Origin of the sequence: Actinomadura scrupuli (assembly GCF_050971785.1) — a bacterium.
In the GTDB taxonomy this organism is placed as follows: Bacteria; Actinomycetota; Actinomycetes; order Streptosporangiales; family Streptosporangiaceae; genus Actinomadura_E; species Actinomadura_E scrupuli.
The window spans coordinates 55,790-168,107 of sequence record NZ_JBPCCU010000003.1 but is presented as its reverse complement, the minus strand read 5'-3'; the positions used below and the strand labels follow the sequence as shown (position 1 = coordinate 168,107).

The window sequence follows — 112,318 nt, the reverse complement described above, 5'->3', positions numbered from 1 at the left end:
CGCCGCGATCACGATCGGCGCTACTGGCGGATCCGGGAGAAGGCCAGCAGTGGCAGGGCAATCAGTACGACGCAACCGATGGTCACCAGGATGCTCTGGAGGGGTGCGCGGTAGCGGGCCGGCACCCAGGTGGTGGTCATCGCGACCACCAGGACCAGTGGCGCCAGGATCAGATCGTGCGCGATCGCCGTTCCGCCGAACCACAGGGCCCAGCCGGCCGGATTGGTCTCGGCGGCGTGGGTGAGGAGACCGGACAGCCCGAGGAGTATCAGGGCGCCCCCGGCTACGTGCGCAAGGTGACGGGGTTTCATAGGACCACCACCCTGGTGACCCATTTGGTCTGCAGGACCCCTGGCCGGTCCGGTGCGATCAGGCGGCAGGGATGGCCGTGATCGGGGGTCAGCGGTGCGCCGTCGAGTTCGAGCGCGAGCAGCGTCAGCGGGTCGTGCCAGTGCGGTGCCCGCACCTCCGAGGTCCGGTAGCGCCCGGCGGGTTCCAGGGACTCGACCCGGACGCGGGCGTCGTCGGCGGCTCCGGCCATCCGCAACAGGTCCCGGAGCCGTACCCCCGCCCACGCTCCCTCGGCGCTCCAGCCCTCCACGCAGGCGATCGGCAACCGTGCGGAGTGACGCGGCAGCGCGCGTAGCTCCTCGAGGGACAGGCTCAGGTCTCGCTGCACCGCACCGGTGACGTGCAGCCGCCAGTCCGGGCGGACCGTGACCCTGGCGGCCGCCGCCGTCCTGTTCACCGGTACGCCTCGCCGCGGTGGCAGCGGGGCCAGCCAGGCGATCCGCGCCAGCGGCCGGAACGCCTCTCCGACGGTGGTGGCGGCGATGACGCCGCAGGCGGCGGCGGTGGTCGCGAAGAACCCCCGTCTCGTCAACGATGCCGTCCCGCGCGCGGAGTCCGCCGCCACCGGGTCCAGCCGCACGGGCCGGAAGACCGTACGACGTACCTTCGCCCACTCGTTGGTGACGTGGATGACGAGTGCGCCGACGAGGATGTAGGAGGTCCAGTAGTGCGTGGCAGGGAAGCTGAAGGGAAAGACATACCACCGGGCGACGTTGAGCACTCCGGTCGCCAGCTGGAACAGCGCCCCGGCGACCAGCAGGAACACCATGCTCCGTTCCAGGGCGTGTGCCGCCGACCGGACGGGCGGCCACTGCCAGAGCCTGGGATAGACGGTCCACAGCTTGGCCAGGAGCAGCGGGATGGTGGCCAGCCCGCCGATGACATGGAGCCCCTGCGTGAACCGGTAGAGGTTCACCGGCCTTGCGGGCCACAGCAGCCACTCCGGCGGATGCTGCATGAAGTGGCTGATCAGACCTGTGACGAAGGTGAGAGTGAAGCTGACACCGAGCCAGACGCCCAGCCAGGCCGCGACGCCTTCGTCGTGCAGGCGGCTGCCGAACCGGCTCGCGATCACCCTGGGCACCTCACCCGCGCGGCTCTTCACCTGGTCAGCGTGACGAACCATCGTCCGGCCTCCGTCCACCGGTCGGCCACCGTCAGCCCGCATCGTGGGGCCAGTGTGGCCGCGTCGTCGATGGCGACCTGCGCCCACCGGAACCAGTCCTCCGGTCCCGCCGCGGAGCGCAGCCGTACACACTCGGTGCGTGTCACCGTCCCCGGCCCGGTGACCTCGATCAGTGCCTGCCCGCCGGGCCGCATGAGCTCGGCGACGCGCAGCAGCAGCGCCTCCGGATCACCACCGATGCCGATGTTCCCGTCGGCCAGCAGCACGGTCTCCCAGCGGCCGGCGCCGGGGACCCTGTCGAAGACGTCCCGGTGCAGCGCGAGCCCGCCCGCCGCCCGGCAGAGTTCGACGGTGTAGAGGGTCACGTCGATCCCGAGAGCGGGCACACCCCGCTCGCCGAGCGCCACGGTCAGTCTGCCGGGCCCAGAGCCGATGTCGAGAGTGAGCCCGGCACAGCGGTCCAGCAGGGCGGCATCGCCGGGCCGCTCGCTCAGCCAGTCCTGGACGGGCAGGGGTGTACGGCGCCCGTCTGCGTACTCGATGTCCACGGGCGTCAGCCCGGCCAGTGAGCTTTCGTAGAGCCCGCCGATCATGCTCTCCCCCGCAGCACTCGCATGGTGTGCGCGAACCGGCCGTGCGGCGCGCAGGCGGCCACCCGTTCGGCGTCGGCGGCGGTGTCGACGTCGACCAGTTCCGGCAGCCCGGCGACACGGAGACCGGCGCGCCGGAGCCGGGCGAGCTGGGCGGCGCCGGTGTCGGGCCGCGACATCGGCACCCCGGTGAGCAGCCGAGGGTCGGGGGTACGCAGGCCGAGCAGCCAGAAACCACCGTCGCCGGCCGGTCCGAGAACCGCGTGGTGGGTGCCGAGCGCTCTTCCGGCCGCGGCCAGCAGACCGGTCGTGACCTGCGGGGTGTCCATGCCGATCAGTACCAGCGGACGTCCCCGGTGGGCGTCGTCGAAGGCGGCGGCAAGGCGCTCGTCCAGCCCGTCACCTCGCTGCGTGACGATCTCGATACCGGGTGGCAGCCACGGGCCCGGCTCCCCGGCGAGCGCGAGCACCCGGCGCACGGCCGGGGTCGCGACGACGGTGTCCAGGGTGTCGGCCAGCGCGGCCTCGGCCAGCGCGGCGGCCTGCCCGGGGCTGTAGGGCGGGGTCAGCCGGGTCTTGACCCGCCCGGGCCGGGGTTCCTTCGCGATGACGATGAGGTCGATGGCGCTCACGTGGCCAGGACCTTGCGCATGTCACGCACCGCGCGCACGGTGCCCCGGACCGTCCCGGTGACCTTGGAACGGCCGCGCCGGGGAAGATAGGAGACATCGATCTCCGCGATGTCCCAGCCGGACCGCGCCGCCCGCAGCACCATCTCCAGCGGATAACCGAAACGACGGTCGGTGAGCCCGAGGCCGAGCAGGTCGACGCGGCGGGCCGCCCGCATCGGTCCCAGATCGTGCAGCCGCGGGCCGCCCGTACGCCGGTTGAGCGAGGAGGCCAGCACCGCGTTGCCGAGCCGGGCATGGACCGGCCAGGCTCCGCGCTCGGTCGGGCGGCGCCGTCCCAGCACCAGCCCGGCCTGCGACAGCGCGGCGACCAGAGCGGGCAGCTCGACGGGGTCGAGCGAGGCGTCCGCGTCCATGAAGCACACGAACTCGGTGGTGGCGGCCAGCAGTCCGGCGTGGCAGGCGGCCCCGAACCCACGCCGCGGCTCATGCACGACCTGCGCGCCATGGCCGCGCGCTATCTCGGCCGAGCCATCGGTCGAACCGTTGTCCACCACGATCGGGTGGTAGCCGGCCGGCATCCGGTCCAGGACCCACGGAAGCGCCTCGGACTCGTCCAGACAGGGCAGAACGACAGTGATCATGCTCATGAAGTTAAGCCTGGAGGGCCTTGATCGACCCTTACGTAGTGATGACGCCCGCCCGTGTTTGTCCAGGTCATGACTGTAGGCACACAGAGACGTCGTGCCGCCGCCGAAGACGGCCGTCCGGGCATCACACCTGAACAGCGAAGTCCCGCCTGCGATCACCTACGGGCCGGTCGCTCTGTCGAGGCACCGCGGATCGGAAGACCGCGCGGAACCCTGCGGACTCAGGCGGGCACCACGACAGGTTCCTCCTCCGGCGCAGGGGTCCTCCGGGCATCGAGAGTCCTCCGCACCACGGACACGAGGAGGACCACCAGCGCTCCGGTCCCGTACCCGATGCGGGTCGCCTCCGGGGCGGGCAGACCCAGATCGATCATCGCCCACATGAGATGCCCGCCCGCCCCGACCGCGAGCCACTCGGCCCTGCCGTCCAGCGCGACGAGCACGATGACCAGTTCGCCGTACCAGGGCAGGGCCGGTGAGGTGACGAGCAGGAAGACTCCGGCCATCACCAACGCTCCCCGCCAGGGCCGCTCCGGATCCGCGGTCCGCCAGACCGCGAGTGCCGCCACCGCCAGGACCATCACCGCCACCGGGCCTGCATACATGTGCGGAACGACCAGGCCGAGCAGTGCGAACCGGGACCCGGACTCGTACCCCTCCTCCTTGAGGTAGCCGGGCAGGTAGCCGAGCACGCCGCCACCGACGGCGAGCACGTGAGGGAGGTAGACCGCGCCGATCGCCCCGGCCGCCGCCAGCGCCACCTCGAAGGGACGACGACGCGCGATCGCAGGGGCGACCAGCACCGGGAGGAACTTCGCGGCGACGGCCAGCCCGAGCACCACGCCCCCGAGCAGTGCCCTCCGGCGGCTCCCCGCCCTGGCGAGGACGAGCAGGGCCCCCAGCATCAGGAAGACCTCGACGACATCAACGTGCGCGTTGTTGCCCGCCTCCAGCGCCACCAGCGGACACCACGCCCACAGCACCGCGAGACGCGGATCGCGGCCGAGCCCGCTCAGCCCGACCACCAGCAGCACCGTCGTCGCCACGGCCACGACCGCCGCCGCGATCTGGATGGGCCGGGTACGGGCGTTCCCCGGCGACAGCGCGTGCACGGCCACGAAGTAACCCTCGGCCACCGGTGGATAGATCGTGTGCACGGCCGGCCGATTGATCAGCGTGCACCCGGGGGCGAGCAGCTCACCGGCGCTGTCCGGATCGGGCACTCCCGGTCCGACGCACCGGGACTCCGTCGTCCGCTGCCACAGAAACGAGGGATCCCGGTACCGGCTCAGCTCCGGAGCGGCCGGAACATAACGGTACGGATCGATCCCGGCGGCCTGCACTCGCCCATCCCAGATATACCGGTAAGAGTCACTACTGGTACGCGGCGGAGCGGAGAACGCGGCGACCTGCAGGCCGATACCACCAACGATGATCAGCAGTACGGCCGCACGCACGGGCAGGCCACGAACGAGCCAGGCACCCCCGGCGAAGACCGCCCAGGCGACCGCCTGCACTAGGGTCCGCCCGGCAGCCCCTCCCCCAGGCACAGGGTGCACCTCCGACGACACCAGCGCGCACAACGCCACTACTGCGACGATCGCCCCACACGCCCTCGCTCCGTTCGCCCTGGTCACGCCTACACCGTCGCACCCAGCCCGGCTTTGCAGAAGGACATTCACCTTCGCTTACGCGATCCGTAAGAACTCGTGGTCGCCGACCAGCCCGTCCAGCCGCGCATGAATCCGTGCCGTCCCGTCCCGGTTACGGCCGGACTCCCCTACAGACCGGCACCTCACCGGGCGGTTTCGCCGACGTCACCGCCCGGCTCTGCGAGCACCTCGGCATCGGCCAGGTGGCGGCGGTCGTGGGCATCTCGGGAGGCGGGCCGACCGCGGTGACGATGGCGGCCAGTCGGAGTCCTGGAAGCCGCCGCCTCGGGACTGGATGCCGAACGGCCCACGGACTGGCCTCGGTGGCAACGGCTGATCCCGCACGTCCGGGCCCTGCTGACGTGGAGCGCCCCCGCTCTGGCCGACACCGACCTGATCCGCCTGCTAGGCCTGGGCCGCGAAACCCTCAGTTCTCTCTGGCTGGACGGCAACCGGGAGAGTGCCCTGGGCCCTGAGCATCCCGACACCCTGACCACCTACTGCCGCATCTCAGGCAGGCCACGCTGACCAATTGAGATCACGACGAGGTCGCAGTCCGCCCGCCCTTGACTGCGTTCAACCGGGACTCCTCGGTCTGAGGCTCGTCACGTCCCGTTTCTCCCCGACTCCGGCCTATCGAGCGCAGGTAGCGTTCGCCAAGGATCGCGAGATGGTCGATGAGACCGGGCGGCCCTGTGGCCTCGAAGTCGAGTCCGAGCATGCCGATGTACACCGCGATGGTCTCGAGGCTGTCGGCTCCGGTCACGAGCACGCACTGCTCGTCGCTGACCGACTCGACCACGCCGACGGTGGCATTGATACGCGACAGCACCTCTTGTGCGGAGGCGAACACGGTGATCCGGGCGTGCACCTTCCAGCCCGTCGAGGCGACGTCGCGCAGGACGAAGCTCGTGTAGTCGAGCCCGGGCAGCGGGGTCGGGGTGAACACGCGGCGGGTGGGCATGCGCGGGTCGATCCAGTCTGCCCGGAACGTCGCCCAGGTGCCGGCGTGCGGGTCGCGGCCGACCAGGTACCAGCGGCGCATCCAGCTGACGAGCCGGTAGGGCTCCACGAGCTTGTGCCCGGACGTCGCCGCCGTGCCGGAGGGGGGCTCGTCCGCCCGGTCATCGGACCCGGTGGTGTAGTCAAAGCGGAACCATTCGCGGTCGCGGACGGCCATCGCGATCTGGGTCAGGACCGCCGCGTCGATTTCGGGGTCCTCGACGTTGGAGCCGGTGTTGTGCGGCCCCTGCGAGGTGGACTCGTGGATCGCCGCCACCTGGCGGCGAAGCCGGTGCGGCAGCACCTGTTCCAGCTTGGCCAGGGCACGGGCGCTGCTGTCCTCGATGCCGCTGATGCCGGTTCCGGCGCGCAGCCCGATCGCGACGGCGACGGCCTCCTCATCATCCAGCAGCAGAGGCGGCAGCTTCGCGCCGACGCCGAGCTTGTAGGAGCCTGTCGTGCCGCGCGTGGCGTCCACGGGATAGCCGAGCTCGCGCAATCGCTCAATGTCGTTACGGATCGTACGGCCGCTCACGCCGAGACGTTCGGCCAGCTCAGAGCCGGGCCAGGACGGTCGCGACTGCAGCAGCGACAGCAGAGCGAGCCGCCTCGCCGAAGTTTTCAACATGATCTGCATCATGCCGCACCATTAGGAATCAAGTCTTCCTATATGGCTTCTACCGTGAAGCCATGACGACGACGAAGAACTCCGCTTCCACCGAGATCCGCTCCTTCCGCGTAGAGGTCGCGCAGGCCGAGCTCGACGATCTCACCCGGCGGCTGGCCAACACCCGGCTGCCCCGCCCTGCCGCGGTCGACAACTGGGACCTCGGCACGCCCAACCGCTACCTGCGCGAGACCGTCGACCACTGGCGCGACACGTTCGACTGGCGGGAGCAGGAGGCACGGATGAACGAGTTCCCGCACTACCTCACCGACGTCGACGGCCAGGAGGTCCACTTCATCCACGTGCCCTCCGCTGAGCCGGATGCCACCCCCCTGCTGCTCATCCACACCTACCCCGGCTCGTTCGTGGACTTCCTCGACATGATCGGACCGCTCACCGACCCCGTCGCGCACGGCGGACAGGCCGAGGACGCCTTCTCCGTGGTCGTCCCGTCGATCCCCGGCTTCGGCTTCAGCACCCCGCTGTCCGGCGGGGACTGGACGATGGCGCGGGTCGCCCGCACCTTCGACGCCCTCATGCGCCGGCTGGGCTACGAAACCTACGGCTCGCACGGCAGCGACGCCGGCGCCATGATCTCCCGGGAGCTCGGGCTGCTCGAGCCGCCCGGATACCTCGGCATGCACGTGCTGCAGCTGTTCTCCTTCCCTTCGGGCGACCCGGCCGAGCTCGCCGGCTTCGGGCCCAAGGAGTACGCAGCGCTGGAGCACCTGCAGTGGTTCCAGTCGGTCGGCGGCTACAACGCGATCAACGCTTCCCGGCCGCAGACCGTCGCGGTCGGCATAGCGGACTCGCCGGTCGGCCAACTGGCCTGGAGCGAGCTGTTCAACTCCTTCGGCAACGGCACGAGCCTGGTGACCCGCGACCAGATCCTCACCCAGGTCACGCTGTACTGGCTCACCAACACCCAGGCCACCGCAGGCCGCTACCACTACGCCGAGGCGCGCTCCGGCGCGGAACCGGCCATCAACACCGCACCGACCGGCGTCGTGGTCTTCGCCGACGACTTCCAGACCATCCGCTCCCTCGCCGAACGCGACAACACCAACATCGTGCACTGGAGCGAGTTCCCCACCGGCGGCCACTACGCGTCCCTCGAGAACCCGGACGCGGTGACCGCCGACCTGCGCACCTTCTTCGCCACGCTACGGAAGGACTGAACTCCCGCTAGGCGACAAAATGCCCTGACGTGGCACGACGTAACCGGCTCCCGACCCGGCGGTGAGGGACCAGCCCGCCGCCGGAGGGAGGCTGCACAAATGTCATGGGGCCGTCCGCGAACACGGACGGCCCATGACCTTGGCCAGGCGTCGACTTCAAGCGGCCGGCCCCGCCGGCGTGCCTGGGGTCGGCCTCGTCGTCCGCTGGGGTCGCTATCGGCCAGGAAGCGGATGAGCTCCAGATCCTCCTCAACGGAGCTGTCCCCTGAGCTGCGCCGGATATCTCTGGGCCAACCGAGCCAGGTGCATTGGGTCGCGATGCCCTAGCGTCACGAACCCCCATGCGCACGATGGTCGATCCCTAGCCCGCCAGTGATCCCGAATCGGTACGTGATCATCAGCGGACGGCGCGGTGTACTCGTCACGTGGCGAGTGACGCGACCATCCAAGCCAAGCCGAAATAGTCGCCCAGGTGCGCGGGACGATTGACGACCTTCGCGTACACCTGGTCGTCGATCGTGAACAACACGGCCATCAGATCGACCGCGTAAAGCATGACGAAGCCGCAGAACACCCCCACTGCCAGGGTCAACGCGGTGGAGGCGTTGTACAGCGCGGCTCGTTCGCGCTCCTGGGGAGAACGGTCGATCGGCCGCTCCCACAGGTCGCTGTGCACGATGAGCCAGACGACCATGACGATGATCGAGAACACGGCCAGCACTCCGAGCCGAGCTCCGCTGAGCGCCTGTGAGAGCAGCCAGATGTTTCCGTTGATCATGGCGATGGATCTCGACGCGCCACTCACGGTCATGGAGCCATCGGGTGAACAGCCGCGGCAGCTCCCGCGAGAGCCGCTCGGCGAGCTCTGCCGGGGCGCCGGGGTCGGTCAGCAAGGCGACCACGGTCTGCCCAGTGTGCGTCTGTGCGCTACCGGTCGCCATCGCGGCCAACATCCCCCGCCGTCCCGTTGTCGTCGCTCGGCCCTACCCTGCCGAGCGGCCTTCGGTATCACATCCCCTGGTCAGATGGTTGTCTTCGCGGTGGCACTCACACCTCTTGCTGGGCGCCGACTACACCGACTTCTACTTCACGCGCGAGCAGCTCTCAGCCCTGAACGCCGTCCTGGCGACCTGACTCGGTTCCCCGAGCTCTCACCTTTACTGCCGGGCCGGCACCACCAAGGTCCGATGCCCGCGAGACACGTCCGGCCGTTCCTGATGTTCGTTCGTCTCTCAGGACCCTCGTCCGGCTGCTCCGGGTCGGTGCGGCCGCAGGCCCTCCTCACCCGCCCCTGTTGTTTGATCCAAAAATGGTTATCTGGGGGTTCCGGGAAAGCGATCCGAGCCCTTTGACTGGATCCGTAGGGTCAGAGGGCGGGACTGATCGATCGTGCTCGGCCTGATCTGGGCGCGATCAGCGGGATGCAGCGCGGTACGCGTCGCTACTCGCGGTTCTGACCGGCAGCTACGAGATCTTGGTGGACCCCGGAGCTCGCCGATATGGCCCGGCATGTGCTCAACACCGCCGGATGGCCGCAGAGACCTTCAATAGTCCGACGCAGACGGTAACGGAGTCGCGTTCGCGTATATGGATCTCCTGGCTCGGAGCGTCCGACGGCACTTGCGGCCGAGTTCAGCGGAACGGGATGGCCGAAAAGACGCGCGAGCTCGTGAAGGGAGAGGGCGATGGCGACGGCGGTAGGCATCGATCTGGGCACGACGAACTCCGTGATCGCGACGACCCCGACGCTTGTCGTAATCGATCAGCTCCAGGTCGTCACCTGGCCATCGGGCGCGGCGCCGGCTCCCGTACGCAGATGGGTGGACCATGCGCTGGCCGCATGAGATCTGCGAGACGCCGGACCCGCTGGGGGCCTACCCGCGATTGAGCGACGCGCAACTGCAGGCGCTGGCCTCGCACGGCGAGCGGCGCCGGGTCCACCGGGATGAGGTCCTGTACATGGAGGGCCTTGTGTCCACCGAATTCTTCGCGGTCCTGACCGGCAAGGTGGCGACGGTCGAGGGATTCGGGGCGGACGACCAGGTGATCGGTGTCCATGGGGCAGGCCGGTTCCTGGGCGAGCTCAACGTGCTCACCGGACAGGTGTGCTTCGCCACCGGCGTGGTGGCCGAGGACGGCGAGGTCCTCGCCGTGCCGGCGGACGCGCTCCGCCGTCTGGTCGCCGAGGATCCGGCACTCGGTGACCTCATCCTGAGGGCCTACCTCATCCGCCGCACGATGCTCATCGGACTGGGGGCGGGTTTCCGCATCATCGGCTCCCGCTTCTCGGCCGACTCCCGGCGGCTGCGGGAGTTCGCGGCACGCAACCGGCTACCTCACCGGTGGATCGACCTGGAGCGGGACGAGGAGGCAGAGCGGTTCCTGCGGAGCATGGGCGTCACCCCGGAGGAGACCCCCGTCGTGATCTGGCGTAGCGAGACGGTGCTCCGCAATCCGAGCAACGCGGAGCTGGCCAAGGCGATCGGGCTCTCCGTACCACGGGTACAGGAGACCCGATGCGATCTGCTCGTCATCGGTGCCGGGCCGGCGGGGCTGGCGGCGGCGGTCTACGGGGCATCGGAGGGCCTCGCGACGATGGTCCTGGACAATGTCGCGACGGGCGGCCAGGCAGGCACCTCCTCGCGGATCGAGAACTACCTCGGCTTCCCGTCCGGCATCTCCGGCGGCGAACTGGCGGAGCGGGCGGCGATCCAGGCCGGCAAGTTCGGCGCGCGTTTCGGCGTCCCCGCACAGGCATGCGGACTGGTCCCGAACGTGGGCGATCACATCGTCACCGTCGGGGAGGGTGGCACGATCCACGCGCGCACCCTGATCATCGCAACCGGCGTCCGCTACCGCAGGCTCGACGTCCGGAACCTGGAAAAGTTCGAGCCCACGAGCGTCTACTACGCGGCGACCATGTTCGAAGCCCAGATGTGCGAGCGCGACCCGATCGTCGTCGTGGGCGGAGGCAACTCGGCCGGCCAGGCCGCCCTATTCCTGGCCCGGCACGCCGCCTGCGTCCGGCTGCTCGTACGGGAGGACGCGCTGTCCAGAAACATGTCCCGCTACCTGGCAGTCGAGATCGAACGGCACTCCAGGATCAAGATCATGCTGAACACCGAGGTCCGGGAGCTGATGGGGGAAGAGAGGCTCGCCGCGGTCATCTCCGAGAACAACGTCACCGGCGAGCGTTCCGCGATCGAGGCCCGCGCGATGTTCATCTTCATCGGCGCGGAGCCGTACACCGCTTGGCTGCCCGAAGAGATCGCGCTCGACCCGCGGGGCTACATACTGACCGGCGCGGACGCCACCCGATCTGGCAAGGAAGGCACGCCCGACTCCGTCGGCCGGCCGTTCCCGCTGGAGACGAGCAGGGCGGGCGTGTTCGCGGCCGGGGACGTGCGGAGCGGATCGGTCAAGCGGGTGGCCGCGGCGGTCGGCGAAGGCGCCATGGCCGTACGGCTGATCCACGACTACCTCCAGGCTGGAGAGTGACTCCGGGCCGGAAGGAAGGGGGACTCCATGGTTCTCATGGCGGTGTCGAGATTCGAACGCTTCTTCCGCAGCGCCGCGGGTGTCGACGTCGACAAGAACGACCTCCGGCGCTACAGCGACTTCGTGAACGACAAGGTCTACGACCTTCTGGTGATCGGCCAGGCCCACGCCAAGGCGAACCGTCGCGACATCATCGAACCCTCGGATCTACCCGTCACCAAGGGCCTCCAGGAGAGCATCCACCGGTTCCGCCTCCTCGATGAGGACATCGAGCTGAAACCCGTACTGGAACAGCTCGCCACGCTGCCTCCGCTCGACCTTTCGATGGGCGAGGAGACCGTCGGCCGCCTGCCCGAGATCGTCGGCGGCCTGTCAGTGGCCCTGGCTCAGACTTTCAAGATCGTGGATCCGGACGTGAAGAACCCCGCGACTGAGCAGTGGGAGCGCACGATACGTGTCTTCGACCTGCTGCTGTGAGGCGGTCGACTCAACTCGCCCAGGTGGAGGCGGGCGCCTCGGTCGTGATCTACGGGGCGGGGCCCGTCGGGCTGGACCAAGGTCTCATCCATCCGGGCGAGCTCAGCCGGTACGGGACGCCCGGACCACCGCCGCGAGTGCGCACGCCATCTCGGCGGTGGTCCGGGTGAAGGCCGGCCGCCGAGATGGCGCGTCCGTCGCCGGAAGAGTCTCTACCGAGAGGGTGATTACCATGGGCGACGCTCGCGCGGTCAAGGACAAGCTGCTCGAGGCCTTCAACGCTCACGATCTGAATCGTGTTGTTCAGTGCCACAGCCGGGACGGGGTCCTGGTGACCCCGGCGGGCGTCGCGGAAGGGCACGACCAGCTCGCCTCGTTCTTCGAGGAGATCTTCAAAGGGTTTCCGGACCTGCGCATGACGGTCTGGCACACGGTGTTCTGCGCCGATCCCGCGGTGACCGAATGGATGCTCACCGGCACGCATAACGGGCCTTTGATGCTGCCCGGCGGGGGTGTGCTGGACGGAGCCGGCCGTCCCGTCGCCGTGCGCGGCACCAGCACCTGCTCCGTCGGTAACGACAAGATCATCACTCATCGGATCTACTACGACCAATTGGAGCTGTACAGCCAGCTTGGTGGCGAACTCGTCTTCGGCGATCGCTCATCATCCGCAGGCGAGGAACGGCCTTCACCCGGCGACTGAGGATAGTGCCGTCTCAGCGAACACCGAGTCCTGCACCCAATTCAAGGCCAGGTAGGACTGTTCCATCACTGCGGGGTAGATGTCGCGTTCGCCGCCGACGTGTCCTCGGGCCGGGGCGGCAATGGGAACCGCAGGAAGGCGGCCACGCCCTCCTTGCGCAGGTCCGTGTCGGCCTCGTGTGCTCCACCGATCCGCCCTCGTCGATCACGGTCTCGGCGAGTTCGTCCAGGACGTCCGGTGTGGGCGTCGAAGGCGAGGATGTTGTCGATCATGTCGGTCTCCTGCCGGATTCCGCGCGCTCCTCGCTCCGCACATCCCCCGACCAAGGGGAATCGATGCTCCGAAAGCGCTACCGGGAAACGCCGGCGATCACTGAGTCAGTCCGCATTCCTACCGCTTCCCGGGGATTCTTGGGCGCGACGGGCCGCCGGGCACAATGGCGGAGGCTCCCCCGACTCGTACGAGGGGATTCGCCACCTCGGCCTCCGCTACGCGAGGTACCGGTGGTCGAATCGCTCCCTTGACATTCTGTGCCGTAATAGCGCATGAACCGGCAAATGAACCTTTGCCGCACGTCCGGTTTGCACGTTTAGCCCGATTGGCAGGGTTACGAGCGAGTTTGGGCTCTTGCGAGCCTGTGAGGCTGGTCCGCGCCACGGGAGAACCGCGCGAGTGACCGAGGGCCCATCGCAGCCTGACATAGGAGGATCTCATGAAGGCTCTCGTGTACGAAGGCCCGCGCGAAGTGCGCGTCGAGGATCGGCCCGACGCCAAGATCGAGCGGCACACCGACATCCTCGTCAAGGTCACCTCGACCAACATCTGCGGATCCGACCTGCACATGTACGAAGGTCGCACCGACATGGAGACCGGCCGGGTACTCGGCCACGAGAACCTGGGCGAGGTGGTCGAGGTCGGCTCCGCGGTCGACCGCGTGCGGGTCGGGGATCTGGTGAGCCTGCCGTTCAACATCAGCTGCGGGTTCTGCCGCAACTGCGAGCGGGGGCTCACCGCGTTCTGCCTGACCACACCGGACGATCCGCACATGGCCGGGGCCGCCTACGGCTTCGCCGACATGGGGCCCTACGAGGGCGGCCAGGCCGAGTTCCTGCGCGTGCCCTACGGCGACTTCAACGCCCTGGTCCTGCCGCAGGAGGCATGGGAGAAGCAGACCGACTACGTGATGCTCTCCGACATCTTCCCCACCGGCTGGCACTGCACCGAACTGGCGGGCCTGCAACCCGGTGAGACCGTCGTCATCTTCGGCGCGGGCCCGGTCGGCCTGATGGCCGCCCTGTCGGCGAGCCTCAAGGCCGCCTCCAAGATCATGATTGTCGATCGCCACCCGGACCGGCTCGCCCTCGCCGAGCAGATCGGCGCCATCCCGATCGACGACTCCAAGGTCTCACCCATCGACGCGGTGATGGAGGAGACGAACGGTCTCGGCGCCGACCGGGGCTGTGAATGCGTGGGCTACCAGGCCCACGACCCGCAGGGCAACGAGCACCCCAACATGACGTTGAACAACCTTGTCCAATCCGTCAGGTTCACCGGCTCCATCGGAGTCGTCGGCGTCTTCGTCCCCCGGGATCCACAGAGCCCGGACCCCTTGTACAAGGAGGGTGACGTCGCTTTCGACTACGGCGCCTACTGGTTCAAGGGCCAGAGCATGGGCACCGGCCAGTGCAACGTGAAGGCCTACAACCGGCAACTGTGCGCGCTCATCCAGCAGGGCAAGGCCAAGCCATCGTGGATCGTCTCCCACGAATTGCCGCTGCTCCAGGCCCCGGAGGGCTACCAGCACTTCGACAACCGCGACAACGGCTGGACGAAGGTCGTCCTGCACCCCGACGGATCCCGCTGACCCCACCCGCCGAGGACAGATGGGCAGGGTGCCGCCCGCCACGCTCTGTGCGTGCACTGGCCGCGCCCTCGCCCATCGCCGGAGTCCGCACGCGATGTCCGGCCTTGTTACCCCCGCACGCGCGCAGGCCCCCGCCGATCGGCTGCTCACCGGCCTGACGGCCGCCCTGCGGGAGTTCAACGCCTGCCGGTACGGGCGGCTCAGCGGGGCACTTCCGTACTCGATCTCCGTCGGGCATGCCGCCACGCCGCCGCCCCCCAGGGTGTCGGCGCGGTGCTCGCCGAGCTCTCCACCTTGGTGACCCGGACACCCTCGTCAAACTCGACGACTACGACCAGGAGCTCGGGCGGAGGCCGCTGGCCGGGCTCACCTGTTCGCCGCCGCGGCCGGCGACCTCGTGCTGGTGGCCGAGGCCGTCCTGAATCGGGCGGTACTGGCCTGTGCAGCGGACGGCACACCCAGGGCCTCCCACATCGCCTTGCCGACCGCCGACCACCCTGACCTTCACCCGACCTGCGGCGGGCGGCCGCACGCGGACTGCTTTTCAATCGGCTGACACGGCCACGTGGTGGGCCCGGGGGTGCGCCCGCCGGCAGGAGTGGCGCGCCCGGCCGGGGGTAGGGCACCCCCCGAGAGCTGGGGGGCTGCCATGAGCTGCGTGCACATCAACGAATCCGGCGATCCGCCGCCGCGCACACCCGAGGGCTGTGAGGAGTGTCTGGCGCTGGGCATGCCCTGGGTCCATCTGCGCAAGTGCCTGGCCTGCGGGCACATCGGGTGCTGCGACTCCTCGCCCGGCAGGCACGCCACCGCGCACTTCATCGCCACGACGACCCATCCGGTGGTGCGTTCCTTCGAACCCGGTGAGGACTGGCGGTGGTGCTACGCGGATCAGGTGGCCGGTTGAGCGCCGCCCGGGCCCGCCGTCCAGGGGCCCGCCGTGACGTGGCCGTACGGCCGCGGTGGCCCGTGCCACGTGGTCTAGGTCGCCCATTACGCGGCCGTCATGGCCGGCCGAGCCGGTCGTAGTGTCCGACGCCTCCATGAAGGTCTCTCTGAGGGCTTCGGCGATGGCGCGGCAGGCAGCGACAGTTCCGACGAAAGCGGCACCAACGGCTTAGCCCACGAGTTCGACAACACACGGGCCGCCCCGGATCGCTCTTGCGGAACCCCAGTTCAGGCAGCAGTGCTGTGTAGGCGTCGGCGACGACGTCGCCCAGCATGGTGAACGCCTCGATCGTGGCGACCTGGGCCTTGGCCGCGAGCAGGCGGGGCCGCTCGTAGCAAGCTCGCCACGGATGGCGCTCCCGGCGGCCCGTCGGTGAACCGCTCGGGCCGCGCGTCGAAGTCGATGACGCCGTACAGCGCCGGCAGGCGCGTCTTCTGCTAGGCGACCTTGTCCCGGAGTTCTCGCCAGCCTCCGGCCTGTACCGCTCGGAAACTGGGTTTCGTGCTGTGAGCTGGGGTTTTACTATCGGATCAGTGCCGTGGCTGCGATCATCTCAGCGTGGTGCTGTCGCTGTTGTATCGGTTGGTCCGGAGCGTGAGATTCGTCCGGCGTAGACGCGTCGTCACAGGCATGATCAGCGAGTACCGCTACGCCGCATAGTCCCAGCTCAGACCACATAACTCAATAATCGAGCGGGACACCATGTGTCCACGCTACGAGGGGAAGCTCAGGCCAGCGACTTCCGATTCCAGCACCCGAGGTGACGACAGCGCCGCCGCGCGGATCGGACGGGCTGGTCGGCTTGGCGCAGTGGTTCTGGATGACCAACTGGGACAACCACCACGACCGCGTCCAAGCCGGTGGAGTGTGGGCGGAGGTGACCGCTCAACCCACGAGGCTAACGATCAGCCCCTTGTCGCCCAGTTGGTCACCCTGCAGCACGAATCCCGCCGCATGTCAGCGCCCCTTGGAGCCATCGACGTTGATGCCCCTCTTGGGCGCCTTCGGGAGGCACACCCTGTCCTGTTTCTCGAAGCGGCGCTTGGGGCCGCCGGTCAGCCGAGGGGGAAGCTTGAAGATCCCGTCCGGAGCGGGATCTGGCCAGTCGGGGAGGCCCTGCTGGCGCATGCAGGCGGCGTAGTCCCTCAGCTTCACCAGGTCCTGGGGAGAGACGGGTGGCGGGGCCTCCTTCGGGTTCGCCAGTTTCCAGCGGTCGACGATGGCATCGCAGGCGGGCGTCTTCGGTTGCCGTTCGGCCGACAGCGGGAAGTCCCAGTTCCCCCTCGAGTCCACGATGGGGTCCGGGAAGTTGGGCGCGCCATGCGCCCGGGCGCACCGGGCGACCTGCAACATCATCGCGTGTACGTCGACGCTGGGAGTGGGAGTGGGAGTGGCCGCCTGCTTGCCACCACTACAGCCGGCCACCAGGGCCAATACCGCCATCGCGGTGAGAATCTGCTGAGGCTTCATGCCCCCAAACTCCTGGACGGCCCGTTTCGGGACATCCCCCAAAGGACTCCCAGGGGCCTTGTCCTTTGGGGGAAGCACCTGTCGTGCCACCGCACAGGCTCCGCTGGAAGGTCGGGAAGTCCCCGAACGCGTTGCCGGACACTGATCACGACCAAATCGACGCTGACCTGCGGAAACGCTACCGAACGGCCAGCCCTGTGATCGTACGGCCGATGACGAGGCGCTGGATCTCGCTGGTGCCCTCGAAGATCGTGAAAATCTTCGAGTCGCGGTGCATGCGCTCGACCGGGTAGTCGCGGGTGTAGCCGTTGCCGCCGAGGATCTGGATGGCCTCCTCGGTGACGCGCACCGCGGTCTCGCTGGCCGCCAGCTTGGCCATGGACCCTTCGGCGGCGGTGAAGTCCTTGCCCATCCGGGCCATCCAGGCGGCCCGCCACACCAGCAGCCGGGCGGCGTCGATCTGGGTCTTCATGTCGGCGAGCTTGAAGGCGATGGCCTGGAAGTCACCGATCTTCTTGCCGAACTGCTCCCGCTCGCGGGCGTACTCCAGCGCGTAGTCGTAGGCCGCGCGGGCCACGCCGAGGGCCATGGCGCCGACCGTCGGGCGGGTGGCCTCGAAGGTCTTCATCGCCGCCTGGCCGCCCGCGCGGCCGCCCTCGCGGACCTTGGCGATCCGGGCGTCGAACTTCTCCTTGCCGCCGATCAGCAGCCGCCCGGGAATCCGCACGTCGTCCAGGATGACCTCGGCGGTGTGCGACGCGCGGATGCCGTGCTTGCGGAACTTCTGCCCCTGGGAGAAGCCCGGTGTGTTCGGCGGGATGATGAAGCTGGCCTGGCCGCGGCTGCCCAGGTCGGAGTGGACCGAGGCGACGACCACGTGGACGTCGGCGATGCCGCCGTTGGTCACCCAGGTCTTGGTGCCGTTGAGCACCCACTCGTCGGTGGCCTCGTCGTAGACGGCGCGGGTCCGGATGGAGCCGACGTCGCTGCCCGCTCCGGGCTCGGAGGCGCAGAAGGCGCCCAGCCGTACGTCGTCGGCCGTGCCGAACATCTGCGGTATCCACTCGCTGATCTGCTCGGGTGTGCCGGTGGCCGCCAGCGAGGCGGCGGCCAGCCCGGTGCCGACGATCGACAGCCCGATGCCGGCGTCGCCCCAGAACAGTTCCTCGAAGGTCACCGGGATGCCGAGCCCGGTGTCCTCGAAGGACTGGCTGGCAAAGAAGTCGAGCGAGTAAAGCCCGATCTTGGAAGCCTCCTGGATGATGGGCCAGGGGGTCTCCTCGCGCTCGTCCCACTCCTCGGCGGCGGGCCGGATCACGTCCTTGGCGAACTCATGCACCCAGCTCTGGGCATCGCGCACGTCCTCGGACAGTTCCAGCGAGAATCCCGCCGTCGCCTCGTCACTCATGTGTCTGCGGTCCTTCCTCGGCGTTCACGGCCGGCCCCGTGCCCGGTCCGTGCGCCACAGTGGTCTCTAGCGCGGGTGTTACCAACGGTAGCAGGGTCGTCATTACCCCGGGGTAACTCCGTGGCAGGCGTCACAGAAGGGACACCTGAACCCGGAAAGACGACCGCCGTGGTCACGCGCCGGTGAGACCGGTGCGTGACCACGGCGGTGCCGGAGCGCCGATGCGGCGTCGGATACCGGGGAGGTGTCAGGGAAGCAGCGAGCGCCGGGCCGCGTAGTCGGGGATCTCGATCATGGGCTGCCGCTCGGCCACCTGGACGTCCCTCACCCGCACGTCGTGGCCGTCACCGACCCGGCGGAACTGGGTCAGGGCGGTCGCCGGCGCCTCCAGCGGCAGCATCCGCCCGTGCCGCTGGAGCCGGGACCAGGCGGTGAGCATGATCTGGCTGGACATGGCGCCGAGGGCCTCGGTGGACTGGTGGGAGTGCACCCTGCGGCCGAGGTCGACCTGGGCGAGGCCGTCGAGGCCCACGGTCTCGAGCATGTCGAGCAGCAGCCCGAGCTCGACGCCGTACCCGGTGACGAAGGGCAGCCGCTCCAGCAGGGAACGGCGGCCGGCGTACTCCCCGCCGAGCGGTTGCATGACCCCCGCCAGCTGCGGCCAGTGCAGGTTGATCAGGGGCCTGGCGACCAGCTCGGTGACCCTGCCGCCGCCGCCCTCGGTCCCGCCGGACGGGGAGATCAGCGGGCGGTCGTAACAGCCCTTGACGTAGCCGATCTCGGGGTCGGTGAGCAGCGGGCCGAGCAGCCCGCTGACGAAGTCGGGCGAGAAGTTGGACAGGTCCGCGTCGATGAAAACGATCAGATCGCCGGTGGTGACCGCGAGGGACTTCCACAGCGCCTCGCCCTTGCCGGACAGCCGTGGCAACCCGGGCAGCACCGCGTCCTGGGTGAAGACCTCGGCGCCCGCGGCGGTGGCGACCGCCGCGGTGTCGTCGGTGGAACAGGAGTCGATGACCACGATCTCGTCGACCAGCGGCACCCGCTCCACGAGTTCCGTCCGGATCGCGGTCACGATGGTGCCGACGGTCTCACGCTCGTTCAGAGCCGGCAGGACGACGCTGACGCGGGTCGCGCCCTTCGCCGCCAGCAGTTTCTCCACAGGCCAGTCGGCCGTCCTACTCGTACGCCGGTCCAACCACATCGCGACTTCAGCCAGCACCTGCACTCCCCTCGGCGCGAACCAGTGCCCCTCGAAGGACACTGCCGTCCTTATGAAACGCTGCTTCGTCGCAGATGATTCACCGACAGGACGTAAGGAAATCGCTTGACCCAAGAACTTAACGTGGCCACAACACACCGTTCACACCGAGACCGGCACCGGGGTGAAATCGGTCATTCGGCGGCGTGTTTGTCGAGGAAGGTATAGACGTCGGCCTCGTCCACGCCGGGGAACGCGCCGGGCGGCAGCACCGACAGCACGTGTGAGTGGGCCCGGGCGGAGGGCCAGGCCATGCCCTCCCAGCGCTGCGCCAGCTCGGCCGGGGGCCGCTGGCAGCAGTCGCCGTCCGGGCAGGCGGACTTGACCCGGTTGGTGGTCTCACGGCCGCGGAACCAGCGGGAATGCTCGAAGGGCACGCCGAGGGTGATCGCGAAGTCCCGCTCGTGGCTGGGGTCGATGTGGGACAGGCACCAGTACGTCCCCTGGGGCGTGTCGGTGTACTGGTAGAAGACCGAGAAGCGGTCGCGGCTGACGAAGACCCGGCGGCCACCCCACTGCCGGCACATCCGCTGGCCCTCGATGGCGCCGTGCTCGTCGGCCGGGAAGGCCAGCCCGTCGTTGGCGTACGCCTTGTAGATCGTCCCGCTCTCGTCGTTCTTGGTGAAGTGCACCGGCAGGTCGAGATGGTGGGTGGCGAGGTTGGTGAAGCGGTGGGCCGCCATCTCGTACGAGACCGAGAAGACGTCGGCCAGGTCCTCCACCGACAGCTCCCGGTTGGCCTTGGCCTCCAGCAGGAAGGGCACGACGGTCGGCGCGGGGATCAGCATCGCGGCGGCGAAGTAGTTGGCCTCCACCCGCTGCCGGAGGAAGTCGGCGAAGTCGCGGGGGACGTCGTGGTCCATGGCGATGTGGCCGAGGGTCTGCAGCAGGATGGTGCGCGGCGTGTGCATGCCGAGCTGCTCGCGTTCGAGGTAGATCCTCCGGTGCCGCATGTCGGTGATCGAGCGCACCGACCGGGGCAGGTCCTGGACGTAACGCAGCGTGAAGCCGAAGTGACCGACCAGGGACATCAGCATGCCCTGCGACAGCGCGCCGTTGCGGTAGCCGATCGCCTCCAGGGTCTGTGCGGCGATCTCCTCGATCTCACCGAAGTAGTTGCCCCGCTCGTGCATCTGACGGCGTAGCTCGGCGTTGGCCTTCCGGGCCTCCTCCGGGCTCGCGGTGGGCTTGGTCCGGCTGCGCCGCAGCTCTTCGTAGAGCGCGAGCAGGTGCTCGATCACGTCGTTGGGCATGCGTTTACTGACCCGCAGGTGCGGCATGCCCAGGGACCTGTACAGCGGATCGCGCTGGGCCTCCTCCAGGGCGATCTCCAGCTGGGCCCGGCGGCTCGGCGGCTGTTTGCGCAGAAGTTCCTCCACCGGAACCTCCAGCGCCGCCGCCAGGGACTGCAGCAGGGAGAGCTTGGGCTCGCGCCGCCCGTTCTCCAGCAGGGACAGCTGGGACGGCGCCCGGCCGACCCGTTCCCCCAGGTCGGAGAGGGTGAGGCCACGGCTGCGCCGGAGATGCCGCAGCCGCTGGCCGAACGTTACGAGATCAACGTCAGCCGTCAACATGAGGGGTTCTTCTGCCCGCAAGGTCGCCACAGGTTGATGTTAGCGGAAATATCGCAGATCTTCTTGTTACCCACGAGTTCAGTTAGTGCCTCGTAGCGGACAGACTCATAGACAAGCACCCAGGGGACGACACAGAAGGGCAAGACCATGAGCGACAGTCGCCTCAAGGGCGCCGCGGAAGAGCTGCAGCGCCAGTGGGAGAATGACCCCCGGTGGACCGGCATCGAGCGGACCTACACGGCCGAGGATGTCATCAGGCTGCGGGGCTCGGTGCAGGAGGAGCACACCCTCGCCCGCCTCGGCGCGGAGCGGCTCTGGGACCTGCTGCACGAGGAGGACTACGTCAACGCGCTCGGCGCGCTGACCGGCAACCAGGCCGTGCAGCAGGTCAAGGCCGGTCTCAAGGCCATCTACCTGTCCGGCTGGCAGGTCGCCGGCGACGCCAACCTGGCCGGCCAGACCTACCCGGACCAGAGCATCTACCCCGCCAACTCGGTCCCCGCCGTCGTCCGCCGCATCAACAACGCCCTCCTGCGCGCCGACCAGATCACCTGGTCCGAGGGCGACGAGAACGCCCCGCACTGGCTGGCGCCGATCGTCGCCGACGCCGAGGCCGGTTTCGGTGGTGTGCTCAACGCCTACGAGCTGATGAAAAGCATGATCGCCTCGGGTGCGGCGGGCGTGCACTGGGAGGACCAGCTCGCCTCCGAGAAGAAGTGCGGCCACCTGGGCGGCAAGGTGCTGATCCCGACCGGCCAGCACATCAAGACGCTGAACGCGGCCCGGCTGGCGGCCGACGTCTCGGGCGTCCCGTCCTTGATCATCGCGCGGACCGACGCCGAGGCCGCGACACTGATCACCACGGACGTGGACGAGCGCGACCAGGCCTTCCTCACCGGTGACCGCACCGCCGAGGGCTTCTACCGGGTCCGCAACGGCATCGAGCCCTGCATCGCCCGCGCCCTGGCCTACGCGCCGTACTCCGACCTGATCTGGATGGAGACCGGCACCCCCGACCTGGAGGTGGCGCGCAGGTTCGCCGAGGCGGTCAAGGCCGAGTACCCCGACCAGATGCTGTCCTACAACTGCTCGCCGTCGTTCAACTGGAAGAAGCACCTGGACGACTCGACCATCGCGAAGTTCCAGCGTGAGCTGGGTCACATGGGGTTCAAGTTCCAGTTCATCACGCTGGCCGGCTTCCACGCCCTGAACTACTCGATGTTCGATCTCGCCAACGGCTACGCCGCCGAAGGCATGACCGCCTACGTCGACCTGCAGGAGCGCGAGTTCGCCGCCGAGCCGCGCGGCTACACGGCGACCAAGCACCAGCGTGAGGTCGGTACCGGCTACTTCGACCTGGTCAGCACGGCGATCTCGCCGAATTCCTCCACCACGGCCTACAAGGGCTCCACGGAGGACGAGCAGTTCTCAGCCGCTCACTGAGACACTGCCCGCCCGGCCAGGCGACACACGAAGGCCCTCCCGGACCGTGCCCCGGGAGGGCCTTCGCACGTCCCGGCACGGGCTCCCGGCGGCATGCCCCGGCTCACGTTCGGGCGCATGCCCGCGGCGGACGGGACATTCGCCTGTCCGAAAGTGGGCACGACCATCGACATCCCCCGAAGGTCTCGACAGGGTCGGACATACGTCTCGATCGCTCAACGGAGAGGATCATGAAGATGGCCTTGCGCCCTACTCGCGGCCTGGCCCCGCTGGCCGCCGCTGCCGCCGGCGCGCTGGCGCTGGCGGTCGTGCCCGCGGCCTCCGCCGCCGGCCCAGGCGCCCCCGGCCCAGACGGCTCGGACCGGTTCACCCCGGGCGCGCCAGGGGTCGGCGACTCCTACTTCCCCCTCGAGGGCAACGGCGGCTACGACGTCCGTCACTACGGCATCGACTTCTCCTACGATCCCGCGACCAAGCGCCTCGACGGCACCGCGGTGATCACGGCGAAGGCCACCCAGAACCTGTCCAGCTTCGATCTCGACCTGCAGCAGCTCGACGTCGCCTCGGTCAAGGTCGACGGCCGGCCGGTGATCTTCAGCAGGAACGGCCAGGAACTGGTGATCACCCCCCGTCAGGGGCTCCCCAGAGGGCGGACCTTCGTCGTCACCGTGGCGTACGGGGGCGTCCCCCAGACCATCGTCGGCTCCCCCGTCGTGTTCGGCTCGCCGTACGGCTTCGTGCACACCGACGACGGCGCCTTCATGGGCGACGAGCCGAACGCGGCCTCGACCTGGTTCCCGTCCAGCGATCACCCCAGTGACAAGGCGGCCTTCACCTTCCGCGTCACGGTGCCCAAGGACCTGCAGGTCATGTCGAACGGGCGGCTGATCTCCCAGCGGACGCGGGGCGACCGCGCCACGTTCGTGTGGGACGAGCGGCTCCCGATGGCGACCTATCTGGCCACCGCGGACATCGGCAAGTGGACCATCAAGACCGGCCGGACGCCGGGCGGGATCCCGATGACGGTCGCCGTCGACCCGAAACTGGTCGGCCGGGACCCGGCGCATCCCGACCCGCTCGCCTTCTTCTGGGACACCACCGGCGAGGCCACCGATCTGTGGGCCGAGCGGTACGGGCCGTACCCGTTCGAGTCCACCGGGGCGATCGCCGACCTGGCGACCTACAACGGCAACACCATCGGGTTCTCGCTGGAGACCCAGACCCGGCCGCTGTACTCCGACGTCCGCAACACCGCCACGATCGCGCACGAACTCGCGCACCAGTGGTTCGGCGACTCGCTGACGGTGGCCCGCTGGCGCGACATCTGGCTCAACGAGAGCTTCGCCACCTTCTCGCAGTACTACTGGAACGCCGGGCACAACGGCCGGTCACTGCACGACCAGGCGCTGCTGATCTACAACAGCCATCCGGACACCGACCCCTGGTGGAACGTCAAGATCGCCGACCCGCAGCGGGACACGATGTTCCACAACCGGGTCTACGGTGGCGGCGCCATGGTGCTGCAGTTCCTCCGCGAGAAGATCGGCGACGAGAAGTTCTTCGCGCTGCTGCGCACCTGGGTCGCCCAGCACAGGTACGGGAACGTCACCACGGAGCAGTTCACCGCGCTGGCCTCGAAGATCGCCGGGCAGGACCTCGGCCCGTTCTTCCAGACCTGGATCTACTCGACCGGCAAGCCCCCGCTGCCCTGACAGAAGGCCCGTCCTGACGAACGGCAGGGCCCTCCCCCGCGACGGCCGGGGGAGGGCCCTGCCTTTCCGCCGCGCTTTCTGCCGCGAGCCCTTCACTTCCCCCTGCTCCTCGTGTTGGCTGAGGACCGTTGACCCCCGGGTGCCCGCCGCCCGGGGGTGTTCGGGCGTGCCCGTCCCAGGTACGGAGGGTGACGATTCTCTATCTCCACGTGGCCAGCTACGCCTTCCGGCGCTACTCGACCTACCGGGTGGCGACCCTCTCGGCGATGGTCACCAACACCGTCTTCGGCTTCCTCAAGGCCTCCATCCTCATTGCGCTGTGGGCGTACCGGCCCTCCCTCGGCGGGTACGACGCCACGGACGCGGTGACGTTCTCCTTCGTCGGCCAGGCGCTGATCGGGCCGGTTCAGGTCTTCGGCGGCAGCCTGGAGCTGACCGCGAGGATCCGGTCCGGCGACGTCGCGATCGACCTGCACCGGCCGGTCGACCTCCAGGGCTGGTGGCTCGCCGACGACCTGGGCAGGGCGGCCTACACGCTGGTGTTCCGCGGTGCCCCCACGCTGCTGATCGCCGCCCTCATCTTCCCGCTGCGGCTGCCGGGCCCGCCGGCCTGGGCGGCGTTCCTCGGCTCGGTGCTGCTCGCCGTGCTGGTGAGCTTCGGGATGCGCTATCTGGTCTCGCTGTGCGTCTTCTGGCTGCACGACGAACGCGGCATCCACGCCGTCGCCCTGATCACCACCATGTTCCTCTCCGGGATGATCCTGCCGCTGGTGGTGTTCCCGGGGTGGCTCGGCACACTGGCCCGCGCGCTGCCCTGGGCCGCGATGATCCAGACGCCGGGGGACGTGTTCCTCGGCAAGAGCACCGGTGGCGGCCTGCTCGCCGCGTACGGGTTCCAGGCCGCCTGGGCGGCGGCGCTGCTGTCCGCCGGCCGCCTGCTCACCCGCGCCACCCGCCGCAGGCTGGTGAGCCACGGTGGCTGAGGCGCCGAGGGAGACCGCGCCGGGCGGGCCGGCCGGCACGCCGCTGGGCCGGGAGCTGCGGATCTACCTGCTGCTGGCCTGGACCTGGGTGCGGGCGGCCGCGCAGTACCCCGTCTCGATGATCCTGCTCACGACCGGGACGCTCTTCGTCACCTGCCTGGACCTGGCCGCCATCGCGCTGATCTTCGTGCACACACCGCGGCTGGCCGGCTTCTCCGGCGCCGAGGTGATGTTCCTGTACGGCACCTCCGTCGTCTCGTTCGCGGTCGCCGACATCCTGCTGGGCACCGCCGAACGGCTCGGCCAGCACGTCCGGGAGGGCACGCTGGACGCCATCCTGGTCCGCCCGGTCAGCCCGCTGATCCAGATCGCCACCGAGGACTTCTCGCCCCGGCGGCTGGGCAAGCTCGTCCCGGCCCTCGTGGTGCTGGGCCTGGCCCTGGGCCGGGTGCACGTGACCTGGACCCCGGGCAGGGTGATCATGCTGCCGGTGATGCTGCTGTCCGGAGTGGCGATCTTCGGTGCGCTGTGGGTGCTCACGGCCGCGCTGCAGTTCGTCGTCATCGACGCGCGGGAGGCGATGAACTCGGTCACCTACGGCGGCGGCTTCCTGACGCAGTACCCGCTGAGCGTCTTCGGCCGCGACTTCGTGCGGGCCCTGACCTTCCTGGTCCCGCTGGCCTTCGTCAACTGGCAGCCGGCGCTGTACATACTCGACCGGCCCGATCCGCTGGGACTGCCCGCCGTCCTCCGGTTCGGCTCGCCGCTGGTCGCCGTCCTGCTCTGCGCCGTGGCCGCGCTGGCCTGGCGGGCCGGACTCCGCCGTTACCGATCGACCGGGAGCTGAGACCGTGATCGACGTGCAGGACGTCACCAAGTTCTTCACCGTGCGCAAGCGCACCGGGCGGTTGCGGCGCGTCCGTACCAAGGCCGCGGCGGTGGACGAGATCTCCTTCACCGTGGAACGCGGCGAGTTCGTGGGCTACCTGGGCCCCAACGGGGCCGGCAAGTCGACGACCATCAAGATGCTCACCGGGATCCTCACCCCCTCCAGCGGCCGCGTGCGGGTGGCCGGCCTCGATCCGTCCCGGCAGCGGACGACGCTGGCCCGGCGGATCGGGGTGGTCTTCGGCCAGCGCACCACGCTCTGGTGGGATCTGCCGCTGCGCGACAGCCTCACCCTGATCCGGCACCTGTACCGGATCGACGCCCGGACCCACCGGAGGCGGCTGGCGGAGCTCACCGAACTGCTGGAGCTGGGGACGTTCCTGGAGACACCGGTGCGCCAGCTCAGCCTGGGCCAGCGAATGCGCGGGGACCTGACCGCGGCGCTGCTGCACGACCCGGAGCTCCTCGTGCTGGACGAGCCCACGATCGGGCTCGACGTCGTGAGCAAGGCGACCGTGCGGGGATTCCTCGAAGAGCTCAACGTACGGCGGGAGACCACCATCCTGCTGACCACCCACGACCTGGGGGACATCGAGCGGCTGTGCCGGCGCGTCATGGTCATCGACCACGGGCGGCTCGCCTACGACGGGGACCTGGTCCGGCTGCGCGCGACCATGGCGGCCGACCGGACCCTCATCGTGGACCTGGCCGTGCCCGGCCCGGACATCGACGTGCCCGGCGTCCGGGTCGTACGGCACGAGGGGCCGCGCCAGTGGCTCTCCATCCCGCCGGAGATGAACGCCGCCGCGGTGGTGGCCGCGGTGGCCGCGCGGCACGAGGTACGCGACATCTCACTGCGCGAGCCGGGAATCGAGGAGGTCGTCACCCGCCTGTACGGCGCCTCCCGGCCCGGCGAGGTCACCTCCGGCGGAACCACCCGGCCCTGACCGGCCTGACGACCCCCTCGGCCGGCGCCTGCCCGAGTATTCGCCGACCGAGCGCTTGCTTCATCTAGGCTGAGCCCCTGCGACCGTCGAGGAGGACGACCATGCACGAGGCGATGAACGTTCAGGAGATCTCCGACCGGCTGCTCATCGGGGAGGTGCTGACCCGCTATACCCTCGCGGTCGACACCGGGCAGTGGGATCTGCTGAACGCGGTGTTCACCCCGGACGCCGTCATCGACTACACCTCGGCCGGCGGGGTCAAGGGCGTGCGGGACGAGGTCCGGGGCTGGCTGGCCGAGGTGCTGCCCACCTGGCCGGGGCGCCAGCACTTCATCGGCAACGTCTCGATCAGCGTGGACGGCGACGCGGCCATCGTCACGGCGTCGTTCACCGACACCCTCGCGCCCACCCGGGACGCCGTCTCCGCCGACGCCCCCGGCATCATCCGCGGGGGCGGCTGGTATCACCACCGCATGGTCCGTACGCCGGACGGCTGGCGCAGCCGCGAGCTCGTGGAGGAACAGCTCTGGCGCACCATGCAGTGATCGCTCTCAGTACGGGTCGTACGCCCTGCTCCGGCCTCTGCTCCTGCTGCCGCTCTCCTCCTCGTCGTCCGCACCGCGTCTCCACCGGCCCGGCGCCCAGGTCGGGACGAACAGCGCGAATCCCATGAGGCCGAAGACCCCGTAGCCGAGGAGCACGCGCAACGCGGTGTCGATCTCGCCCGCGGGCGGGAGCCGGTCAGGGACCTTCAGCGCCGTCTTCGGGGTGATCAGGAAACAGGCGGTCCAGCCGATGAAGGCCAGGGCCGGGACGAGGGACACGAAGGGCGAGGCCCAGCGGGCCAGGATGACGATGCCCATCACCAGGCCGACGGCCGCCACCAGAGCGAACGCTCCGTAGAGCCGGGTCCGGTCGGTGATGGTCTGGTTGATCGCGTCATAGGACGCACCGGCCCGGGTATAACCCCACCCGGCACCGTACGCGAGGGCGGGGGTGAGGATCACCCCGAGGATGAGGCCGAACGTGTGGCGCACCGCGAATCACCGTCCCATCGGCGGCCACCCTGGCCGTCCAAGGGGCACGTACTGATACATAACAGGGCGGGCCGCCCGGATCCAGGTTTTAACGAAGTATTGGCCATCTTGCCAGGTGAAGCCGCCGGCCGCTCATATTCCTTCCGCCGCCGCCGGCACGGCGTGAAACACCCCGGAAACCTGGACCCCCTTGTTTTGAACCGGTTTGTACGGGCATCGGGCGGTAAACAGTCTCGACTCACGTCCGGAGGCAGCAATGTCGACCCTCCTTATGGTCGTCGTCGTGGTCGTGGTCGTCGCACTCGTCGCAGGAGCCGGGTACCTCGTCTGGCGCCAGGCCCGCACACAACGACTGCGCCGACAGTTCGGCCCCGAGTACGACCGCGCCATAGACAGCCACCAGAGCCGCCGCGAGGCGGAGCGCGAACTCCAGAACAGAGAGCAGCGCCACCAGGAACTGGACATCCGTCCGCTCGATCCGCAGGCGCGCGAGCGCTACCGGCAGCAGTGGACCCAGGTCCAGGAACACTTCGTCGACGCACCCGAGGCGGCCGTCGAGCAGGGCGACCGGCTCGTCATCGTCGTCATGGGCGAGCGCGGCTACCCCACCGAGAACTTCGACGAGCGCGTCGCCTCCCTTTCGGTGGAACACGGGCGGATGCTCGACCACTACCGGCGAGGCCACGAGATCAGCCTCAGCGCGGGCCGCAAGGAGGCCTCCACCGAGGAACTGCGCCAGGCGATGGTGCACTACCGCGCGCTGTTCGAGGACCTGCTGGCCGTTCCCGCCGAGCACGACGCGACCGCCACACCGGCCGGTCGCACCCAGGCACCCGGTGAGTCGTCGGAGCCGGCCACCCGCGGCCCTGCCACGACCGACCAGGCCGCCGCCGACCGGGTCACCACCGATCGCGCCACCACTGATCGGGCCACCGCCGATCAGGCTCCCGACCATGCCGGCGCCGACCGGGTCGAGACCGGCCGGGGCACGACGGACCGGACCGAGACGGACCGGACCGAGACGGACCGGGTCGAGAGCGACCGGGCCGCCGCCGAGCGGAGCGAGGGCGAGCAGGCCCAGGGCCGGGAGGCCCGTACCGACGCCGTCGCCGCAGACCCCCGCGAGCGGGGCCCCCGCTCCGGGTCGAACTGACCTCTGGGAGCTGAACGATCATGGAGAAGAACTGGTCCTGGGGGCATTCCGACCCCGACACCGACCGTAAGACCGACACGGACCCCGACACCGGCCGCGTCGTCACCGAGGAGGAGCCGCCCGCGGCGGAGGATGACGACTCCCGGCTGTCATCCGACGAGGCTCGCACCGACACCGACACCGACACCGACACCGATGCCGATGCCGATGCCGTCCCGTCCGGGCACGTGGAGGAGGTGCACGAGGACCTGCACGTGGCCGGTACGCCAGGCGACCGGGACGAGGTGCTGGTGCCGCCCGCGCCGGAGGACGACACGACCGCCGACACGACCGGCTCCGACCATGTGTCCGACGACCATGTGTCCGATGACGAGGTGTCCGACGACGAGGTGTCCGACGACGAGGTCTCCGACCACGATGTGTCCGACGACGCGTCCGACCATGTGTCCGACGACCCCGAGCGCGTATCCGCCGGTGCGGCGGAGCCCGCCGAGCCGGGCTACGGGGACGACCTGGTCGAGCCCGGGACCGCCGCGCGCGAGCCCGGTGAGCCCGCCGAGACCGCCGAGCCGGCCGGGTTCACCGAGGCCGCCGGGGACACTCCCGCCGCCGGAGACGCCGCGGTCTCGGACGACACCGCCTCGGAGAACGCGGTCTCGGAGGGCACCTCGGAGGCGGAGGGCACTTCGGCCACGGAGGCCGCCGTTGTCGCCGCGGGCGCCACGGGCACCGCGGCGGAGGCGGCCGGGGAGCGCCCGCCGGCGTCCGACGACGCCAAGGGTGACCGCATCGAGCAGCTGATGGGGCAGGAGGAGGCCGCGGCGTTCAGGGTCCGGTGGCGGGAGGTCCAGTCGGACTTCGTCGACGACCCGGAGGATGCCGTACGGCGCGCCGACGAGCTGGCCTCCGAGGTGCTGAGCGCCCTCATCGAGTCGCTCAACGGGCACAAGCGCACGCTGGACGACCGCTGGCGCGCCGACACGAACAAGTCCGATACCGAGCGGCTCCGGCAGGCGGTGCGCGGTTACCGCGACTTCTTCGAAAGGATGCTGGGCGCCTGACCGCCCGGCCCATGACGGTCCGTCCGTGTCCCTGTCCGCCCACCCGACCCCGCACCCACGGGCGGGCACGGGACACGGACGGCCTGCTGTAGTCCTCCGCCGGCCCGCCTCGAAACCGGCCCTGCAGGAACCCGGCCCGCGCTCTGGCCATCACGGCCGAAGAGCGACAGACTGAACGTCATTCGGTTTTTGTGGTACCCAGGTGGAGGCACAGGTGTCCGACTTCACGATGACCATCGGTGGCGAGAGCGTGACCGCGCCCGGGACGTTCGGGGTGGTCAACCCGGCGACCGGGCAGGTGCACGCACAGGCGCCCGAGTGCTCGCCGGAGCAGCTCGACCAGGCCATGGCGTCCGCCGCGGGCGCGTACCGGGACTGGCGGCGGGACGAGGACGGGCGGCGCAAGGCCCTGCACGAGGCGGCCGACCTGCTCATGTCCCGGGCGGACGAGCTGGCCCCGATCCTCACCGGCGAGCAGGGCAAGCCCCTGCAGGACGCCACCTTCGAGGTAATCGGCGCCGGCATCTGGCTGAAGTACTTCGCCGAGCTGGCGATGCCCCGCGAGATCATCCAGGACGACGACGACGCGCTCGTGGAGGTGGTCCGGCGCCCGATGGGCGTGGTGGCCGCCATCACGCCGTGGAACTTCCCCCTCGTGCTGGCCGCCTGGAAGATCGGTCCCGCGCTGCTGGCCGGAAACACCATGGTGCTCAAGCCCTCGCCGTACACCCCCCTGGCCACCCTCAAGATGGGCGAGCTGCTGGCCGGGGTGCTGCCGCCCGGCGTGCTCAACGTGGTCAGCGGCGGTGACTCCCTCGGCGGCCGGATGACCGCGCACGAGGTCCCCCGCAAGATCAGCTTCACCGGCTCGGTGGCCACCGGCAAGAAGGTCGCCGCCGCCGCCGCGCCCGACCTCAAGCGCGTGACGCTCGAGCTGGGCGGCAACGACCCGGCCATCCTGCTCGACGACGTCGACCCGGCGGCCGTCGCGGAGAAGTTGTTCGCCGGCGCCTTCCAGAACAACGGCCAGGTCTGCTCGGCGATCAAGCGGGTGTACGTTCCCGAGCGCCTGTACGGCGACGTGGTCGAGGCCCTCGCCGCCCAGGCCCGGTCGGTCAAGGTCGGCAACGGCGTGGACGAAGGCGTCCAGTACGGCCCGATCAACAACAGGCCGCAGTACGACCGGGTCTCGGAACTGGTCGCCGACGCGCTGAGCCACGGAGCCCGCGCGGCCGCCGGTGGCAAGCCGATCGACGGGCCGGGCTTCTTCTTCGAGCCGACGATCCTGGCCGACCTCAGCGACGGCAGCCGGATCGTGGACGAGGAGCAGTTCGGCCCCGCCCTGCCGGTCGTCTCCTACACCGACCTCGACGACGCCCTCGACCGGGCGAACGGCACCCACTTCGGGCTGTCCGGCTCGGTCTGGAGCGCCGACCCGGACCGCGCCGCCGCGGTCGCCGAACAGCTCGAGTGCGGTACGGCGTGGGTCAACACCCATCTCGCCCTGAGCCCCAAGCAGCCGTTCGGCGGGTTCAAGTGGAGCGGCATCGGTGTGGAGAACGGCCCGTGGGGTCTCTACGGCTTCACCGAGCTGCAGGTGATGCACCGCTCCAAGCACTGATCCGCGAGCTTCGCCGAGGAGGCCGGCCGGCCTCCGCCGGCTCATAGATCAAGGCCCCGGCACACCGCCGGGGCCTTGATCTTCGTATGCCGGGGGTGACCGCTCTCCTGCCGCGGGGCCCTCGTTTCTGGGAGATTGTCAGCCTGGAGCTGGAAGGTCGGATACGGCGCGCGGAGGTGCCCAGGGTGGCGGTATGGGATGTCATGCGCCAGGGCGACAACGGCGACGAGGTCCGCATGTCGGGCCACGACAGCCGGGTGGACGCGCTGGCCCGGGTGCTGGTCATGGAGAGCGGCGTCGTGCACAAGCAGACGTACTGGGTCAGCGGGCCTCCGGGTCCCGCCCTCCGCGACGAACATGACCTGCGCCTGTACCTCCAGCGGCTGGGGCACGAGGCCCGGTCGGGCTCGTGGACGCTCTCCGGCTATCTGCGCGGGCTCTGGAAGGTCAGCGCGCCGTTGCGCCACCGCGCGGAGCTGCCACTCGACGAGGTCGCCGCGATGTTCGGTGCCGCGGCGGTCACCACTCCCCCGCCCCCCGACCCGGGCTGGTCCGCCGCCGGGCTCGCCCTGCCGGGCCACGTCCCCGCCGGATACCCCGGCTGGGAACGCGTCATCAAGTCCCAGGTCGCCGACCTGGAGGACTTCGCCGGGCATCCGCCGGGCGAGCACGGCCGGTCCGGGACGGACGCGCCGCGCCCGGCCGGCGGCGGGACACGGGCCACCCCGGCCCGCTGGCTCAGCCTCGATGCCGCCGACTACCTGGAACGCGCGGCCGCCGGCAGCCGCCGCGACCCCGGCGACGACCGGACTCCGCCGCCCCAGGTGACGATCGCCCGCCCGGCCGTACCGCCGGTCACCGGAGCACCTGTGACTCGCGCAACTGCCATGAGGCTGACCTGGGACGATCTGGCGCGTATGGCGGTGTGCGGTCAGACCGGTGAATGACCCTCCGGCCGGGTTCGGTTCGCCTCTCATCCGGCCCTGGGTTCAGGCCGTGGCCCATCGGGAGCCGCGGTGGGGAACCGCTGGTGGCGGCGGAGTGTCGGGGCCGGTGCGACACTGTCGGGGTGAGCGAGCGACCTGTCAGCACGGGCGTCCTGGGTTCCTGGCAGAAGGTGTCCACCCCCTGGCATCCGGCGCTGCGCCCGTTTCTCGACGGCTACGTCGGCTACCGCGAGGACTCGGGCATGCCCCTGCGCCTGCGCACGATGCCGACCGGCAGCGTCACCCTGATCATCAATCTGGGAGAGCCGCTCAAGCTGATCACCATGCCCCATCCCGGGTTCGGCGGCGTGGCGTATCCGGCCTTCGTGGCCGGCATGCACGACGGCCCGGGGCTGTACGAGCATCCCGGTGGCCAGTTCGGCATCCAGGTGGACCTGACCCCGCTCGGCGCCTACCGCCTGCTCGGCGTGCCCATGCGCGTGCTCACCAACGTGGCCGTCGACCTGGGGGATCTGCTCGGGCCGCGGGCCGGTTCCGTGGTGGCCCGGCTGGCGGAGACCCCGTCGTGGGCGCAGCGCTTCGACCTGCTGGACGAGCTGCTGCTGGCCCGGCTCGCCCGGGGGCCGGTGCCGTCACCGGAGGTCATGCGGGCCTGGCGGCTGCTGGCCGGCACCGCCGGGCGGGTCACGATCACCGAGCTCACCGCCGAGGTGGGGTGGAGCCGCAAGCACCTGGTCGACCGGTTCAAGGAGCAGATCGGGCTGTCCCCCAAGGTGATGGCCCGGGTGCTGCGGTTCCAGCACGCCAAGGCGATGCTCGACCGCCCCGCACCGGCGCCCGTCGCCGAGGTCGCCGTGGCCTGCGGCTACTACGACCAGGCCCATCTCAACCGGGAGTTCCGCGCGCTGGCGGGCTTCACCCCGACCGAGATGCTGGCCTCCCGCATCCCCGGCGGCGGCATCTCCGGCTGACCCTCCCCGGGGAAGGCCGCCGCGACGACAGAGCGGAGCCCGCCGCGAAAGCGGAGGGAGGCCCGACGGTGCCGCGTACCTATGATGGCGAAATGCCGGTGTTGCTGGTTCCGTTTCTGGGGGTCGTGGCCGTTCTGACGGTCACGCCCGGTCCTGACATGCTCCTGGTCCTGCGCAACGGCCTGCGCGGCGGCAGCCGTACGGCGTGGTTCACCGGCCTGGGCTGCTGCGCGGGCATCTCGGTACACGCGACGGCGGCCGTGCTCGGGCTCTCCGCGGTGCTCGCGGCCTCGGCCACCGCCTATTCGGTGGTGAAGCTGGCGGGCGCCGCCTACCTGGCCTATCTCGGCGTGCGCATGCTCCTGTCGGCGCTGCGCCCCGCCCCGCGGGACGCCGGGGCAGAGACCGGGACGGAGACCGCGCCGGGCAGGACGCGGGAGCCCGCCGCCACCGGGGTGCTCGGACGGGCGGCGGCGTTCCGGCAGGGCCTGTTCACCAACCTGCTCAACCCCAAGATCGCGTTGCTCTTCCTGACGTTGCTCCCGCAGTTCGTCGGCTCGGGGGAACCGAGGCTCCGCACCACCGCCGTGCTGGCGGCGGTCTTCCTCGCCCTCGCCGTGATCTGGTGGCGGCTGTTCACCCTCGCCCTGAGCCCGGTCTCCCGGCTGCTGCGTACCCCCCGGGTACGCCGCACGCTGGACGGCGTCACCGGCACCGTGATGCTGGCCATCGGCGTCAAGGTCGCCCTCGAGCCCCGCTGAGCCGCGCCCGGCGCCCCGGCGGGAAAACAGGGTCCCGATGCGCGAATGGGAGCAGGCTGGTCGGGCATACCGCGTCTAATTACATACCGGAGCGTCGAGTTACAGACCGAGTCACCAGCACACCAGGTGTGAACCCATACCAAGCCACGCCTGAACACACACCGTCCTCTTACACACCGTCTGAACACATACCGAGGGGCTCAGCTCATGATCTGGTCGGGCGTCATCGTGATGATCGTGGGGATGTGCCTGCGGTTCGGGCTGAGCGGCGACACCGCCCATGGGGCCGGTCTTCTGGCGATCGGAGCGGGCGCCGCCCTTCTGATCGGCGGTCTGCTGCTGGCCAACCGGCGGCGCAAGCAGACCCGCAAGCCCGGAGGCACCGCGGGGGTCCCGCTGAACTACAAGACGGGCGCCGGGAAGATCTTCGGCATGATCATCGCGGTGGTCTACATCCTGTCACCCGTCGACTTCATCCCCGAGATCTTCCTGGGGCCGCTCGGCATCGTCGACGACATGGGCGCGCTGTCCTGGCTGGCGGTCGCGGCCGGCCAGGAGTACACCCGGCACCGCCAGGCCCGGCAGGCCCTCCGCGGCTGACCCCAAGGCCGGCGAGCAGCCGAGCAGCCGAGCAGCCGAGCAGTCGGGCAGTCGAGCAGTCGGGCAGTCGGGCAGTCGGCCGGGCATACGGCCTGGTCACCGTCGTGGTGGCGGCACGCCCGGCACCGCGACGGTCAGGCCGGTGACCCGGCCGCGATCTCCTCGAAGACCCTCAGGTCGGCGGCCCAGGGCGTGTCCGGCCGGGGCCAGTGCACCACCAGGTCGGTGATCCCCGCCTCGGCATAGCGCCCGGCCAGGTCACGGAAGGCCTCCACGGACTCCAGCCAGCGTTCGCCGGTGAAGCCGGTGAGCAGCAGCCGGCGCTGCTCCGCCGGGTCGCGGCCCTCCTGCGCGCAGGCCTCCTCGAGCCGCGCGATCCGTCCCCGTACGCTCTCGAGAGGGTCGTCCTCCCCGCGGCCCGTGGCCACCCAGAGGTCCGCGTACCTCGCCGCCAGCCGCATGCCGCGCGGCCCGTTGCCCGCGATGGCGAACGGCACCCGGGGCCGCTGCACGCAGCCGGGCTCGGTGATGACGTCCTGCGCGGTGTAGTGGGTGCCGTGGAAGGTGGTCTTGGGGCCGATGAGCAGCCGATCGAGCAGTTCCACCCATTCGGCGAACCGGTCGGCGCGCTCGCGCGGCGACCAGTCGGGCCCGCCGAGAATGCCGCCGTCCGAGGTAGGGTTCGCGCCGCCCGCGCCGATCCCCAGCTGCAGCCGGCCGCCGCTGATGTCGTCGATCGCCTTCGCCGCCATGGCGGTGGGGACGGGGTGCCGGAAGTTCGGTGAGGTCACCAGCGTGCCGATGCGGATCCGGGACGTCACGGCCGCCACCGCCGCCAGCGTGGAGTACGCGTCGTACCAGGGCGAGTGACCGCGCCAGGCGGTGTGGTCGTAGACCCAGGCGTGCGCGAAGCCGAGCTCCTCGGCCCGCAGCCACAGCTCCCGGCTCTCCGGCCAGGACTGGATCGGCCACATCGCCACCCCGACACGCGGACTCGCCACGGTCATCCCCCGCTCTCGGCCGGTCCCCGGTCCGGGGACGTCTGTCCTCATTCTGCCCGGCGCGCACCCCAGGGTTCGCCCGGCCAGGTGCGCAGCGCCCACCACCACTGGGCGGTGTCGGTCACCGCGCCGCCACCGGGTCCGCCGAGCGGATGCCCGGTGAGCTCCTGCAGCCGCCGGACGCGGTACTTCACCGTGTTGGGGTGGACGTGCAGGGCGGCGGCGGTGGGCTCGATCCGCCCGCCGTGGTCCAGGTAGGCCAGGGCGGTGGCCACCAGCTCGTGGTGGAAGACCTCACCGGGATCGAGGGCGCCCAGCAGATCGGCGGCGAGCAGCCGGCCCAGCTCGGGCTCCGCCGCGGTCGCCGTCACCAGCGCCAGGTCGGTGAGCCGGCACAGCCCCGTCCGTCCCTGCGTCCCCGCCGCCTGCAGCGCCCGGCGGCACAGCCCGTACAGCTGCGGTATGGCGGCCGGGGGCGCGGCCGGCGACATCACCAGCAGCGGGGCGCCGTCCGGCAGCGCGGGCGGCCGGGTCACCAGCGCCGCCAGCCGCCCGTCGACCAGCCCGCAGAGCCCGCTGCCGGCCAGGCCCGGCTCCAGCCGCTGCGCCATCGCCGGGTCGCTCACCTCGCTGACCACGCAGTGGTAGGCGCGGCCGGGGTCCAGCGGGGTGCCGGCAGGCTCGCCGTGCAGCAGCTGGCGCAGTCGCTGTACGGCGCTGTCGCGCGTCGTGCGGGCCATCTCCAGCTCGGTGATCCGGTGGGCGTGCACCATGCGGTGTTCCAGCTGCGTGGTGATGGCGTCGATCCGGGTCATGCCCTCCAGGAGGTCGTCGGAGGGCAGTCCGGCGGCCCGGCCGCGTTCGATCGCCAGCCGGATGACCTGGCTGCGGCCCGCCTGGAAGCCGTCGAGCAGCGCGGCAACGGGGACGCCCTGCCGGGCCCGGTCGGCGCCCAGCCGCCCGGCCGCCGCCAGATCCTGCTCGCCGATCTCGCCGCCGTGTTCCAGAGCGGTGAGGGCGGCCCGCACCATGGCCTGCACATGCCGCCGTACCTCCTCTTCGGGCAGGGCGCCCACCGGCGGGGAGCCGCTGCGCGCCGCCGCGACGGTGGCCTCCAGCAGCGACCGATCGTCGCCGCCCGACATCAGCAGGTCACGGAACATCCGCCAGGCCGGCCACTCCTCGCCCATCGCCGCTCCCTCGTACCCGCGGATTGTCCGGGCCGGACAACCACCGATCGCCGTCGTTGACCTCCTGAGCCTAGGCGAGCGGGCCCGTCGTCCTGTTTGGTGGCAGGAGACAATCGCAAAGGAGTGCCCTATGGCCGACGAAGACCTTCTGGAGAAGCTGCCCAAGGACTTGATCTTCAAGCTGCCGCCGACCTTCGACAACGTCGAGGACGAGCGGCGGCACCGTAAGGAACGCCTCGCCGCGGCGCTCCGGATCTTCGGGAAGCTCGGCTTCGAGGAGGGCGTGGCCGGTCACATCACCGCGCGGGACCCGGAGCTGACCGACCACTTCTGGGTCAACCCCTTCGGCATGTCCTTCAAGCACATCCGGGTGAGCGACCTGATCCTGGTCGACCACGCCGGCGACGTCGTCGAAGGCCGCTACCCGGTCAACGGTGCCGCCTTCGCCATCCACTCGCAGGTCCACCAGGCCCGCCCGGACGTGGTCGCCGCCGCGCACAGCCACTCCGTGCACGGCCGGGCGCTGTCCGCGCTGGGCCAGTTGCTGGAGCCGATCACCCAGGACGCGTGCGCGTTCTACCAGGACCACGGCCTGTTCGACGACTACACCGGCGTCGTCACCGACCTGGAGGAGGGCAAGCGCATCTCCGCGGCCCTCGGGGCGCACAAGGCCGTCGTGCTGCGCAACCACGGCCTGCTCACCGTCGGCGACACCGTGGACGCCGCCGCCTGGTGGTTCATCACCATGGAGCGGTCGGCCCAGGTGCAGTTGCTGGCCAAGGCCGCCGGTACCCCGGTACAGATCGAGCACGAGAACGCGGCCCTCACCCACACCCAGATCGGCAACGACCTGGTCGGCTGGATCAACTACCAGCCGCTGCACGACCAGATCACCCGCGAGCAGCCCGACCTGTTCGAGTAGGTCCCCAGGGGCGCCCGGTCGCGCACGACCGGGCGCCCGGGGCCGGTCACGGCTCAGCCGTGCCGGTACGGGTGAAGTGGAAGGGGCAGTGCGTGCCGCCCAGGCCGATCGTGGTGACGCGGTCGAACCGGAAGCCGTGCTCGCCCGGCTCGATGGCCTCGATCCAGTTGGCGTCGAACGCGCACATCGCCGGGGTCAGCTCCGCAGCCGAGTGGGCGGCCAGCACCTCGTGGTAGAAGCACCGGTGGACGTCCACGTGGTAACGCTGCTCGTCATCGACGGGACGGCGGAAGGTGAACCCGGCGCCGAATGCGTGCTCCTCGCGCGCCTTCGAGATCTCCACCATGGCCCGGAACGGATCCGGGGCGGCGTCCAGCACCGCCCGGGTGCCCGCGCGCACGATGTCGCCGAGCGGCTCGACGAGCGCGGCCCGCACGGCGGCCAGTGCCGGCGCACGCCCCAGCCGCGGCAGCAGCAGACGGTAGGCCGCCACCAGCGCGAGCGTCAGCCGGAGGTTGTGCCGCGCCGGCTCATCCACGATCCGGTGCGCGCCGGCCTGTTCCAGCTCCTCGTGCCGCGCCCGCATGGCGGCGACGAGGTCATAGGACAGCGCGTGTTCGCGCAGGGTCGCGGCGATGTGCTCGAAGAAGGCGTCGACGAGCGCCGCGGTGTCACGCTGAGGATCCGGGACGTACTCGTCGTCGGTGAGTCCGAAGTGGTCGGTGGGCATGAGAGTCCTTCCGGGACGGACTCGGTCCCGAACACCGACACGGCATTGCCTGGGCAGGACCGGTCGTGCTCGCAACCGAGCGAGCACGCCAGCACGCTCCACCGACCGACCAGGCGCTGACGAACTTCATCTGATATCGACCCGCCAAGACTGGCACGCCGGCGGCCGTGACGTCCACCCGGCGTGCCACCGGCCGGGCCGCCTCGGCGACGCGGTCAGCCGGCGGCGTGGTCAGCCGGCGACGGGTCAGTCGGCGGGGAGGAAGGTGATCGCGAACCAGACCGTGGTCGTGCCGTCGCGGTGTTCGTAGCCCCAGTCGTCGGCCGTCTCACTGACCAGGATCAGGCCCCGGCCGCTCTCGTCGCGGGCCGGTACGACACCGGGCTCGCTCTCGGCGCCGCCGTCATCGGTGACCTCGATGCGGATTCCTCGGGCGGAGATCCTCGCCTCGATACGGATGTGGCCGTCGACCCCGGATTTGGTGTGCCGCAACGCGTTGGTCATGATCTCGCTCTGGCAGAGCAGGACATCATCCAGTGCCGGATGACCTGGCCCGAGCAGATCCCGGAAACACCGGCGCACGGCGCCGACCGCTCTGGGCGTTCCCGGCACCACCATGACCTCCAGCCGTTCCGATGCCATTCCACTCGCAGCCATTCCCGGTTCCTTTCGATTCGGCGTTCGCCGCAAGCATCGGCCTGCACAACCGGGTCAGCGGACACGAAGCGGCCACCAGTCCGCGATCGCTTCGCCATCGATGGCGGAGTCATCGATGACGGCTCCGCAGAACTGCAGCGTAAAACGCTGCGTAGTCGCATGATTACGTCATGAGGGACGAGCAGCGCCCGACCGTACGCAGCCGCAGGCTCGGCATGATGCTGCGGCAGATCCGCGAGGAACGCGGCCTCAGCACCCATGCCGCCGCCCGGCTGCTCAACCGCAGCCAGGCCTCCATCAGCAAACTCGAGACCGGCCACCGCGGCATCCACCGGCCGAGCCTGGAGAACATGCTCGACCGGTACGGAGTCCGGGACCCGGAACTCCGCGAGACCCTCTTCCGGCTCGCCCGCAACGCCCGTACTCCCGGCTGGTGGCAGTCCTACGGCGGGACGCTCTCCCCCGAGGCCATGGACCTCATCGGCCTGGAAGCCGATGCGGCCGCCATCGGCTTCTTCGAGCTCATCCTGATTCCCGGGCTGCTCCAGACCGAGGCCTACGCCCGCGCCCTGCTCGGCCAGGGATCGTTCTCGTACGACCCCAAGCTGATCGACAGACTCGTGGACGTACGAATGAAACGGCAGCGGATCCTCGCGAGACCCCGGCCTCCGGCGGTACGCGCGGTGCTGGACGAGGCGGCCCTCCGGCGCGAGGTGGGAGGACCGGAGATCATGCGCGCGCAGCTCCGCCACCTGATCGAGGCCTCCCACCGCCCCGACATCACCCTCCAGGTGCTGCCCTTCTCCGCTGGGGCATATCTGGGAATGGTCGGGGCCTTCACCCTCATGGACATCGGGCCTCACGGAGATCTGCAAGTAGCGACGATCGACTCGCTCAGCGACATGTCCTACCGGGAGGAGACCAATCAGGTCCGCGGCTATTCCCAGGCATTCGATCGCCTCTGCGCGACCGCGCTCGGCGAAGCCGATACCCGGGCGCTGATCCAGGGGCTACTGTCGAATTCATGAGCACCCCGGAGCCCTCTCAGCTTGCCTGGCGCAAAAGCCGCCGCAGTAGCGAGCAAGGCGGCACCTGCGTCGAAGTGGCCGCGACCTGGCATACGAGCGACCCGGGCGGTGAGCAGGCCGGTGCCTGTGCCGAGCCCTCCACCGGCCGGCGAACTCCCCCAGGTGCCCGGCCCAACGGTGCGACGGGGACACGACGTGCCGCACCGCCTCGGCACCACGGCCGCGACGGCGAACACGACGAGGTCCGTCCGGAGATCATCTCCGGACTGGCCGAGCGGCTCATCCTCGTGCGGGATTCCAAGAACCCCGAAGGTGCCGTTCTCTCCTTCACCCAGGCGGCCTGGTCGGCGTTCGCCGACGACCTCGAGCACGGCCGGTACGACTTCGTATGACAAAGGTGACATGGCGGACCTGGGTCAGGGTGCGCCGGGTTGGTGGTCACCGGTAGTGGTCTGTTGGCGGTCGCTGGTGGTGGCCTGTTGGCGGTCGCTGGTGGTGGGTTGTTGAGGGGGTCGTGGGGTGTGGTGGGTGTTGCGGGGGGTTTTCCATAGGGGTTGGATTTTGAGGATTGTGCGGCCGTGGGTGTCGGTGGTGTGGGTGATGTGGTCGGGGTGGTGGTCGATCCATCTGTTGTGCCAGCCGCAGGCGGGGGCGAGTTGGTCGATGTCGGTGGGGGTGCCGAGTTTCCAGCCGCCGCTCAGGTGGTGGATTTCGCAGAGGTGGGCGGGGATTTGGCAGCCGTGCACGATGCAGGTTTCGTAGAGGGCGAGTAGGACTTTGCGTTGTGCGGGGGTGGCGAAGCGAACGGTGCGGCCGAGGTAGAGCGGTGCTCCGGTGGGGCCGAGGATGAGGGTGCTGATGCCGGCGTTGAGTGCGATCCGGCGGGCGTCTTGTGGGGAGATCGGGGTGCCGTTCAGCAACCGTGCGGGCACCCGGCCTGGCCAGGTCCGCTTCGCGGGGCTGCTGCGTCCGGGCGGCCGGTCCGGACGTGGCGCGGTATCCGGTGTGGTGTCGTGCTTCCCGCCGCCCGGGTCGTCGTTTCGTCGGCCGTCACCGTCGTTGAGGCTGTCGTCCTCGGTGGGGAGGTCCTGCGTCGCGACGTGCTCAAAACCGGCCTCGGCCGTCGTGCGCCCAGAACCGCTGCCCACCGTCGTGCACGCAGAGCCGGTGTCGCCCGTCCCGCGCTCAGAGGCGGTGTCGCGCGCCGTGGCGTGCTCAGAGCCGGTGTCGCCGGTGGCCTGGAGGTAGGCGGCCAGGTCCACGATCAGGGTGAGACCAGCGCCCTTGTTGCCTTCGGAGATGACCGAGAACAAGGCATCGGCGGTGCGCTGGGCCAGGTCCCGGTCATCACCCTGGGCTCTGGGTTTGGCCAGCGGGCCGATGATCTGATCGAACATCGCGGTGTGCTCGGCATTGAGCCAGCCCTTGAACCACGTGCCCTCATCCAGCGACCGGGACCGCGCAAACCACGACCGGCAAAACCCACGCCGCGCCTCGGCCGGCTCGGCCTCGGTGCCCTGATGCTCGGCGACCAGATCGGTGATCCGGTCACCGGCCCTGGTGACCTGCTGGACCGTCAGGCCCTCCTCGGCCATGCCCAGCAAAATCTCCTCCGCCACCAGCGCCTGCTCCTGGTCCAGACGCGGCACCGCCTGACAGATCGCTGCGGCATACCCCCACGACAACCCACCACCGGCCAGCAACTTGCCGACCCGCGGCAGCCGCGGTAACTGCCGGGCCACCGTGACGCGCTCGGCCGCCCGCCCATGACGCATCCCCAAAACACCCCGCAACCACGCCACCGGAGAGGAGAACCCACCCTCCCGGCACACGCCCGTCGCATCCACCCGGGCCACCAGCACCGCCAGCGCCGCCTCCGCCACATCCAGACACCGGCCCAGCGATTCGGCCAGCTCCATCGCCGCCACCCCCGACCGCGGAGCCGCACGCACCGCCAGCTCACCCACGATCGCCTCCACAGCACCGACCAACTCCGCGCTGGAGGCACCCGCGAGCTCTGCAACGACCGACCGCATACAACCGAAACTACGCTCCGTACCCTCTCGGTCACCATGACTGCATGGTGACAACAATCGAACTGACGAACGAACGACTGTCACCCCCAGCACCGACCCAGCCCTCACGCGACGCCGAGCGATACTCAGGAATGCTTAGTTACTAAGATTCATGCGATAGCGTACTGATGCTCCCGGCGAGTCCGGCCGGGGTCCTCCGGCGACCGAGGTCGCCGGCCTCAGAAGCAGCATCAGAAGAAAGTGTGGAGACGCTCCATGGCAAAGCTCGAAATCATCATCGCGAGCACCCGGCCCGGCCGGATCGGCCTGCCCATCGGGCAGTGGGTCTACGGGGAGGCCGTGAAGCACGGCGGCTTCACCGACATCGAGCTCGTCGACCTCGCCGAGGTCGACCTGCCGTTCATGAACGAGCCCAACCATCCACGGCTGGCCCAGTACGCCCATCAGTACACCCATCAGCACACCCGTGACTGGAGCGCGAAGGTCGCCGAGGGGGACGCCTTCGTCTTCGTCATGCCGGAGTACAACTACGGGTACAACGCGGAGCTGAAGAACGCCCTCGACTACCTGCACCACGAGTGGCGTTACAAGCCCGTGGGCCTGGTCAGCTACGGAGGCGTGGCGGCCGGCACCCGCGCGGCTCAGATGATCAAGCAGGTGGTCACCACACTGAAGATGACCCCGGTCTTCGAAGCGGTCTCCATCCCCTTCGCCCACCAGTTCCTCGACGAAGAGGGCACAGTGGTCCCGAACGAGGTCATGACGGCATCGGCCAAGGCCATGTTCGACGAGCTGGTCCGGGTGACCGAGGCACTGCGACCGCTGCGGCACAATCCCAGCTGACGGACGGGGGCGGGAGAACATGAGCGACGTACATCCGGTCTGTGTACGGTTCCATGCCGCGATCGAGCTGATCGGCGGTCGCTGGTCCGGTGCGATCCTGCGCGTGCTGTTCACCGGGCAGAACCGGTACGCGCAGATCAAGGCGGCGGTGCCGGGTCTCAGCGACACCATGCTGGCGCAGCGGCTGCGCACGCTGGAGGCCGAGGGGCTCATCGAGCGCCATGTCGTCCCCTCCTCTCCCGTCCAGGTCGAGTACCGCCTCACCGAGAAGGGCCGCGACCTGGAGCCGGTGCTGGACGCCGTGATCACCTGGTCGCACAAGTGGATCCCGCTCCCGCGGTGAGCCGCGGGAGCGGGCCACGCCTCGGGCTCGTCACCCTCGTCGTGAGCGACTACGACGAGGCCATCGCCTACTACGTGGGCGTTCTCGGCTTCACTCTCCTCGAGGACACTCTCCTCGGCGCCGGGAAGCGCTCGGCCCGGTGACGGCCGACCCCGGGTGTACGGCCGCGCGCGGCCGTGCTCACCGTCGCGATGTAAGGGCCGTCACGGCGTAAGGGCCGTCGCGACGTAAGGGCCGTCAGGACGGGACGGCGCCGGACGTGAGGCGCGGCCCGTCGAAGTGGTCCGTGGTCGTGAACTCCTCCACCGGGACCCGGCTGAGCCGGGTGGGCCGTACGACGGGGTGACCGAGGGCCAGGACCGCGGCGACGGCGAACTCGTCCGGCACGCCCAGCAGCGTGCGCACCTGCTGCTCCCGGCGGACGAGCATGGTGGTCATCACGCCGCCCAGCCCGGTATCGCGGGCGGCCAGCAGGATGCTCCAGACGAACGGGTAGATCGAGGCGCCGCCGGCGAAGGTGTAGCGGTCGGCGTCCCTGTCGACGGCGGCGAGGTTGCGCAGGTCGGCGAGGACGACCAGGAGTGCGGGCACCTCGTCGAGCCGCTCGGCGAACCCCGGAGGGTTCCGCCCGGCCTCCTCCGCGATCGCGGCGGCGTTCGCGGTGGCCTCGCGCTCGGCCCGCCGGTCGGTGATCGGCGCCCAGGGGACCAGGCCCGCCGCGCGCTGCGCGAGATAGTCGTACCAGCCCGGCAGGTACAGGTCGCGCAGGCCCCGGCGGAGCTCCGGAGACCGGACCACGATGGCCCGCCAGCCCTGGCGGTTGCCGCCGCTGGGCGCGAACCGGGCAATGTCCAGGATCCCGTGGAGCACCTCGTCGCCGACCGGCTCGTCGGTGAACGCACGGATGGCCCCGGTGGAACGCAGTGCCTCGCTCAGCTCCATCCACCCGAGTATGGCAGCCCGCCAGGGCTCGCCGGTGACCGTGAGCAGGTCGCCGCCGGAGACGGGCACGCCGTCGCCCCGCCGGGCGGATCCGGGCGTGCGGACTTCGGGCGCGGCGGTAAACCTTCGTGCGCCGCGTTCGTCTCTTGCCTGTGATCGAAAGCTCGAACGTGCAGAACTCCCCCGGGGCGGATACCCAGCCCGACGACGCGTTCACGGACGTGTTCAACGGCCACTTCTGGGGCCTGGTGCGGCTGGCCCGGTTGCTGGGAGCCGACGACCCCGAGGACGTGGTCCAGGACGCCTTCGTCCGGCTGCACCGCAAGCGGGGTGTGCTCCGTGATCCGAACGCCACCCTGGCGTACCTGCGCTCCATCGTCTGCAACCTGAGCCGCAGCAGGCTGCGGCATCTGCGGATGGCCCGGCGCCGGCACGCCCAGATCGCGATACCCGATGACGCCCGGTCGGCCGAGCATCAGGCGGCGCACCGGGAGGACATCCGGGAGCTGCTGGAGGCCGTCGGCACGCTGCCGGCACGCCAGCGGGAGGCACTCGTGCTGCGGTACTGGCTGGATCTGAGTGAACGAGAGACGGCCGACACCCTGGGCATCGCCGTCGGCACGGTCAAAGCCCACACCGCCCGTGCCATCGCGGCACTGGGCCAGCGCCTGGAGGACAAGAAGTGAGCGACATCGAGACCCGGCTCAGGGACGCCTTCGAGACCCACGCCGGCACGGTCCGCCCGCATGCCGAGGCCCGCGCGGAGAACCGCCGGCGGGTGCGCCGTTCCCGGATCCGCCGCCGGTCGGCGCTGTCGGCCGCCGTGGCCACGGGGGTGCTCGTCACCGGTGGGGTCGCCGGCCTGCGAGAGGAACCCGGCACGGCGGGGCCGGGCACCGACTCGCTGTCGAGCGGGCTGCGCCGGCTCACCGGCTCCCCCGCCCCGGCGACGCTGATCCGCGGGCGGCTGCCCGGCGGAGCCGCCTTCCACGCGGACACCCTCGGCGCCGACGGTTCGGTCCTCGGCCGGTCGGCCGACTCCGCCGTGTGGAAGGCGGGCCCGTACGAGACCAGGCCGGTCCCGCTGGGGATCCGGGCGCGAGGCGGGCTCGGCATCGGCCGCGGACTCCTCACCTGGATCGAACCCGGCGCTTTCGACCTCAAGTGCCGCTCCTCCGACGGGCGGACCCGCACGATCAGCCCGCAGTCCGCCGATCCGGACGGGCCGCTGTGGGTGCAGGACGGAGTGGTCATCTGGCAGGACGTCATGCACCAGCCGTTCGTTGCCAAGGGCTGCGCCGCACCGGGCCGGATCGTCCCCGGCGACGAGAGCGACCCCACGGACAAGAGCGTCGGTGACATGGTCGCCGTCGACTACCCGACGCTGTTCTCCGTGAATCCGATCAACGGGCCCAGGATGAAGCAGGTCGAAGCACCGACCGGACGCGTCATGGGCATGCTGCCCCTGCCGGCCGGAGTCCGGGTCCCCGTCCCGGTGCCGTACGTGGAACTGACGCCCGCGCGTCCCGTGGTCACCAGGACACCGAGGCCGCACGAGACACCCGCGGTCGTCGAGCTCCCGACGTTCGTCGAGCAACCGCGGCTCTGGTCCGCGGCCGCCGGCCACGGCGTCTTCGCCTGGGCGGTGGACGGAGTCCTCCGCCTCACCCACGACGGGGCCTCGCGGACGCGGCCGCTGGTGGTGCCGGCGAGGCTGCCCAAGCCCAAGCGCGAGGGACAGACCACGGTGACGGTCGGGAACCGTTTCGTCGTCTACTCCACGACGACGACGCAGGGTCGGGCGCACTCGGTGGTGTACGACCTGCGGACCCGCACGACCATGACCTGGCCGGGCGAGGCCCGTACGGCCGGCGACTGGCTGCTGTGGCGCGACGGGACCGACTACCGCCTGGCCCACGTGCGCTGAAAGTCCGCCCGAACGCTCTGAGCGGAGCCGGCGGCCACCGGTTACCATGGTGGCGGGCAGCGCGCCTGCCCGTGCCTGTGCGGCCGCCCACACCGGTCCGCGCGAAGGCCAAGAGGCTCCGACTCAGCGCTCCCGATCCGCCTGGCCGTTGCGTGCCGTTCGCTCGGCGGGGAGTGTGGGGCCCCGCCGGAGGACCCATGACCCGCGACGCCAGCTCCGACTCCGGCCACAACTCTGCAGGCCACGACACCGGTGACCACGCCGGCCCCCGCAAGCCCGCCGCCGGGCGCGCCCGCAAGCGTGCGATCCGGGCCCTCGCCCTGCACACCGGCGTGCCGTACTCTGTCGCGGCCCGGCAGATCGACGCCGCCGACCGCTCGCTCGACTGGTACGCCAACGAGATGCTCGCCGCCCAGGGCCGGACCGTCTACCCGCCGAGCACCGACACCCACCGGCAGTGGCTGATCAGCTGCCGGAGCCGGCGCCCGTTCGGCCAGCGGCTCCAGGACACCCGCCTGGCCTCCCGGCTGCCCGGCGGCCGGGGCCGCCACCTCGCCGACCGGTTCCCGCCCACCCGGGGCGAGGAGGGCACCGGAGTCGGCCCGCTCTACCACGGCGAGGGCCGCCAGGACGCGCTCGCCCTGCTGTACGCCGTCGTCCTCCACGAGACACCCGAGTGCGCGCCCTCCCCCGGCGAGCTGGCGTGGATGGCCGAGCTGGGCGAGGAGACCGCCGTCGACATCGCCTGCGCCGACCTGGACCGCACGGCTCGGCGGCTGCTGGACCACGACCGCGACCGGCTCCGGCCGCGCGTCGAGGCGACGCTGGCCGCCGGGCGGGCCCACGACGACTGGCGGCTGCGGCAGGAGACGGTACGGCTCGCGACGTGGTACCGCGCCGCCCGCACGGACGGGCTCCCCTTCGACGGGGCCCGCCACATCCTCGACGCCCTCCTGGTCATCGGCGACGACGGCCACGCCCCGGGCACCCGGGTCCGCATGCTCGGCGAACCGCGCCAGGGCCGGATCGCCACGATCGTGGGAGCGCAGTGGGGACCCGCGGGCCCGCCCGTCCGCTACCTCGTCCGGCCCGACGCGGACCCCGCGGAGATCGTCGCCGACCCGTACGACCTGGTGCTGCTGTACCGCCACCACGATCAGGTGATCTGAGCAGCCCGGGACCGTCAGTCCCGGCCCTGGGGGCGGGTCCTGTGCCGGCTCCGGTAGGCGGCCACGGTGGTACGGCTGGCACAGGCGTTGGAGCAGAACCGGCGCGTGTGGTTGCGGGACTGGTCGACGTAGAAGCGCTCACACCCGGCGGCCCCGCACCGGCCGACGCTCACGGCGGGATCGCCGCAGATGACATGGGCCAGCGCGGCGGAGCAGCTGCTGCCGAGCCAGCGGACCGCCTCCTCGCCGTTCGGTGCGAAGTGCAGATGCCCAGCCCCCGCCACGTCGTGGTCACTGACCTCGATGCGCGGGGGGAAACGCTTCAGCAGCGCGTTCACCGGACCGGCCGGGCCGCCGCCGGCCACCGCGGCGAGCGCCTCCCGCAGCGCGGGCAGGAGTGCGGCCAGCCGTGCCTCGTCCGGGGCCTCGATCCCGTGCTGGCGGAACATCTCGTGCCTCAGCTCGGAGGCCTCATCACCGTTGACGAGCTCGACGGCCAGCCGGGTCAGATTTCCGATGTAATCGACGTCAGGCACTTGACCACCTACAGGCAGGGGTTGGAGAGTAGGCGCCATGCATACTGACGCCCCCTACATCATGGACGGCGGGGCCACCCTCGCGCGACTCCTGCACCGGCTCGGCCACTGGGACGACGCCGTGGCCGCGCTGCCCGAGGGGGCCGAGGACGCGGACGCCCTGCGGGCGGAGATCCTGGTCGACCGGTTCTTCTGGCGGCTGGACCAGGCCGAGCGGGCTCATGCCGCGGTGGCCGCCGTCGCACCGGCGCACCCGGTGCTCGCCGGGTTCCTGGACGCCAGGCTCGCCTACACACGGCTGCTGTTCGACCTCGGCCCCGAAGCCGACGACCGGACGCGGGCGCGCGAAGGTCTCACCGCCGCGACGGCCGACGACGGGCTGGCCGGCTGGGCCGCGTTCTGGCTGGGGGTGGTCGCCGACAACGTGGACGAGGATCCGCACACGGCCGGGGCGGCCTACGAACGTGCCCGCCGGATCGCCCGGGACCGGGGCGACGCACTGCTCGAGTCCTATGCCGTACGCCATCAGGCCGCGCATCTGCTGGAGCGGGACAGGGACGCGGCGCTGGCGCTGTTGCGACGGTCGTACCACCTGCGGGCGGCCCTCGGCGCCCGGCCGCAGACCGCGGCGGCGGCGGTGACGCTCGCCGGGGAGCTCCCGGCCGGAGCCGAGGCCGACGAACTGCTCGAGATGGCCGGGCGCACGGCCCGCGAGCTGCGCCTGACCTGGCTGCTGCCCGCCTCGTGACGCGGCACCCGGGCGCGGCACGGGCCGGGGACGGCTAACCCTTGTGCTGGGCACGGTACGTGCTGGCGGGGACGCCGTGCGCGGCGTGGAACTGGCGGGAGAAGTAGAAGGGGTCCTGGTAGCCGAGCCGCCGCGCGATCGTCGCGATCGGGAGATCGGTGGTGTCGAGCAGCTCGCGGGCCCGCGACATGCGCAGCCGGGTCTGGTACTTCAGCACGCCGACGCCGGTGGCCTTGCGGAACAGCGCCGCGAAATGGGAGGGGCTGAGCCGGGCCAGCGCGGCGAGCTCGGCGACACCGACCCGGGTGCCGACATGGTCGTGGAGGTACTCGCGCGCCTGGCGGACGGGGTCGTGCCCGCCGGAGGTCGTACCGGTCCGGTCCGCGGCCAGCAGCGCGAGCAGATGCCAGGCCGCTCCCGCCGCCGCCTGCATACTGGCGGCCGAGTCGTCGCCCTGCATCCGCCGCAGCGACTCGTCGATCAGCGCCACCGCCCGGTAGACGTCGCCCACCCCGACCACCGGCCGTTCGGCGTCCACCCGCGCGGCGGCGAGCAGCTCGCGGACATCGCTGCCGGCGAGGTGGAGCCACCAGATCGTCCAGGGGTCGCCGTCGGCGGCGCCGTAGGTGTGCGGCACGCCCGGGGGCAGGACCAGCGCCTGGCCGGGGTGCACGGCGCGCCGCCCCGCGGGCAGGTCGCACCACCCCCGGCCCTCCGCGCAGACGATCACGATGGCCTGCCCGCTGCCTGATGGGCGGCTGCGCCGGTGCCCGGCGGCGGCCGGGAAGTGACCGCAGTCGGTGACCAGCAGCCGTCCGGTGAGCGGGCGGCCGAGCGCCTGGTGGATCAGCGGCCGCGGGAGCACGCTGATGCGCTCCCCGGCGAAGCCCTGTGCGCGGGTCATGCCGCCATCGTGCCGCCGGATCGTCGTTTTCTCCAGGTGAATCGCCTTTTCCCGCATTCCGGCGGCACCACCGGCACTCCTACGCTCGGCGCATGACGAGGGAACCATGACGAGGGAACAGGGCGACGGCCCGCGGCTGGAGTTGCCGCCGGTGCCCGAGGATCAGCGGGGTCACGAGGTCGCGGCATGGCGGGAGCAGGTGCTGATCGACACCTACGCCCCCGAGGACCCCGATCCGTACCCGGCGTTCCTGGACAACCGGGTCTACCAGGGCTCGTCCGGGCGCGTCTATCCGCTGCCCTTCTACGAACGCGTGGCCGCCAAGAGCCGGCCGATGCGCTGGGACGCGGTGCATCTGGAGAACCGCTGGCTGCGCGTGATGGTGCTGCCCGCGCTCGGCGGGCGGATCCATGTCGGCTTCGACAAGGCCGCCGGATACGACTTCTTCTACCGCAGCAACGTGATCAAGCCGGCGCTGGTCGGCCTGACCGGTCCGTGGGCGTCGGGCGGCGTGGAGTTCAACTGGCCGCAGCACCACCGGCCGGGCACCTTCCTGCCCGTCGACGTCGAGATCGAGCGCGAACCGGACGGCGCGGTCACGGTGTGGGGTTCCGACCACGACCCCTTCACCCGGATGAAGGGCATGCACGGCGTGCGGCTGCGTCCCGGCAGCGCGCTGCTGGAACTGCGGGTACGGCTGTACAACCGCACCGAGGACGTGCAGACCTTCCTGTGGTGGGCCAACGCCGCCGTCCGGGTGCACGACGACTACCAGTCGTTCTTCCCGCCCGACGTGCGGTTCGTCGCCGACCACGCCCGGCGGGCGACGACGGCCTACCCACGCGCCTCGGGCCGGTACTACGGGGTCGACTACCCGGCCCGGGTCGGCCCCGGCAGCCCGGACGCCGACCGGCTGGACTGGTACCGCAACATCCCGGTACCCACCTCGTTCATGTGCCTGGGCAGTGCGGACGACTTCCTCGGCGGGTACGACCACCGGGCCGAGGCGGGCTTCGTGCACTGGGCCGACCACCGCATCGCCCCCGGCAAGAAGCAGTGGACCTGGGGCAACGCGGCGTTCGGCCGGGCCTGGGAGCGCAACCTCACCGACGGCGACGGGCCGTACATCGAGCTGATGGCCGGTGTCCACACCGACAACCAGCCGGACTTCTCCTTCCTGGCCCCCGGCGAGACCAAGGCCTTCAGCCAGTTCTGGTATCCGATCCAGCGGATCGGGCCGCCGCAGCGGGCCACGCCGGACGCCGCGATCAGCCTGACCATCCGCGCGGGCGACCAGGCCGGCGAGGACACGCTGGTGCGGGTCGGCGCCGCGGTGACCGCCCCGCGGCCCGGCTGCCTGGTGCTGCTGCGCGACGCGGATCAGCGGGTCGTGTGGAGCGCCCAGGCCGACCTGGCACCAGGGTCGCCCCTGGTCGAGGAGGTGCGGCTGGAGGCACGGGACATCGCGGGGCTGGAACTCGCCGTCGAGCACGGCGGCGAGGTGCTGGCGCGCTGGCGACCCGGGCCCGGCGGGACACCGCCCGAGCCGACCGAGCCGCCCGAGCCCGCGACCGAACCGCCCGCTCCGGAGGACCTCTCCTCCGCCGACGAGCTCTACCTGACCGGGCTGCACCTGGAGCAGTACCGGCACGCGACCCGCTCCCCCGAGCCGTACTGGCGGGAGGCGCTGCGCCGCGATCCCGGTGACGCCCGCTGCAACCTCGCGCTCGCCGCCCGCCGCTACCGGGCCGCCGACTACGCCGCGGCCGAAGAGCTGCTGCGGCGTGCCGTCGCCCGCCTGACCCACCGCAACCCCAACCCCTACGACGGCGAGGCGCACTACCGGCTGGGACTGACGCTGACCCGGCTGGGCCGCCTGGACGAGGCGGCCGACGCGCTGGCCAAGGCGACCTGGAACGCCGCCTGGCGGGCCCCCGCCCACCTCGCGCTGGCCAGGCTGCACTGCCGGGCCGGTCGGTGGGAGGCCGCGCTCGACGATCTCGGCCGCGCGCTGGCCGTGGACACCGGGCTGCTGCAGGCCCGTGACCTGAGGGTGCTGGTGCTGCGCCGACTCGGCCGGACCACGGAGGCCGGCGAGCAGTCCCGCGCCGGCCGCGCCCTCGACCCGCTGGACTGGTGGGCGCGCGACCTGGCCGGTGAACCGCCGGCCTGCGACGCGGCGACCTGCCTGGACGTGGCACTCGACTACGCCGGGGCGGGCTTCACGGCCGACGCGCTGCGCGTACTGGACCGCGCCGAGCAGCGCCTGTCCGGGGAGGCCGGGTACGCGGGAGACACCGCCCCGGACGCCGTACCGCAGTGGGGACGACCGCGCTCGGGGCTCGGGCCGCTGATCGACTATCACCGCGCCGCGTTGCTGGCCGCCCTCGGCGACCACGACGGAGCGGAGCACGCCGGCCGGCGGGCCCGCGCCGGCGATCCCGCCTACTGTTTCCCGCACCGGCTCGAGGACCACGCGGTGCTGACCCGCGCGCTGGAGCACGACCCCGCGGACGGGCGGGCCGCCTCGCTGCTCGGCCACTGGCTCTACCATCACCGCCGGCACGCCGACGCCATCGCCGCCTGGAGCCGGGCCGTCGAGGTGGAGCCCGGTGACGTCGTGGCCTGGCGCAACCTGGGCATCGGCGCGTTCAACATCGAGCGCGACCCGGAGCGCGCCGTCGCCTGCTACGAGCGGGCGCTGGCCCTGGCACCCGGCGACGCGCGCCTGTGGTACGAACGCGACCAGCTGGCCGAGCGCACCGGGGAGGCCCCCGAACGGAGGCTGCACCGGCTGGAGGGCCGGCCCGGCGTCATCGCCGCCCGCGACGACCTGACCATCGCGTACGTGCTCCTGCTCCTGGCCGTGGACCGGGCGGAGGACGCCCTGACGGCGCTCACCGGCCGCCGGTTCCAGCCGTGGGAGGGCGGCGAGGGGCGGGTGCTGGCCGCCTGGGAGCAGACCCGGCTGGCCCTGGCCCGCGCCGCCCTGGCCGCCGGGCGGCCCGCCGACGCCCAGGCGCACGCCGAGGCCGCACTCGATCCTCCGGAGAGTCTCGGGGAGACCCGGCATCCGCTGGCCAACCGCGCCGAGCCCTGGCTGATGCTGGGTGACGCCTGCGCGGCGAACAGCCGCCCAGGGGCCGCCGCGGAGCACTGGACCCTGACGGCCACCGCCGACGGCGACTTCCGGCAGATGAGCCCGCAGGCCTTCAGCGAGACGACCCGCTTCTCGGCCCTGGCCTGGCGCCGGCTCGGCCGTCCCGGCCGCGCCGCACGGCTGATCGACGGGCTGGCCGCGTACCTCGCCGAGTTGCGCGGCACCCCGGCGCGCATCGACTACTTCACCACCTCACTGCCGACCATGCTGCTGTTCGACGACGACCTGCAGGCCCGGCAGGACACCCGGGTGGAGTTCCTCGCCGCGCAACTCGCGGCGCTGCGCGGCCGGCGGGACACCGCGCTGGCCCACCTCGCCGAGGTGCTCGCCCGCGAACCGGCCCACCTGCCGGCCCGGGCACTGCGCGCGGAGCTGGCCGCACTCCGGTCCTGAGAGCCGGCTGCCCGCCGGGCGGCGGGCGTCAGCGGCGGGCGTCAGGTGACGGGAACGATGCCGGCCTCGACGAGCCGGCCGTGCTCGACGGTGAGCAGGCCGACGGTGCCGTGGGGCTGGCGGCGGCGGTCGGTGGGCGAGCCGGGGTTGAAGATGCGCACGCCGTCGCCCGTCTCGTCGAGCGGGATGTGGGAGTGCCCGAAGATCACCAGCTCGGCGGCGGGGAACCGGCGGCGCATCCGGGTGGTCCGGCCGCGGGCCTGGCCACTGTCGTGGATCATCGCCACCGGCAGCCCTTCCAGCTCGAGCTCCAGTGTCTCCGGCGCGCCCCAGGCGGCCACGTCCGGGCCGTCGTTGTTGCCGAGCACCGCCCGGACCGGCGCGTAGCCGGCCAGCTCCTCCAGCACGCCGGCGGTGCACACGTCCCCCGCGTGCAGGATCAGGTCCGCCCCGCGCAGCCGTTCGGCCACCCTCGGCGGGCAGGAGCGCCAGCGCCGGGGCGCGTGCGTGTCCGCCAGCACCACCACTTTCATACCTCCCATACTCCCCCGGGCGGCGGCCGGGCCCCACGCGCGGGTCGGTGCCGGTCCGCGCTGAGCCGGCCAGGAGACAGGTCCCTCATCGAGGTGACGGCCGCCTGCGCGGCCGCCCGGGTGGCGTACCCTCACCCGGCCCGGTCGCCGGTTAGGCTGGATGAAATGCTCAGACTCACGCCGAGCCCTGGGGGTCGCGCAGGATGACGCAAGAGCATCGGCTTCCGGCGTTGACGGGTGCGGAACGCGACTTCCTGCACCACTATCTCCGGGTGATCGAGCTGCTGGGGCGGATCAATCCGGCGGCGGCCGAGCACACCTACGGCGGCGTCAACGCCGCTCAGGCCCTCGTCTCGGAGGTCTCGAAGCTGCGCGACGCGCTCACGCTCATGCACCAGCGGGGCGAGACCGAGATCCACAAGGAGCCGCTCACCCGGGCCCTGCGGATGCTCGACGCCGAGGCCCGGATCCAGCGGCTGTCCCTCCCGCCGGAGCCGGGCTCCCCCGCCGGCTGACGCCGTACCGGGTCACCCGCCGGAGCCGGAACCGGCCCAGAAGACAGAGCCGGAACCGGTTCGGGAGGCAGGGCGGCACCCGGTCAGGACAGGCCCGGGCGGTTGCGGCGGCCGCCGTGCGGCCACACCAGCGCACCGGCGTACCGCTTGGTCAGCCCGTAGGTCTTCCACGGGCTCGCGCTGACGAACTCCTTGTAGGCGACGGCCCGCCTGCCGGTGAGCATCCAGCGGCGCGGCGTGTCGTCGGGCCGGGTGAACTGGATGACCGCGTCCCCGCGGCCCAGGCTGACCGGCTGGTGGAGGTAGCCGAAGCGGAACGGCTTGGATTCCTTGCCGCGCAACCGGCGGGCGATCGAGTCGGCGGCGTGCGCGGCAGTGGGAATCCCGCTCTGGCAGGTGCCATGGATCTCTCCCCAGCCCTGGCGGACCGCGGCGGCGTCACCGATCGCGAACACCGCCGGGTGCGAGACCGACCGGAGCCCGGCGTCCACCACGATCCGGCCCCGGCCGTCGACCTCCAGGCCCGCGTCGGCGGCCAGCGGCGAGACCCGTACCCCGGTGGTCCACAGGCAGGCGTCGGAGTGCACCAGCTCACCGCCGGCCAGCTCGACCGCGTCCGGAAGGACCTTGGTGATCTCGACCCCGGACCGTACCCGCACACCCAGGCGCTCCAGCGCCCGGTGCAGGTAGCCCCGGGCCCGCTCCCCCATCAGCACTCCCGGCACGTCACGGGTGAGCAGCACGACCTTCACCCCCGGGTGGGACTCGGCGATCTCGGCGGCGGCCTCCACACCGGTCAGCCCGCCGCCGCACACCGTCACCGTGCCGCCGAGCGGCCCGATCTCGGCCAGCCGGGCGGCCAGCGCACCGGCCGCATTCGGGCCGTCGAGCGTGAAGGCGTGCTCGGCGACGCCCGGCATGGCCTGGGTGTCGGCGACGCTGCCGAGCGCGTACACCAGCGTGTCGTACGGAAGCGTGCGCGCGCCCTCGGGCGCCTCCACCTTCACCTCGCGTGCCTCGGCGTCGATGCGGGCCACCCGGCCCTGCACGAACTCGATCCCGGTGCCCTCCAGCATCTCGGGGATCCGCAGGTCGGCCAGCTCCTGGCCGGCGGCGACCTGATGCATCCGCAGCCGCTCGGTGAACCGGGCCGAGGCGTTGACCAGGGTGACCCGGCCGCCACGGCGCCGGGTCAGCTTGGCGGTGCGGAGGGCGCAGAGCATTCCGGCGTAGCCCGCGCCGAGCACCAGGATGCGGTTGTCGCGCGTCATGCGTGTCATATCCGTCCGTCCTCTCCCTGTGCGCCCGTTCGGGACGCTCACACCTCGAAGACGGAACGGCGTCCGGCGAACGTGACATCGGCGGAAAGTGGCCTGCGCCACAGCGGCGCCCCCGGGCTCCCGGGCGGCTCGCGACCGAGGCGGCGGCAGGGCGGACGGCCGCTCAGTAGCGCAGGTCGGCCAGGACGCCGTAGTGGTCGGAGGGCAGCACCCCGTCGACGGCCTCCGCTCCGATGACCTCGCAGCGGACCGGGTGACCGGCTCCGCCGGGGCGGGGCCAGGCCGACAGCACGTAGTCGATCCGGCGTTCCGGGAACAACGCGGGAGCCGCCCACGGGTTGGCGTTGGACCAGGTCGTCCCGGGTCCGCCGTCGCCCGCGAGCTCCCAGGCGTCATAGAACACCAGGCCCGGCGCGGCCACACCGGCCCGGCCGGTGAGCATGCGGACCTCCTCGCTGTCCGGCCCGGCGTTGAGGTCCCCGCAGACGAACACCGGACCGAGCGGGTTCTGCGTCTTCGCGACGTACGCCGCCAGATCGCGAACCTGACCCTGGCGCAGCAGGCCGTGGTCGAGCCGCCAGGCAAGCATGGCGGCGAACACCTGGACCGGGCCGCGCGGGCCGTCGATCTCGGTGAACAGCACCGAGCCGCCGTCCCGGCCACCGCGATCCCCCAGCCGCTGATCGTCGTGCTGCAGGATCGGCCAGCGCGACATCACCGCCATGCCCGACGTCACCCCGTCCTCCTCCAGGCCGCCGGTGAACGCGTAGTGCGGCAGGCCGAGCCGGGCGCCGAGCCGCTCGGCCTGGTGGTCGTCGGCGGTCTCCCAGGCCTCCAGCAGGACCACGATGTCCGGGGAATGCGCGCCGAGCGTCGCGGCGACGGCCTGCTCGCGCCGCTCCCACGGGCCGTACCGCGCCCAGACGTTCCAGCCGGCGAGCCGCACGGTGGTCTCGATCAGAGGGCCGTAAGGGTGCTCGATGTCGTACATGTCCTGAGTTTTTCACCGGGTGATGTGGATCACCAGACCCACGGCATGAGGGACCCGGCCCGGGAGGTCGTCGGACCCATGGGGCTCCACGGAATCTCTGAGACCGCTCGAGCCGCTCATGACCGTCGCCGCGGAGCCTTTCCCGATCGGACGCCGGTGGATAAGGTCGCTCCGACAACCGAATGACGTTCGGAGGGGTCGTGGACTACCGCACCGTGTCGATCGTCCGTGATCATGCTCGTGCCCGGGGCGGCTCCCCCGCGATCAGCGGCGACGGCCGTACCGTCGGCTACGCGGAGCTGGACGAGCGGTCCAGCCGGGCCGCGCGGGGGCTGCTGGCCGCGGGAGCGGGCCACGGCACCCGCGTCGGATACCTGGGCAAGAACGCTCCGGAGTACTTCGACCTGCTGTTCGGCGCCGCCAAGATCGGGGCGGTCACGGTACCGGTGAACTGGCGGCTCACGCCCGGCGAGATCGTCGCCATCCTGGCCGACGCCCAGGCCCGGGTGACCCTCGTGGACGGCGAGTTCGCCGCGCTCGCCGCCGAGCTGCCGGGCACGGTGCTCGTCTCCGGCGCCGATTTCGAGGCGTGGCTGGCGTCCCATCCCGCCGACGACCCCGGCTTCACCGGTGAGCCGGACGACCTCGTCCTCCAGCTCTACACCTCCGGTACCACCGGAGTGCCCAAGGGCGTGCAGCTCAGCAACTCCAATCTCGCGGTGGGCCGGCGGATGGCCCAGCGCTGGCGGCTCGACGCGTCGTCGGCCAACCTGGTGCCGATGCCGCTGTTCCACATCGGGGGCACCGGGTGGGCGCTGGCCGGGCTGTTCGCCGGCGGCCGCCAGGTGCTGGTGCGCGACATCGACCCTGCCGCGCTGGTCGAGACGATCGAGCGGGAGCGGATCACCAACGCGTTCATCGTGCCGGCGGTCCTGCAGTTCATGTGCGCGGTCCCGGGCGCGGCCGAGCGTGACTATTCGGCACTGCGGGCGATCACCTACGGAGCCTCCCCCATCACCTCCGAGGTGCTGCGCCGGTCCCTGGCCACCTTCGGGGCACCGCTGTTCCAGCTGTACGGAATGACCGAGACGACCGGCGCCATCGTCCAGCTCGAGCCCGGCGACCACGATCCGGCCGGCCCGAGGGCGCACCTGATGCGCTCGGCGGGCCGCCCGTACGACTGGGTGGAGATCAAGATCGTGGACCCGGCCGGTGACGAGGAGCTCCCGGCCGGGGAGGTCGGCGAGGTCTGGGTCCGCTCGGCACAGAACACCCCCGGCTACTGGAACCGGCCGGAGGAGACCGCCGCGCTGCTGCCCGGCGACGGCTGGCTGCGCACCGGTGACGCCGGTTACCTCGACGCCGACGGTTACCTCTTCCTCACCGACCGCATCAAGGACATGATCGTCACGGGTGCCGAGAACGTCTACCCCATCGAGGTGGAGGAGGTCCTCTCGGCCCATCCCGACATCGCCGACGTGGCCGTTATCGGGGTACCGGACCAGCGCTGGGGGGAGACCGTCAAAGCCGTCGTCGTCCCGCGCCCCGGCGCGTCGCTGAGCGAGCAGGACGTCCTGGACTACGCCCGCGAACGGCTGGCCGGCTTCAAGCGGCCGCGTTCGGCCGACTTCGTGGACGTCCTGCCGCGCAATCCCAGCGGCAAGATCCTCAAGAAGGAGTTGCGCGCGCCCTACTGGGAGGACGTGGGGCGGTCGATCGGCTAGGGCCTGTTTCTGGGCCCGCAGGGGTCCCGGACGCGCCGGGCCGGCCGGCGGCGACGACGTCTAGGCGGACCGGACCTGCGCGGGATGGATCACTTCGGTGATCCCGCGGGCCGCCAGGTGCCCGGGGTCGTGCGCCCGCTGGGCGAGGACCGCCGTGGCCCGGACGCCGTCGGCGGCGAGCCGTACCCAGGCCTCGTAGAACTCACCGCCCGGCGCGCAGGAGGCACGGGCAGGCGCGGTGAGCTCGTCACCGGCGTCGACGACCAGGGCCGTGGTGCGCCTGACCACCGGCGGCGGCTCGCCGGCCCACCGGGCGGCGAGCCCGGCGACCCGGTCGCCGAGCGGCTTCGGCTCGCGGGCGTTGGTCAGCAGCCCCAGCGAGTACTCCAGCTCGGGGAAGTCCGCGAGGCCGCGGTCGACGTCGTGGGAGCACCACCAGGTGATGGCCGTGAGGTTCTCGCAGCTCATGGCGTTGAGGACGGTGGCCTCGGCGAAGTCGGCGGCCCGCTCGGCGGGAACATGCGGTGCGGGGGCGCCGACCTCCTGGAGCCAGACCGGCCGTGCCGGATCGAGCGCCCACGCCTTCGACAGCTCGATGAGGTACTCGGCGAGGTGCCGCGTCGCGACGCCGTCCGGGCCGTGCCGTTGCGCGGTGCCGTTGAAGACCCAGGAGTGCACCGTCGTCGCCGGGCCGAGCCGGGCGGCGTGCGCGGGGGTGAAGGCGTGCCCGTCCTGGAACCACACGGCGTCGTACTCGCTGTGCGTGTGCGGCCTGCCCGGTGCGCCCTGGCCGCAGGCCTCCAGGAGCCGCACGATCCAGTCGTGCGCGGCGTCCGGGCCGGCCTCGTCGGGGTCGGGGTGCGGCGCGCCGGAGAACTGGTCGGTCTCGTTGCCCAGGGTCATCGCGATGAAGTTGGGCCGGTCGGCCAGGGCCGCGGCCAGCGTACGGAGGTAGTCGGCCTGGGCCGCGATGGCCACGGGATCGGTGAACATGTTCCTGCGGTGCCAGGTGCGCAGCCAGGCCGGTACGAAGTCGAAGCTCGACAGGTGGCCCTGGAGACCGTCCACGCTCACGTCGAGACCGCGCTCGGCGGCCGCGTCGACCACCGAGAGAAGCTGGTCGACGGCGCGGGGGCGGATCAGCGTCCGGTTGGGCTGGAAGAGCGGCCACAGCGGGAAGAGCCGGACGTGGTCGAGCCCCAGAGCGGCGATCGAGTCCAGATCGGCGCGGGTGTCGTCGAGGTCGAAGTCGAGCCAGTGGTGGAACCAGCCCACACTGGGTGTGTAGTTGACGCCGAAGCGTACCCGTGGCCGCTCCCGATCCGGCGACAGGAACGAGCCGGCGGAAGCGGAGGCGGAGGAGGCTGTGGCGTCCACGATGTGAGAGGGCCCTTCGTCGCGCGGAACCGGACAGTGATCTTTCAGGACCACCGTTGCCATTGTGCCCGGACCTGGGGCTTCGTCCGTGATCGCCCCTTGCCGGACCGGCGTCGAGCCCGCCGCCGCCGGGCTCCGCCCTCCAGGAGCGCGCCGCCCCGACGAGCCGCCTCGATGAACCGCCTCGATGAAAAGAGAGGTGCGAGGGAAGGCCAGGTCGAAGGGCGTAGACCTGTGAGCCGTATGACAACTATGTTGTGTTTCAAGGTCAACACGTGAGAAACCCGGTGCGGGGGTTATTGGCGAGAGGTGACCGGGGTTGTGTTCGTCTAGCTGGCAGTTCACGGTGGACATGACCCCGCAGGAGTTCGCCGTGCGTGAGCAGGTGCTCCGCGGGCAGGTGCCCGGCATCGTCAAGGAAGCGGTCGCGGAGATCGAGCGGGCGGCGCCGACCTATGTCCGGCCGCACGACGCCCGCTATTCCGAGGTGATCGGGCAGGCGGTGGAATGGCTGATCAGCCATTTCCTGGATCTGCTCGCCGACCCGGAGACCCCCTCGGACGACCTGCTGGAGTTCTTCCGGCGAGTCGGGGTCGGGGAGGCCAGGGAGGGGCGCAGTGCGGACCTGCTGCAGACCTCGATCCGCACCGGCGCCGGCATCGCCGTCCAGCGGCTCACCGAGGCACTGGAGGACGAGGGCCTGGGCGTGCCGGCCAGCACCATCGCCCAGGTCTCCCATGCGGTCTTCATCTACCTCAACCGGATCGCCGCCGTCGTCGCCGAGGGCCATGCCGAGGGCCAGGCCAGCACCGAGGGAAGGTTCCAGGGCCGCCACCGGCGGCTGGTGAATCTGCTGATCTCCGATCCCGGGCCCGCCCTCGCGGAGATCCAGGACGCCGCACGCAAGGCCGAGTGGCCGCTGCCGCGCTCGGTCGCGGCCGTCGCGCTGCACCACCGAGGGCACGTCGCCGTGCACCGGCCGATGCTGCCCGCGGACGTACTGCTCTGCTTCCACCTGCCGGAACCGGCCCTGGTCGTCGCCGACCCCCAGGGACCGGGGCGCCGGGCGATGCTGGAGAACGGGCTGCGCGACTGGATCGCCGCCATCGGGCCCACCGTGGAGATCACCCGGGTCGGCAAATCCCTGGGCTGGGCCCGCCGGGCGTTGCACCTGGCCCGCACCGGCGTCATCGCGGACGGCGCACTGATCGACACCGCGGACCACATGCCGATCATGGTCATGATGCGGGACCACGAGCTGGTCGAGCAGATCACCGCCGACCGGCTGGCACCGCTCATGCGGGTCAAGCAGCCGCAGCGGTACCGGCTCGCCGAAACCCTGCTGACCTACATCGAAGCGGGGTTCAACGCCGCCGAGGTCTCCGTCCGGTTGCACGTGCACGCGCAGACGATCCGCTACCGGATACGCCAGCTCGAAGCGCTCTTCGGCGACGACATGCACCATCCGGTCCGCCAGCTCGAGCTGCACATGGTCCTGCACGCGTGGCTGGCCACCGCCGGCCAGGACACCGATCACCACGCCTCCCCCTGACGGCGACCTAGCGGCGGACGGACGTCACCGGGTCGTGGCCGGGCCGTACGGCTGGTCGCTCGTGGGCCCGGGACGGGGTGCGGGACACGCAGCCGTCCAGCCGTCCCGGGCCCGGGCCCCGGTCAGCCGCGCCGGTAGCGGGCGAAGGCGAGGGTGGCGAAGACGACGGTGATGCCGGCGGTCCACACCAGGGCGCGCAGCAGGTAGTAGCCGGTGCCGTGGCCCAGCAGGGCCTCGGCCCGCCCCGCCTGGGTGAGGCACCGCACCGTGTTGATCATGACGCTGACGGGCTGGTGCTCGGCGAAGCCCCGCAGCCAGCCCGGCATCGTGCCGACGGGGACGTACGCGCTGGAGGCGAAGCTGACGGGCAGCACGAGGAATCCGAGACCCTGCGCCGCCTGTGCGTTGCCGGCGAACAGGCCGAGCGCGACGAACACCCACACGAACGCGAAGCCGAACAGCACGCACAGGCCGAAGGCGGCGAGCGCCGCACCGGCTCCGGCGTGGATCCGGAACCCGACGGCGAACGCGACGGCGACGGTCAGCAGCAGGCACCAGGTGATCAGGACGGTGTGGGCCAGGACGCGGGCGATGACCACGGAGCCCCGGGGGATGGGCAGCGACCGGAGCCGGTCGATGACCCCCTGGGTCAGGTCCTCGGCGACGGCGACGGCGGCGCCCATGCCGGAGAAGAGCACGCCGACGGTGAGCAGGCCCGGGACCATGTAGTCCGCGTAGGACAGGTCACCGGTGGGGATGGCGCCGCCGAAGACGTACCGGAAGATCAGCAGGAAGGCGACCGACTGGACGGTGGCCATGACGACGATCTGCGGGGTGCGCTGGATCTTGTACAGGTTCCGGCCGGTGACCGCGGCGACGCTCGTTGCAAGGGAGGCCCCGGCCCGGGCGGGCGGGGCGAGGTCTGCGGTGGTCATGCAATCCTCCCCGAGGTGGCGGTGCCGTCCGAAGCCATGGTGTTGCCCGAGGCGGTGTTGCCCGAAGCGGTGCCGTCCGGGGCTCCGGCGTCGTCCAAGGATGTGGGGCGGGCCGGGCGGCCGGTCAGGTGCAGGAAGACCTCGTCCAGCGTGGGGCGGCGCAGCGCGATGTTCTCCACCCTGACGTTCGCGTTCAGCAGGGCCTGCGTCGCCGCCATGAGGTCGTCCGGGCCGTTGCGGGCGGCCAGGCGGACGCCGAGCGCGGCGGGCTCGGTCTCCAGGACGCCCAGCGGGGCGAGGGCCGCGGCGGCGAGGCCGACCTCGGCGTGGGTGCGCAGCCGGACGTCGACCATGTCGCGTCCCGCGCGGGACTTGAGCTCGGCGCCGGTCCCCGCGGCGATCGCCCGCCCGTGGTCGATGATGACGATGCGGTCGGCGAGCCGGTCGGCCTCTTCCAGGTACTGCGTGGTCAGCAGCACGTCGGTGCCCGTCGCGACCAGTGCCCGGACGGCGTCCCACAGCTCGATGCGGCTACGCGGATCCAGTCCGGTGGTCGGCTCGTCGAGCAGCAGCAGGCGCGGAGCGCCCACGAGACCGGCGCCCAGGTCCAGGCGGCGCCGCATGCCCCCGGAGTACGTGCGCACCAGCCGGCCCGCGGCGTCGGCCAGGCCGAGCCGGTCCAGTACGGCGTCGGCGCTGCGCTGCGCGGCGCGCCGGTCATGGCCGAAGAGGCGGGCGACCATGATCAGGTTCTCCCGCCCGGTCATCGCCTCCTCGACGGCCGCGTACTGCCCGGCCAGCCCGATGATCTGGCGGACCCGGGCCGGATGCGCGGCGGCGTCGATGCCGTGGACGCGCAGCGTGCCGCCGTCGGGCCGGATGAGGGTCGCGACGACCCGGACGAAGGTGGTCTTCCCGGCGCCGTTGGGTCCGAGCACGGCGGTGACCTGGCCCTGCGGGGCGGTCAGGTCGAGTCCGGCGAGCGCGCTGGTGCGCCCGAAGGCCTTGGTGAGGCCGTGCGCCTCGATGGCGGGAGGGCGCTCGATGACGGGGGGCATGGGTCTTCCTTCCAGGGGCGAGAGGGCAGGGCGGAGCCTGGGTCCGGGCCGCCGGGGCGGGCCGGACCCAGGAGGCCGGGATGGGGATCAGCGGGCGGAAAGGGACAGGAAAGGGACAGGGAGGAGTGAGCGGGAGAGGAAAGGGACCGGTCAGGTGATCCGGCGGTGCGGTGCTCGCTTCACATCCGGTCGAGTACGGCCCGCAGGCCGCGCATCACGCCCGACCTCCAGCCGCCGCCCATGATGGAGCGGGCCCGCTGCTGGACGGGGTCGTCGGGGTCGAAGCCCTCGTGCGCGAGGAACAGGCGGGTGCCGGTGCCCTCCGGCCGCAGTGTCCAGGTGATCGTCCAGTCGACGTCGCGGCCGGCCGCCGGGTGCGCGTCGCGCCAGCCGACACTGAGCATCCTGCCCGTTTCGAAGGCCAGCACCTCGGCCTGGACCACGCCGGAGAAGCCGGTCGCGGGTACTGCCACGCCCTGCATGGTGTAGCGGTGCCCGACCTCGAGCCGGAAGTCGCCGGGCATCATCCACTGTGCGAGCAGCTCCGGCTCGACCAGCGCCCGCCACACCTTGGCGGGCGGGTGCGGCAGGAACTGGTCGACGTGCAGGACGGTCCGGTCGTCGGCCAACTCGTCGGCCAACTCGTCGGCCGGGTCATGGGGCATGTCACCGGTCATCTCATCGCTCATGTTCGTCGTCGTCCATGCGATCGAGCAGGTCCCGCAGCCCGGTGAGCTTCTCGCGCCAGAACCGCTCGAACGGGCTGAGCCACTCCTGCACCTCGCTGAGGGGAACCGCTTCGAGCCGGTACAGCCGCTGCCGGCCCTCCCTGCGCTCACTCACCACTCCGGCCTCCCGCAGCACCCGAAGATGCTCGGAAAAACTGGGGCGGGCCATGTCGAAGCGCCCGGCGAGCCGGGCCACCGGCTGCGGCCCCTCCTCGCGCAGCAGCCGCAGCACCTCGCGGCGCACCGGGCTGGCCAGCGCCGCGAAGACACGATCCTCCGGCGCCTCCACGGCGCGCATCCCACGGCTCACGAGCCCGCCTCGGGCGGGACGGCGATCTCGGTTCCTGTGACGTTCATGCGCCCACTATAGGTAGGACTTTTCCTACCTGTCACATTGATCTTGCGCTTCCACGGCCCCGGTGACGATGACCCGTCTCATGAAAGATCCTTTCAAAGCGTGAACCGACGGGGGAAACTTGGCGTCCAAGGCGCAACCGACCGTGGTACGCGATCATTTCGGGAGATGCTCATGCCGAGGCTCGTCTCCGACCTCCCCGCCCGCGCCGCGGTGCGGCAGTGGCTCGCCCGCCGGTGGCCGATCCTGACCGGGGCGGTCGTGGTCCTCGTCATCGCCCTGTACGTCGTCGGGGTGCCCGGCGGGTTCGCCGCCACGGGCGGCGGCGAGGTGGCCGTGGTGCGCAACGGCGGGCCCTTCGACGACAACACGATCCGTACGGTCCTCGGCCCGTCGTCCAAGCGCACCTGGATCGGGCTCAAATCGCGGGTCCACCGGTACCCCGCCCAGCAGCGGTTCTTCACGATCACCACCGATCCCAAGCGCGCCAGCAATCTCGGTGTGGACACCCTGACGATCTCCAGCAACGACGGGGTGAACCTGGGCGTGGAAGGCACGCTGTACTTCACTCTCAACCGCGACACCGCCGTCCTGCGCACCTTCGACGACGGGTTCGGCACCCGCCGGTTCCGCGGCCAGGACGACAAGATGCGCTACCCCTGGGAGGGCGAGAAGGGCTGGACGGCCTTCTTCGGGCAGGCCGTACGCCCGGTCATCGACAACTCGCTGCGCACCCAGATCAGCGGTTTCAGCTGCGCCGACCTCGTCCCCTCGTGCGCGTTCATGCAGCAGGACCCGACCAAGCCCCGGGCGCTCATCTCCAGCGAGGACAGCAAGGCCAACTTCACCAAGATCCAGGAAGCGGTCAACGCCTCCCTCACCGACGACATCCGGAGCACGCTAGGCGCGCCGTACCTGACCGGTTTCCGGTTCACGCTGACGCGCATCACGCTGCCGACGGCCGTCCAGAGCGCCGTCGACGACGCCCAGGCGACGCTGGCCCAGCTCTACAAGGTCCAGGCCGAGGTCCAGAAGGCGCGTGCCGAGGCCGCCGCGAACAAGGCCCGCCAGGAGGGCTACCGGGCCTGCCCCACGTGTGCCGAACTCGACAAGATACGAGCCCGGGGATGACCGGTCATGAGTCCCGGCCGCATTCCCCTTCCGTGTACACCCTCTTCCGGGCGACGGCGAAGCCCGCCTCCTTCTCCCCTGCCATGGGATGTGTGCCGGTCTATGGTGGGAAGACCGATTTCCAGTGGTCTTTTCGGTGATCTATTTTCAGTGGTCATGTTCGGCGGTTCTTCATCAGTGGCCAGTACGCCGCGGGAGGTCCTTGTGACAGCCGACTCGCCGTTGCCCGGTCTGCAGTCGTCGGCCGCGATCGATACCACGGTGTCGCATTCGGCGCGGATCTGGGATTACTGGCTGGGCGGCAAGGAGAACTACCCGGTCGACCGGGAGCTGGGCGACCAGATCGCGAAGGTGCTCCCGGACATCGTCGCGCAGGCGCGGGCGGACCGGATGTTCCTGGGCCGGGTGGTGCGGTTCCTCGCCGGGGAGGTGGGCATCCGCCAGTTCCTGGACATCGGGACCGGGTTGCCCACGGTCGACAACACCCACGAGGTCGCGCAGCGGGTGGCACCGGCGTCCCGGATCGTCTACGTCGACAACGACCCGCTGGTGCTCACGCACGCCCGGGCGCTGCTGACCAGCACGCCGGAGGGGGCCACCGACTACCTCGACGCCGACATGCGCGATCCCGAAGCGATCCTTACGGGCGCGCGCAGGACGCTGGACCTCGACCGGCCGGTGGCGATCACCATGCTCGGCGTGCTGTGGCACGTCACCGACAACGACGAGGCGCGTGCCCTCGTCGACCGGTTGCTGGACGCGGTGCCGCCGGGCAGCTACCTGGCCATCGCGCATCCCACGATCGAGATCACCGGCGAGAGGATGGCCGAGGCGATCCGGCAGTGGAACCGGTTCGGCAAGCCGCCGGGCACCCACCGCACCCCGGCCGAGATCGCGGGCTTCTTCGACCGGCTGGAGCTGGTCGAGCCGGGCATCGTCTCCTGCACCCGGTGGCGGCCCGAGGCCGCGCCGTTCGGTGAGCCGGAGGAGATCGACCAGTTCTGCGGCGTCGGCAGAAAACCCTGACCTCCTTCCGAAGCCCCGAACCCTGTGCCGGCGCGGATCGCGGCCCCGCACGGGGCGGCGCGCGGGACGGCTGAGACACTAGGGTCGTGTCGGGCATTGGGCGGCTGTTGCGCAGGGAGCGGGCATGGGCACTCTCACAGGTGACCAGCACGGCGGCCGACCCGGCGGCCGGCCGCTGACGACCGGTGAGGCCGGCCCGACGCTGTCCCGGATGATCCTGGGCATGCGGCTGCGCAGGCACCGCGAATCCCGCGGACTCACCCGGGAGCAGGCCGCGGACACCATCCGCGCTTCGGATTCGAAGATCAGCCGCCTGGAGCTGGGCAGGGTGGGTTTCCGGCTGCGGGACGTCATCGACCTGTGCGACCTGTACGGGGTCACCGATCACACCGAGCGTGCGGCGCTGCTCGGGCTGGCGCGGCAGGCCAACACACCCGCCTGGTGGGCGCGCTACGGAGCCGTGATCCCCTCGTGGTTCGAGCCGTACCTCGGGCTGGAGCAGCAGGCCGCCACCCTCATCCGCTGCTACGAGGTCCAGTTCGTGCCCGGTCTGCTGCAGACCCCCGACTACGCGGCGGGCGTCATCAGCATCGCCCACGGCGACGCCGGGGACGCCGACCTGGAGCTGAGGCTCGAGGTGCGGATGCGGCGCCAGCGGATCCTGTCCCAGACCCGTCCCCCGCACGTGTGGGCGGTCGTGGACGAGGCGGCGTTACGCCGTCCGATCGGCGGCCGGGCCGCGATGTTCCGCCAGCTGCAGCATCTGATCGACCTGTGCGACCTGCCACACGTGACGGTGCAGCTCCTTCCCTTCCGGTCCGGCGGGCACGCCGCGGCCGGTGGCCCCGTCACCATGCTGTGCCTGCCCGAGCCCGGGCTGTCCGACGTGGTCTATCTCGAGCAGCTCACCTCGGCCAGCTACCTCGACGGACCCGACGAGGTCCTCTACTACCGGCACGTCATGAACCTGCTGGCCACCCAGGCCGCCCCACCGTCCCAGACGCCCTCGATCCTGCGCCGGATCAGCGGCGAGCTGTGACCGGGGCGGCGGAAGATGTCAGCTGACACACATCCTCCCGGCGACCACCTGACATGCTGGCCCTGCCCGGCGACCAGTGTTCGCACGCCCGGGCACGAGGTCCTCATACCGCGGCGGCCGTACCGCCGGTCCCGGTAGGAGGACTTCTCGGCTTTCGGAGACGCCCTGGGTGGCCGCCGCGACCCGGCGGGGCGTCCTGGACGGCCTCGCTGCGCACGCTTGACCTCTTCACCTCCCGAGAACCGCATCCCCGGCCGGAGAAGTCCGGGGAGGCGCCGGAGTCCGGGAGAATGGCACAGGTACCCGGCGATGAGGGCGGGTTGGGAATGGCGAGGAAGAAATACCCGGACAACCCGGTACGCGATGCTTTCCTCGAAAAGCTGCGGCAGTTCTATGCGGACTGCGGAAAACCCAAATATCCCAAGATAGTCGCCATGGCGCAGCGCCTGGAAGAGATCTATACGATCCCGCACGGGCTGACGAGCCTGCCGACCTACACGAAGACGACCGTGAGCGAGACGCTCAACGGTCACCGTAAGGGCCTGCCGGATTCCGCGTGGCTGGCGAGTTTCGTGCTGTCCTGCCAGCGGCTCGCCTTCGAGGCCAAGGTCATCCCCACCGATCCCGGGACGTCCAGCCTGCCGGCCTGGCAGACGGCCCTGCGCGAGGCCGAGGCCGAGGCCGAGCGGCTCGGCCTGTCGCACCGGCACGACCCGTCCGTCCCCGGCGCCGCGTCCGGGGCGCGGGCATGGAACCAGGTGATCGAGCCGGCCACCATGTTCGCCGCGGTTCCGCCGACGAGACGGCGCGACGACGGGTACCGGATGACCGCCGCGGTGCGGTTGACCGGCGCGCAGCGCGAGCATGTGGAGTCCTTCGGGCCCTACGGGCGCACGCTGGTCGGCAGGGTCCGGGACGGCGACGCCCATGCCGTCTACCAGGTGGCGGTCATCCTCGCCGCGGACCCCGCCCGCGTGGACGAGACGACCTCCCTGCTGACCGCCTCCGCCACGACCGGCCATCCCGCGGCCCTGGACCTCCTGCAGCACAGCCCCGATCACCTGAACCGCCGGCTCACCGCCGCCCACGCCCGCACCCTCGGCGAGGACGCCAAGCGGGCCGGCTTCCCCGAGGCGGCTCTGACCTTCTTCGAATGCGCCGTCCGCTTCGCCGCCGCCGACCCGGCGGCCGGCACCGTCCCCTCCCCCAGGGACCAGACCCAGGACGAGTCCCAGGGCGAGACCGCGCACTGAGCACGGCCCGGCAGTCCTGCTCGACCGGCCCTGCCCCGCTGCCCGGACCGCCGGCCAGGTACGGCCCGCGCCGACGATTCCGGGCACCCGGACACCATTCTTGCGTGTTCAAACCCGCCTCAGGGTTCTGAACCGTTCTGATGCGTTCTGTTTGATTATTTTGTGATCTTAAGCGTTCCGATGAGGGAATTAGGCCGCATATGGGGAGAATGGTGCGACATGGTTCTCGTGGGCTGTGAACAGCCCCGCGAATTCCCTGTGAGAACGAGAGAACCGGTCCGTCATGCCTGTGCCGCCCCCTCATGTCCGCGCCCTCACGGCGCCGGTCCCGAGACCGGCACGTCAGGCCGGTCCGGAGCACGGCTCTCACCAGCCGTACGGCCCGCAGTCCCGGGACGACGCCGTCGTCGCCACCGCGCTCACCACCAAGTGGATGCTGATCACCGGCAGGCGGCTGGGACAGCGGCCGGCACTGCACGACCTCGGCCCGGACCAGCTCATCGACTTCTGGGCCGACGACCACATCGGCGGGCTCCCGCCCTCCTCCGAAGCAGGTACCGCATGTTCCCTCGCGCCGCCCTCATCCTGCAGCGGCTCATCCCGGCCGCCAGGCCCGTCATCGCACGGCGACAGCACCGCGCCATGTTCGCCGTCGACATCGCCGGCTTCAGCAGCCGGGAGCCCCAGGTACAGATGTACCTGCGTCAGGTCCTCTACCGGATCGTCCAGGACGCCTGCGACCTCGTCGGACTGCCGTGGGACGACTGTCACCACGAGGACCGTGGGGACGGCATCCTCGTGATCGCCCAGCCCGGGGCCGACTTCGACCTGCTGCTCAACCCGCTGGCCACGCGGATCGGCGCCGACCTGCGTGCGCACAACCGCACGGCCGGCGGCCACGCACGGCTCCGGCTGCGCATGTCCGTGCACGCCGGCTACGTGCAATGCGACGACCACGGCGTGGCCGGGGCCGACGTCATCCACCTGTTCCGGCTCCTCGACGCGCCGGCGCTGAAGAACCAGCTGGCCGACCACGACGACGACCTCGCGCTGATCGTCTCCCACTACCTCTACGAGGTCGCCACCGGCTACGGGTCGATCGACCCGGCCGGCTACCGGCCCATCAGCGTCGATCTCAAAGAGACCCACGCCCGCGCCTGGATCCGGCTGCCGGCACCGGTGAGCGGCCCGGCACCGGATCTCCGGCAGATCGTCGCTCCCCCGGGTCACCCGCCGTTCGCGCTGCTCATCCCGGTGAACCTGGTCCAGCCCGGCCCCGGCGGGGTCCACGCCGGACCGGGCGGGAAGCAGGAGCCGGATCCGGCCGGCGCACCGGCCGTCACCTGCCCGGTCCTCGCCCAGCTCATCGGCCGATCCGGCCTGACGCCCCCCGCGGCGACTCCGGCGGAGTTCCCCCACCCGCCCAGGCCCAACCGGCCGTTCCACTCCTGAAAGGCCGTTCCTCCCTGACGAGCAGGTCCGTGGCGGTGAACGGCCGTGCGCCCCGGCGTCCGGTGACCCCGCCGGTGGGTACGGCGGCGTAACGGCCTCGGCGGCGCCGCCCGCGGGTCAGCCGCCGCGTACCGGCGTGGTGTCGAAGCGGATGTGGCGCACCCGGTCGGCGGCCCCGCGGTCCAGCACGGTGACGCTGGCGGCCGGGGGAAGGTCGCCGGAACGGGCGCGGGCGATGAGCGCCCGCCAGCGCCGGCAGTGCCGGACGAAGGTGGCCGTGGTGACGACCCGGCCACGGGAGTGCTGCCCGGCCCGCGCGGTGCGCGGCGGCACGTCGAGCAGGATCAGGTGCATGCCGGCGCCGCGACGCCGGGCGAGCCAGGCGAAGCCGTTGAGGATGTGCGGCCAGGTGCCGCGGGTGTGCGCCACGACGGGGTGACCGCTCAGCACCGCCCGCGCGATGCGCCACACGTGGGTGGCCTGCGCCAGCGGGGTACGGGCCCGGTGCGGGATCGGGCCGAGATAGCGTGCCCACCAGTTGCGGGCCTGACGGGAGTCGATCACCCATACGTCACCGGCCGCGACCGGCTCGCGCTCGTCGCCGCGCAGCCCGTACAGGCGGTCGAGCAGGGTGCTCTTGCCGGCGCCGGGCAGGCCCGCGAGCAGGACCAGCGATCCGGCGGGGTAACGCAATTCCTCGGCGGAGACCACGACCCGTGCCTCGTGCGGCTCGAGCGTCGGCCGGGGACTGGTCGGCTTGGAGGTCATTGGCCTCTCGTCATCTACCCGGACGGCCCGGGATCGGGGGGAGTGAAAGGAAATCGCCGGTGAAATCCGGCCGTCGACACGACCAACGAACGCGGGGGGCCACTTGTTTCTTCGCAGGTTGCCTCGCAGGTTCCCTCGCAGGTTCCCTCGAAGGTTCCCTCGAAGGTTTCTTGGCAGGTTTCCTCGAAGGTTTCCTCGCGGGCTTCTGCTGACCGAGGTGACCGCCGGGTGCGAGAGGACGAACGCCGTCGCCGCCCGAGGATCTCCTCCGGCTCGCCGCCGGAGTAGACGTCGGCGGTGTCGACGAAGTTGATGCCGGGGTCCTCAGCCTGCCGCCGGTGTCAGGCCGAGCAGCCGGGCCGCGTTCTCCTTCAGGATCTTCGGGCGTACCTCGTCCTTGATCGGCAGTTTCGCGAAGTCCGCCAGCCACCGATCAGGCGAGATCATCGGGTAGTCCGAACCGAACAGCACCTTGTCCTTGAGCAGCGTGTTGGCGTACTGCACGAGCTGGGGCGGGAAGTACTTCGGCGACCAGCCGGACAGGTCGATGTGGACGCCCGGCTTGTGGGTGGCCACGCTCAGCGCCTCGTCCTGCCAGGGGAACGACGGATGCGCCAGGATGATCTTCAGGTGCGGGAAGTCGACCGCGACGTCGTCGACGTGCATCGGGTTGCTGTACTTCAGACGGATCCCGCCGCCACCGGGCACCCCCGCGCCGATGCCGGTCTGACCGGTGTGGAACAGCGCGATCGCCCCGAGTTCCTCGATCGCCTCGTACAGTCCGTACGCCAGCCGGTCGTTGGGGAAGAAGCCCTGGATGTTGGGGTGGAACTTGAAACCCCTCACGCCGTGGTCCTCGACCAGCCGGCGGGCCCGCCGGACCCCGGCCTTGCCGCGGAAGGGGTCGATCGAGGCGAAGGGGATCAGCACGTCCGGGTTGGCGGCCGCCGCCTCGGCGATCTCCTCGTTCGGTACCGGCTCGGTGCCGGTGGCGTGCTCGGCGTCGACCGTGAACACCACCGCCGCCATGGTGCGCTCCCGGTAGAACGCGGCGATCTCCTCCAGCGTCGGCTTGCGGTGCGCCGCGTCGATCTTGAAGTAGGCGCTGGAGGCGGCCTCCAGCTCGCCCTCCAGCGAGGTGGCCCCCTTGGAGGACACCTCGGCGTGGGTGTGCACGTCGATCGCGGTCAGGTTCCCCACATCGAGCATGTCAGGCCTCCGGAACCTGGTGCACGGCCGTCGGCCCGGCCGCGCCTGGCGTGTCCGGAGCCCGCGAGCCGTCCCCTGACGGCCCGGCACCGAGGTCCGGCAGAAATGAAGTTAGGCTGGAAACAGGCGCGCGTCAATAAATCATTCCGTATCCTCGCCTCTCCCCCGCACCCGCGACCCGGAAGGACCCGCCCATGCCGCCACGGGCAGCCCGTACGCCCGAGGCCCGGCCGGAGACCGGGCCCACCGGCCGGCCCCGCCCGCAGCAGTTGCTGCTCGCCCTGCTCGGCGAGATGGTGCTGGACCGCCATCCCGAGCCGCTGCCCTCCCGGGTCTTCCTCGACGTGCTCGGCCGCCTCGGCGTCACCGACGTGGCCGCCCGCGCCACGCTCAACCGGATGACCCACCGTGGCCTGCTCACCCGTGGCAGGCAGGGGCGCGAGGCCGTGTACGAGATCAGCGCCGCCGGTCGCCGGGTGCTGAGGCACGGTGCGGGCCGCATCTTCTCCCCCGAACCGTTCGGCCGTGCCGATGGCGAGTGGACGCTGCTGTCGTTCACGCTGCCCGAGACCCATCGCGACCTGCGCCACCAGGTCCGCTCGCGCCTCGCCTGGGCGGGCTTCGGCCCCGTCCGTGACGGCCTGTGGATCGCACCCGGCACCGTCGACCCCTTGGAGATCCTCGGCGGGCTCGACCTGGCGGAGGCGGCCGAGGCGTCCTTCGGCGCGTTCGCGGGCCGGCCGCTGCCCCCGACCCGGCTCGACCTGCTCGTACGCCGCGCGTGGAACCTCGTCGAGATCCGCGCGGCACACGAGGAGTTCCTCGGCCGCTGGGCCGGTGCGGCCCCTGAGCCCGGCGGCGCGCTGCCCGCCCTCGCGGCGCTGCTGGCCGACTGGATCCGCCTGCTGCGGACCGACCCCGGGCTGCCCGCCACCTACCTGGCCGAGGACTGGCCGGCCGCGCGATCCGCCCGGTCCTTCCAGCGGCTGCACACCTGCCTCGCCGGGCCCGCCCGGGCCGGCTTCGAGGCCCTGATCCGCGGAGCCTGAGCCGGGCTCCGCGCACCGCCGCCCGGCCCGATCCCGCGCCGTGCGCGCCCGTTCCGGCCCGCGCGGATCCCTTGCCAAGTCTTGAACAGACTGGTCTGTTCAGAGACGGCTGCCGGAGAGGTCCAGCTGTTACTGTCAGGTCATGGCCAGGAGCACTTCGGAGCGGCCGTCGGCCCGGGCTCGGTTGCTGGCCGCCGCCGACGAGCTGTTCTACGAAGAGGGCGTGCGCACCGTCGGCATCGACCGTGTGATCGAACGTGCCGGAGTGGCCAAGGGGACCCTCTACAACACCTTCGGCAGCAAGGACGAACTCGTCCGCTCCTACCTGACCGGGCGCCACGCGCTCTGGAAGGAGCGCATCGCACAGGAGCTCGCGGAGCGATACCGGACACCCCGGGAGCGTCTGCTGGCCATGTTCGACTCGCTCGGCCGGTGGTTCGCCGAGCCGGGCTTCCGCGGGTGCGCGTTCATCAACGCCAGCGGGGAGGCCCGCCCCGGAAGCACGGTCGAGCAGGCGTGCGACGAGTTCCGGGCCTGGGTGCGGTCGTTGTTCGCAGAGCTCACGGAGGCGGCCGGGTACGCCGATCCGGAGCGCCTGTCCGCGCAGCTGGTGCTGCTGTACGACGGAGCGACGGTCGCGGCCCGGCTGGACCGGAACCCCCGCGCCGCCGACGTGGCCCGCGACGCCGCCGTGGCGCTGCTCGACGCCTCGGCCGGCCCCGGCCGCCACCTGCCCGGGCACTGATGCGCTGCACCACCGGCCGCTTTTGACCCACTTGTCCTAATTTGAACAGACAAGTCTGTCTAAGTTGCCAAGTTAGACAGACTTGTCGATTAGCGTCGCACTATGTCCATGAGAGCCGCTGATTCGGCGGCGACCTCCGCGGAGGCCTGCGAACGGTTACAGCGCTTCACCGCGGATGCCTCACACGAGTTACGCAGCCCGATCGCGGCCATCCGGACCCAGGTGGAGGAGGCACTGCTCCACCCGGACGACACCGACTGGCAGGAGGTGGCGCGGGCGGTGCTCGCCGGCGTGGACCGGCTGCAGACGCTCGTGACCGACCTGATGGTCCTGACCCGGCTGGACGCCGGTGCACCGCTCACCCGTCAGCCCGCCGACCTCGCCCGGCTGGTCGCCGCCGAGGTGAGCCGCTGCGCACGCATGGGCACGGTCGTCACGGAGCTGTGCGAGGGGGTGTTCGCCGACTGCGACCATCCGTGGATGACCCGGCTGCTGGCCGGTCTGCTCGACAACGCGGATCGCCACGCCACCTCGCAGATCACCGTCATCGTGCGGGCCGACGACCGCACGGCGGTCGTGGAGATCATCGACGACGGCCCCGGGATCCCCGCCGAGCACCGCGACAAGGTCTTCGGCCGCTTCACCCGGCTGGACGCCGCGCGCAGCCGTGCGACCGGTGGCGCCGGTCTCGGCCTGGCGATCGCCCGCCGGCTCGCGCAGGCCCACGGAGGCTCGCTGGCCGTCGAGGACAGCCCGCGCGGAGCCCGCCTGGTCCTGCGCGTGCCCCGATGCGACCCCCCGGCGGACCTATGACCCGGGCCGTGCGAACCCCGGTCGATGGGGCCACGGCACGGAGGTGGGCACAGGCACCCGGCGGCGGGGCCGCCGCGACCCGGCGCCGGCGAAAATCATGATCGAAACTTTCGCACATCCCGATACGCTACGTTTTCGGAACTTTCGGGCGAGCGGGGACGGGTCATGGCTGAGGACGGTACGGCGGGCGACGCGGACCCGAATTCCCCCCACCGGCCGTTCTCGCCGCCACCGGATTCCGGCTGGTCCTCCCCCACCCCCGACGGCGGTACCGAGCCGGCGGCCTGGTCCGCACCTTCGGGCGGGTACCGGCCGCCGGGCGGGCACGGGTACGGGCCTGCGGGCGAGTACGGGCCTGCGGGCGGTTACGGGCAGCAGCAGACCACGCCGCCCACCGGCCCCTTCCCGACGTACGGGCCGTACCAGCCGCCGAGGAAGTCGCACACCGGCCTGATCGTCGGCCTGTCGGTCGGCGCGGCCGTCCTGCTGCTGGCCGGTGGGCTGGCGGTGCTCGGCGTGGCGGCCTCCTCCGGCCGGGCGACCGCCCGCGCCGGCGGCGAGGTCACGCCAGCCACCGCCGCGCCGACTCCTACGCCGTCGCCGAGCTCCCCCGTCCCGACCTCTCCTGCGCCCGCTCCGGCCGTGACCCTGCGGATACCCGGTGCCGTGGCGGGCTACAAGCAGATGAAGGGCGGCATCGCCAAGCGGTCCATCACCGAGATGCGCCGCAAGATGGGCAACTCCGCCTCCGCCCAGACGAAGATCGCTCTCTATACCAAGGGCTTGTCGCACCTGGTCTTCGTCGGCCTCTCCGGGGCCGACGAGCCCGAGGCCGCCGCCGAACTGGCCGACTCGCCCTCGGCGGCGGTCGACTCGGTCTTCTCGGGCAGCGGGGTCAACGACCCCAAGGACTTCCCGACCGGATCGGTCGGCGGGGTGCTGCGCTGCGGGAAGGTACGGCAGCAGGGGATCACCGTGGCGATATGCGCCTGGGCCGACTCATCGGCCCTGCTCGCCCTGCACGCCGACCGGGTCACCCCCAAGCGGCTCTCCACCATCCTGCTCTCCTTCCATGGCGCCTCGGTGCGCGGCGTCATCGCGGGCGCCTGAACCCACCGCGGACTCCGGACTTCAGATTTCGACTTCAGCTTTCGGGCTTCGGACTGGCCGGCGACCCGGCTCCGGCGGACGGGGCCGGGTCGCCGGGCGCCGCGGTGATCGCTGAAGACCGCGGCGCCCCCTCGGGTGGGCCCTGCCGCTACTCGCGCCCGCCGATGGCCTCGGCGGGATTGCTGCGGAGCGCGAGGCGGGCGGGCAGGATCGTTGCGGTCAGGGCCAGCGCCGCGGCGAGCGCAACGATCGCCAGGTAGGTGGCCGCGGGCACGTACGGGACCCCCGACCCGGTCATGCCGGCGCTGAACGCCGACAGGGTCAGCAGGCCGATTCCGGTGCCCATGACGACCGCGATCACCACGACGGCCAGGGTCTCCCAGCAGAGCATCCGCAGAACCTGCCGGCGGGTGGTCCCCACCAGCCGGAGCAGCGCGAACTCGCGGCCCCGGTCGCCCGTCGCCATGCTCAGCGCGTTGACGGCCGCGATCGCGGTGAAGGCGATGATCAGGCCCATGGCCACGAGGCGGACCTGCGCGTTGGCGTGTTCCCGGGCCGTCAGGACGGCCCGCGTCGCGGCCCGGTCGAGCAGCCGTACGCCCGGGAAGTCCCGGACCGCGGTGGCGAGGGCGGCGTCCGGGACCCCGGGGGCCGCGATCAGCACCGCCGAGGCGAGCGGGTCGTCGACGTGCGCGGCGACCAGGTCGTGGGCCATCGTCAGATCGGCGAATCCGAGCCCGCGCCGATAGACCGCGATGACCTGGAGGTCGCTGCGGGTGCCGTCGCCGAGGGTCAGCCGCACCCGGTCGCCGGTACGCACGCCCAGACCGGCGGCCGCCGTGGTGCTGACCGCCAGGGTGCCGGGACCCAGCCGGGACATCGAGCCGGACCGCACCCCGAGGTCCATGGTGCGCGAGAGCCCGGCGGGGGTCACGCCCTGGGCGCCGTACTTGGCCAGTCCCACCCGGACGGTGGTGTGCACGACCTCGGTGACCGCGGTGACGCCCCGTACGCCGCGCACGGCGTCCGCGGCCGCACCGGGGACGCCGGGCCCGGCGCTGCTCAGCCGGTGACCGGCGAGGTCACCGGTGCGGGCCTGCGCCGTGGCGGCGTGCCCCATCGTGTCCTGGGCGAACAGGATGGTGCAGACCATGGCCACCAGCAGGCTGAGCGGGGTGATCACACCGGCGAGCCTGCGGGCGCCGGCCCGGAGGTTGGCGGCGGCCAGGTATCCGCCGACGCGGGACAGGCGCAGCGGCCCGCCCAGCACGGCCATGGCCGCCTGCGCGATGACGGGTCCGAGCAGCGCCCCCGCGGCCGACCAGACCAGCGCCGTGAGCAGGCTGACCGGAGTGGACGCCGCATCGGTGGTCAACCTGGTCAGCACGATGGTCAGCGCGACCGCCCCGGCCAGGAGGACGAGGCCGCCCGGCAGCCGGAGCCGGCCCAGCCGGGGCGGCTGCAGCGCGGCGTCGCCCAACGCCTCGACCGGCTTGATCCGGCTGATGCGGCGAGCCGACACGCGGGCCGCCGTCCACGCCGCGAGCAGGGTGGTGAGGACCGCGGCGAACGCCGGGAAGGGGCCGAGCACCAGATCGAGGTTGGCGGGCATCGCGCCGTAGGCCACGAAGCGGGTGCGCAGCCAGAACCCCAGCCCGATGCCGGCCGCCGCGCCGAGCGGCCCCGCCACCGCGCCGACGATCAGCGCCTCGCCACCGATCATCCTCCGGACCTGCCGGGGGGTCGCCGCCACCGCCCGCAGCAGCGCGATCTCCCGGTGCCGCTGCTGGATCGACAGGGTGAACGTGCCCACCACGACGAGGATCGCGATCAGCAGCGAGGTGCCGCCGAGCGCGCCGCCCATGCTGATGAGCTGCACCCGGGCCTGCTCGGCGTTCAGGAACTCGACCCGGCCCCGATCGCCGCCGGCGTGCACCGTCGCGGGGCGGCCCGCCACGGCGGCGTCGACCGCCGCGCGGACGTCCGCGCCCTGCCGGGGGAAGACTCCGATCGCGCTGACCAGCCCGGTCCGCCCGGACAGCCGCCGCGCCTCGCCGGCGGCGAAGAACAGCGTGGACTGGTTGCCGAGGGCCTGCGCCGTCACCCCGACCACCGTGTACCCGGCGGGGGCGCCGGTCGCCTGCACGGTGACCGGGGAACCCACGGCCAGCCGGGCCCGGCGCGCGAGATCCGCGTCGACGACCACCTCGCCCGCGGCCGCGGGAGAGCGCCCCGCCCCCAGGGTGAAGGGGGTCAGGGCCGCGGAGTCCCAGGCATGGCCCAGGGAGGCGGGCCCGGCCACGAAACGCCCGCCCACGCTGACGTACGCGGGGAAGGTCACCTCGCCGACCACCGACCGGACCCCGGGCACCGCCCGCAGCCGGTCCACCAGGTCGCCCGGCACCCAGACCCGCTCGGCGAGCGGCTTGGCCTTCTTCTTCAGCTTCACCTTTCCGCCGCCCTTGTTCTTACGGATGGTCTGGTGCACGTTCTGGTCACCGGAGACGATGATCGGGGCTGCGGCGTACCGCTCGGGCCGCACGGTCCCGCGCAGCCCGGTCTCCAGCAGCGTTCCGCAGGCGCAGACCAGCGCCGCGGCACAGAACAGCGCGAGGAAGGCACCGGCGAAACCGCTCTTGCGGGAACGCAGCGTGCTCAGGGCGAATCCCAGCATCACAGCGACGCCCCTGGCCGGCGAGGGTGCGCAGCCGCGCCATGCGCTCGGTGACCACGTCCGCGGTGGGCGCGGTGACGGCGTCGGCCAGCCGGCCGTCTGCCAGGAACAGCACCGTGTCGGCGTAGGCCGCAGCGATCGGATCGTGGGTGACCATCACCACCGTCTGCCTCATGGTGTCCACCGTCTCGCGCAGCAGGATGAGCACCTCGCGTCCCGTGACGGTGTCCAGCGCTCCGGTCGGCTCGTCGGCGAAGACGACCTCGGGGCGGGTGACCAGCGCCCGAGCGATCGCGACGCGCTGCTGCTGCCCGCCGGACAGTTCCGCCGGGCGGTGCCCGGTACGGCCGGCCAGCCCGACCCGGCCGACGATCTCCGCCAGCCACGCCGCGTCCACCCGTACCCCCGCCAGCCTCAGCGGCAGCGTGATGTTCTGGGTGACGGTCAGCGACGAGACCAGGTTGAAAGCCTGGAACACGAAGCCGATCCGCTGCCGCCGCAGCTCGGTCAGCCGTGTCTCCTTCATCCCCGACAGGTCGCTGCCGCCCAGGAACACCGAACCCGACGTCGGCCGGTCCAGCCCGGCCGCGCAGTGCAGGAACGTGCTCTTCCCCGACCCCGAGGGGCCCATCACGGCGGTGAAGCTCCCCGCCGGTATGCCCGTCGTCACCTCACGCAGGGCGGCCACCCCGCTCTTGCCCCTGCCGTAGACCTTGCTCACGGCGTTCATCCGCACTACGTCTGTCATGCCGACAAGTCTGTTGACCTGCGGCGACGCGGACCAGAGACGTGGTCACCGAACGGGCATGACATCGTCATGGGTGCACCCCTGATACACATGTCAGGTGATCCGGATTCTCCTGGCGGAAGACCAGCACGTGGTCCGCGGCGCGCTGGTCGCGCTGCTGGAGCTGGAGGCCGATCTCGTCGTGGTGGCCCAGGCCGAGCGCGGTGACGCGGTCCTGGCCGCCGCGCTCGCGCACCGCCCCGACGTCGCCGTGCTCGATGTCGACATGCCGGGCATGGACGGTCTCGCCGCCGCCGCCCAGCTGCGCGAACGGCTGCCGGAGTGCCGCACCTTGATCCTGACCGGCTACGGCAAGCCAGGGCACCTGCGCCGGGCGCTGGCCGCCGAGGTCACCGGTTTCCTGCTCAAGACCGCACCGCCGGAGCGGCTCGTCGCCGCGATCCGCACCGTCGCCGCCGGGCAGCGGATGCTCGACCCGGAGCTGGCCGTCACCGCCTGGGACCTCGCCGAGAACCCGCTGACGGCGCGGGAGACCGACGTGCTCAGGCTGACCGCCGGCGGCGCCGAGGCCCCGGAGATCGCCGCGCAGCTCTTCCTCACCGCCGGGACGGTCCGCAACCATCTGACGGCCATCGTCACCAAGCTCAACGCGCGCAACCGCACCGACGCCGTGCGCATCGCCCAGGAGGCCGGCTGGCTGTGAGCCACGCCGGTCCCGGTCCCCTGTGCCGCCGGCCCGCCGCGCCGCCGGGTCGCCTGTGCCCCCAGCCCGTATGCCGCCGGCCCGCTCCGCCCCACCCGGCCGCCACCCGGCCGCGCTCTGCCCCGGCCGCTCAGCGGCCGGGCTCAGCGGCCGGGGCGCAGGTAGGCGAGGGTGCCGGACGGCTCCGCGGGCGCGGCGGGGCTCGCCACCTCCGCCTCCAGCCGGAACCAGCCGTCGTCGCCGGCCCGCGCGGTCAGGCTTCCGCCGACCGCGGCCAGCCGGATGGTGAGGTTGCCCAGACCCGAGCCCGCCCGCCGGCTCACCGTGCGGGTGACCCCGTCGTTGCGGACGCTCAGCCGTACCGACCCCGCCTCCGACCGGGTCTCGACGCGGCAGTGGCGCGCGGCGCTGTGTCGCAGCACGTTGGTGACCGCCTCGCGCAGCACCGCGCCGAACACCGTGGCGACCGGAGGGGGCAGCGGCTCGTGCGCGAGTTCGACGTGCGCCTCGATGCCCGCGGCGGCCAGGACGGAGCGGGCGGACGCCGCCTCGGCCTCCAGCGTCAGCTCCGGGTCCGCGCCGGAGGCCGCGCGCAGGTCCGCCCGGGCCCGCTCGGTCATCTCCGCGACGCCGGCGAGCTGCTCGCCGGCCCGTGACGGGTCGGTGCCGATCAGCCTGCGGGCCAGCTCGCAGGTGAGCAGGATCGCGGCCAGGCTGTGGCCGAGCAGGTCGTGCAGGTCCCGCGCGGCGCGCAGCCGCTCCTGGACGACGGCCAGCCGGGCCAGTTCCTCCCGCGCGGCGCGCAGCTCCTTGATCAGCTGGGCCACGCGGACCAGCCCGTAGACCACGAGCCCGGTGACCGGCACGCTCACCACGAAGTTGACGATCTCGGCCACGCCCAGCGACTGTGCGACGGCGGCCGCTCCCACCGCGGCCATCACGGCGGCGACCAGCGGCCCGGCCGCCCTCAGCGGGAAGGCCAGCAGCAGCGAGCCGGCCAGGAAGCCGGGGGCGCCCAGCCACGCCTCCCCGTACCAGAGCATCGGGAGGAAGCTGAGCACCGTCTGCGCCACGAGCGCCCCGGCCCAGTGCCGGCCCCGGTCACCTCGGGTCCAGCGCAGCTGGAGGGCCACGATCGCCGCCAGCAGGCCGGTGGCCCAGGCCAGTTCCGGACCGTGCGGCGGGAGCAGGATCAGCGCCTTGCCACAGGACCCGGCCAGCACCACGGCGAGCACGGTGACCGACAGCCGGTAGGCGGACTCGCGCGGGACGGCGACTCTGCGGGGGGTCGCCGGGACCGTCGCCGTGACGGCGAACCGCCCGTCCGGCGCGAGCTCGGCGCGGAGGCCGCCCCCGGCCGCCGCCAGCTCGGCACTCAGGCCGTCCAGGCCCTCGGCGCCGGTGACGGCCGTACGGACACCGTCGTTGGTCACCGTCAGCCGGACCGTGCCGTCGCCTTCGGTGGTCTCGATCGTGCAGTGCCGGGCCGTCCCCAGCCGCACGATGTCGGTGACGGCCGCCCGCAGCACGGCCGCCAGCAGCGCCCCGGCCGGCCCGAGCGGTTCGGTGTGGCCCAGGTCGATCTCCGTGCGGATCCCGGCCGCCGCCAGCAGCGCCCGCGCCGTCGTGCACTCGGGGGCGAACGACAGGGAGCGGTAGTCGAGAGCCGCCGCGCGCGCCTTGGCCAGGGACCGCCGGGCGGAGCCGAGCATCTCCTCGATCACCTCACCCGCCTCCCGCGGGGACCCGGCGGCCAGCAGCCGGGCGCGCTCGCTCTCCCGGGCGATGGTCTCCAGGTCCCGGCCGAGCCCGTCCTCCAGCTCGCCCGCGATCCGCAGCCGCTCCCTGCCCGCCGCCGCCAAGGCCAGGGCCAGGCGCGCGGCGGAGACCTCCGCCGCGCGGTCGGCGAGGGTGGTCAGACCGAAGATCACCAGGGCGGTCAGCAGGGCCGTGATGGTGACGTTCACGGTGGCCTGCGGCGATGCGGACGACAACGCGGCGGCGACGGCCGCGCTGACCAGCACCGGGATCGCGGCCGGCCATGCGGCGGTCACCAGCAGTGAACCGGCCAGAAAGCCGAGCATGCTCACCGACGTGCCCAGGCCGAGCACCGCCAGGTAGCACAGCACCGCCTGCGCCGCGAGCAGCCATGGACCCCGCAGCGGCTTCAGCCGGGGCAGCACATAGGCGAGCTGGAGGCCGAAGACGGCGAACGTGGTGGCGACGGAGCCGACGGTCCAGAGGACGCCCGCGCCCCGGGTCAGCGCCGAGAGCACGTAGACGCAGGCGAAACCACCCCAGACCACGACGACGGTCGCGCGGGCGAGACGTGGCTCCAGATCGTGCCCCGACCGCACCGGTGTCCTCCGAACTGCCTCTCGCCCCACCCCGTAAGGAGCCGATTGTCCCATGTCGCCCGGCATGGCCGGTCCGTACGCCTACTGCCCGGGAAGGCGCCCGACCCGCCCGCGAATTGTCGCTTAATTGTAACTGCATGACACTTATACATATTTCTTTTAGGTGATATGATAGCAATTTATATAGGTATTCTCCGTTTTCGTGATGAACGACGGAACACCCAGCCAGACGGCACTCACCGCGGCCGCTGCCCGCGCGGCCCACCTGATCGTCGACGACGATCCACCGATCTTCTCCGACCCGCTGGCGTACCCGCTGCTGGGAGAACAGGCCGAGGAACTCGTCGGCTACCACCGCGCCCACGGCGGGCACGTCGTGCTGGCGGGCGCCCGGGCGGCGGTCTCCACCCGCGGGCGCCACACCGAGGACCGCCTCGCCGAGGCCGTCCGCCGGGGCACGACCCAGTACGTCATCCTCGGCGCGGGACTCGACACGTTCGCCTACCGGCCGGACCTGGCCGGCGCGGTCGGCGTCTTCGAGGTCGACCATCCCGCGACCCAGCGATGGAAGCGCCGGCTCCTCGGCGACGCGGGCGTCGCGGTGCCCGGCTCCGTGGCCTTCGTCCCGGTCGACTTCGAGACCGACTCCCTGGTGGACGAGCTGGTGCGGCACGGGTTCGATCCGGACCGGCCCGCCTTCGTCGGCTGGCTGGGCGTCACGATGTACCTCACCCGGGAGGCCATCGGCCGCACTCTGGCCGTGGTCGGCGGCTTCGCGCCCGGCACCGAGCTCGTCGTGGAGTACCTGGTCCCGGAGAGCCTGCGGGACGCGGCGGGGCAGACCTACGCCGAGCTGGTCGCACCGGTCGCGGCCGAGCGCGGCGAGCCCTGGCTGACGTTCCTCGATCCCGGCGAGATGTCCGCTCTCCTGGCGAAGGCCGGCTTCGCGACGGCCCGGCACGTACGGCAGCGGGAGGCGATCGACGCCGCGCTGTGGAGGCGGTCCGACTCGCTCCGCCCCTCGGAACTCTCGCGCCTCGCCCACGCGACCGTACGCGGACCGGGATGAGGGCACGCGGAGATCCGGCCGGCGGGCCGGTAGGGCGAACTCCGCTCCGGTCCGCCGTCTCCCCCGCAGGCGCCCGGTGGGCCCACGGGAACGCCGTACCCTGGCCGTTAACCTGAAGGCCTCGCCGGGCACGCCGCCCGGCGGGCGCCGTCGTGGCGGCACGGGACGCACCCGTGCGGGAAACGGGGGAACGCGTGATCCGGCTCGGCGGCCGTGCGGGCGGCACCGCATGACGGTACTGCGGTCGCTGGTGCTCTTCGCGGTGGCCGCGACGGCCGAGATCGGTGGCGCCTGGCTCGTGTGGCAGTCCGTCCGCGAGCACCGGAGCTGGTGGCTCGCCGGCGCGGGGATCATCGCGCTCGGGCTGTACGGCTTCGCCGCGACCCTGCAGCACGACCCGAACTTCGGCCGGATCCTGGCCGCCTACGGCGGGGTGTTCGTCGTGGGCTCACTGGTGTGGGGCATGGTCGCCGACGGCTTCCGGCCAGATCGCTACGACCTGATCGGCGCCGCGATCTGCCTGGCCGGCGTGCTGGTCATCATGTTCGCACCGCGGGGCGCCTGACCGTCAGCGCCGCCGCAGGTGCAGCCCGATGCCGGCGAACTGCTCGAACGGCCGGTGGTAGCCGCGCTCGATGTGGTGCACACCGCGCAACGTCGAAGTGCCCTCGGAGACGGCGGCGGCCAGGATGGCGGAGAACCCCGCCCGGATGTCGGGCATGGTGACGTCGCCGCCGCGCAGCTTGGTGACGCCGCGGACGACCGCGGAGTGCACGGCGTTGCTGTCGTGGAACTGGCAGGCGGGGCCGCCCAGGCAGGCGTCGAACACCTCGATCTCGGCCCCCATCCCCTTCAGCGCCGGGACGTACACCAGGCGGTTCTCGAAGACGGTCTCGTGCAGCACGGACATGCCGTCGGCCTGGGTGAACAGCACCACGAGCGGGGTCTGCCAGTCGGTGGCGTACCCGGGGTGGGTGTCGGTCTGCACGGCGGCGGGCCGCAGCCCGTCGGGACGGGACGCCATGATCCAGTCGTCGGTGATCTCGAACCGGGCGCCCATCTTGGCCAGCGTGGTGACCGCGGTGACGAGCCGGTCCTGCGGGCAGCCGTGCACCCGGACCTCGCCGCCGGTGACCAGGCCCGCGACCAGGTACGAGAACGCCTCGAGCCGGTCGCCCGCCAGCCGGATCTCCGCCCCGTTCAGTTTCGCGACGCCCTCGACGACGATCCGCCGGTCCGGGCTGAAGGCGATGCGGGCGCCCATGCGCTGGAGATAGAGCGCGAGCTCGATGATCTCGGGCTCGGTGGCGGCGTTGCGGATCACCGTCTTGCCCTCGGCCAGCACCGCGGTGAGCAGCACCGTCTCCGTCGCGCCGACGCTGGGGTACGGCAGGTCGATGCGGGTGCCGATGAGCCGGGTGGCACGGGCGTGGATGCCGTCCTCGGCGATGTCGACCTCGGCGCCGAACGCGCGCAGGGCCTCGACGTGGAAGTTGACCGGACGGCGGCCGATGGGATCGCCGCCGACCAGCGGCACGAACGCCTCGCCCGCCAGATGCAGCAGCGGGCCCAGCATGAGGATGGGGATGCGGTTCAGCCCGGTGAAGGCCTTGGGCACCTGCGGGTCCACGACGGGACCCGGCACGATCGTGATCTCGCCGTTCGTGCGCTCGACCTTCATGCCGAGGTGCTCGAGCATGGCCGCGGTGATGGCGACCTCCCCGACGTCGGGGGCGTTGCGGATCGTGCTCGGGCCGCGCCCGAGCATCGCCGCCACCATGTGCTTGCTGACGGCGTTCTTGGAGCCGCGCACGGTGACGTCTCCGCGCAGCGGGCCGGACGGTTCGATCTCCCACACCTGATCTGCCACCCACGCAGCCTACGGGTGGCCCCGCCAGATCACCAACCACCCGTAGCCCCTGATCAGGACCCGATCACGGTGAAAGCAACGATCAGGAGGGGAGTTCGGGCGGTATGGCGGCGGGCCGGGTCTCCAGGGCGTCCAGCACCAGGCGTACGGCGGTGTCCAGCTGCCGGTCGTCGCCCTCGGCCCAGTCGCCCGGGGCGGGGACGACCTCCACGTCGGGGTCGACGCCGTGGTTCTCCAGCCCCCAGCCGCGGTCGTCGAACCAGGTCGCGTAGCGGGGCACCGTGATCGAGGTGCCGTCGGCCAGCCCGTGCCAGCCGTCGATGCCGACGACCCCGCCCCAGGTGCGGGTGCCGACGACCTGGCCCAGTCCCAGCGACTGGATGGCGGCGGCGATGATGTCGCCGTCCGACCCCGCGTGCTCGTCGACCACCGCGACGACCGGGCCGCGCGGCGCGTCGACCGGATAGGTCTGCGGCCGCCTGCCACGCGGCACGTCCCAGCCGATCACCCGCCGGGCCAGCTTCTCCACCACCAGCTGGGAGACGTGGCCGCCGCCGTTGGCGCGCAGATCGATGACCAGTCCCTCGCTCAGCATCTCGACGCGCAGGTCCCGGTGGAACTGCGCCCAGCCGGCCCCCATCATGTCCGGGATGTGCAGGTAGCCGAGCCGGCCGCCGCTCAGGTCCCGTACGTGCGCACGCCGGCCGGCCACCCAGTCCTGGTAGCGCAGCCGCTCGTCGTCGTGCAGCGGGACCACCGCCACCCGGCGCGGATCACCGCCGCCGGCCGGACCGATGGTGAGCTCCACCGGCTTGCCCGCGGTGCCCAGCAGCAGCGGCCCCAGGCCGGCCGCGGCCTCCACGGGGCGGCCGTCGACGGCCAGGACCGTGTCACCGGGCCGCACGGCCACTCCGGGCGCGGCGAGCGGGGAACGGGCCCGCGGGTCGGAGGTCTCCCCCGGCAGCACGCGCGTGATGCGCCAGCGTCCCTCGTCGTCGGGGGCCAGGTCCGCGCCGAGCAGGCCGACGGGGTCGCCCTCGTGCGGGTAGTGCACCCGCGACACGTAGGCGTGCGAGGTGCCGAGCTCCCCGACGACCTCCCAGAGCAGATCGGCGAAGTCGTCGGGGCTCGCGACCCGCTCCAGGATCGGCCGGTAGCGATCGAGGACACCGTCCCAGTCCACTCCCGACATGCCGGGCGTCCAGAAGTCACGGCGCATGATCCGCCCGGCCTCGTCGTAGGCGTGCCGCCACCACGCGACCGGATCGGCCGTCAGCCGTGCCCGGGACAGATCGACGGTGAAGGTGTCGTCGTCCTCGTCGTCGGAGGACGAGGACCGGTGCGAGGACGGGACGACCCGCAGCCGGCCGCGGTCCCGTACCAGGATCCGGGTGCCGTCCCCGCTCACCTCGAACCAGCTGAGCGCGGAGACGATCTCGTCGGAGGAGCGGGTGCCGAGGTCGAAGCGGTGCAGCGACGGCCGGGGCCGGTCGCCGCCGAGCTCGGCTCCGCTCTCGCCGAGGGCACCCGACAGCGGCACCTTCAGCCAGGCCACACCGCCCTTGACCGCGCGCATCGAGCGGTACCGGGACTCCTCCACCGGGAAGGGGACCACCCGGTCGGCCAGCCCGTCGAGGTCGATGACGACCCGCGCCGGGGACTCCGCGGCGCCCTCCTGCTGGTCCTTCTTGCGGTCGTCGTCGCCGCCGACGGGGCGGCCGTCCGCGAACGGCGCGAACGGCGAGGGGGTCTCGGCCGCCAGGGGCACCAGATACGGCCGGCAGCCGAACGGGAACGACAGGTCGAAGAAATGGGCGTCGTAGACGGGGTCGAAACCCCGCCAGGACAGGAACGCCAGGTGCTTGCCGTCGAGGGTGAACACCGGGTCGGTGTCGATGAACCGGGTGGAGGTGACATCGGTGACGGACCTGTCGGCCAGCCGCGCGAGCCGGATCCGCCGCAGCGGGTCCGGGCCGGGCTGCGACCAGGCCAGCCAGGCCGAGTCCGGGGAGAACACCAGGTCCCCCATCGGCCCGTCCTCGGAGGCGGCCAGCTCGTGGACCTCCGCCGAGGCGAGGTCGACGAGCAGCAACCGCCCGTCGTGCGCCGCGGCCGCCACCGCGGAGCCGTCCGGCGCGGCCGCGAGCTCGTCCACCGAGCCGAGCTCCCCGAGGGCCAGCCGCCGGGGCGGCGCCCCGGGTTCGGGGCCGGTCGCCGGGGCGACCTCGATCGCGTCCGCGCCGTCGGCGTCGGTCACCCAGACGACCTGGCCGGACGTGCCGAGCACCCGGGGCAGCCGGGCGCGCGCCGCGCCGTCGCCGGTGAGCGTACGAGCGGGACCGTCACGGTGGGTGAGCCAGTGCACGGTGCCCCGGACCTCGACGGCACTGGCCCGCCCGGCGTGGTCGCAGGAAAGGTCTCCCAGATGGTCCCGGCCGGTCATCAGCCGCGGCCGCCGGGCGGGACGGGCCCCGCCGAGCTCGAACTCCAGGGGGCGGGGCTCGCCGTCGAGGTCCTCCAGCAGCCACAGCCGGCCCGCCGCCTGGTAGACCACGCTGTGCCCGTCGGTGCTCGCCTGCCGGGCGTAGAAGGCGCGCCCGTCCCAGCCGTCCGGCGGTGCAGAAGGGGTCTCGTGACCGGTGTGGCGGCGCAGATCGGTGCCGTCGGGGCGGCACGAGTAGAGATTGCCGGTGCCCTCATGGTCGGACAGCACCGCGATCCGGTCCCCCACGATCAGGACGCTGTCGAGATGGCCGTCGAGCGCGGTCAGGATCTGGACGGCCTGCCCGGGATCCCCGGCCGGTCCGGTCCAGCAGCGTCCGGTGCCGCCACCCCGGTAGCGCTTCCACCGGGCCGGCTCCATGGCGCCCGCCGTCAGCAGCGCGGCCCGGTCCCCGGTGAGGGTGAGGTCGTCGACGGGGCCGTACGGCAGCCGTACCGGTGGGCCGCCGCCGGCCGGGACCGTGTAGGCCCAGGTGTGGTGGTGGAACGGCTGCTGCTGTGAGGAGATCGCCAGTACGTCGCCGTCCGGGGTCCAGCCGCAGACCCGTGACCTGGCGCTGCCCCAGTAGGTGAGCCGGGTGGCCGCGCCTCCCTCGGCGGGCGCGAGGTAGATCTCGGGGTCGCCGTCGCGCAGGCTGGTCCAGGCCACCCACCGCCCGTCCGGGGAGAATCTCGGATGGGTGACCGGCATGTGGTCGGCCGACAACCGCCGCGCCCGGCGGTCCCCGAGGGACGCCACCCACACATCGTCTTCAGCCACAAAGGTAAGCAGATCACCACGGACATGGGGATACCGCAGATAGTCGCCCGTCACCGGGTCATACTAGGTCGAGACCCCGAGTGGCGGGACCGTATCGCGATCCCGCCCGGTACGGGCCGTACCAGCCGCCATCCCGGCCGCCACCGCCGCGGCCCGCCGGTCCTGCGCTCCGGTACCGTGACTCCTGGACCGTGACCGCCGACCTGTGACCGCGGACCTGTCATTGCCGGGCCGGGCCGCCGCCGTGCGACGGCCCGGGCGCTCACAGCTCGAACAGTTCCTGCCAGGTCGGCACCCGCGGCTGCACCCGCAGCCGCAGCCCCGTCTGGGCGAGAGTGCGGTCACCTTTCCTGTTGTTGCACCGGCCGCAGGCCAGCACGGTGTTCTCCCAGGTGGAAAGGCCCCCGCGGGACTGGGGGACGATGTGGTCGATGGTGTGGCCACGATCGCCGCAGTAGGCGCACAGCCCGCGTTCGCGCTGGTAGACGCCCCGCTTGCTCCAGGCCGGACGGCTGCCGTGCCGCCACCTCATCGCGACGTAACGGACCAGCCGGAGCACCCGCGGCACCGGGAAGTGGCCGATGGTCCGGCCCTCGACCGCCTCTTCCACGACGGCCACCCCGCGCACGAGCATCCGGATCGCGTGCCGCAGATCCACCTTCTGTAACGGCTCGTACGACGCGTTGAGAACCAGCACGTTCATCAGTCCACCTCCCTCTCACCGTGGCAGCGCTCCCGGCCCAGGACTCGAACCTGGGACACCCACGTGAACAGACCGTGTCGGGCCGGGGGCCGGCCGCTGGCGTCACTCGGTCTGGCAAGGGGGTGTGCAGGTCAGCGCCCGTGAGTCAGGGGGACTCGCAGGACGCCGGCCGGGGGTGTTGCGGTACTGATGGTGCCATCAGAGTGCCTTCGCGATCACCTGGTTTTCGCCCCGCGGCCCCACCCCCGCCGCACCCCTCACGCCCGCCCGGGCGCCTGGACACCTGGACCGCCGGAGGTCGGCCCGCTACCGCCCGGCCGCCGGGGCCAGCGTGCGGAGCGTGTGCTCGGCCGCCGGGTCGGCGTCGGTGGCGGAGGGGACGATGACGAGGTCGTCGATCCCGGCCTCGGCGTAGGCGCGGAGCCGGCCCGCCACCTCGGCGGCGTCGCCGAAGGCCCCGACCGCCCGGACCAGGTCGTCGGGCACGGCGGCCAGCAGGTCCCGGGGGTGCGGCCGGGTCCGGGCGTACGCCACGACCTCGCCGAAGCCCGCCCGCTCGAACATCTCCGCGTAGCCCGGCGCGGCCAGGTAGGCGACGGCGCCGCGACGTACCTGGTCGATCGCCGCCGCGCCGGCGTCCACGGCGGCCGGGATCCACGCCGCGACGCGCGGGGCGGGGCGGCCGAGCCGGTCCGCCGCGGCGCGCACGGAGGCGGCCAGCTCTCCCGCCATCTGCGGGCTGACCAGGTTGACGACCATCCGGTCGGCGTACCGGGCCGCGGTCTCGATCGCGGCGGGCCCGAAGGCGGCGATGACGAGCCCGCCGGCCGGTGCGGGCAGCCGCAGCCGGTACCCGCGGCTGCGGACGGCCGCGCCGGTGAAGTCCGACCGTTCGCCGGCCAGCAGCGGCCGGATCGCCTCGGCCGTCTCGGCGAGCGTCCGGGCCGCACCGGTGCGGGAGCGGCCGTGCCACTGCTCGACGAGCACGACGCTGGAGGTGCCGAGCGCCACCGACACCGGCCGGCCGGTCAGCGCGGCGACCGACGCCGCCCCCATCGCGATCATCATGGGGTCGCGTACGGAGACCGGCAGCGGCCCGAGGACCAGCGCCGCGGCGGACATCCGCGCGCCGACCGAGGTGGCCAGCGCGAAGGCGTCGTAGGTCGCCATCTCCCCTATCCACACGGCCGGATAGCCGCAGGCGTCCGCGATCAGCGCGGTGCCGACGACCTCCTCCGCCGGGCGGTCCTGCCACAGGCCCAGTGAGACCTCGATGTTCATCCGCGCTTCCCCGCCCTCGGGATCATCAGGCCGCGAAGTCCGCGGTCAGGCCCATGCCGCGCAGCAGCGTGGCCCGGTCGTAGTACTCCAGCCACTCGGTGACCAGCCCGTCGCGCAGGGACAGTACGCCCACCACCGGCACCTCGCCGTGCGAGCCCCGTACGTCGAAGACGTCGACGCGCTCGACGTAGACCCGTCCGTCGATCACGCCCATCGCCCTGACCTCCAGGCTGAGGCGTTCCAGCCCGTCGGCGAGCACGGCCAGCCGCTCGCCGATCGCGGCCCGCCCGCGTACCGGCTCGCTCATCACGCTGTGCAGCACCCCGTCGGGTGCGAAGAGGGACACGATCTTCGCCCAGTCCATGGTGTTCCAGGCATCGACCATGTCGCGGACCACGGCCAGCTTCTCGGTGTCGTCCATGACTACCTTCCTGTTCCGGGGACCGCTGGGTCTGCGGGGGTGGCGGTCTCCTGGCGGGGGGCGAGCTCCTTGCGGAGGTCGCGTTTGAGGATCTTGCCGACGGGGTTGCGCGGCAGCGTGGTGCGCAGCTCCAGCCGTTCGGGCAGCTTGTACGAGGCGATCCGGTGGTCCCGCAGGTACGCGAGCAGGTCCTCGAGGGTCGGGCTCGGGTCCCCCTTCGGCACGATGATCGCGCACACCCTCTCGCCGAGGAGGTCGTCGGGGTAGCCGACGACGGCGACCTCGGCGACGCCGGGGTGCCCCGCGATCAGCCCTTCCAGCTCGGCGGGCGCGATGTTCATGCCCCCGCGGATGATGAGGTCCTTGGCCCGGTCGACGTACTGCAGGAACCGGCCGTCGTCCCCGGCGATGACGAAGACGTCACCGGTCTTCAGATAGCCGTCGTCGTCGAACGGGCTGGCCAGGTTCTCCCCTCCCAGGTAGCCGGGAAAGACCATCGGCCCCTTGATGCGCAGCTCGCCGGGCACCCCCGGCTCGGTGACCTCGGCCCCGGTGTCGGGGTCGACCAGCCGTACCTCCACCCACTCGGAGATCCGGGAGGTCCAGCTCACCCCGGGCACGCCGTACCGCGGGAAGTAGCGGGCCCGCTGTTCGGGGTCGGGCACGTCGTGCGGATCGGTGAGCAGGCCGATGCCCTCGTTCGAGCCGAAGAAGTTGATGATCCCGATGCCGTGGACGTCCTGCCAGCCCTTCACCATGGCGGGGGCCAGGGGCACGGAGCCGGAGCCGATCAGCCGGAGCGAGCCGATGTCGGTGGCGGCCAGCAGGTCGGCGCGGGCGAGCAGCATGCTCAGCAGCGCCGGGGGCGCGACGGTGTAGGTGACGCGCTCGTCCTCGATCTGCCGCAGGAAGGTCGGCAGGTCGAAGGGATGGTGCTGGACGAGGACCCCGCCGACCCGCAGCCAGGGCAGGAACATGCCGTTGATGCCGGCCATGTTGACCATCGGGAACGGGTTGAGCAGCACGTCCTCCGCGGTCAGCCGGGGCGCGTCGACCGTGGCCCAGCTCATCGCCAGCCAGTCGTAGTGCGTCCTGGGCACTCCCTTGGGGGTGCTCTCGGTGCCCGACGTCCAGCAGATGGTGATGCAGTCGTTGGGATCGGCGGGATGGGCGGCCGCGTACGACTCGACCCGGTCCCGGGCGCCCTCGGCCGGGTCCGCGCCCAGGGCGACGACGCCCTCGGGGACCGCCTCTCCGTAGGCCAGCACGGTGCGCAGGCCGGGCAGTGCCTCCCGTGCGGCCTGTATCTCCTCGGCCAGCCGCCGTTCGCCGACGCGTACGGCCGTCAGGAAGGCGGTGAAGCCGGCCAGCCGCCCGAGTTCGGTCACCTCGTGCTCGCGGTACTGCACCGGCAGCGGCGAGACGACGACGCCGAGCCGCCAGCACGCGAGGTAGACCACGACCAGCTCGACGGTGTTGGGCAGGTGCACCGCGAGCACGTCCCCGGCGCCCACGCCGTGCCGCAGCAGGACGTCCGCGAGCCCGGTCACCTCCTCGTCGAGCTCGCGCCAGGTCAGCCGGCGCGGAGCCGTGCCGACCAGGTCGGTCTTGTTGGCGGGGTCCACGACGGCCGTGAGGTCCGGGGCGGCCGCGACCCGGGCCCGGAACAGCCCGTCCGTCGTCTCGTCGCTCCACCAGCCCTTGGCGGTGTACTCCCCGACCCGTTCGGCGGGGTGCAGACCACGGTGCTTCATCTCCGGTTTCCTCTCACTCGATGCCGGCCGGCGGCGGGCCAGGAGGCCTGTCCCGCCGCCGGCCGGGCTTCACCGCGAGCCCCGGGAGCGGCCGCCCCTCGCGTCACGGGCGGTCATGAACGGTCGCGGGGGGTCGCAGGGGGTCATAGACGATGGGGGACGTGAGCTCAGCCACCCTGGTAATCGGATGAGATGTCGATGACGTCACCGGCGGGCTGGAAGGCCTTCTTCGCGGCCGACCAGGTGAAGGGCCGGAAGGCCCCGATGCCCAGCGACCGCTGGGGGCTCATCGTCCACTTGACGCCGTCGATGAACATCGGCGGCTGGTAGCTCTGCGAGCGGGCCGCCTTGATGATGCCCAGCCGGCTGAGGCCGTCGGCGGAGCCGGCCGCCTTGGTGAAGGCGTCGACCATCAGGTCGCCGATGGCCCAGCCGTTGACCGTGTAGTTGTTCAGCGGCGCCTTGACGCCCTGCGCCTTGGTGTCCACGAGGTACTGCTTGACGCCTGCGTCGGCGGCGTAGAGGGGGTTGCCGGGGTCCTTCAGCCACACCATGACCTGCTGGCCGTCCGCCGCCTGGCCCGCGGGCTCGTACAGCGTCTTGCCGTCCACGCAGTTGGCGGGCTGGATGAAGGTGCCGGGCCGCCAGCCGGACCGGCCGATTGCCTGGCTCAGTGCCAGGCAGTCGGTGGTGACCCCGGCGTCGAGCAGCACCTGGGCGCCGCTGGCCTTCAGCGTGGTCGCCGCGGCGTTGGGATCGGTCAGCGGCGCCTCTTTGATGATCTTGATGTTACTGCCCGCCACCGCCTTCTTGAAGCCGTTGGCGTAGCCCTGCCCGGACTCGGTCTGGTTGGCCGCGATCGCGACGGTGGCGCCACCCGGGTACTTCTTCTTGAGCTGCTCGACGACGACCTTCATCTCCACGTCGGCGGACGGCAGGTACTCGGTGGTCCACGGGAAGTCCTTCGCGTTCCGGTAGGCCGGCACCGAGGCCTGCCCGAACAGCAGCGGGACGCACGCCTCGTTCTGGTCGTCGGCCACGGCGTTGAGCTGGCCCGACCCGAAGGTCTCCAGCACGTGCACCTTGTCCTTCTGGATCAGCTCGTTGACGTTGGCCTTGGCCTTCTCGGGGGTGAACGCGTCGTCCTTGCTGACGATCTCCAGCTTGACGCCGTTGATCCCGCCGGCCGCGTTGACCACGGCGAACCGGGCCCGCATCCCGTCGATGACGGCGCCGACGGCACCGGCGAGCGGTCCCGACAGCGGAGCGCTCCACCCCACCTTGAGGGTGCCGCCGATCTTCTGCGTGACCGACCCCGGGTCGGTGCAGTCCGCGGTGGAGATGCCCGCCGATCCGCCGGAGGCGGCGGCCTTGTCGTCGGTGCCGGACCCGCAGCCCGCGAGCAGCAGCACGGCCGACGCTCCCAGGACGGTGAGATATCTGGTCTTCATGAACGTTCTCCCTCATCGGTGACGGCGCGCTCGGGCGCGGTGCCGTCGGTGACCTGGTGGGCCGGTGGATCGGCCGGTGGATCGGCAGGTGGAGTGATCTGGACGACGCGCCGCACGACGCGGTTGAGCAGCCCGACGACGCCCTCGGGCATGAGGAAGACGATGAGGATCAGAACGGCGCCGAAGAGGATCCCGGACACGTGGCCGGAGCTGAGGTCCGCGGTGAAGTAGGGGATGAAGACGACGGCGAGCGCACCCGCGACCGGGCCCAGCAGGGTCGCCGCGCCGCCGACGAAGAGCCCGGTGATGAGCTCGATCGACTTGAGCAGGGTGAAGGACCCGTCGGGCGACAGCGCCCCGACGTACATCGCGAACAGGCTGCCGGCCACCCCCGTGACGGCCCCCGACAGGCCGAAGACGGTGGTCTTGACCGATGCGAGGCTGACGCCCGAGGCCGCCGCGGCGATCTCGTTGTCGCGGGTCGCGACCATCGCCAGGCCGACCCTGCTGCGGGTGAGGTTGCGGATCAGCAGCAGGACCACGACCAGGACCGCGGCGCTCAGCCAGTACAGCCACAGGCCGCGCCGGCCGAGCCCCAGCCCGGTCCACTCCGGCGGGGCCAGCTGCCGGGACCGGATGACCAGCCCCGCGGCGCCGCCGGTGAAGTCGGGGAACCTGCGCACCAGTTCGGGGAACGCCACCCCGACCGCGAGGGTGACCAGCGCGAGGTAGAGCCCCCGGATGCGCAGCGCGGGCAGGCCCACGACGAAGCCCAGCAGGAAGCAGAGCACGGCCGCCACCGGCAGCGTGACCAGCGGGCCGACCCCGTGGGAGACCACCAGGACGCCGGTGGTGTAGGCGCCGAGCCCGAAGAACGCCGAGTGCCCGATCGACAGCAGCCCGGTGTAACCGGTCGCCAGGTTGAGCCCGCTGATCGCGATCGCGAAGATCAGCACGCTGGTGAGCTGGCCGACCCGGAAGGACTGCAGGCCGGACCCGGCCAGCAGCAGTCCCGCCGCCGCCAGCACCCCGGCGAGCTGCCAGGACCGGTGCGGCAGGGATCCGCGCACGATCACGAACCGCGCCCGCGGGGCGGCCCCCGCGGGGTCCTGCTGGCTGGTTCCCGAGGTCACAACCGCTCCATCTGCCGGGTGCCGAACAGGCCGGTCGGCCGGAACAGCAGGATGAGCACGATGACCACCAGCGCCGCCGTCTGGGAGAGGGTGCCGCCGATGAAGTCGACATAGCCGGTGATCATGGCCTCCATGAGGCCGATGACCAGTCCGCCGGCCACCGCGCCGACGGGGCTGTCCAGCCCGCCGAACAGCGCCGCCGCGGAGGCGTAGATGAGGATGGGGAACATCGTCTGCAGGCTGAGCTGCTGGGACGACATCGGCGCGATGAGGATCCCGGCGAACGAGCCGACGATCCCGGCCAGGCCCCAGCCGAGCATCAGGATCCGGCTGGTGGGGACCCCGCTGAGCGCCGCCGACTCGGGGTTGTCGGCCACCGCCCGCATGTGCAGGCCGATCCTCGTGCGGTTGAACAGCAGGAACACCGCGCCGATCAGCAGGATCACGAAGACCCAGACGCCGACGGCGTCCCAGTAGAGCCGGGCCCCCGCCAGCGCGAGGTAGTCGTCCTGGCCGCCGGGGAACAGGCCGGGCATGGTCTTGGTCTCGGAGTTCCACAGCAGCCCGGCCAGCGCGTTGAAGCCGGTGAAGAGCCCGAGCGCGACGATCAGTGTGGCCATGTCGTTGCGCCGTCGCACGGGCCGGATGAGGGTCCGCTCGACGATCGCGCCGAGCAGGAACCCGGCCACGGCGGCGGCGATCGCGGCCAGCCACACCGGCACGTCCCGGGTGGTCAGCCCCCACGCCAGGTAGGTGGTGAACAGCGCCATCTCACCCTGGGCGAAGTTGATCATGCCGGTGCCGCGGAAGACCACGACCAGGGCCAAGGCCATGATCGCGTAGATGGCACCGTTGGTGAGGCCGTCGAAGAGGCGCTCGAGGAAGACGTCCATCATCGACTCCTTAGTCGCCGAGGTAGGCGCGGCGGATGGACTCGTCGTCGCGGTAGCGGGCGGCGTCGCCCGCCGCGACGACCCGGCCGACCTCCAGCAGATAGACACGGGCGGCCAGGCCGAGCGCGAGCTCGGCGTTCTGCTCGACCAGGAGCATCGCGGTGCCCTGGTCCCGGTTGACGCCGGCCAGGGTGGCGAACAGCTCGGCCACGATGCGGGGGGCCAGGCCGAGGCTGGGCTCGTCGCACAGCAGCAGCCGGGGACGGCTCATCAGCGCCCGCGCGACGGCGAGCATCTGCTGCTCACCACCGGACAGGGTGCCCGCCTCCTGCCGGGACCGCAGCCCCAGCACCGGGAAGACCTCGCACCAGCGGTCGATGTCCTCCCGTACGCCCGCCGGGTCGCGGCGCAGCGCGGCGCCGACCCGCAGGTTCTCCAGCACGGTCAGGTGGGAGAAGGTGCCGCGGCCCTGCGGCACCAGGCTGATGCCCCGGGCCACGATCGCGTCGGGCCGCAGCCCGTCCAGCGGCGCGCCGTCGAACCGGACCGAGCCCCGGTGCGGGATCAGGCCGGTCAGCGCGCGCATCGTGGTGGTCTTGCCGGCTCCGTTGGCGCCGAGCACCACGACGACCTCTCCGGCGGCCACCTCCAGGTCCAGGCCGTGCAGCACCGCCGCCTGGCCGTACCCGGCGGTGAGCCCGGTGACCTCCAGCAGGCTCATGACGCCTTCCCCAGGTAGGCGGCGACGACCCGTTCCTCGGCGCGCACCTGCTCGGGCGTACCGTCGGCGATCTTGCGGCCGAGCTCCATCGCCACGACGTGGTCGGAGACCCGCATCACCATGCCCATGTGGTGCTCGACCAGCAGGGCGCCCAGATCGCGGTCGCGGCGCAGCCGCAGGATCAGGGAGCCCAGGTCGTGCACCTCCGCGTGGGTCAGGCCTCCCGCGGGCTCGTCGAGCAGCAGCAGCCGCGGCCGGGCGGCCAGCGCCCGCGCCAGTTCGACCCGCTTGAGGGTGCCGTAGGGCAGTCCCCGGGCGGGGCGGTGGGCGACGTCGCGCAGTTCCAGCTCCGCGAGGATGTCCATCGCCTCGCCCTCCATCCGGCGCTGCCGGGCCCGGACGTGCGGCAGGCCGGCGACCGCTCCGGCGAACCCGGAGCGGTCGCGGGAGTGCGCCCCCACCACGGTGTTCTGCAGGACGGTGAGCGAGGGGAACAGCGCCAGGTTCTGGAAGGTCCGCGCGATGCCGAGCCGGACGATCCGCTGCGGGGGCGTGCGGGACACGTCGGTTCCGGCGAACGAGATCTCACCGGAGTCCGGCCGGTAGATGCGGGTCACGCAGTTGAACAGGGTGGTCTTGCCCGCGCCGTTGGGGCCGATCAGCCCGCAGATCTCACCGGGCGCGACGGTGAAACCGACTCCGTCCAGAGCCGTGACGCCGCCGAATCGCAGGGTCACCCCTGAGATCCGCAGTTCGGATCGTTGGTCGTTGGCTGCTGCCATCCGGGTGGTTCCTCCACGAGCTGGACACTTCAGTTAGCAGTGTGTTGCCGGTCACAGTGTTACTACAACAGAAAGAGTGACCTAGTCAACGGGCCGCAACACGTTCGTGATCAGGTTCTTCCGGCCGGCTCGCCATCGCCCCGCCGTCCCGTGGGCGACCGGCCGCGGATCGGGGCGGCGGCCGGAGGCGGGCGCCGGGCGAATCGACCCGGTCCGGCCCCTTGGCCGATTCACTCTCTTAGTTGTAGCGTGAAATCGGCGGGACCATCCGGTGGATGGCCGCGGAGCCACGAGCGGCGAGGAGGCCTTGGCGTGACCGACCAACGCGATCCGGCAGTGCAGGCACTGCTGGACAAGCAGGACATCTATGAGTTGCTCGCCCGCTACCTGCGGGCCGCCGACCGGGGTGACGTCGACGGCATCGCCGCCTGCTACCTGCCCGGTGCCACCGAGGACCACGGAGGCGTGTTCGACGGCACCGCACGGGACTACGTGCGCTCCATCGCCCCGACGATCACCCATCCGCGCAGCCGGACCATGCACTGCATGACGAACGTGCTGATCGACCTGGACGGCGACCAGGCCCGGGCGGAGTCCTACGTCACCACCTTCAGCCGGGTACGGACCCCCGACGGCCCCGGCCACTCGTTCGTCGGCGCCCGCCTCCTCGACCGGCTGGAGCGCCGCGACGGGCACTGGGGCATCGCGCACCGGCGGCTCGTGTGGGAGTGGAACCACGACGCCCCGGCGGCCGAGACCTGGATCTTCGGCATGCTCATCGCCGACCCGGGCGGCCTCGCCCGCGGCGGCAAGCACCCCGACGACCCGATCTACGACGGCCTGACGGGAGCCGCTCGATGATTCGCGTCGAGGGGGCGACCGCGCTGGTCACCGGCGGCAACCGCGGCATCGGCCGGGCCTTCGTGGAGGAGCTGCTGGCCCAGGGCGCGGCCAGGGTCTACGCGGGGGCGCGCAGGACCGAGGACGTGGACGACGATCTGCTCGCCGCCGGGGCCGTGCCGGTACGGCTGGACGTCACCGACCTCGAGCAGGTCGCCGCGGCCGCCCGGACCTGCGCCGACGTGAACCTCCTGGTCAACAACGCCGGCTACTTCGCCAACACCCGGCTGGTGCTCACCGACGACGTCCAGGCGGCCCGCGAGGAGATGGAGGTCAACTTCTTCGGCACCCTCAACATGACGCGGGCGTTCGCGCCGGTGCTCGGCGCCAACGGCGGCGGCGCCATCGCCAACGTGCTGTCGGTGGCGGCGACGGTGCCCACCGCCTTCATGGGCGGCTACTCGACCTCCAAGGCCGCGGCGCTCTGGCTGAGCGGGATCACCCGGGCGGAGCTCGCGCCGCAGGGCACCGGCGTGACCGCCCTGATCGTCGGTTCGGTGGACACCCGGATGGCGGCGCACGTGGAAGGGACCAAGGAGAACCCCCGCGACATCGCCAAGGCCGGGCTCAAGGCGGTGGCGCGCGGGGAGTCGGTCGCCGACACCGACTGGATGGCCATCGACGCGCGGGCCCGGATGGCCCGTGACCCGGCCCGCCACGAGCGCTATCTCGCCAAGCTGCTCGACGCCACCGCCCTGCGGACCGGCCGGTGAGCGGGCCCGAGCTGATCCAGGCCACCGCCGCCGCGCGGGACCTGGCCACCGCCACGGCGGCCGCCCGGTCCGCGCTCGGCCTGCCGGCCGGCTTTCCCGACCCGGAGCTGGCCTCCTGGGGCATGGTGAACGAGATCCTCAACCTCGGCCGGAGCTATCTGGAGATCATCGCGCCGTCCGGCCCGGACTCCCCGCTGCACCGGTTCCTGACCCATGGGGAGGGCGGCTACGTGGTCGGCGTGCGCGTCCCGGACACCGGCTCCCTGGTGGCACGGGCCGCCGCACGCGGGGTACAGGTGGCACACCGGCAGGAGTTCCACGGCGCCGACATCGTCCAGCTCCACCCGGGCGACCTCGGCGTCATGCTGGAGGCCGACCGGATCCCGGCCGGCAAGCACTGGCACTACGACGACTGGGCGGTGCCCGGCCGTCCCGGCGGCGCTCCCGCCGGGGACCTGCTGGCCGTGGACGTGGCGGTCGCCGCCCCCGCGCGGACCGCCGGGCTCTGGGCGTTCCTGCTCGGCGCGGAGCAGGTCACCGACACCTGCGTGCAGGCTGGTGGTCTCATCCGCTTCGTCCCCGTCACCGGCCGGCGCGGCCTGGTCGCCGCCGACCTGTACGGCCACGGCCCGGCAAGGGAGCACCTGGTCGCCGGGCTGACCGTACGGCTCGTACCGGGCGGGGAGGTGAAGCCGTGACCCTCAAGGTGATCCAGTGGGCGACGGGCGCCGTCGGCAAGACCTGCCTGCGCGCCGTCATCGACTCACCGGACCTGGAGCTCGCCGGGCTCTTCGTCTACGGGGACCGCAAGGCCGGGCGGGACGCGGGCGACATCGCCCGGCGGGACCCGACCGGCGTCATCGCCACCCGCGACCGCGCGGAGATCCTGGCCCTCCCCGCCGACGTGGTGCTGCACGCACCACGGCTGCAGGTGCCGTACGAGACGCACGACGCCGACATCTGCGCGCTGCTGCGTTCCGGCAAGAACGTCATCACCACCGCGGGGCACCACTTCCCCCGCGCGCACGGCCCGGAGCGGGAGGAGATGTTCCTGGCCGCCTGCCGGGAGGGCGGCACGACCCTGTACGGGACCGGCATCAGCCCCGGAGTGATCGGCGAGCGCATCGTGCTGGCGCTGAGCGGGGTCTGCCTCGACCTCGAGCACCTCGTCATCGACGAGGTGCTGGACGCCAGCCGGGTGCCCGACCCCGGCTTCGCCTTCGACGTGATGGGCATGGGCTCCGACCCGGCGGCGATCGACCTCGCCGCCGGGGAGCTGCCCCGGCTGTACGGGAAGCTGTACGCCGAGACCCTGGCCTTCATGGCCGAGCGGATGGGCCTGGCGATCGACCGGATCGAGCCCGACCATCACGTCGAGGTGACCGACCACGAGCTGCGGGTGGCCGCCGGCACCATCCGGGCCGGCACCGTGGCGGCCACCGAGTGGCGCTGGCACGCCGTCTCGGCGGGCCGGCGGGTGCTGACTCTGGCGATCATCTGGACGATGGACCCCGCCATGCCGCGGTACGCGGGGCGGGACCACTGGACGGTGCGCGTGACCGGCCGGCCGGGCCTCACCATGACCCTCAACCTGGTCGAGCCCAACGATCCCGGCAGCCGTACCACGGCCGGGCAGTTCGTCACCGCCGGTCCCGTCATCCGGGCCATTCCGGAGATCGTCGCGGCTCCGCCGGGCATCTTCGAACCGCCCGTCTTCGCGCCGTACCCGTTCTCCCGGGTCTCCCCCGCACCACCGGTCCCCACTGCCGTTCCAGACGTCTCCCCGCTGCCCGCCGGAGGTCCCGCGTGAGCACCCCCACCGTCCCGCACGTGTACCTCGAACCGGCCCGGCCGGGGCCCGACGGGGCGTACGCGCTGCACGCCGGCGGAGGGCGGGTGGAGCGGCTCGCCGACATCCTGCGCCGCCGCGCGGCCGCCACCCCCGGCCTGCCCGCCGTCATCGAGCCCGGGCGCACCACGACGTTCGGCGAGCTCGACGCCCGCGCGTCGCGGGTCGCCCGGGCCCTGCTGGCCGACGGGGTCGGCGCCGGCGACCGGGTCGCCTACATCGGGGCCAACGCGGCGTCCTTCCTGGAGGTGCTGTACGGCACCGCCAAGATCGGCGCGATCGCCACCGCGGTCAACAACCGGCTCGCGACCGGAGAGGTCGCGCAGATCCTCGCCGACGCCGAGCCCAGCGTGCTGGTGCTCGGCTCCGGCGACGGCGGGCTGCGGGAGGCCGCGGGGCCGCGCACCCGGGTCGTCACGCTGGACGGCGACCCCGGCACGACCTCGTACGGCTCCTGGCTCGACGGCCACGGCGATACCGACCCGGGCGCGGAACCCGACCCGGAGGACACCGCGGTGATCTTCTACACGTCCGGCACCACCGGGCTGCCGAAGGGGATCATGCTGAGCGGCCGTAACCTCGGCCAGGCCCTCGCCACCATGCACCGCGACCTCGGCATGGACCGGACGTCGGTGGCGATGGCGCCCATCCCCTACTTCCACGTCTCCGGTTTCGGGCTGGCCATGGTGGCCACGCTCAACGGCGCCGCGCTGCTGCTGGAGCACGCGACCGCGCCCGCCGAGCTGCGGGACCTGCTGATCGAGCGGCGGGTGTCGCACGCCGCGCTGGTGCCCACGCTGCTGCAACGGCTGGTCGCGCTGCCCGGCGTGGGCGACTGCGACTGGTCGGCGCTGAAATACGTGGTGTACGGCTCGTCACCGATCCCGCTGCCGGTGATCCACCGGGCCACCGAGCTGATCGGCTGCCGGTTCCTGCAGAGCTACGGGCTCACCGAGTCCACCGGAGGCGTCACCGTGCTGCGCCCCGAGGACCACCTGCCGGAGCCAGGGCAGGAGCACCGGCTGCGCTCGGCGGGCCGGCTGATGCCCGGTGTACCGGCCCGGATCGTCGACCCGGAGACCCTCACCGACCTGCCCCCCGGCCGGCGCGGCGAGGTGCTGATCGGCGGCGGCCACGTGATGAAGGGCTACTGGCGGCGTCCCGCGGAGAACGCCGCCACCCTCCTGCCCGGCGGCTGGCTGCGGACCGGGGACGGCGGTTCCTTCGATGAGGACGGCTTCCTCTACCTCCACGACCGGATCAAGGACATGATCGTCAGCGGAGGTGAGAACGTCTATCCCGCCGAGGTGGAGAGCGTCCTCACCGGGCATCCCTCGGTGGCGGAGGTCGCCGTCATCGGGGTGCCGTCCGAGCGGTGGGGCGAGGTGCCGTACGCGGTCGTCGTGCTCCGGCCGGACGCCGCGCCGCTCCCGCCGGCGGAGCTGATCGCCTGGACCAGGGAACGGCTCGCGCACTTCAAGTGCCCCGCCGGCGTCCGCTTCGTGGAGGCGCTCCCCCGCAATGCCAGCGGCAAGCTGCTGAAGAACCGGCTCCGGGAGGATCACCGCTCCACCCGCGCCTGACGCTATTTCACTGCCGACCTTCCCTTGTGGTGTCACATATATCGCCTGGGCAGGGGGCATTGCGGCCAGTGCCTGGACGCCGGCCGGGATTCACGCGCGACGCTATGTCACTGCCGGTCTTCCGGGATGACGGTGTGCCATTTGCCGGCGGGGGTCACCCATACCAGGAGACCTGGCCACGGCTGGAACAGGTGCCATTGCGGATCCTGCTTGAGCCTATGGTGATGCCTGCACAATGGCGCCAGATTGCAGGAGCAGGTCGGCCCGCCCTTGTGGAAGGGCACCGTATGGTCGAGATCGCAACGGGTCGACTTCCGGTTACAGGACGGGAAAGCGCATATCTGATGGTTATGCTGGATCAGCCGTTTCATTGCGGCCGGTGGTCGGTATGCGCCGTGACCGTGCAATGCGGAGACGGCGACGATGTTTCCGCTGGACGTGGTCTGGCCGTCCACGGTGATCGGATCGCCGGTGGTCCGGCCGCTGGTGGTGGCGTCGCACCAGCGTGGTTTCAGGTCGGCCAGCGCGCTGGTCATGGCCTGTGCCGCGGCGGCGACCCGCATCGCCAGGCCGGAGCGGCGACCGGATGCCTTCTCCTGGCCGGTGATCATGGCTAGCCGGTCATCGATGACACCGGCGAGCAGCGTGGCGAGCCGCCGGGCGGCCATGTCCACGGTGTCCTCGCCGCTGCGGTCCATCGGCTCTGACCGGCCGGCCCGCCGGAGACTGCCCGCTCGGTCCCTCCGGCCCGAGGGCGGCATGATCTGATCGGGCGAACGCGGTCCGGTGCCTGTGCCGCCGCGGGCCTGTTCGTCCTCACCGGCACTGTCCGGACCACCATCACCCGCCCGGCGGTCTCCGCACCCGCTCCGGGCAACGCCATAGGCCTGGTCGGTTCTGCCCGTTCCGCCTTCGGCCGACCTGCCGTCTCCGCACCCGCTCCCGGGAGCGCTGTCGGCCTGGTCGTTCGGGTGTTCCCGCCCGCGATCGCGCGGGTTCCCGCCGCAGTCCGCATCGTCCTGGTGCAGGTCGCCGGCGGCCTCGGGCAGCGGGGTGCCGCGGAGCAGGGCGATGCCCAGGTCATGACGGATCGCGTCGATCGGACGCGCGTCGCCATCGGCCTTCATGGCCTGAGCCACGGCGTTGATCTTGTTATAGATGGCTTCGGCATCCTCCGCCGATACCTCGCGTAACGCCAGATCGCACGTGCCCGCCGCGGTCGCCCACATCTGCAGGCTGCGCACCTTGCGAGCTCGTTCCTTCCGTTCCGTGGCCGCCTGCGGGTCCACCTCGGCGAGCGCCGCGCGCACCCGGCGCCGCAGCCGGGCGGCGTTCATCGACCGCGCGTCCCCGATCACGGCCGCCTCGACCAGCGCGATGGTGGCGGTGTCCACCCCGAACAGGCCGTCCACGATCGCCTTGGCGCGGGTGAGATCGATACGGCCCTCCCTCAGCGCCTCGCGGGTCAGCGGGAACCAGGCGGCGAGCTTGCCCGCCAGCCCCGCCCAGATCGCCGCGGCACCGCCGGAGAGCGTCAGCGCCAGGGCGATCTCATCCGCGATGAACTCACCCAGCTCCACGGGAGGGGTGCTCGGCCGGGTCTCCTCCCTCCGCCGGATGAACTCCGCCACCACGGCCAGCTCCGACGCCTGCGCCCAGGACGTCACCCGTCGCCAGGCGGCCATGACGTCCAGCAGTTCTTCGTCCGAAAGAGCGGTCACTGGAAGGGCGTCCAGTGCTGCTGCGAAATGCGAGCCGGGAACACCCGCAGGAACGGTGGATCGCGAAGCGACCGGACCCCTCTCCGCCACCGCGATGGACACCGGAAATCCCCGCTCTCGAGACCTCGACCCTTTCATTAGAAAATACTAGCGAACGCGGATGACGCTTTGTAGCCCTCCGCTCACGCAACCACCATCGGGCCCGTGATTCTTTTTCCGCGATCGTGAAAGCATTCATACCGGAAACTCACGACGGCGAATGTCCCGATAGGGCACCATGCGTCCCGGGCGTCCCGGTGCGCGGCCTCAGCCGACCTGGCGGTCGGCGCCCTCCCACCAGGGGCGGCGCAGCTCGCGCTTGAGGATCTTGCCGGACGGGTTGCGGGGCAGCTCGTCGGCGAAGGACACCGCCGTGGGGCACTTGTAGTGGGCGAGGCGCTCCCTGGTCCAGGCGATCAGCTCCTCGGCACCGGTCTCGGTGCCGGGGCGGCGGACCACGACCGCCAGCGGGGTCTCGCCCCAGCGCTGCGACGGCACCCCGATGACGGCGCTCTCCAGTACGGCGGGGTGCCCCGCCAGTACGCTCTCCACCTCGGCCGGGTAGACGTTCTCGCCACCGCTGACGATCATGTCCTTGATCCGGTCGTGCAGGTAGAGGTAGCCGTCGGTGTCCATCGAGCCCGCGTCGCCGGTGCGCAGCCATCCGCCGGGCAGGAAGGCGGCCTCGTCGGCGGCCGGGTTGCGCCAGTAGCCGCTGGTGACGCACGGTCCGCGCACCACGACCTCGCCGACGACGCCGGGGTCGGCCGGCTGCTCCGTCTCCAGGTCGATGATCGCCACCTCCATGCCGGGCACGGCGGCACCGGCCGAGCGCAGCCTGCCCGCCACCGGATTGCCCGGCAGGTGCTGGTCGGGGCCGAGGAGCGTGGTGACCCCGATCGTCTCGGTGAGCCCGTACGACTGGAAGAACTCCGCGCCGAACAGTTCTACCGCCCGGGCCAGCAGCGGCTCGGAGATCGGCGACGCGCCGTAGACGATCTGGCGCAGCGCGGAGAAGTCGGCGTCCCGGGCCGCCGGCAGCTCGCACATGATCTGGATGACCGCCGGCACCATCGCGGTGTGCGTCACCCGGTACCCGACGATCTGGTCCAGCATCGAGGCGGGGGTCGGTTCGCGGGACTGCACGATCGTGCCGCCCCGGGCCAAGGTGATCAGCGCCCAGCCCGCGCCCGCGATGTGGTAGTACGGGATCGGCACCAGGCTGACGGCGTCCGGCCCCACGTCGAAGCACGCACCGAACAGCTCGACCGCCGCCGAGAGCGCCGCCGCCGTGGTCATCACGCCTTTGGGCCGTCCGGTCGTGCCGGAGGAGTACATCAGCACCGCGAGCCCGTCGCCGGTGACGTCCCGGTGCGGGTCGAGGGCGTCCTGACCGGCCAGCCACCGCTCGTACGGCTCGCCCACGGCGATCACCGGCACTTCCAGGCCGGCCAGCGCGGCGGCGTGCTCGGGTCCGGCGACGACCAGGGAGACCTCCGCGTCGGCGAGGATCCAGCGCAGCTCGGCCGGGGCGAGCCGGAAGTTGAGCGGCACCAGCGCGGCACCGGCCTTCGCGGCGCCGAACAGCAGCTCGAAGTACTCCGTGGCGTTGCGGTCCACGTAGCCCACTCGCGCGCCGGGGGCCAGCCCGGCGGCCAGCAGCCCCGCGGCGACCCGGTCGGAACGCTCCGCGAGCTCGCCGTAGGTGACCGGACGGCCGTCGCCGGTGACGGCGAGGGCGTCCGGGGCCTTGTCCGCGGAGGCGCGCAGGAGATGCGCGATGGACGACGTCATGGTCATGGGTTCCCTTCCTCTGCCGGCCGGCAGAGCCGTCCGTCCGAGCCATGCGTTGGAGCCGTGAATTGGAGCCGTAGGTTGGAGAGCCGTGGACAGGAGAGCGGTGGGTTGGAGCCGTGGACAGGAGAGCCGTGATGGGAGCCGTGCGTCAGGCGCCGTGTACCGCGAGGACCTCGTTGCCGCGCAGCGGGGCCGCACAGCCGTCGCAGGTGAGCAGGATCTGGAAGTCCTGTCCGCAGCTCTGATGGGAGTAGACGAGCGCCGGCCCCTCCGGCGCCCGGAACCAGCGCTGCCCCCAGTCGATCGACGTCATCACGACCGGGAAGAACGCGCGGCCCTTCTCGGTCAGGTGGTAGCTCAGCCAGTCGGCGCGTTCCGCGCCCGGCGACTGCTCGAACACCCCGAGCTCGCAGAAGACGCGCAGCCGGTCGGAGATGATGGTGGGCGGTGCGCCGAGGCGCTGCTCGAAGTCGCGGAACCGCTGCGCCCCCTGGAAGGCCGCGCCGAGCAGCGCCGCCGACCAGCGGTTGCCGACCAGTGCCATGGTCTGCGGGAACATCCCCGCCCCCTCGGCGGAGCCGCCCGACCCCGCCGACCTGCGCCGGGTGGTGGCCGCCGGGACCGAGCGGGCCCAGGTCCCGCTGGGCCCGAAGCCACCGGTGATCTCCCGTGGCTGGACCGGCTCCCCGCACGCGGCGCAGCCGAAGACGGGCAGGAAGTCACGGCCGCAGCGGCTGTGCACCATCCGGGGTAGCAGCTCGACGTGCTCGGGGACCCAGGCGGACTCCCAGGCCCAGATGGTCAGCAGGACCGGCCACAGATCCCGGCCGCGTTTGGTCAGCCGGTACTCGAACCGCTTGGCGCTGGCCTGGTACTGCGCCCGCTCGAAGATCCCCATCCCGGTGAGGGTGGCGAGCCTGCGGGTGAGGACGGCGTGCGAGATGGGCAGCGCCTCCCGCCACTCCCCGTACCGGCGGGCACCCTGCAGGGCGTACCGCAGGATGAGCAGGTTCCACTCGTCGCCGATCAGCCCGAGGGTCAGGCCCACCGCGTTGGTGTCGCCTGCGGGCAGCCGGGTGGGCCGGTCGGGTGGATGCACCAGCGCGGGTGTTCCGCCGGTGGCGAGGCGCTGCGTCACGAGAACATCGCCTTTCAGAGCCCTAGCGAGGCGGGTGCGGACTCGGCGGCACCCCAGCCGGGCAGCGAATCCCCTGCCGCCCAGGTGGCATGGGTGCCGCTGGAGATCCGCTCGGGCAGGCGCACCCGGGCGAGGGGACCGTCGGCGACCCGCGCCGCATCGAAGATCAGGCACTCGGAGCGATCTTCGTTCATGTCCGTCGTCAGGGTAACAAGATAGCCGTCGTCCTCGCCGGTGGAACCGGTACGGGGCGCCATCGCGGGCTCGCTGCCGTAGACCCCCTCCGGGAGGCGGTAGCGCTCCTCGGCCCCGGTCAGCAGGTCGTGCCGGATCAGCCCGTCGAACAGGAACCAGCCCTTCACCCCGCTCGCGGCGTAGGTGTAGCGGTGCCGGTGCCCGCCGTAGGTGTGGTTGAGCACGCCGAACTCGGAGACGGTGTCGGTGAGGCGCTCCTCCTTGCACTGGCCGGTGACCAGGTTGAGCCGCCAGCGGTGCAGCCTGCTCTGCATCCGGTCCAGCGCCAGGAAGCGGAACATCCGCTGGTAGGCGCCGCCCTCACCGGTGTCCCTGGGCTCCGGGTCGTCCTGGAAGAAGCCGTCCAGGACGATCTCGTCGCCGTCCTCGTAGGCGTTGACCCAGTGCAGGACGTACGTCGGCGCGCCCTCGAACCACCGGATCTGGTCCGCGCCGCCGCGGCGGGGGATCACTCCCAGCCGGGTCGGCAGCTCGGGGTGGAACCGGGCGGCGTAGGCGCCCTTGGCCAGCAGCTCCGGCTCCCAGAACAGCGGGCAGTCGTTGAGGATCGCGTAGTTCTCGGTGAACGCCATGTCGTGCGGCAGCCGGGGGCCGGGCAGCGGCACCTCGGTGTAGTGGACGAGCCGGTCGGCGGAGTCGACGACGCCGTAGTGGAGGTACGGTGCCGTGGTGCCGTAGTTGAAGAACAGCAGCTCACCGGTGTCGGTGTCGGACTTGGTGTGCGCGGAGACACCGCAGTCGGGGAACGCCCCGCCCCACTCGGCCCTGCCGAGGGTCTCCAGCGTCAGCGGGTCGAGCCGGTACAGGTCGCCGCACTGGTAGAAGCTGGTCAGCGCCACTCCGGCGTGCACGACGACATCGGTGCTGGAGGCGTCCTTCATCCGTCCCCGGGCGCCCCACCCGTCCTGGCGCGGCGCCATGGCCGGCCGCTCGGCGAGGCCGGCCCACAGCGCGCGGCCCGCCTCCCGCTCGGCCAGCAGCCCCTCGGTCCGCACGAACCGGTTGCGGTAGAACGCCCTGCCGTCCCGGAATCCGACGACGTGCACCATGCCGTCGCCGTCGAAGGGGTGGTAGCGCTCCAGCGCCGGGTGCACCGGGTTCTCGGTGTTGCGCAGGTACACCCCGTCGAGGTCGGCCGGGATCTCCCCGGTCACCTCCAGGTCGTCGGCCCGCCACTCCGTGGTCTGCGGGCGCCAGGGCCCGGTGCGGTACGGGTGGTCGTCGTCGTCGGGCAGGGTCGACAGCACCCGGCCCAGAATCTCCACGTCCATGGTCGTGTCTCCTAGTCCGTGCCGACGACGAAGCTGACGGTCGTGGTGGTGCTGCCGCCGATGTTGAGCGTGGCGAACCGCCGCGCGCCCTCGACCTGGGTGTCACCGGCTCGGCCGGTGACCTGACGGGACGCGTCCACCAGCATGCGCACGCCGGTCGCCCCCACCGGATGGCCGACCCCGATCAGGCCGCCGCTGGGGTTGACCGGGATGCGGCCGCCGCGCTCCAACTCGCCGTTCTCGACGGCCTTCCAGCTCTCCCCCGGCCCGGTGATGCCGAGGTGGTCGATGGCCATGTACTCCGACATGGAGAAGCAGTCGTGGGTCTCGATCCCGTCCACCCCGTCGACGCCGGCGACGCCCGCCCGCGCGAAGGCGTCGAGGGCGGCCTGCCGGACGTGCGGCAGCACGTACGGCTCGTCCCGGCCGCGCGCCAGCTTCGCCTCCAGCGGCAGGCCGACGGTGCGGTGCCCCCAGCCGAGGATGCGCGCCCGGCCGCCGAACTCGGGACGGCGCTCGAGAAAACGCTCGCTGACCAGTACCACTCCGGCCCCGCCGTCGGTGATCTGGCTGCAGTCGTGCCGCCGCAGCCGCCCCTCCACAAGGGGGTTGGCCTGGTCGTCGGCGGCGAAGCTGGCCTCGGTCAGGGCCCAGCCCCGGGTCTGCGCGAGCGGGTTGACCCGGGCGTTGGCGAAGTTGAGCTCGGCGATCGCGCGCAGGTGCGCGTCGTCGAGGCCGTAGCGGCGGTCGTACTCGTCGGCGAGCGCGCTGAACATGTACGGCCACATGAACGTCGCGTCCTGCCCCTCGTGGCCGATCCACGCGGCGGCGCCCAGATGACGGGCGGCCAGGTCGCCGGGGACGGTCCGCTCCAGTTCCAGGCCGAGCACGAGGGCACAGTCATAGCGGCCCGACTCCAGGTCGGCCATGGCCGCGAGGGCCGCGATGCCGCCGGAGGCGCAGGCCGCCTCGTGCCGGGAGGCCGGCACCCCCCACAGCTCGGGCAGCACCGTCGCGGGCATTCCGCCGAGCTGGCCCTGGCCGGTGAACAGCTGGCCGAACGCGTTGCCCACGTGGATGACGTCCACGTCGGACGGCTCGAGACCGGCGTCCTGCAGCGTCCCGCGCACCACCTCGGCCGTGAGGTCGGAGAACTCCAGGCCCTGGCGGGCCCAGTTGCGGGCGAAGTCGGTCTGATGGCCGCCCAGGATCGAAACGGCACCGGTCATCTGCTGTCTCCCCTCGGGGCCGGTCCCGCGGTCGATCGCGGAACCTCGCTTTCTTACTACAACAAGAAGAGTGACTCGTCAACGCCCGGCTCTCCGTGGCCCGGTCCGGCCGGAACCCAGGGAAGCGACCTTGTCCTACCCTCTCGGCATCACTACATTTAAAAGAGTAACACGCCGACGGAAGGACGGGCCGGATGACAGACGTCTACGTGCTGGACTATGTGCGAACCGCCAGGGGCAAGGGATCACCTCGGGGGTCACTGCACCATGTGAGCCCCGTCGACCTGGTCGTCGGCCTGCAGCACGCCCTCGTCGACCGTACCGGCCTCGACCCCGCACGGGTGGAGGACGTGATCGTCGGATCGGCGTCACAGGTGGACGAGCAGGGCGCCGACCTGGCCCGCACCGCCACGCTGCTGGCCGGATGGGGCCACGGGGTGCCCGGCGGCACGGTCAACCGGTTCTGCGCCTCGGGCATCGACGCGGTCGCCCAGACCGCCGCCCGGATCCGGGCCGGGGATCTCGGGCTGGCCGTGGCGGGAGGCGTGGAGAGCGTCTCGCGGGTGCCGATGTTCAGCGACCGGGGGCCGCTGTGGACCGACCCCGAGACCGTCCGCCGGATCGGCTCGGTGCACATGGGCATCGCCGCCGACCTCAACGCCACTCTCGACGGGTGGCGCCGCGAGGAGCTGGACGCCTACGGCGTGGAGACACAGGCCAAGGCCGCCGCGGCCTGGGACGAGGGACGGTACGACCGCTCGGTGGTCCCCGTCGACGGACCGGACGGCAAGCCGTTCGCCCGCGACGAGCTGATCCGGGCCGGCACCACCGCGGCGGGCCTGGCCGCGCTCGATCCGGCCTTCGCCGGGCTGGGCGCCGAGGGTCAGGACGCGATCGCGCTGGCCGCCCACCCCGAGGCCGGCCGGATCGACCACCTGCACACCGTGGGCACCTCCCCCGCGCTCGCGGACGGCGCGGCGCTGCTGCTGCTCGGCGACGACGCGCGGGCACGGGAGACCGGGCTCCGCCCGCGCGCCCGCATCGTCGCCGCGGCCACGGCGAGCACCGACCCCGTCATCATGCTGACCGCCGGCCAGCAGGCCGTGGAGAAGGTGATCGCCAAGGCGGGGCTGACCGCGGCCGACATCGACGTGTTCGAGTTCGCCGAGGCGTTCGCCGCGCTGTGCCTGCGGTTGCGGCGGGACCTGTCGGCGGGGCCTGAACGGCTCAACCCCAACGGCGGCACCATCGCGATGGGCCACGCCTTCGGGGCGACCGGGGCCATCATGGTCGGCGGCTGCGTCGACGAGCTGGAGCGCCGTGCCGGCCGGTACGGTGTCGCCGCCGTCAGCGGCGCCGCGGGCCTGGGTGTCGCGGTGCTGGTCGAGCGGATGGCCGCATGAGCCCCCTCGGCCCGAACCCCCTCGACCCGCGCCCGCTCGGATCGAAGCCCCTCGACGGCCAGGTCGTCGTCATCACCGGTGGCGGCCGCGGCCTCGGCCGGGCCTTCGCCCTGCACCTGGCCGGGCAGGGCGCCCGCCTGGTGATCAACAACCGCAACCGGATCGTCGACGAGCGGGGACTCGGGCCGGCCGACCACGTCGTCGCGGAGATCCGGGCGGCCGGCGGTGCCGCCGTGGCCGAGCACGGCGACGT

The 112,318-nt window shown here is 71.7% G+C and carries 104 protein-coding genes and 1 pseudogene (1 of these 105 only partly in view); 54 read left to right on the top strand and 51 right to left on the bottom strand.

The annotated features are described in order from the left end of the window. Positions 1-20 precede the first annotated feature (20 nt). From ACRYCC_RS15140 to ACRYCC_RS15110, 7 genes are all read right to left on the bottom strand, one after another. Positions 21-311: a hypothetical protein gene (locus tag ACRYCC_RS15140; protein WP_433812484.1), complete on the bottom strand. Its 291-nt coding sequence runs from the start codon at positions 309-311 to the stop codon at positions 21-23. Further along, positions 308-1,477, bottom strand: a complete 1,170-nt coding sequence (locus tag ACRYCC_RS15135; protein WP_433812482.1) for a molybdopterin-dependent oxidoreductase — start codon at positions 1,475-1,477, stop codon at positions 308-310. Before ACRYCC_RS15135 ends, ACRYCC_RS15140 begins: the two co-directional genes overlap by 4 nt. Then, a complete protein-coding gene (locus tag ACRYCC_RS15130) occupies positions 1,453-2,070 on the bottom strand; it encodes a class I SAM-dependent methyltransferase (protein WP_433812480.1) in 618 nt (205 codons plus the stop codon). The genes ACRYCC_RS15135 and ACRYCC_RS15130 overlap by 25 nt, the downstream gene beginning before the upstream one ends. After that, positions 2,067-2,699 (bottom strand): TIGR04282 family arsenosugar biosynthesis glycosyltransferase, encoded by a 633-nt coding sequence (locus tag ACRYCC_RS15125; RefSeq protein ID WP_433812478.1) that lies wholly within the window; start codon positions 2,697-2,699, stop codon positions 2,067-2,069. Before ACRYCC_RS15125 ends, ACRYCC_RS15130 begins: the two co-directional genes overlap by 4 nt. Continuing rightward, a complete protein-coding gene (locus tag ACRYCC_RS15120) occupies positions 2,696-3,340 on the bottom strand; it encodes a glycosyltransferase family 2 protein (protein ID WP_433812477.1) in 645 nt (214 codons plus the stop codon). Before ACRYCC_RS15120 ends, ACRYCC_RS15125 begins: the two co-directional genes overlap by 4 nt. 227 nt (positions 3,341-3,567) lie before the next feature. Further along, positions 3,568-4,863: a glycosyltransferase 87 family protein gene (locus tag ACRYCC_RS15115; RefSeq protein WP_433812475.1), complete on the bottom strand. Its 1,296-nt coding sequence runs from the start codon at positions 4,861-4,863 to the stop codon at positions 3,568-3,570. A gap of 673 nt (positions 4,864-5,536) precedes the next feature. After that, complete coding sequence (locus ACRYCC_RS15110) at positions 5,537-6,628, bottom strand: helix-turn-helix transcriptional regulator (protein ID WP_433813890.1); 1,092 nt, start codon at positions 6,626-6,628, stop codon at positions 5,537-5,539. Positions 6,629-6,690: 62 nt separating this feature from the next. Here ACRYCC_RS15110 and ACRYCC_RS15105 point away from each other — a divergent pair, with 62 nt between their 5' ends. Further along, a complete protein-coding gene (locus ACRYCC_RS15105; protein WP_433812473.1) occupies positions 6,691-7,845 on the top strand; it encodes an epoxide hydrolase family protein in 1,155 nt (384 codons plus the stop codon). A 421-nt stretch (positions 7,846-8,266) separates the two neighbouring features. On the opposite strand, the gene ACRYCC_RS15100 is transcribed toward ACRYCC_RS15105, so the two are convergent. Continuing rightward, a complete protein-coding gene (locus tag ACRYCC_RS15100) occupies positions 8,267-8,656 on the bottom strand; it encodes a hypothetical protein (protein WP_433812472.1) in 390 nt (129 codons plus the stop codon). An 874-nt stretch (positions 8,657-9,530) separates the two neighbouring features. Between ACRYCC_RS15100 and ACRYCC_RS15095 the strand changes: the two genes are divergently transcribed. The 4 genes from ACRYCC_RS15095 to ACRYCC_RS15080 all read left to right on the top strand — a co-directional run bounded on the left by ACRYCC_RS15095 (position 9,531) and on the right by ACRYCC_RS15080 (position 12,523). Further along, positions 9,531-9,689 (top strand): hypothetical protein, encoded by a 159-nt coding sequence (locus tag ACRYCC_RS15095; protein WP_433812470.1) that lies wholly within the window; start codon positions 9,531-9,533, stop codon positions 9,687-9,689. Beyond that, positions 9,673-11,343, top strand: a complete 1,671-nt coding sequence (locus ACRYCC_RS15090; RefSeq protein ID WP_433812468.1) for an FAD-dependent oxidoreductase — start codon at positions 9,673-9,675, stop codon at positions 11,341-11,343. The genes ACRYCC_RS15095 and ACRYCC_RS15090 overlap by 17 nt, the downstream gene beginning before the upstream one ends. Before the next feature lie 27 nt (positions 11,344-11,370). Continuing rightward, positions 11,371-11,820 carry a DUF1931 family protein gene (locus ACRYCC_RS15085; protein ID WP_433812466.1) on the top strand — a complete coding sequence of 150 codons (450 nt, stop codon included), beginning with the start codon at positions 11,371-11,373 and terminating at the stop codon, positions 11,818-11,820. Between the two features lie 232 nt (positions 11,821-12,052). Continuing rightward, positions 12,053-12,523, top strand: coding sequence for an ester cyclase (locus tag ACRYCC_RS15080; protein ID WP_433812464.1), 471 nt, complete (start codon positions 12,053-12,055; stop codon positions 12,521-12,523). A 65-nt stretch (positions 12,524-12,588) separates the two neighbouring features. Here the strand turns inward: ACRYCC_RS15080 and ACRYCC_RS15075 are convergent, their stop codons facing one another. Next, a complete protein-coding gene (locus ACRYCC_RS15075; protein ID WP_433812462.1) occupies positions 12,589-12,795 on the bottom strand; it encodes a hypothetical protein in 207 nt (68 codons plus the stop codon). Between the two features lie 440 nt (positions 12,796-13,235). Between ACRYCC_RS15075 and ACRYCC_RS15070 the strand changes: the two genes are divergently transcribed. The 3 genes from ACRYCC_RS15070 (at position 13,236) to ACRYCC_RS15060 (ending at position 15,294) form a co-directional block, all read left to right on the top strand. Then, positions 13,236-14,387 (top strand): glutathione-independent formaldehyde dehydrogenase, encoded by a 1,152-nt coding sequence (locus ACRYCC_RS15070; RefSeq protein ID WP_433812461.1) that lies wholly within the window; start codon positions 13,236-13,238, stop codon positions 14,385-14,387. A 94-nt stretch (positions 14,388-14,481) separates the two neighbouring features. Beyond that, on the top strand, positions 14,482-14,688 hold the full coding sequence (locus ACRYCC_RS15065) for a hypothetical protein (protein WP_433812459.1): 207 nt from the start codon (positions 14,482-14,484) through the stop codon (positions 14,686-14,688). A 348-nt stretch (positions 14,689-15,036) separates the two neighbouring features. Next, positions 15,037-15,294, top strand: a complete 258-nt coding sequence (locus ACRYCC_RS15060) for a UBP-type zinc finger domain-containing protein (RefSeq protein ID WP_433812457.1) — start codon at positions 15,037-15,039, stop codon at positions 15,292-15,294. Between the two features lie 999 nt (positions 15,295-16,293). Here ACRYCC_RS15060 and ACRYCC_RS15055 read toward each other — a convergent pair. The 4 genes from ACRYCC_RS15055 to ACRYCC_RS15040 form a co-directional block, all read right to left on the bottom strand. Further along, entirely contained in the window at positions 16,294-16,806 is a 513-nt protein-coding gene (locus ACRYCC_RS15055) for a hypothetical protein (RefSeq protein ID WP_433812455.1), read from the bottom strand. A 178-nt stretch (positions 16,807-16,984) separates the two neighbouring features. Beyond that, complete coding sequence (locus tag ACRYCC_RS15050; RefSeq protein WP_433812453.1) at positions 16,985-18,214, bottom strand: acyl-CoA dehydrogenase family protein; 1,230 nt, start codon at positions 18,212-18,214, stop codon at positions 16,985-16,987. A gap of 247 nt (positions 18,215-18,461) precedes the next feature. Next, on the bottom strand, positions 18,462-19,436 hold the full coding sequence (locus tag ACRYCC_RS15045) for a glucosyl-3-phosphoglycerate synthase (protein ID WP_433812452.1): 975 nt from the start codon (positions 19,434-19,436) through the stop codon (positions 18,462-18,464). Positions 19,437-19,609: 173 nt separating this feature from the next. After that, on the bottom strand, positions 19,610-21,046 hold the full coding sequence (locus ACRYCC_RS15040; RefSeq protein ID WP_433813888.1) for a helix-turn-helix domain-containing protein: 1,437 nt from the start codon (positions 21,044-21,046) through the stop codon (positions 19,610-19,612). A 150-nt stretch (positions 21,047-21,196) separates the two neighbouring features. Between ACRYCC_RS15040 and aceA the strand changes: the two genes are divergently transcribed. The 6 genes from aceA (at position 21,197) to ACRYCC_RS15010 (ending at position 27,567) form a co-directional block, all read left to right on the top strand. Next, a complete protein-coding gene (gene aceA, locus ACRYCC_RS15035; RefSeq protein ID WP_433812451.1) occupies positions 21,197-22,492 on the top strand; it encodes an isocitrate lyase in 1,296 nt (431 codons plus the stop codon). A gap of 230 nt (positions 22,493-22,722) precedes the next feature. Beyond that, positions 22,723-24,204, top strand: a complete 1,482-nt coding sequence (locus ACRYCC_RS15030) for a M1 family metallopeptidase (protein WP_433812449.1) — start codon at positions 22,723-22,725, stop codon at positions 24,202-24,204. A gap of 188 nt (positions 24,205-24,392) precedes the next feature. Continuing rightward, the gene (locus ACRYCC_RS15025; RefSeq protein WP_433812448.1) at positions 24,393-25,187 is read left to right on the top strand and encodes an ABC transporter permease; all 795 of its coding nucleotides are present in this window, start codon (positions 24,393-24,395) and stop codon (positions 25,185-25,187) included. Next, a complete protein-coding gene (locus ACRYCC_RS15020; protein WP_433812446.1) occupies positions 25,180-26,034 on the top strand; it encodes an ABC transporter permease in 855 nt (284 codons plus the stop codon). The genes ACRYCC_RS15025 and ACRYCC_RS15020 overlap by 8 nt, the downstream gene beginning before the upstream one ends. Before the next feature lie 4 nt (positions 26,035-26,038). Then, positions 26,039-27,022 (top strand): ABC transporter ATP-binding protein, encoded by a 984-nt coding sequence (locus ACRYCC_RS15015; RefSeq protein WP_433812444.1) that lies wholly within the window; start codon positions 26,039-26,041, stop codon positions 27,020-27,022. 101 nt (positions 27,023-27,123) lie between these two features. Next, on the top strand, positions 27,124-27,567 hold the full coding sequence (locus ACRYCC_RS15010) for a nuclear transport factor 2 family protein (protein ID WP_433812442.1): 444 nt from the start codon (positions 27,124-27,126) through the stop codon (positions 27,565-27,567). Positions 27,568-27,573: 6 nt separating this feature from the next. Here ACRYCC_RS15010 and ACRYCC_RS15005 read toward each other — a convergent pair whose 3' ends face one another. Then, positions 27,574-28,059, bottom strand: a complete 486-nt coding sequence (locus tag ACRYCC_RS15005) for a hypothetical protein (RefSeq protein WP_433812440.1) — start codon at positions 28,057-28,059, stop codon at positions 27,574-27,576. A gap of 256 nt (positions 28,060-28,315) precedes the next feature. Between ACRYCC_RS15005 and ACRYCC_RS15000 the strand changes: the two genes are divergently transcribed. From ACRYCC_RS15000 to ACRYCC_RS14970, 7 genes are all read left to right on the top strand, one after another. After that, complete coding sequence (locus ACRYCC_RS15000) at positions 28,316-29,212, top strand: hypothetical protein (protein WP_433812439.1); 897 nt, start codon at positions 28,316-28,318, stop codon at positions 29,210-29,212. 20 nt (positions 29,213-29,232) lie between these two features. Next, positions 29,233-30,273, top strand: a complete 1,041-nt coding sequence (locus ACRYCC_RS14995) for a hypothetical protein (protein ID WP_433812437.1) — start codon at positions 29,233-29,235, stop codon at positions 30,271-30,273. A gap of 214 nt (positions 30,274-30,487) precedes the next feature. Then, a complete protein-coding gene (locus ACRYCC_RS14990; RefSeq protein ID WP_433812435.1) occupies positions 30,488-31,894 on the top strand; it encodes an aldehyde dehydrogenase family protein in 1,407 nt (468 codons plus the stop codon). A gap of 185 nt (positions 31,895-32,079) precedes the next feature. Beyond that, a complete protein-coding gene (locus ACRYCC_RS14985; RefSeq protein WP_433812433.1) occupies positions 32,080-32,841 on the top strand; it encodes a hypothetical protein in 762 nt (253 codons plus the stop codon). Between the two features lie 122 nt (positions 32,842-32,963). Then, the gene (locus tag ACRYCC_RS14980; RefSeq protein ID WP_433812431.1) at positions 32,964-33,812 is read left to right on the top strand and encodes a helix-turn-helix domain-containing protein; all 849 of its coding nucleotides are present in this window, start codon (positions 32,964-32,966) and stop codon (positions 33,810-33,812) included. 92 nt (positions 33,813-33,904) lie between these two features. Next, the gene (locus ACRYCC_RS14975; RefSeq protein WP_433812429.1) at positions 33,905-34,573 is read left to right on the top strand and encodes a LysE family translocator; all 669 of its coding nucleotides are present in this window, start codon (positions 33,905-33,907) and stop codon (positions 34,571-34,573) included. Positions 34,574-34,780: 207 nt separating this feature from the next. Beyond that, positions 34,781-35,173, top strand: coding sequence for a YkvA family protein (locus ACRYCC_RS14970; protein WP_433812427.1), 393 nt, complete (start codon positions 34,781-34,783; stop codon positions 35,171-35,173). Positions 35,174-35,307: 134 nt separating this feature from the next. On the opposite strand, the gene ACRYCC_RS14965 is transcribed toward ACRYCC_RS14970, so the two are convergent. Both ACRYCC_RS14965 and ACRYCC_RS14960 read right to left on the bottom strand, forming a co-directional pair. Beyond that, positions 35,308-36,174, bottom strand: a complete 867-nt coding sequence (locus tag ACRYCC_RS14965; RefSeq protein ID WP_433812425.1) for an LLM class flavin-dependent oxidoreductase — start codon at positions 36,172-36,174, stop codon at positions 35,308-35,310. A 47-nt stretch (positions 36,175-36,221) separates the two neighbouring features. Then, complete coding sequence (locus tag ACRYCC_RS14960) at positions 36,222-37,364, bottom strand: RsbRD N-terminal domain-containing protein (protein WP_433812423.1); 1,143 nt, start codon at positions 37,362-37,364, stop codon at positions 36,222-36,224. A 130-nt stretch (positions 37,365-37,494) separates the two neighbouring features. On the opposite strand from ACRYCC_RS14960, the gene ACRYCC_RS14955 reads away from it, so the two are divergent. Further along, on the top strand, positions 37,495-38,286 hold the full coding sequence (locus tag ACRYCC_RS14955; protein ID WP_433812421.1) for a class II aldolase/adducin family protein: 792 nt from the start codon (positions 37,495-37,497) through the stop codon (positions 38,284-38,286). Between the two features lie 46 nt (positions 38,287-38,332). Here the strand turns inward: ACRYCC_RS14955 and ACRYCC_RS14950 are convergent, their stop codons facing one another. Together ACRYCC_RS14950 and ACRYCC_RS14945 are read right to left on the bottom strand one after the other, a co-directional pair. Then, the gene (locus tag ACRYCC_RS14950) at positions 38,333-39,016 is read right to left on the bottom strand and encodes an L-2-amino-thiazoline-4-carboxylic acid hydrolase (RefSeq protein ID WP_433812419.1); all 684 of its coding nucleotides are present in this window, start codon (positions 39,014-39,016) and stop codon (positions 38,333-38,335) included. Positions 39,017-39,262: 246 nt separating this feature from the next. Further along, a complete protein-coding gene (locus ACRYCC_RS14945) occupies positions 39,263-39,673 on the bottom strand; it encodes an ATP-binding protein (RefSeq protein WP_433812417.1) in 411 nt (136 codons plus the stop codon). Positions 39,674-39,843: 170 nt separating this feature from the next. Between ACRYCC_RS14945 and ACRYCC_RS14940 the strand changes: the two genes are divergently transcribed. Together ACRYCC_RS14940 and ACRYCC_RS14935 are read left to right on the top strand one after the other, a co-directional pair. Next, the gene (locus tag ACRYCC_RS14940) at positions 39,844-40,701 is read left to right on the top strand and encodes a helix-turn-helix domain-containing protein (RefSeq protein ID WP_433812415.1); all 858 of its coding nucleotides are present in this window, start codon (positions 39,844-39,846) and stop codon (positions 40,699-40,701) included. Further along, a complete protein-coding gene (locus ACRYCC_RS14935) occupies positions 40,698-41,093 on the top strand; it encodes a DUF397 domain-containing protein (protein WP_433812413.1) in 396 nt (131 codons plus the stop codon). Before ACRYCC_RS14940 ends, ACRYCC_RS14935 begins: the two co-directional genes overlap by 4 nt. A 24-nt stretch (positions 41,094-41,117) precedes the next feature. Here ACRYCC_RS14935 and ACRYCC_RS14930 read toward each other — a convergent pair whose 3' ends face one another. Continuing rightward, positions 41,118-42,668, bottom strand: coding sequence for a DUF222 domain-containing protein (locus tag ACRYCC_RS14930; protein WP_433812411.1), 1,551 nt, complete (start codon positions 42,666-42,668; stop codon positions 41,118-41,120). Between the two features lie 324 nt (positions 42,669-42,992). Here ACRYCC_RS14930 and ACRYCC_RS14925 point away from each other — a divergent pair, with 324 nt between their 5' ends. Genes ACRYCC_RS14925 through ACRYCC_RS14915 form a run of 3 tightly spaced genes read left to right on the top strand, consistent with a single transcriptional unit; the run spans position 42,993 to position 44,066 of the window. Further along, positions 42,993-43,580, top strand: coding sequence for an NADPH-dependent FMN reductase (locus tag ACRYCC_RS14925; protein WP_433812409.1), 588 nt, complete (start codon positions 42,993-42,995; stop codon positions 43,578-43,580). 19 nt (positions 43,581-43,599) lie between these two features. Beyond that, entirely contained in the window at positions 43,600-43,923 is a 324-nt protein-coding gene (locus ACRYCC_RS14920) for a winged helix-turn-helix transcriptional regulator (RefSeq protein ID WP_433812408.1), read from the top strand. After that, positions 43,920-44,066: a VOC family protein gene (locus ACRYCC_RS14915; RefSeq protein WP_433812406.1), complete on the top strand. Its 147-nt coding sequence runs from the start codon at positions 43,920-43,922 to the stop codon at positions 44,064-44,066. Before ACRYCC_RS14920 ends, ACRYCC_RS14915 begins: the two co-directional genes overlap by 4 nt. 94 nt (positions 44,067-44,160) lie before the next feature. Here ACRYCC_RS14915 and ACRYCC_RS14910 read toward each other — a convergent pair whose 3' ends face one another. Further along, positions 44,161-44,865, bottom strand: coding sequence for a nitroreductase family protein (locus tag ACRYCC_RS14910; protein ID WP_433812404.1), 705 nt, complete (start codon positions 44,863-44,865; stop codon positions 44,161-44,163). Positions 44,866-45,020: 155 nt separating this feature from the next. Here ACRYCC_RS14910 and ACRYCC_RS14905 point away from each other — a divergent pair, with 155 nt between their 5' ends. The 3 genes from ACRYCC_RS14905 to ACRYCC_RS14895 all read left to right on the top strand — a co-directional run bounded on the left by ACRYCC_RS14905 (position 45,021) and on the right by ACRYCC_RS14895 (position 47,961). After that, positions 45,021-45,551 (top strand): SigE family RNA polymerase sigma factor, encoded by a 531-nt coding sequence (locus ACRYCC_RS14905; RefSeq protein ID WP_433813886.1) that lies wholly within the window; start codon positions 45,021-45,023, stop codon positions 45,549-45,551. Beyond that, entirely contained in the window at positions 45,548-46,792 is a 1,245-nt protein-coding gene (locus ACRYCC_RS14900; protein ID WP_433812402.1) for a hypothetical protein, read from the top strand. The genes ACRYCC_RS14905 and ACRYCC_RS14900 overlap by 4 nt, the downstream gene beginning before the upstream one ends. 197 nt (positions 46,793-46,989) lie before the next feature. Continuing rightward, on the top strand, positions 46,990-47,961 hold the full coding sequence (locus ACRYCC_RS14895) for a hypothetical protein (RefSeq protein ID WP_433812400.1): 972 nt from the start codon (positions 46,990-46,992) through the stop codon (positions 47,959-47,961). 14 nt (positions 47,962-47,975) lie between these two features. On the opposite strand, the gene ACRYCC_RS14890 is transcribed toward ACRYCC_RS14895, so the two are convergent. Next, positions 47,976-48,497, bottom strand: coding sequence for a CGNR zinc finger domain-containing protein (locus tag ACRYCC_RS14890; RefSeq protein WP_433812398.1), 522 nt, complete (start codon positions 48,495-48,497; stop codon positions 47,976-47,978). Between the two features lie 37 nt (positions 48,498-48,534). Between ACRYCC_RS14890 and ACRYCC_RS14885 the strand changes: the two genes are divergently transcribed. Further along, positions 48,535-49,245, top strand: a complete 711-nt coding sequence (locus tag ACRYCC_RS14885) for a hypothetical protein (protein ID WP_433812396.1) — start codon at positions 48,535-48,537, stop codon at positions 49,243-49,245. A 34-nt stretch (positions 49,246-49,279) separates the two neighbouring features. On the opposite strand, the gene ACRYCC_RS14880 is transcribed toward ACRYCC_RS14885, so the two are convergent. Continuing rightward, positions 49,280-50,149, bottom strand: coding sequence for a helix-turn-helix domain-containing protein (locus ACRYCC_RS14880; RefSeq protein WP_433812394.1), 870 nt, complete (start codon positions 50,147-50,149; stop codon positions 49,280-49,282). A 106-nt stretch (positions 50,150-50,255) separates the two neighbouring features. Here ACRYCC_RS14880 and ACRYCC_RS14875 point away from each other — a divergent pair, with 106 nt between their 5' ends. Continuing rightward, positions 50,256-53,702, top strand: coding sequence for a DUF5107 domain-containing protein (locus tag ACRYCC_RS14875; RefSeq protein WP_433812392.1), 3,447 nt, complete (start codon positions 50,256-50,258; stop codon positions 53,700-53,702). A gap of 41 nt (positions 53,703-53,743) precedes the next feature. Here the strand turns inward: ACRYCC_RS14875 and ACRYCC_RS14870 are convergent, their stop codons facing one another. After that, positions 53,744-54,235, bottom strand: coding sequence for a metallophosphoesterase family protein (locus tag ACRYCC_RS14870; protein WP_433812390.1), 492 nt, complete (start codon positions 54,233-54,235; stop codon positions 53,744-53,746). A 203-nt stretch (positions 54,236-54,438) separates the two neighbouring features. On the opposite strand from ACRYCC_RS14870, the gene ACRYCC_RS14865 reads away from it, so the two are divergent. Then, complete coding sequence (locus ACRYCC_RS14865) at positions 54,439-54,750, top strand: hypothetical protein (RefSeq protein WP_433812388.1); 312 nt, start codon at positions 54,439-54,441, stop codon at positions 54,748-54,750. A gap of 83 nt (positions 54,751-54,833) precedes the next feature. Here the strand turns inward: ACRYCC_RS14865 and ACRYCC_RS14860 are convergent, their stop codons facing one another. Further along, the gene (locus ACRYCC_RS14860; protein WP_433812386.1) at positions 54,834-56,030 is read right to left on the bottom strand and encodes an NAD(P)/FAD-dependent oxidoreductase; all 1,197 of its coding nucleotides are present in this window, start codon (positions 56,028-56,030) and stop codon (positions 54,834-54,836) included. A 163-nt stretch (positions 56,031-56,193) separates the two neighbouring features. Continuing rightward, entirely contained in the window at positions 56,194-57,021 is an 828-nt protein-coding gene (locus ACRYCC_RS14855; RefSeq protein WP_433812384.1) for an endonuclease/exonuclease/phosphatase family protein, read from the bottom strand. 182 nt (positions 57,022-57,203) lie between these two features. On the opposite strand from ACRYCC_RS14855, the gene ACRYCC_RS14850 reads away from it, so the two are divergent. Further along, positions 57,204-58,745 (top strand): long-chain-fatty-acid--CoA ligase, encoded by a 1,542-nt coding sequence (locus tag ACRYCC_RS14850; RefSeq protein ID WP_433812382.1) that lies wholly within the window; start codon positions 57,204-57,206, stop codon positions 58,743-58,745. Positions 58,746-58,805: 60 nt separating this feature from the next. Here ACRYCC_RS14850 and ACRYCC_RS14845 read toward each other — a convergent pair whose 3' ends face one another. Next, a complete protein-coding gene (locus ACRYCC_RS14845) occupies positions 58,806-60,122 on the bottom strand; it encodes a glycoside hydrolase 5 family protein (RefSeq protein WP_433812380.1) in 1,317 nt (438 codons plus the stop codon). Positions 60,123-60,474: 352 nt separating this feature from the next. Between ACRYCC_RS14845 and ACRYCC_RS14840 the strand changes: the two genes are divergently transcribed. After that, positions 60,475-61,674, top strand: coding sequence for a PucR family transcriptional regulator (locus ACRYCC_RS14840; RefSeq protein WP_433812378.1), 1,200 nt, complete (start codon positions 60,475-60,477; stop codon positions 61,672-61,674). A gap of 122 nt (positions 61,675-61,796) precedes the next feature. Here ACRYCC_RS14840 and ACRYCC_RS14835 read toward each other — a convergent pair whose 3' ends face one another. From ACRYCC_RS14835 to ACRYCC_RS14820, 4 genes are all read right to left on the bottom strand, one after another. Continuing rightward, positions 61,797-62,609 carry an ABC transporter permease gene (locus ACRYCC_RS14835; RefSeq protein WP_433812376.1) on the bottom strand — a complete coding sequence of 271 codons (813 nt, stop codon included), beginning with the start codon at positions 62,607-62,609 and terminating at the stop codon, positions 61,797-61,799. Further along, complete coding sequence (locus ACRYCC_RS14830) at positions 62,606-63,667, bottom strand: ATP-binding cassette domain-containing protein (protein WP_433812374.1); 1,062 nt, start codon at positions 63,665-63,667, stop codon at positions 62,606-62,608. Before ACRYCC_RS14830 ends, ACRYCC_RS14835 begins: the two co-directional genes overlap by 4 nt. A 179-nt stretch (positions 63,668-63,846) precedes the next feature. Beyond that, positions 63,847-64,356 carry an SRPBCC family protein gene (locus ACRYCC_RS14825; protein WP_433812372.1) on the bottom strand — a complete coding sequence of 170 codons (510 nt, stop codon included), beginning with the start codon at positions 64,354-64,356 and terminating at the stop codon, positions 63,847-63,849. Then, entirely contained in the window at positions 64,346-64,705 is a 360-nt protein-coding gene (locus ACRYCC_RS14820; RefSeq protein WP_433812370.1) for an ArsR/SmtB family transcription factor, read from the bottom strand. Before ACRYCC_RS14820 ends, ACRYCC_RS14825 begins: the two co-directional genes overlap by 11 nt. A 219-nt stretch (positions 64,706-64,924) precedes the next feature. Between ACRYCC_RS14820 and ACRYCC_RS14815 the strand changes: the two genes are divergently transcribed. The 5 genes from ACRYCC_RS14815 (at position 64,925) to ACRYCC_RS14795 (ending at position 70,651) form a co-directional block, all read left to right on the top strand. Continuing rightward, the gene (locus tag ACRYCC_RS14815) at positions 64,925-65,881 is read left to right on the top strand and encodes an SPFH domain-containing protein (protein WP_433812368.1); all 957 of its coding nucleotides are present in this window, start codon (positions 64,925-64,927) and stop codon (positions 65,879-65,881) included. A 204-nt stretch (positions 65,882-66,085) separates the two neighbouring features. Continuing rightward, complete coding sequence (locus tag ACRYCC_RS14810; RefSeq protein ID WP_433812366.1) at positions 66,086-66,907, top strand: SAM-dependent methyltransferase; 822 nt, start codon at positions 66,086-66,088, stop codon at positions 66,905-66,907. Between the two features lie 124 nt (positions 66,908-67,031). After that, positions 67,032-67,946 carry a helix-turn-helix domain-containing protein gene (locus ACRYCC_RS14805; RefSeq protein WP_433812364.1) on the top strand — a complete coding sequence of 305 codons (915 nt, stop codon included), beginning with the start codon at positions 67,032-67,034 and terminating at the stop codon, positions 67,944-67,946. A gap of 434 nt (positions 67,947-68,380) precedes the next feature. Further along, a complete protein-coding gene (locus ACRYCC_RS14800) occupies positions 68,381-69,199 on the top strand; it encodes a hypothetical protein (RefSeq protein ID WP_433812363.1) in 819 nt (272 codons plus the stop codon). A gap of 561 nt (positions 69,200-69,760) precedes the next feature. After that, positions 69,761-70,651, top strand: a complete 891-nt coding sequence (locus ACRYCC_RS14795) for a hypothetical protein (protein WP_433812361.1) — start codon at positions 69,761-69,763, stop codon at positions 70,649-70,651. Between the two features lie 117 nt (positions 70,652-70,768). Here the strand turns inward: ACRYCC_RS14795 and ACRYCC_RS14790 are convergent, their stop codons facing one another. Continuing rightward, complete coding sequence (locus ACRYCC_RS14790; RefSeq protein WP_433812359.1) at positions 70,769-71,419, bottom strand: AAA family ATPase; 651 nt, start codon at positions 71,417-71,419, stop codon at positions 70,769-70,771. Positions 71,420-71,743: 324 nt separating this feature from the next. Next, the gene (locus ACRYCC_RS14785; protein ID WP_433812357.1) at positions 71,744-72,628 is read right to left on the bottom strand and encodes an amidohydrolase family protein; all 885 of its coding nucleotides are present in this window, start codon (positions 72,626-72,628) and stop codon (positions 71,744-71,746) included. 194 nt (positions 72,629-72,822) lie between these two features. Between ACRYCC_RS14785 and ACRYCC_RS14780 the strand changes: the two genes are divergently transcribed. From ACRYCC_RS14780 to ACRYCC_RS14765, 4 genes are all read left to right on the top strand, one after another. Then, a complete protein-coding gene (locus ACRYCC_RS14780; RefSeq protein ID WP_433812355.1) occupies positions 72,823-73,677 on the top strand; it encodes a PaaX family transcriptional regulator in 855 nt (284 codons plus the stop codon). A gap of 142 nt (positions 73,678-73,819) precedes the next feature. Next, positions 73,820-74,422 carry a TetR/AcrR family transcriptional regulator gene (locus ACRYCC_RS14775; protein ID WP_433812354.1) on the top strand — a complete coding sequence of 201 codons (603 nt, stop codon included), beginning with the start codon at positions 73,820-73,822 and terminating at the stop codon, positions 74,420-74,422. Between the two features lie 102 nt (positions 74,423-74,524). After that, complete coding sequence (locus ACRYCC_RS14770) at positions 74,525-75,235, top strand: sensor histidine kinase (RefSeq protein WP_433812352.1); 711 nt, start codon at positions 74,525-74,527, stop codon at positions 75,233-75,235. A 165-nt stretch (positions 75,236-75,400) separates the two neighbouring features. Beyond that, positions 75,401-76,345 (top strand): hypothetical protein, encoded by a 945-nt coding sequence (locus ACRYCC_RS14765; protein WP_433812350.1) that lies wholly within the window; start codon positions 75,401-75,403, stop codon positions 76,343-76,345. 148 nt (positions 76,346-76,493) lie between these two features. Here ACRYCC_RS14765 and ACRYCC_RS14760 read toward each other — a convergent pair whose 3' ends face one another. Then, positions 76,494-79,019 (bottom strand): ABC transporter permease, encoded by a 2,526-nt coding sequence (locus ACRYCC_RS14760; protein ID WP_433812348.1) that lies wholly within the window; start codon positions 79,017-79,019, stop codon positions 76,494-76,496. Between the two features lie 250 nt (positions 79,020-79,269). Next, a pseudogene (locus ACRYCC_RS14755) lies at positions 79,270-79,749 on the bottom strand (ABC transporter ATP-binding protein); the annotation flags it as partial. 115 nt (positions 79,750-79,864) lie between these two features. On the opposite strand from ACRYCC_RS14755, the gene ACRYCC_RS14750 reads away from it, so the two are divergent. Continuing rightward, positions 79,865-80,470 (top strand): response regulator transcription factor, encoded by a 606-nt coding sequence (locus tag ACRYCC_RS14750; RefSeq protein WP_433812346.1) that lies wholly within the window; start codon positions 79,865-79,867, stop codon positions 80,468-80,470. Positions 80,471-80,613: 143 nt separating this feature from the next. Here ACRYCC_RS14750 and ACRYCC_RS14745 read toward each other — a convergent pair whose 3' ends face one another. After that, positions 80,614-82,827: a sensor histidine kinase gene (locus ACRYCC_RS14745; RefSeq protein ID WP_433812344.1), complete on the bottom strand. Its 2,214-nt coding sequence runs from the start codon at positions 82,825-82,827 to the stop codon at positions 80,614-80,616. 205 nt (positions 82,828-83,032) lie between these two features. On the opposite strand from ACRYCC_RS14745, the gene ACRYCC_RS14740 reads away from it, so the two are divergent. Next, positions 83,033-83,896 (top strand): class I SAM-dependent methyltransferase, encoded by an 864-nt coding sequence (locus ACRYCC_RS14740; RefSeq protein WP_433812343.1) that lies wholly within the window; start codon positions 83,033-83,035, stop codon positions 83,894-83,896. 229 nt (positions 83,897-84,125) lie between these two features. Beyond that, entirely contained in the window at positions 84,126-84,461 is a 336-nt protein-coding gene (locus tag ACRYCC_RS14735; protein ID WP_433812341.1) for a YnfA family protein, read from the top strand. 3 nt (positions 84,462-84,464) lie between these two features. Here ACRYCC_RS14735 and murA read toward each other — a convergent pair whose 3' ends face one another. The 11 genes from murA to ACRYCC_RS14680 form a co-directional block, all read right to left on the bottom strand. Next, complete coding sequence (murA, locus tag ACRYCC_RS14730) at positions 84,465-85,766, bottom strand: UDP-N-acetylglucosamine 1-carboxyvinyltransferase (RefSeq protein ID WP_433812339.1); 1,302 nt, start codon at positions 85,764-85,766, stop codon at positions 84,465-84,467. 82 nt (positions 85,767-85,848) lie between these two features. Then, a complete protein-coding gene (locus ACRYCC_RS14725; protein ID WP_490885251.1) occupies positions 85,849-89,082 on the bottom strand; it encodes a S41 family peptidase in 3,234 nt (1,077 codons plus the stop codon). Positions 89,083-89,290: 208 nt separating this feature from the next. Then, complete coding sequence (locus ACRYCC_RS14720) at positions 89,291-89,731, bottom strand: HNH endonuclease (protein ID WP_433812335.1); 441 nt, start codon at positions 89,729-89,731, stop codon at positions 89,291-89,293. A gap of 306 nt (positions 89,732-90,037) precedes the next feature. Beyond that, the gene (locus ACRYCC_RS14715; protein WP_433812333.1) at positions 90,038-91,012 is read right to left on the bottom strand and encodes an LLM class F420-dependent oxidoreductase; all 975 of its coding nucleotides are present in this window, start codon (positions 91,010-91,012) and stop codon (positions 90,038-90,040) included. A gap of 25 nt (positions 91,013-91,037) precedes the next feature. Further along, on the bottom strand, positions 91,038-91,433 hold the full coding sequence (locus ACRYCC_RS14710) for a nuclear transport factor 2 family protein (RefSeq protein WP_433812332.1): 396 nt from the start codon (positions 91,431-91,433) through the stop codon (positions 91,038-91,040). A 2-nt stretch (positions 91,434-91,435) separates the two neighbouring features. Further along, positions 91,436-93,187, bottom strand: a complete 1,752-nt coding sequence (locus tag ACRYCC_RS14705; RefSeq protein WP_433812330.1) for a class I adenylate-forming enzyme family protein — start codon at positions 93,185-93,187, stop codon at positions 91,436-91,438. 167 nt (positions 93,188-93,354) lie between these two features. After that, positions 93,355-94,638 (bottom strand): ABC transporter substrate-binding protein, encoded by a 1,284-nt coding sequence (locus ACRYCC_RS14700; protein ID WP_433812328.1) that lies wholly within the window; start codon positions 94,636-94,638, stop codon positions 93,355-93,357. Next, positions 94,635-95,771, bottom strand: coding sequence for a branched-chain amino acid ABC transporter permease (locus tag ACRYCC_RS14695; RefSeq protein WP_433812326.1), 1,137 nt, complete (start codon positions 95,769-95,771; stop codon positions 94,635-94,637). The genes ACRYCC_RS14700 and ACRYCC_RS14695 overlap by 4 nt, the downstream gene beginning before the upstream one ends. Next, positions 95,768-96,667 carry a branched-chain amino acid ABC transporter permease gene (locus ACRYCC_RS14690; RefSeq protein ID WP_433812324.1) on the bottom strand — a complete coding sequence of 300 codons (900 nt, stop codon included), beginning with the start codon at positions 96,665-96,667 and terminating at the stop codon, positions 95,768-95,770. The genes ACRYCC_RS14695 and ACRYCC_RS14690 overlap by 4 nt, the downstream gene beginning before the upstream one ends. 7 nt (positions 96,668-96,674) lie before the next feature. Beyond that, complete coding sequence (locus tag ACRYCC_RS14685) at positions 96,675-97,385, bottom strand: ABC transporter ATP-binding protein (protein ID WP_433812322.1); 711 nt, start codon at positions 97,383-97,385, stop codon at positions 96,675-96,677. Then, the gene (locus tag ACRYCC_RS14680; RefSeq protein WP_433812320.1) at positions 97,382-98,167 is read right to left on the bottom strand and encodes an ABC transporter ATP-binding protein; all 786 of its coding nucleotides are present in this window, start codon (positions 98,165-98,167) and stop codon (positions 97,382-97,384) included. Before ACRYCC_RS14680 ends, ACRYCC_RS14685 begins: the two co-directional genes overlap by 4 nt. 312 nt (positions 98,168-98,479) lie before the next feature. Here ACRYCC_RS14680 and ACRYCC_RS14675 point away from each other — a divergent pair, with 312 nt between their 5' ends. The 5 genes from ACRYCC_RS14675 to ACRYCC_RS14655 are packed head-to-tail and all read left to right on the top strand — an operon-like array spanning position 98,480 to position 103,212. Then, positions 98,480-99,028, top strand: coding sequence for a nuclear transport factor 2 family protein (locus tag ACRYCC_RS14675; protein WP_433812318.1), 549 nt, complete (start codon positions 98,480-98,482; stop codon positions 99,026-99,028). Next, on the top strand, positions 99,025-99,780 hold the full coding sequence (locus tag ACRYCC_RS14670) for an SDR family oxidoreductase (protein ID WP_433812316.1): 756 nt from the start codon (positions 99,025-99,027) through the stop codon (positions 99,778-99,780). Before ACRYCC_RS14675 ends, ACRYCC_RS14670 begins: the two co-directional genes overlap by 4 nt. Next, positions 99,777-100,478, top strand: coding sequence for a VOC family protein (locus ACRYCC_RS14665; RefSeq protein WP_433812314.1), 702 nt, complete (start codon positions 99,777-99,779; stop codon positions 100,476-100,478). Before ACRYCC_RS14670 ends, ACRYCC_RS14665 begins: the two co-directional genes overlap by 4 nt. Then, the gene (locus tag ACRYCC_RS14660) at positions 100,475-101,590 is read left to right on the top strand and encodes an NAD(P)H-dependent amine dehydrogenase family protein (RefSeq protein WP_433812312.1); all 1,116 of its coding nucleotides are present in this window, start codon (positions 100,475-100,477) and stop codon (positions 101,588-101,590) included. Before ACRYCC_RS14665 ends, ACRYCC_RS14660 begins: the two co-directional genes overlap by 4 nt. Further along, a complete protein-coding gene (locus tag ACRYCC_RS14655; RefSeq protein WP_433812310.1) occupies positions 101,587-103,212 on the top strand; it encodes a long-chain-fatty-acid--CoA ligase in 1,626 nt (541 codons plus the stop codon). Before ACRYCC_RS14660 ends, ACRYCC_RS14655 begins: the two co-directional genes overlap by 4 nt. A 107-nt stretch (positions 103,213-103,319) precedes the next feature. Here ACRYCC_RS14655 and ACRYCC_RS14650 read toward each other — a convergent pair whose 3' ends face one another. The 5 genes from ACRYCC_RS14650 to ACRYCC_RS14630 all read right to left on the bottom strand — a co-directional run bounded on the left by ACRYCC_RS14650 (position 103,320) and on the right by ACRYCC_RS14630 (position 110,662). Continuing rightward, positions 103,320-104,933, bottom strand: a complete 1,614-nt coding sequence (locus ACRYCC_RS14650; protein WP_433812308.1) for an HNH endonuclease signature motif containing protein — start codon at positions 104,931-104,933, stop codon at positions 103,320-103,322. A gap of 306 nt (positions 104,934-105,239) precedes the next feature. Next, positions 105,240-106,772, bottom strand: coding sequence for a long-chain-fatty-acid--CoA ligase (locus tag ACRYCC_RS14645; protein WP_433812306.1), 1,533 nt, complete (start codon positions 106,770-106,772; stop codon positions 105,240-105,242). 145 nt (positions 106,773-106,917) lie between these two features. Further along, complete coding sequence (locus ACRYCC_RS14640) at positions 106,918-107,907, bottom strand: winged helix-turn-helix transcriptional regulator (protein ID WP_433812305.1); 990 nt, start codon at positions 107,905-107,907, stop codon at positions 106,918-106,920. Positions 107,908-107,921: 14 nt separating this feature from the next. Continuing rightward, positions 107,922-109,433: a carotenoid oxygenase family protein gene (locus tag ACRYCC_RS14635; RefSeq protein ID WP_433812303.1), complete on the bottom strand. Its 1,512-nt coding sequence runs from the start codon at positions 109,431-109,433 to the stop codon at positions 107,922-107,924. Positions 109,434-109,444: 11 nt separating this feature from the next. After that, the gene (locus ACRYCC_RS14630) at positions 109,445-110,662 is read right to left on the bottom strand and encodes an acetyl-CoA acetyltransferase (RefSeq protein WP_433812301.1); all 1,218 of its coding nucleotides are present in this window, start codon (positions 110,660-110,662) and stop codon (positions 109,445-109,447) included. A 194-nt stretch (positions 110,663-110,856) separates the two neighbouring features. Here ACRYCC_RS14630 and ACRYCC_RS14625 point away from each other — a divergent pair, with 194 nt between their 5' ends. Both ACRYCC_RS14625 and ACRYCC_RS14620 read left to right on the top strand, forming a co-directional pair. Further along, positions 110,857-112,065 carry an acetyl-CoA C-acyltransferase gene (locus tag ACRYCC_RS14625; RefSeq protein WP_433812299.1) on the top strand — a complete coding sequence of 403 codons (1,209 nt, stop codon included), beginning with the start codon at positions 110,857-110,859 and terminating at the stop codon, positions 112,063-112,065. Continuing rightward, positions 112,062-112,318, top strand: the start of a protein-coding gene (locus tag ACRYCC_RS14620; protein WP_433812297.1) for an SDR family NAD(P)-dependent oxidoreductase. 682 nt of this gene lie beyond the right edge of the window; 257 of the gene's 939 nt are visible here — the first part of the coding sequence; the start codon lies at positions 112,062-112,064; the stop codon falls past the right edge of the window. Before ACRYCC_RS14625 ends, ACRYCC_RS14620 begins: the two co-directional genes overlap by 4 nt.

What these genes read in the sequence shown, in the direction of transcription:
- ACRYCC_RS14780 (WP_433812355.1), top strand. Translation starts at nt 72,823, where the DNA reads ATGCCGCCACGGGCAGCCCGTACGCCCGAGGCCCGGCCGGAGACCGGG.
- ACRYCC_RS14875 (WP_433812392.1), top strand. Translation starts at nt 50,256, where the DNA reads ATGACGAGGGAACAGGGCGACGGCCCGCGGCTGGAGTTGCCGCCGGTG.
- ACRYCC_RS14970 (WP_433812427.1), top strand. Translation starts at nt 34,781, where the DNA reads ATGATCTGGTCGGGCGTCATCGTGATGATCGTGGGGATGTGCCTGCGG.
- ACRYCC_RS14850 (WP_433812382.1), top strand. Translation starts at nt 57,204, where the DNA reads ATGACGTTCGGAGGGGTCGTGGACTACCGCACCGTGTCGATCGTCCGT.
- ACRYCC_RS14870 (WP_433812390.1), bottom strand. Translation starts at nt 54,235, where the DNA reads ATGAAAGTGGTGGTGCTGGCGGACACGCACGCGCCCCGGCGCTGGCGC.
- ACRYCC_RS14705 (WP_433812330.1), bottom strand. Translation starts at nt 93,187, where the DNA reads ATGAAGCACCGTGGTCTGCACCCCGCCGAACGGGTCGGGGAGTACACC.
- ACRYCC_RS14735 (WP_433812341.1), top strand. Translation starts at nt 84,126, where the DNA reads ATGACGGTACTGCGGTCGCTGGTGCTCTTCGCGGTGGCCGCGACGGCC.
- ACRYCC_RS14785 (WP_433812357.1), bottom strand. Translation starts at nt 72,628, where the DNA reads ATGCTCGATGTGGGGAACCTGACCGCGATCGACGTGCACACCCACGCC.
- ACRYCC_RS14645 (WP_433812306.1), bottom strand. Translation starts at nt 106,772, where the DNA reads ATGACCATGACGTCGTCCATCGCGCATCTCCTGCGCGCCTCCGCGGAC.
- ACRYCC_RS15120 (WP_433812477.1), bottom strand. Translation starts at nt 3,340, where the DNA reads ATGATCACTGTCGTTCTGCCCTGTCTGGACGAGTCCGAGGCGCTTCCG.
- ACRYCC_RS14860 (WP_433812386.1), bottom strand. Translation starts at nt 56,030, where the DNA reads ATGACACGCATGACGCGCGACAACCGCATCCTGGTGCTCGGCGCGGGC.
- ACRYCC_RS14940 (WP_433812415.1), top strand. Translation starts at nt 39,844, where the DNA reads ATGAGGGACGAGCAGCGCCCGACCGTACGCAGCCGCAGGCTCGGCATG.
- ACRYCC_RS14630 (WP_433812301.1), bottom strand. Translation starts at nt 110,662, where the DNA reads ATGACCGGTGCCGTTTCGATCCTGGGCGGCCATCAGACCGACTTCGCC.
- ACRYCC_RS14895 (WP_433812400.1), top strand. Translation starts at nt 46,990, where the DNA reads ATGACCCGCGACGCCAGCTCCGACTCCGGCCACAACTCTGCAGGCCAC.
- ACRYCC_RS14790 (WP_433812359.1), bottom strand. Translation starts at nt 71,419, where the DNA reads ATGACCTCCAAGCCGACCAGTCCCCGGCCGACGCTCGAGCCGCACGAG.
- ACRYCC_RS14635 (WP_433812303.1), bottom strand. Translation starts at nt 109,433, where the DNA reads ATGGACGTGGAGATTCTGGGCCGGGTGCTGTCGACCCTGCCCGACGAC.
- ACRYCC_RS14935 (WP_433812413.1), top strand. Translation starts at nt 40,698, where the DNA reads ATGAGCACCCCGGAGCCCTCTCAGCTTGCCTGGCGCAAAAGCCGCCGC.
- ACRYCC_RS14795 (WP_433812361.1), top strand. Translation starts at nt 69,761, where the DNA reads ATGTTCCCTCGCGCCGCCCTCATCCTGCAGCGGCTCATCCCGGCCGCC.
- ACRYCC_RS14840 (WP_433812378.1), top strand. Translation starts at nt 60,475, where the DNA reads ATGACCCCGCAGGAGTTCGCCGTGCGTGAGCAGGTGCTCCGCGGGCAG.
- ACRYCC_RS15065 (WP_433812459.1), top strand. Translation starts at nt 14,482, where the DNA reads ATGTCCGGCCTTGTTACCCCCGCACGCGCGCAGGCCCCCGCCGATCGG.
- ACRYCC_RS14710 (WP_433812332.1), bottom strand. Translation starts at nt 91,433, where the DNA reads ATGGACGACACCGAGAAGCTGGCCGTGGTCCGCGACATGGTCGATGCC.
- ACRYCC_RS14920 (WP_433812408.1), top strand. Translation starts at nt 43,600, where the DNA reads ATGAGCGACGTACATCCGGTCTGTGTACGGTTCCATGCCGCGATCGAG.
- ACRYCC_RS14815 (WP_433812368.1), top strand. Translation starts at nt 64,925, where the DNA reads ATGCCGAGGCTCGTCTCCGACCTCCCCGCCCGCGCCGCGGTGCGGCAG.
- ACRYCC_RS15060 (WP_433812457.1), top strand. Translation starts at nt 15,037, where the DNA reads ATGAGCTGCGTGCACATCAACGAATCCGGCGATCCGCCGCCGCGCACA.
- ACRYCC_RS15105 (WP_433812473.1), top strand. Translation starts at nt 6,691, where the DNA reads ATGACGACGACGAAGAACTCCGCTTCCACCGAGATCCGCTCCTTCCGC.
- ACRYCC_RS15095 (WP_433812470.1), top strand. Translation starts at nt 9,531, where the DNA reads ATGGCGACGGCGGTAGGCATCGATCTGGGCACGACGAACTCCGTGATC.
- aceA (WP_433812451.1), top strand. Translation starts at nt 21,197, where the DNA reads ATGAGCGACAGTCGCCTCAAGGGCGCCGCGGAAGAGCTGCAGCGCCAG.
- ACRYCC_RS14865 (WP_433812388.1), top strand. Translation starts at nt 54,439, where the DNA reads ATGACGCAAGAGCATCGGCTTCCGGCGTTGACGGGTGCGGAACGCGAC.
- ACRYCC_RS14910 (WP_433812404.1), bottom strand. Translation starts at nt 44,865, where the DNA reads ATGGAGCTGAGCGAGGCACTGCGTTCCACCGGGGCCATCCGTGCGTTC.
- ACRYCC_RS15130 (WP_433812480.1), bottom strand. Translation starts at nt 2,070, where the DNA reads ATGATCGGCGGGCTCTACGAAAGCTCACTGGCCGGGCTGACGCCCGTG.
- ACRYCC_RS15070 (WP_433812461.1), top strand. Translation starts at nt 13,236, where the DNA reads ATGAAGGCTCTCGTGTACGAAGGCCCGCGCGAAGTGCGCGTCGAGGAT.
- ACRYCC_RS14960 (WP_433812423.1), bottom strand. Translation starts at nt 37,364, where the DNA reads ATGGGCGAGGAGTGGCCGGCCTGGCGGATGTTCCGTGACCTGCTGATG.
- ACRYCC_RS14825 (WP_433812372.1), bottom strand. Translation starts at nt 64,356, where the DNA reads ATGAGCGATGAGATGACCGGTGACATGCCCCATGACCCGGCCGACGAG.
- ACRYCC_RS14740 (WP_433812343.1), top strand. Translation starts at nt 83,033, where the DNA reads ATGAACGACGGAACACCCAGCCAGACGGCACTCACCGCGGCCGCTGCC.
- ACRYCC_RS14625 (WP_433812299.1), top strand. Translation starts at nt 110,857, where the DNA reads ATGACAGACGTCTACGTGCTGGACTATGTGCGAACCGCCAGGGGCAAG.
- ACRYCC_RS14995 (WP_433812437.1), top strand. Translation starts at nt 29,233, where the DNA reads ATGGAGAAGAACTGGTCCTGGGGGCATTCCGACCCCGACACCGACCGT.
- ACRYCC_RS14945 (WP_433812417.1), bottom strand. Translation starts at nt 39,673, where the DNA reads ATGGCTGCGAGTGGAATGGCATCGGAACGGCTGGAGGTCATGGTGGTG.
- ACRYCC_RS15140 (WP_433812484.1), bottom strand. Translation starts at nt 311, where the DNA reads ATGAAACCCCGTCACCTTGCGCACGTAGCCGGGGGCGCCCTGATACTC.
- ACRYCC_RS14690 (WP_433812324.1), bottom strand. Translation starts at nt 96,667, where the DNA reads ATGATGGACGTCTTCCTCGAGCGCCTCTTCGACGGCCTCACCAACGGT.
- ACRYCC_RS14765 (WP_433812350.1), top strand. Translation starts at nt 75,401, where the DNA reads ATGGCTGAGGACGGTACGGCGGGCGACGCGGACCCGAATTCCCCCCAC.
- ACRYCC_RS14805 (WP_433812364.1), top strand. Translation starts at nt 67,032, where the DNA reads ATGGGCACTCTCACAGGTGACCAGCACGGCGGCCGACCCGGCGGCCGG.
- ACRYCC_RS14925 (WP_433812409.1), top strand. Translation starts at nt 42,993, where the DNA reads ATGGCAAAGCTCGAAATCATCATCGCGAGCACCCGGCCCGGCCGGATC.
- ACRYCC_RS15055 (WP_433812455.1), bottom strand. Translation starts at nt 16,806, where the DNA reads ATGAAGCCTCAGCAGATTCTCACCGCGATGGCGGTATTGGCCCTGGTG.
- ACRYCC_RS14760 (WP_433812348.1), bottom strand. Translation starts at nt 79,019, where the DNA reads ATGCTGGGATTCGCCCTGAGCACGCTGCGTTCCCGCAAGAGCGGTTTC.
- ACRYCC_RS14680 (WP_433812320.1), bottom strand. Translation starts at nt 98,167, where the DNA reads ATGGCAGCAGCCAACGACCAACGATCCGAACTGCGGATCTCAGGGGTG.
- ACRYCC_RS14830 (WP_433812374.1), bottom strand. Translation starts at nt 63,667, where the DNA reads ATGCCCCCCGTCATCGAGCGCCCTCCCGCCATCGAGGCGCACGGCCTC.
- ACRYCC_RS15030 (WP_433812449.1), top strand. Translation starts at nt 22,723, where the DNA reads ATGAAGATGGCCTTGCGCCCTACTCGCGGCCTGGCCCCGCTGGCCGCC.
- ACRYCC_RS14700 (WP_433812328.1), bottom strand. Translation starts at nt 94,638, where the DNA reads ATGAAGACCAGATATCTCACCGTCCTGGGAGCGTCGGCCGTGCTGCTG.
- ACRYCC_RS14800 (WP_433812363.1), top strand. Translation starts at nt 68,381, where the DNA reads ATGGCGCAGCGCCTGGAAGAGATCTATACGATCCCGCACGGGCTGACG.
- ACRYCC_RS14720 (WP_433812335.1), bottom strand. Translation starts at nt 89,731, where the DNA reads ATGAACGTGCTGGTTCTCAACGCGTCGTACGAGCCGTTACAGAAGGTG.
- ACRYCC_RS14670 (WP_433812316.1), top strand. Translation starts at nt 99,025, where the DNA reads ATGATTCGCGTCGAGGGGGCGACCGCGCTGGTCACCGGCGGCAACCGC.
- ACRYCC_RS14950 (WP_433812419.1), bottom strand. Translation starts at nt 39,016, where the DNA reads ATGCCCACCGACCACTTCGGACTCACCGACGACGAGTACGTCCCGGAT.
- ACRYCC_RS15085 (WP_433812466.1), top strand. Translation starts at nt 11,371, where the DNA reads ATGGTTCTCATGGCGGTGTCGAGATTCGAACGCTTCTTCCGCAGCGCC.
- ACRYCC_RS14775 (WP_433812354.1), top strand. Translation starts at nt 73,820, where the DNA reads ATGGCCAGGAGCACTTCGGAGCGGCCGTCGGCCCGGGCTCGGTTGCTG.
- ACRYCC_RS15075 (WP_433812462.1), bottom strand. Translation starts at nt 12,795, where the DNA reads ATGATCGACAACATCCTCGCCTTCGACGCCCACACCGGACGTCCTGGA.
- ACRYCC_RS14975 (WP_433812429.1), top strand. Translation starts at nt 33,905, where the DNA reads ATGCCGGTGTTGCTGGTTCCGTTTCTGGGGGTCGTGGCCGTTCTGACG.
- ACRYCC_RS15090 (WP_433812468.1), top strand. Translation starts at nt 9,673, where the DNA reads ATGCGCTGGCCGCATGAGATCTGCGAGACGCCGGACCCGCTGGGGGCC.
- ACRYCC_RS14855 (WP_433812384.1), bottom strand. Translation starts at nt 57,021, where the DNA reads ATGTACGACATCGAGCACCCTTACGGCCCTCTGATCGAGACCACCGTG.
- ACRYCC_RS14835 (WP_433812376.1), bottom strand. Translation starts at nt 62,609, where the DNA reads ATGACCACCGCAGACCTCGCCCCGCCCGCCCGGGCCGGGGCCTCCCTT.
- ACRYCC_RS14880 (WP_433812394.1), bottom strand. Translation starts at nt 50,149, where the DNA reads ATGACCCGCGCACAGGGCTTCGCCGGGGAGCGCATCAGCGTGCTCCCG.
- ACRYCC_RS14955 (WP_433812421.1), top strand. Translation starts at nt 37,495, where the DNA reads ATGGCCGACGAAGACCTTCTGGAGAAGCTGCCCAAGGACTTGATCTTC.
- ACRYCC_RS15135 (WP_433812482.1), bottom strand. Translation starts at nt 1,477, where the DNA reads ATGGTTCGTCACGCTGACCAGGTGAAGAGCCGCGCGGGTGAGGTGCCC.
- ACRYCC_RS15050 (WP_433812453.1), bottom strand. Translation starts at nt 18,214, where the DNA reads ATGAGTGACGAGGCGACGGCGGGATTCTCGCTGGAACTGTCCGAGGAC.
- ACRYCC_RS14715 (WP_433812333.1), bottom strand. Translation starts at nt 91,012, where the DNA reads ATGAACATCGAGGTCTCACTGGGCCTGTGGCAGGACCGCCCGGCGGAG.
- ACRYCC_RS15010 (WP_433812442.1), top strand. Translation starts at nt 27,124, where the DNA reads ATGCACGAGGCGATGAACGTTCAGGAGATCTCCGACCGGCTGCTCATC.
- ACRYCC_RS15080 (WP_433812464.1), top strand. Translation starts at nt 12,053, where the DNA reads ATGGGCGACGCTCGCGCGGTCAAGGACAAGCTGCTCGAGGCCTTCAAC.
- ACRYCC_RS14770 (WP_433812352.1), top strand. Translation starts at nt 74,525, where the DNA reads ATGTCCATGAGAGCCGCTGATTCGGCGGCGACCTCCGCGGAGGCCTGC.
- ACRYCC_RS14885 (WP_433812396.1), top strand. Translation starts at nt 48,535, where the DNA reads ATGCATACTGACGCCCCCTACATCATGGACGGCGGGGCCACCCTCGCG.
- ACRYCC_RS15110 (WP_433813890.1), bottom strand. Translation starts at nt 6,628, where the DNA reads ATGTTGAAAACTTCGGCGAGGCGGCTCGCTCTGCTGTCGCTGCTGCAG.
- ACRYCC_RS14685 (WP_433812322.1), bottom strand. Translation starts at nt 97,385, where the DNA reads ATGAGCCTGCTGGAGGTCACCGGGCTCACCGCCGGGTACGGCCAGGCG.
- ACRYCC_RS15100 (WP_433812472.1), bottom strand. Translation starts at nt 8,656, where the DNA reads ATGACCGTGAGTGGCGCGTCGAGATCCATCGCCATGATCAACGGAAAC.
- ACRYCC_RS15000 (WP_433812439.1), top strand. Translation starts at nt 28,316, where the DNA reads ATGTCGACCCTCCTTATGGTCGTCGTCGTGGTCGTGGTCGTCGCACTC.